At 64.6% G+C, this 112,374-nt stretch carries 119 protein-coding genes, 2 pseudogenes and 2 riboswitches (2 of these 123 cut by a window edge); of the genes and pseudogenes, 76 read left to right on the top strand and 45 right to left on the bottom strand.

Annotation, left to right across the window (positions count from 1 at the left end; all coding sequences use genetic code 11):
- Positions 1-383, top strand: partial view of a CotH kinase family protein gene (locus CH274_RS28545; protein ID WP_441346941.1) — the 3' portion only. Its footprint begins 1,294 nt before the window's first position; 383 of the gene's 1,677 nt are visible here — the last part of the coding sequence; its start codon lies off the left edge, out of view; it ends in the stop codon at positions 381-383.
- Positions 384-394: 11 nt separating this feature from the next.
- Here CH274_RS28545 and CH274_RS29450 read toward each other — a convergent pair whose 3' ends face one another.
- A complete protein-coding gene (locus CH274_RS29450; protein ID WP_155290818.1) occupies positions 395-562 on the bottom strand; it encodes an RNA-binding S4 domain-containing protein in 168 nt (55 codons plus the stop codon).
- 87 nt (positions 563-649) lie between these two features.
- Between CH274_RS29450 and CH274_RS28540 the strand changes: the two genes are divergently transcribed.
- The 6 genes from CH274_RS28540 to dinB all read left to right on the top strand — a co-directional run bounded on the left by CH274_RS28540 (position 650) and on the right by dinB (position 5,717).
- Entirely contained in the window at positions 650-1,498 is an 849-nt protein-coding gene (locus tag CH274_RS28540; protein WP_143546654.1) for a hypothetical protein, read from the top strand.
- A 15-nt stretch (positions 1,499-1,513) separates the two neighbouring features.
- On the top strand, positions 1,514-2,431 hold the full coding sequence (locus CH274_RS28535; RefSeq protein WP_094659559.1) for a polyphosphate polymerase domain-containing protein: 918 nt from the start codon (positions 1,514-1,516) through the stop codon (positions 2,429-2,431).
- A gap of 25 nt (positions 2,432-2,456) precedes the next feature.
- The gene (locus tag CH274_RS28530) at positions 2,457-3,074 is read left to right on the top strand and encodes a DUF47 domain-containing protein (RefSeq protein ID WP_094646763.1); all 618 of its coding nucleotides are present in this window, start codon (positions 2,457-2,459) and stop codon (positions 3,072-3,074) included.
- Between the two features lie 7 nt (positions 3,075-3,081).
- Entirely contained in the window at positions 3,082-4,068 is a 987-nt protein-coding gene (locus tag CH274_RS28525) for an inorganic phosphate transporter (RefSeq protein ID WP_094659558.1), read from the top strand.
- Positions 4,069-4,091: 23 nt separating this feature from the next.
- Positions 4,092-4,457, top strand: coding sequence for a hypothetical protein (locus tag CH274_RS28520; RefSeq protein WP_141214751.1), 366 nt, complete (start codon positions 4,092-4,094; stop codon positions 4,455-4,457).
- A 72-nt stretch (positions 4,458-4,529) separates the two neighbouring features.
- Positions 4,530-5,717, top strand: a complete 1,188-nt coding sequence (dinB, locus tag CH274_RS28515; RefSeq protein WP_179275897.1) for a DNA polymerase IV — start codon at positions 4,530-4,532, stop codon at positions 5,715-5,717.
- Here dinB and CH274_RS28510 read toward each other — a convergent pair whose 3' ends face one another.
- Positions 5,718-7,115 (bottom strand): cytochrome P450, encoded by a 1,398-nt coding sequence (locus tag CH274_RS28510; RefSeq protein WP_094659557.1) that lies wholly within the window; start codon positions 7,113-7,115, stop codon positions 5,718-5,720.
- Positions 7,116-7,209: 94 nt separating this feature from the next.
- Between CH274_RS28510 and CH274_RS28505 the strand changes: the two genes are divergently transcribed.
- Positions 7,210-7,785 carry a TetR/AcrR family transcriptional regulator gene (locus tag CH274_RS28505; RefSeq protein ID WP_094659556.1) on the top strand — a complete coding sequence of 192 codons (576 nt, stop codon included), beginning with the start codon at positions 7,210-7,212 and terminating at the stop codon, positions 7,783-7,785.
- Between the two features lie 22 nt (positions 7,786-7,807).
- Positions 7,808-8,122 carry a DUF2277 domain-containing protein gene (locus CH274_RS28500; protein ID WP_094659555.1) on the top strand — a complete coding sequence of 105 codons (315 nt, stop codon included), beginning with the start codon at positions 7,808-7,810 and terminating at the stop codon, positions 8,120-8,122.
- On the opposite strand, the gene CH274_RS28495 is transcribed toward CH274_RS28500, so the two are convergent.
- Entirely contained in the window at positions 8,119-8,538 is a 420-nt protein-coding gene (locus tag CH274_RS28495; RefSeq protein ID WP_032397406.1) for a helix-turn-helix domain-containing protein, read from the bottom strand. The genes CH274_RS28500 and CH274_RS28495 overlap by 4 nt on opposite strands.
- Positions 8,539-8,831: 293 nt before the next feature.
- On the opposite strand from CH274_RS28495, the gene CH274_RS28490 reads away from it, so the two are divergent.
- Positions 8,832-9,503, top strand: a complete 672-nt coding sequence (locus CH274_RS28490) for a hypothetical protein (protein WP_143544543.1) — start codon at positions 8,832-8,834, stop codon at positions 9,501-9,503.
- 22 nt (positions 9,504-9,525) lie between these two features.
- Here CH274_RS28490 and CH274_RS28485 read toward each other — a convergent pair whose 3' ends face one another.
- Positions 9,526-10,689, bottom strand: a complete 1,164-nt coding sequence (locus CH274_RS28485; protein WP_094659554.1) for a globin domain-containing protein — start codon at positions 10,687-10,689, stop codon at positions 9,526-9,528.
- A gap of 203 nt (positions 10,690-10,892) precedes the next feature.
- Between CH274_RS28485 and clpB the strand changes: the two genes are divergently transcribed.
- From clpB to pyrE, 5 genes are all read left to right on the top strand, one after another.
- Positions 10,893-13,472, top strand: a complete 2,580-nt coding sequence (gene clpB / locus CH274_RS28480) for an ATP-dependent chaperone ClpB (protein ID WP_094659553.1) — start codon at positions 10,893-10,895, stop codon at positions 13,470-13,472.
- 96 nt (positions 13,473-13,568) lie between these two features.
- On the top strand, positions 13,569-14,594 hold the full coding sequence (locus CH274_RS28475) for a DUF5666 domain-containing protein (RefSeq protein ID WP_094659552.1): 1,026 nt from the start codon (positions 13,569-13,571) through the stop codon (positions 14,592-14,594).
- A gap of 85 nt (positions 14,595-14,679) precedes the next feature.
- Positions 14,680-15,750: a hypothetical protein gene (locus CH274_RS28470; RefSeq protein WP_094659551.1), complete on the top strand. Its 1,071-nt coding sequence runs from the start codon at positions 14,680-14,682 to the stop codon at positions 15,748-15,750.
- Positions 15,751-15,808: 58 nt separating this feature from the next.
- On the top strand, positions 15,809-16,387 hold the full coding sequence (locus tag CH274_RS28465) for a LemA family protein (protein WP_256993721.1): 579 nt from the start codon (positions 15,809-15,811) through the stop codon (positions 16,385-16,387).
- Between the two features lie 103 nt (positions 16,388-16,490).
- Entirely contained in the window at positions 16,491-17,039 is a 549-nt protein-coding gene (gene pyrE / locus CH274_RS28460) for an orotate phosphoribosyltransferase (protein WP_032397163.1), read from the top strand.
- A 22-nt stretch (positions 17,040-17,061) separates the two neighbouring features.
- Here the strand turns inward: pyrE and CH274_RS28455 are convergent, their stop codons facing one another.
- The 5 genes from CH274_RS28455 to CH274_RS28435 all read right to left on the bottom strand — a co-directional run bounded on the left by CH274_RS28455 (position 17,062) and on the right by CH274_RS28435 (position 22,120).
- The gene (locus CH274_RS28455) at positions 17,062-17,670 is read right to left on the bottom strand and encodes a class F sortase (RefSeq protein WP_094659549.1); all 609 of its coding nucleotides are present in this window, start codon (positions 17,668-17,670) and stop codon (positions 17,062-17,064) included.
- A complete protein-coding gene (locus CH274_RS28450; protein ID WP_032397161.1) occupies positions 17,657-19,489 on the bottom strand; it encodes a hypothetical protein in 1,833 nt (610 codons plus the stop codon). The genes CH274_RS28455 and CH274_RS28450 overlap by 14 nt, the downstream gene beginning before the upstream one ends.
- A gap of 275 nt (positions 19,490-19,764) precedes the next feature.
- Positions 19,765-20,991 carry an MFS transporter gene (locus CH274_RS28445; RefSeq protein WP_094659548.1) on the bottom strand — a complete coding sequence of 409 codons (1,227 nt, stop codon included), beginning with the start codon at positions 20,989-20,991 and terminating at the stop codon, positions 19,765-19,767.
- Complete coding sequence (locus CH274_RS28440) at positions 20,988-21,449, bottom strand: MarR family winged helix-turn-helix transcriptional regulator (RefSeq protein WP_032397159.1); 462 nt, start codon at positions 21,447-21,449, stop codon at positions 20,988-20,990. The genes CH274_RS28445 and CH274_RS28440 overlap by 4 nt, the downstream gene beginning before the upstream one ends.
- 74 nt (positions 21,450-21,523) lie before the next feature.
- Positions 21,524-22,120, bottom strand: coding sequence for an Rv1733c family protein (locus CH274_RS28435; RefSeq protein WP_045198656.1), 597 nt, complete (start codon positions 22,118-22,120; stop codon positions 21,524-21,526).
- 133 nt (positions 22,121-22,253) lie between these two features.
- Between CH274_RS28435 and CH274_RS28430 the strand changes: the two genes are divergently transcribed.
- Positions 22,254-22,889, top strand: coding sequence for a lysoplasmalogenase family protein (locus CH274_RS28430; RefSeq protein WP_094659547.1), 636 nt, complete (start codon positions 22,254-22,256; stop codon positions 22,887-22,889).
- On the opposite strand, the gene CH274_RS28425 is transcribed toward CH274_RS28430, so the two are convergent.
- Positions 22,860-23,312 carry a hypothetical protein gene (locus CH274_RS28425; RefSeq protein ID WP_032397157.1) on the bottom strand — a complete coding sequence of 151 codons (453 nt, stop codon included), beginning with the start codon at positions 23,310-23,312 and terminating at the stop codon, positions 22,860-22,862. The genes CH274_RS28430 and CH274_RS28425 overlap by 30 nt on opposite strands.
- An 89-nt stretch (positions 23,313-23,401) precedes the next feature.
- Between CH274_RS28425 and CH274_RS28420 the strand changes: the two genes are divergently transcribed.
- The 4 genes from CH274_RS28420 (at position 23,402) to CH274_RS28405 (ending at position 26,833) form a co-directional block, all read left to right on the top strand.
- Positions 23,402-24,190: an SDR family oxidoreductase gene (locus tag CH274_RS28420; protein WP_218829245.1), complete on the top strand. Its 789-nt coding sequence runs from the start codon at positions 23,402-23,404 to the stop codon at positions 24,188-24,190.
- A gap of 86 nt (positions 24,191-24,276) precedes the next feature.
- Entirely contained in the window at positions 24,277-24,936 is a 660-nt protein-coding gene (locus CH274_RS28415; RefSeq protein WP_306436616.1) for a DUF6636 domain-containing protein, read from the top strand.
- Entirely contained in the window at positions 24,933-25,622 is a 690-nt protein-coding gene (locus CH274_RS28410; RefSeq protein ID WP_179273147.1) for a TrmH family RNA methyltransferase, read from the top strand. Before CH274_RS28415 ends, CH274_RS28410 begins: the two co-directional genes overlap by 4 nt.
- A gap of 74 nt (positions 25,623-25,696) precedes the next feature.
- Positions 25,697-26,833, top strand: coding sequence for a glycoside hydrolase family 76 protein (locus tag CH274_RS28405; protein WP_045198663.1), 1,137 nt, complete (start codon positions 25,697-25,699; stop codon positions 26,831-26,833).
- Between the two features lie 31 nt (positions 26,834-26,864).
- On the opposite strand, the gene CH274_RS28400 is transcribed toward CH274_RS28405, so the two are convergent.
- Positions 26,865-27,560 (bottom strand): DedA family protein, encoded by a 696-nt coding sequence (locus CH274_RS28400; protein WP_094659633.1) that lies wholly within the window; start codon positions 27,558-27,560, stop codon positions 26,865-26,867.
- A gap of 28 nt (positions 27,561-27,588) precedes the next feature.
- Positions 27,589-28,293, bottom strand: coding sequence for a VTT domain-containing protein (locus CH274_RS28395; protein WP_045198665.1), 705 nt, complete (start codon positions 28,291-28,293; stop codon positions 27,589-27,591).
- Between the two features lie 323 nt (positions 28,294-28,616).
- Between CH274_RS28395 and fbaA the strand changes: the two genes are divergently transcribed.
- Positions 28,617-29,657: a class II fructose-bisphosphate aldolase gene (fbaA, locus tag CH274_RS28390; RefSeq protein ID WP_094630972.1), complete on the top strand. Its 1,041-nt coding sequence runs from the start codon at positions 28,617-28,619 to the stop codon at positions 29,655-29,657.
- 87 nt (positions 29,658-29,744) lie between these two features.
- On the opposite strand, the gene CH274_RS28385 is transcribed toward fbaA, so the two are convergent.
- Positions 29,745-30,536: an Rv0361 family membrane protein gene (locus CH274_RS28385; protein ID WP_094659545.1), complete on the bottom strand. Its 792-nt coding sequence runs from the start codon at positions 30,534-30,536 to the stop codon at positions 29,745-29,747.
- Between the two features lie 149 nt (positions 30,537-30,685).
- Between CH274_RS28385 and CH274_RS28380 the strand changes: the two genes are divergently transcribed.
- The 3 genes from CH274_RS28380 (at position 30,686) to CH274_RS28370 (ending at position 33,242) form a co-directional block, all read left to right on the top strand.
- Positions 30,686-31,102 (top strand): DUF3151 domain-containing protein, encoded by a 417-nt coding sequence (locus CH274_RS28380; protein ID WP_032397398.1) that lies wholly within the window; start codon positions 30,686-30,688, stop codon positions 31,100-31,102.
- 64 nt (positions 31,103-31,166) lie between these two features.
- On the top strand, positions 31,167-32,234 hold the full coding sequence (locus tag CH274_RS28375; RefSeq protein ID WP_094614127.1) for an FUSC family protein: 1,068 nt from the start codon (positions 31,167-31,169) through the stop codon (positions 32,232-32,234).
- 78 nt (positions 32,235-32,312) lie between these two features.
- On the top strand, positions 32,313-33,242 hold the full coding sequence (locus tag CH274_RS28370) for a cation diffusion facilitator family transporter (protein WP_094630970.1): 930 nt from the start codon (positions 32,313-32,315) through the stop codon (positions 33,240-33,242).
- Here the strand turns inward: CH274_RS28370 and CH274_RS28365 are convergent.
- From CH274_RS28365 to CH274_RS28355, 3 genes are all read right to left on the bottom strand, one after another.
- Positions 33,232-33,699 (bottom strand): pyridoxamine 5'-phosphate oxidase family protein, encoded by a 468-nt coding sequence (locus CH274_RS28365; protein ID WP_176459341.1) that lies wholly within the window; start codon positions 33,697-33,699, stop codon positions 33,232-33,234. The genes CH274_RS28370 and CH274_RS28365 overlap by 11 nt on opposite strands.
- Before the next feature lie 118 nt (positions 33,700-33,817).
- Complete coding sequence (locus tag CH274_RS28360) at positions 33,818-34,591, bottom strand: site-2 protease family protein (RefSeq protein WP_045198668.1); 774 nt, start codon at positions 34,589-34,591, stop codon at positions 33,818-33,820.
- Positions 34,588-35,253 (bottom strand): hypothetical protein, encoded by a 666-nt coding sequence (locus CH274_RS28355; RefSeq protein WP_032397150.1) that lies wholly within the window; start codon positions 35,251-35,253, stop codon positions 34,588-34,590. Before CH274_RS28355 ends, CH274_RS28360 begins: the two co-directional genes overlap by 4 nt.
- Positions 35,254-35,455: 202 nt before the next feature.
- Here CH274_RS28355 and CH274_RS28350 point away from each other — a divergent pair, with 202 nt between their 5' ends.
- Together CH274_RS28350 and CH274_RS28345 are read left to right on the top strand one after the other, a co-directional pair.
- The gene (locus CH274_RS28350) at positions 35,456-36,745 is read left to right on the top strand and encodes an adenylosuccinate synthase (protein WP_032397149.1); all 1,290 of its coding nucleotides are present in this window, start codon (positions 35,456-35,458) and stop codon (positions 36,743-36,745) included.
- A 429-nt stretch (positions 36,746-37,174) separates the two neighbouring features.
- A complete protein-coding gene (locus tag CH274_RS28345) occupies positions 37,175-37,615 on the top strand; it encodes an LGFP repeat-containing protein (RefSeq protein WP_032397143.1) in 441 nt (146 codons plus the stop codon).
- A gap of 67 nt (positions 37,616-37,682) precedes the next feature.
- Here CH274_RS28345 and CH274_RS28340 read toward each other — a convergent pair whose 3' ends face one another.
- Positions 37,683-38,207, bottom strand: coding sequence for a methylated-DNA--[protein]-cysteine S-methyltransferase (locus CH274_RS28340; protein ID WP_094659544.1), 525 nt, complete (start codon positions 38,205-38,207; stop codon positions 37,683-37,685).
- 91 nt (positions 38,208-38,298) lie between these two features.
- On the opposite strand from CH274_RS28340, the gene yczR reads away from it, so the two are divergent.
- Positions 38,299-39,780 carry a MocR-like transcription factor YczR gene (gene yczR / locus CH274_RS28335; protein WP_094630961.1) on the top strand — a complete coding sequence of 494 codons (1,482 nt, stop codon included), beginning with the start codon at positions 38,299-38,301 and terminating at the stop codon, positions 39,778-39,780.
- Between the two features lie 85 nt (positions 39,781-39,865).
- Here the strand turns inward: yczR and CH274_RS28330 are convergent, their stop codons facing one another.
- Complete coding sequence (locus CH274_RS28330; RefSeq protein WP_032397394.1) at positions 39,866-40,942, bottom strand: CaiB/BaiF CoA transferase family protein; 1,077 nt, start codon at positions 40,940-40,942, stop codon at positions 39,866-39,868.
- A gap of 95 nt (positions 40,943-41,037) precedes the next feature.
- On the opposite strand from CH274_RS28330, the gene purT reads away from it, so the two are divergent.
- Both purT and CH274_RS28320 read left to right on the top strand, forming a co-directional pair.
- Positions 41,038-42,234, top strand: coding sequence for a formate-dependent phosphoribosylglycinamide formyltransferase (gene purT / locus CH274_RS28325; RefSeq protein ID WP_094659543.1), 1,197 nt, complete (start codon positions 41,038-41,040; stop codon positions 42,232-42,234).
- A 24-nt stretch (positions 42,235-42,258) separates the two neighbouring features.
- On the top strand, positions 42,259-42,741 hold the full coding sequence (locus CH274_RS28320) for a DUF456 domain-containing protein (protein WP_094659542.1): 483 nt from the start codon (positions 42,259-42,261) through the stop codon (positions 42,739-42,741).
- Between the two features lies 1 nt (position 42,742).
- On the opposite strand, the gene CH274_RS28315 is transcribed toward CH274_RS28320, so the two are convergent.
- Positions 42,743-43,489, bottom strand: a complete 747-nt coding sequence (locus CH274_RS28315) for an amidohydrolase family protein (protein WP_032397393.1) — start codon at positions 43,487-43,489, stop codon at positions 42,743-42,745.
- A gap of 55 nt (positions 43,490-43,544) precedes the next feature.
- Here CH274_RS28315 and CH274_RS28310 point away from each other — a divergent pair, with 55 nt between their 5' ends.
- Complete coding sequence (locus CH274_RS28310) at positions 43,545-44,414, top strand: SMP-30/gluconolactonase/LRE family protein (protein WP_179275886.1); 870 nt, start codon at positions 43,545-43,547, stop codon at positions 44,412-44,414.
- A gap of 67 nt (positions 44,415-44,481) precedes the next feature.
- Here CH274_RS28310 and CH274_RS28305 read toward each other — a convergent pair whose 3' ends face one another.
- Entirely contained in the window at positions 44,482-45,867 is a 1,386-nt protein-coding gene (locus CH274_RS28305; RefSeq protein WP_094659540.1) for an FAD-dependent oxidoreductase, read from the bottom strand.
- 296 nt (positions 45,868-46,163) lie between these two features.
- Here CH274_RS28305 and CH274_RS28300 point away from each other — a divergent pair, with 296 nt between their 5' ends.
- From CH274_RS28300 to CH274_RS28285, 4 genes are read left to right on the top strand one after another with little or no spacing between them, the layout of a single operon-like run.
- Positions 46,164-47,024 (top strand): TauD/TfdA dioxygenase family protein, encoded by an 861-nt coding sequence (locus tag CH274_RS28300; protein ID WP_094659539.1) that lies wholly within the window; start codon positions 46,164-46,166, stop codon positions 47,022-47,024.
- Positions 47,025-47,058: 34 nt separating this feature from the next.
- A complete protein-coding gene (locus tag CH274_RS28295; protein ID WP_094659538.1) occupies positions 47,059-47,586 on the top strand; it encodes an Rv0361 family membrane protein in 528 nt (175 codons plus the stop codon).
- 45 nt (positions 47,587-47,631) lie between these two features.
- Positions 47,632-48,045, top strand: coding sequence for a rhodanese-like domain-containing protein (locus CH274_RS28290; protein ID WP_094659537.1), 414 nt, complete (start codon positions 47,632-47,634; stop codon positions 48,043-48,045).
- Entirely contained in the window at positions 48,042-49,265 is a 1,224-nt protein-coding gene (locus CH274_RS28285) for an O-succinylhomoserine sulfhydrylase (RefSeq protein WP_094659632.1), read from the top strand. The genes CH274_RS28290 and CH274_RS28285 overlap by 4 nt, the downstream gene beginning before the upstream one ends.
- Before the next feature lie 5 nt (positions 49,266-49,270).
- Here the strand turns inward: CH274_RS28285 and CH274_RS28280 are convergent, their stop codons facing one another.
- The 4 genes from CH274_RS28280 to CH274_RS28265 all read right to left on the bottom strand — a co-directional run bounded on the left by CH274_RS28280 (position 49,271) and on the right by CH274_RS28265 (position 52,649).
- Positions 49,271-50,212 (bottom strand): TauD/TfdA dioxygenase family protein, encoded by a 942-nt coding sequence (locus CH274_RS28280; protein WP_179275885.1) that lies wholly within the window; start codon positions 50,210-50,212, stop codon positions 49,271-49,273.
- Between the two features lie 179 nt (positions 50,213-50,391).
- Positions 50,392-51,465 carry an isochorismate synthase gene (locus CH274_RS28275; RefSeq protein WP_094659536.1) on the bottom strand — a complete coding sequence of 358 codons (1,074 nt, stop codon included), beginning with the start codon at positions 51,463-51,465 and terminating at the stop codon, positions 50,392-50,394.
- Positions 51,465-52,223 carry an HAD-IIA family hydrolase gene (locus tag CH274_RS28270; RefSeq protein ID WP_094631006.1) on the bottom strand — a complete coding sequence of 253 codons (759 nt, stop codon included), beginning with the start codon at positions 52,221-52,223 and terminating at the stop codon, positions 51,465-51,467. The genes CH274_RS28275 and CH274_RS28270 overlap by 1 nt, the downstream gene beginning before the upstream one ends.
- A gap of 87 nt (positions 52,224-52,310) precedes the next feature.
- Positions 52,311-52,649, bottom strand: coding sequence for a WhiB family transcriptional regulator (locus tag CH274_RS28265; RefSeq protein WP_371828383.1), 339 nt, complete (start codon positions 52,647-52,649; stop codon positions 52,311-52,313).
- Between the two features lie 203 nt (positions 52,650-52,852).
- On the opposite strand from CH274_RS28265, the gene CH274_RS28260 reads away from it, so the two are divergent.
- From CH274_RS28260 to CH274_RS28225, 9 genes and pseudogenes are all read left to right on the top strand, one after another.
- Entirely contained in the window at positions 52,853-54,208 is a 1,356-nt protein-coding gene (locus CH274_RS28260) for an LLM class flavin-dependent oxidoreductase (protein ID WP_094659535.1), read from the top strand.
- Between the two features lie 103 nt (positions 54,209-54,311).
- Positions 54,312-54,405, top strand: a riboswitch (SAM riboswitch).
- Positions 54,406-54,521: 116 nt separating this feature from the next.
- A complete protein-coding gene (locus tag CH274_RS28255; protein WP_373453951.1) occupies positions 54,522-55,487 on the top strand; it encodes an amino acid ABC transporter permease in 966 nt (321 codons plus the stop codon).
- A complete protein-coding gene (locus tag CH274_RS28250; RefSeq protein ID WP_094659534.1) occupies positions 55,484-56,281 on the top strand; it encodes an amino acid ABC transporter ATP-binding protein in 798 nt (265 codons plus the stop codon). Before CH274_RS28255 ends, CH274_RS28250 begins: the two co-directional genes overlap by 4 nt.
- 34 nt (positions 56,282-56,315) lie before the next feature.
- Positions 56,316-57,293 carry an ABC transporter substrate-binding protein gene (locus tag CH274_RS28245; protein ID WP_094659533.1) on the top strand — a complete coding sequence of 326 codons (978 nt, stop codon included), beginning with the start codon at positions 56,316-56,318 and terminating at the stop codon, positions 57,291-57,293.
- Positions 57,294-57,300: 7 nt separating this feature from the next.
- On the top strand, positions 57,301-58,329 hold the full coding sequence (locus CH274_RS28240) for an FAD-dependent oxidoreductase (RefSeq protein WP_094659532.1): 1,029 nt from the start codon (positions 57,301-57,303) through the stop codon (positions 58,327-58,329).
- A 16-nt stretch (positions 58,330-58,345) separates the two neighbouring features.
- A complete protein-coding gene (locus tag CH274_RS28235) occupies positions 58,346-58,870 on the top strand; it encodes a GNAT family N-acetyltransferase (RefSeq protein ID WP_094630952.1) in 525 nt (174 codons plus the stop codon).
- A 10-nt stretch (positions 58,871-58,880) separates the two neighbouring features.
- Positions 58,881-60,317 carry an MFS transporter gene (locus CH274_RS28230; protein WP_094659531.1) on the top strand — a complete coding sequence of 479 codons (1,437 nt, stop codon included), beginning with the start codon at positions 58,881-58,883 and terminating at the stop codon, positions 60,315-60,317.
- An 11-nt stretch (positions 60,318-60,328) separates the two neighbouring features.
- A complete protein-coding gene (locus tag CH274_RS29870) occupies positions 60,329-60,484 on the top strand; it encodes a hypothetical protein (protein WP_256993720.1) in 156 nt (51 codons plus the stop codon).
- A gap of 18 nt (positions 60,485-60,502) precedes the next feature.
- A pseudogene (locus CH274_RS28225) lies at positions 60,503-60,844 on the top strand (deaminase); the annotation flags it as partial.
- A gap of 43 nt (positions 60,845-60,887) precedes the next feature.
- Here CH274_RS28225 and CH274_RS28220 read toward each other — a convergent pair.
- The 3 genes from CH274_RS28220 to CH274_RS28210 form a co-directional block, all read right to left on the bottom strand.
- Complete coding sequence (locus CH274_RS28220) at positions 60,888-61,235, bottom strand: TfoX/Sxy family protein (RefSeq protein ID WP_094659530.1); 348 nt, start codon at positions 61,233-61,235, stop codon at positions 60,888-60,890.
- 162 nt (positions 61,236-61,397) lie between these two features.
- Entirely contained in the window at positions 61,398-63,188 is a 1,791-nt protein-coding gene (locus tag CH274_RS28215; RefSeq protein ID WP_094659529.1) for an HNH endonuclease signature motif containing protein, read from the bottom strand.
- 115 nt (positions 63,189-63,303) lie between these two features.
- Positions 63,304-63,573 carry a hypothetical protein gene (locus CH274_RS28210; RefSeq protein WP_143546653.1) on the bottom strand — a complete coding sequence of 90 codons (270 nt, stop codon included), beginning with the start codon at positions 63,571-63,573 and terminating at the stop codon, positions 63,304-63,306.
- A gap of 67 nt (positions 63,574-63,640) precedes the next feature.
- Between CH274_RS28210 and CH274_RS28205 the strand changes: the two genes are divergently transcribed.
- The gene (locus CH274_RS28205) at positions 63,641-64,072 is read left to right on the top strand and encodes a hypothetical protein (protein ID WP_094659527.1); all 432 of its coding nucleotides are present in this window, start codon (positions 63,641-63,643) and stop codon (positions 64,070-64,072) included.
- A 72-nt stretch (positions 64,073-64,144) separates the two neighbouring features.
- Here CH274_RS28205 and CH274_RS29445 read toward each other — a convergent pair whose 3' ends face one another.
- Positions 64,145-64,315, bottom strand: a complete 171-nt coding sequence (locus CH274_RS29445; protein WP_179275883.1) for a hypothetical protein — start codon at positions 64,313-64,315, stop codon at positions 64,145-64,147.
- Entirely contained in the window at positions 64,312-64,959 is a 648-nt protein-coding gene (locus tag CH274_RS28200) for a phosphotransferase (RefSeq protein ID WP_094659526.1), read from the bottom strand. The genes CH274_RS29445 and CH274_RS28200 overlap by 4 nt, the downstream gene beginning before the upstream one ends.
- A gap of 79 nt (positions 64,960-65,038) precedes the next feature.
- Positions 65,039-65,132: riboswitch (SAM riboswitch) on the top strand.
- Between the two features lie 219 nt (positions 65,133-65,351).
- Between CH274_RS28200 and CH274_RS28195 the strand changes: the two genes are divergently transcribed.
- The 11 genes and pseudogenes from CH274_RS28195 to CH274_RS29865 all read left to right on the top strand — a co-directional run bounded on the left by CH274_RS28195 (position 65,352) and on the right by CH274_RS29865 (position 76,296).
- The gene (locus CH274_RS28195) at positions 65,352-66,968 is read left to right on the top strand and encodes an ABC transporter substrate-binding protein (RefSeq protein ID WP_094659525.1); all 1,617 of its coding nucleotides are present in this window, start codon (positions 65,352-65,354) and stop codon (positions 66,966-66,968) included.
- Between the two features lie 4 nt (positions 66,969-66,972).
- Positions 66,973-67,953, top strand: coding sequence for an ABC transporter permease (locus CH274_RS28190; protein WP_094659524.1), 981 nt, complete (start codon positions 66,973-66,975; stop codon positions 67,951-67,953).
- Positions 67,946-68,839, top strand: a complete 894-nt coding sequence (locus tag CH274_RS28185; RefSeq protein WP_094659523.1) for an ABC transporter permease — start codon at positions 67,946-67,948, stop codon at positions 68,837-68,839. The genes CH274_RS28190 and CH274_RS28185 overlap by 8 nt, the downstream gene beginning before the upstream one ends.
- Positions 68,836-70,434 carry a dipeptide ABC transporter ATP-binding protein gene (locus CH274_RS28180; protein WP_094659522.1) on the top strand — a complete coding sequence of 533 codons (1,599 nt, stop codon included), beginning with the start codon at positions 68,836-68,838 and terminating at the stop codon, positions 70,432-70,434. Before CH274_RS28185 ends, CH274_RS28180 begins: the two co-directional genes overlap by 4 nt.
- Positions 70,427-71,503: an LLM class flavin-dependent oxidoreductase gene (locus CH274_RS28175; protein ID WP_094659521.1), complete on the top strand. Its 1,077-nt coding sequence runs from the start codon at positions 70,427-70,429 to the stop codon at positions 71,501-71,503. The genes CH274_RS28180 and CH274_RS28175 overlap by 8 nt, the downstream gene beginning before the upstream one ends.
- On the top strand, positions 71,500-72,855 hold the full coding sequence (locus tag CH274_RS28170; RefSeq protein ID WP_094646795.1) for an NtaA/DmoA family FMN-dependent monooxygenase: 1,356 nt from the start codon (positions 71,500-71,502) through the stop codon (positions 72,853-72,855). The genes CH274_RS28175 and CH274_RS28170 overlap by 4 nt, the downstream gene beginning before the upstream one ends.
- Positions 72,852-73,592 carry a DUF1684 domain-containing protein gene (locus CH274_RS28165; RefSeq protein WP_094659520.1) on the top strand — a complete coding sequence of 247 codons (741 nt, stop codon included), beginning with the start codon at positions 72,852-72,854 and terminating at the stop codon, positions 73,590-73,592. The genes CH274_RS28170 and CH274_RS28165 overlap by 4 nt, the downstream gene beginning before the upstream one ends.
- Positions 73,589-74,713, top strand: a complete 1,125-nt coding sequence (locus CH274_RS28160; RefSeq protein WP_094659519.1) for an LLM class flavin-dependent oxidoreductase — start codon at positions 73,589-73,591, stop codon at positions 74,711-74,713. Before CH274_RS28165 ends, CH274_RS28160 begins: the two co-directional genes overlap by 4 nt.
- A gap of 38 nt (positions 74,714-74,751) precedes the next feature.
- Positions 74,752-75,693, top strand: a complete 942-nt coding sequence (locus CH274_RS28155) for an NADP-dependent oxidoreductase (protein ID WP_094659518.1) — start codon at positions 74,752-74,754, stop codon at positions 75,691-75,693.
- A pseudogene (locus CH274_RS30050) lies at positions 75,690-76,034 on the top strand (nuclear transport factor 2 family protein); the annotation flags it as partial. The gene CH274_RS28155 and the pseudogene CH274_RS30050, both read left to right, overlap by 4 nt.
- Before the next feature lie 79 nt (positions 76,035-76,113).
- Positions 76,114-76,296, top strand: coding sequence for a hypothetical protein (locus tag CH274_RS29865; protein WP_256993719.1), 183 nt, complete (start codon positions 76,114-76,116; stop codon positions 76,294-76,296).
- A gap of 206 nt (positions 76,297-76,502) precedes the next feature.
- Here CH274_RS29865 and CH274_RS28145 read toward each other — a convergent pair whose 3' ends face one another.
- Entirely contained in the window at positions 76,503-77,660 is a 1,158-nt protein-coding gene (locus tag CH274_RS28145) for an LLM class flavin-dependent oxidoreductase (RefSeq protein ID WP_094659629.1), read from the bottom strand.
- Between the two features lie 101 nt (positions 77,661-77,761).
- Between CH274_RS28145 and CH274_RS28140 the strand changes: the two genes are divergently transcribed.
- The 6 genes from CH274_RS28140 (at position 77,762) to CH274_RS28110 (ending at position 84,019) form a co-directional block, all read left to right on the top strand.
- Positions 77,762-79,078: an MFS transporter gene (locus CH274_RS28140; protein ID WP_094659628.1), complete on the top strand. Its 1,317-nt coding sequence runs from the start codon at positions 77,762-77,764 to the stop codon at positions 79,076-79,078.
- A 327-nt stretch (positions 79,079-79,405) separates the two neighbouring features.
- Complete coding sequence (locus CH274_RS28135; RefSeq protein WP_094659516.1) at positions 79,406-80,263, top strand: ABC transporter permease; 858 nt, start codon at positions 79,406-79,408, stop codon at positions 80,261-80,263.
- A 12-nt stretch (positions 80,264-80,275) separates the two neighbouring features.
- Positions 80,276-81,304 (top strand): taurine ABC transporter substrate-binding protein, encoded by a 1,029-nt coding sequence (locus CH274_RS28130; protein WP_094659515.1) that lies wholly within the window; start codon positions 80,276-80,278, stop codon positions 81,302-81,304.
- The gene (locus tag CH274_RS28125; protein WP_094659514.1) at positions 81,288-82,109 is read left to right on the top strand and encodes an ABC transporter ATP-binding protein; all 822 of its coding nucleotides are present in this window, start codon (positions 81,288-81,290) and stop codon (positions 82,107-82,109) included. The genes CH274_RS28130 and CH274_RS28125 overlap by 17 nt, the downstream gene beginning before the upstream one ends.
- A 359-nt stretch (positions 82,110-82,468) precedes the next feature.
- Positions 82,469-82,678 carry a dodecin gene (locus tag CH274_RS28115; RefSeq protein ID WP_094659512.1) on the top strand — a complete coding sequence of 70 codons (210 nt, stop codon included), beginning with the start codon at positions 82,469-82,471 and terminating at the stop codon, positions 82,676-82,678.
- A gap of 144 nt (positions 82,679-82,822) precedes the next feature.
- Positions 82,823-84,019, top strand: coding sequence for an MFS transporter (locus CH274_RS28110; RefSeq protein ID WP_094659511.1), 1,197 nt, complete (start codon positions 82,823-82,825; stop codon positions 84,017-84,019).
- Here the strand turns inward: CH274_RS28110 and CH274_RS28105 are convergent.
- The 8 genes from CH274_RS28105 to CH274_RS28070 form a co-directional block, all read right to left on the bottom strand.
- A complete protein-coding gene (locus CH274_RS28105; RefSeq protein WP_256993718.1) occupies positions 84,016-84,612 on the bottom strand; it encodes a helix-turn-helix domain-containing protein in 597 nt (198 codons plus the stop codon). The two genes, CH274_RS28110 and CH274_RS28105, sit on opposite strands and share 4 nt — an antisense overlap.
- Positions 84,613-84,985: 373 nt before the next feature.
- On the bottom strand, positions 84,986-86,383 hold the full coding sequence (locus CH274_RS28100) for a PLP-dependent cysteine synthase family protein (protein ID WP_094659510.1): 1,398 nt from the start codon (positions 86,381-86,383) through the stop codon (positions 84,986-84,988).
- 37 nt (positions 86,384-86,420) lie between these two features.
- Positions 86,421-87,749, bottom strand: a complete 1,329-nt coding sequence (locus CH274_RS28095; protein WP_094659509.1) for an LLM class flavin-dependent oxidoreductase — start codon at positions 87,747-87,749, stop codon at positions 86,421-86,423.
- Positions 87,746-88,504: an ABC transporter ATP-binding protein gene (locus CH274_RS28090; RefSeq protein ID WP_094659508.1), complete on the bottom strand. Its 759-nt coding sequence runs from the start codon at positions 88,502-88,504 to the stop codon at positions 87,746-87,748. The genes CH274_RS28095 and CH274_RS28090 overlap by 4 nt, the downstream gene beginning before the upstream one ends.
- Positions 88,480-89,337 carry an ABC transporter permease gene (locus CH274_RS28085; RefSeq protein ID WP_094659507.1) on the bottom strand — a complete coding sequence of 286 codons (858 nt, stop codon included), beginning with the start codon at positions 89,335-89,337 and terminating at the stop codon, positions 88,480-88,482. The genes CH274_RS28090 and CH274_RS28085 overlap by 25 nt, the downstream gene beginning before the upstream one ends.
- The gene (locus CH274_RS28080; RefSeq protein ID WP_256993717.1) at positions 89,337-90,425 is read right to left on the bottom strand and encodes an ABC transporter substrate-binding protein; all 1,089 of its coding nucleotides are present in this window, start codon (positions 90,423-90,425) and stop codon (positions 89,337-89,339) included. Before CH274_RS28080 ends, CH274_RS28085 begins: the two co-directional genes overlap by 1 nt.
- 132 nt (positions 90,426-90,557) lie before the next feature.
- A complete protein-coding gene (locus CH274_RS28075; protein ID WP_094659506.1) occupies positions 90,558-91,424 on the bottom strand; it encodes an LLM class flavin-dependent oxidoreductase in 867 nt (288 codons plus the stop codon).
- A 1-nt stretch (position 91,425) separates the two neighbouring features.
- Complete coding sequence (locus CH274_RS28070) at positions 91,426-92,445, bottom strand: aldo/keto reductase (protein ID WP_094659505.1); 1,020 nt, start codon at positions 92,443-92,445, stop codon at positions 91,426-91,428.
- Positions 92,446-92,540: 95 nt separating this feature from the next.
- Between CH274_RS28070 and CH274_RS28065 the strand changes: the two genes are divergently transcribed.
- Positions 92,541-93,149, top strand: coding sequence for a TetR/AcrR family transcriptional regulator (locus CH274_RS28065; RefSeq protein WP_094659504.1), 609 nt, complete (start codon positions 92,541-92,543; stop codon positions 93,147-93,149).
- 9 nt (positions 93,150-93,158) lie between these two features.
- Here the strand turns inward: CH274_RS28065 and CH274_RS28060 are convergent, their stop codons facing one another.
- On the bottom strand, positions 93,159-94,973 hold the full coding sequence (locus CH274_RS28060; RefSeq protein ID WP_094659503.1) for an FAD/NAD(P)-binding protein: 1,815 nt from the start codon (positions 94,971-94,973) through the stop codon (positions 93,159-93,161).
- A gap of 166 nt (positions 94,974-95,139) precedes the next feature.
- On the opposite strand from CH274_RS28060, the gene CH274_RS28055 reads away from it, so the two are divergent.
- Positions 95,140-96,438: an NtaA/DmoA family FMN-dependent monooxygenase gene (locus CH274_RS28055; protein ID WP_094659502.1), complete on the top strand. Its 1,299-nt coding sequence runs from the start codon at positions 95,140-95,142 to the stop codon at positions 96,436-96,438.
- A 204-nt stretch (positions 96,439-96,642) separates the two neighbouring features.
- Here the strand turns inward: CH274_RS28055 and CH274_RS28050 are convergent, their stop codons facing one another.
- Positions 96,643-97,608, bottom strand: a complete 966-nt coding sequence (locus CH274_RS28050; RefSeq protein WP_094659501.1) for a squalene cyclase — start codon at positions 97,606-97,608, stop codon at positions 96,643-96,645.
- Positions 97,609-97,784: 176 nt separating this feature from the next.
- Between CH274_RS28050 and CH274_RS28045 the strand changes: the two genes are divergently transcribed.
- The 3 genes from CH274_RS28045 to CH274_RS28035 are packed head-to-tail and all read left to right on the top strand — an operon-like array spanning position 97,785 to position 100,339.
- A complete protein-coding gene (locus CH274_RS28045) occupies positions 97,785-98,099 on the top strand; it encodes a rhodanese-like domain-containing protein (protein ID WP_094659500.1) in 315 nt (104 codons plus the stop codon).
- Positions 98,100-98,105: 6 nt separating this feature from the next.
- Entirely contained in the window at positions 98,106-98,996 is an 891-nt protein-coding gene (locus tag CH274_RS28040) for an LLM class flavin-dependent oxidoreductase (RefSeq protein WP_094659499.1), read from the top strand.
- Positions 98,993-100,339, top strand: a complete 1,347-nt coding sequence (locus CH274_RS28035) for an LLM class flavin-dependent oxidoreductase (protein ID WP_094659498.1) — start codon at positions 98,993-98,995, stop codon at positions 100,337-100,339. Before CH274_RS28040 ends, CH274_RS28035 begins: the two co-directional genes overlap by 4 nt.
- Before the next feature lie 45 nt (positions 100,340-100,384).
- On the opposite strand, the gene CH274_RS28030 is transcribed toward CH274_RS28035, so the two are convergent.
- Positions 100,385-100,861, bottom strand: coding sequence for an OsmC family protein (locus CH274_RS28030; RefSeq protein ID WP_094659497.1), 477 nt, complete (start codon positions 100,859-100,861; stop codon positions 100,385-100,387).
- Between the two features lie 160 nt (positions 100,862-101,021).
- Between CH274_RS28030 and CH274_RS28025 the strand changes: the two genes are divergently transcribed.
- A complete protein-coding gene (locus CH274_RS28025; protein WP_094659625.1) occupies positions 101,022-101,546 on the top strand; it encodes a permease in 525 nt (174 codons plus the stop codon).
- Between the two features lie 3 nt (positions 101,547-101,549).
- Here the strand turns inward: CH274_RS28025 and CH274_RS28020 are convergent, their stop codons facing one another.
- Positions 101,550-102,029, bottom strand: coding sequence for a winged helix-turn-helix domain-containing protein (locus tag CH274_RS28020; RefSeq protein ID WP_094659496.1), 480 nt, complete (start codon positions 102,027-102,029; stop codon positions 101,550-101,552).
- 163 nt (positions 102,030-102,192) lie between these two features.
- On the opposite strand from CH274_RS28020, the gene CH274_RS28015 reads away from it, so the two are divergent.
- On the top strand, positions 102,193-102,708 hold the full coding sequence (locus tag CH274_RS28015; protein WP_094659624.1) for a GNAT family N-acetyltransferase: 516 nt from the start codon (positions 102,193-102,195) through the stop codon (positions 102,706-102,708).
- Here the strand turns inward: CH274_RS28015 and map are convergent, their stop codons facing one another.
- Together map and CH274_RS28005 are read right to left on the bottom strand one after the other, a co-directional pair.
- Entirely contained in the window at positions 102,709-103,476 is a 768-nt protein-coding gene (gene map / locus CH274_RS28010; RefSeq protein WP_094659495.1) for a type I methionyl aminopeptidase, read from the bottom strand.
- A gap of 51 nt (positions 103,477-103,527) precedes the next feature.
- Positions 103,528-104,400, bottom strand: coding sequence for a formylglycine-generating enzyme family protein (locus tag CH274_RS28005; protein ID WP_179275882.1), 873 nt, complete (start codon positions 104,398-104,400; stop codon positions 103,528-103,530).
- A gap of 47 nt (positions 104,401-104,447) precedes the next feature.
- Between CH274_RS28005 and CH274_RS28000 the strand changes: the two genes are divergently transcribed.
- From CH274_RS28000 to fgd, 8 genes are all read left to right on the top strand, one after another.
- The gene (locus tag CH274_RS28000) at positions 104,448-105,809 is read left to right on the top strand and encodes a sulfatase family protein (protein WP_094659494.1); all 1,362 of its coding nucleotides are present in this window, start codon (positions 104,448-104,450) and stop codon (positions 105,807-105,809) included.
- Between the two features lie 62 nt (positions 105,810-105,871).
- A complete protein-coding gene (gene stf0 / locus CH274_RS27995; protein ID WP_094659493.1) occupies positions 105,872-106,663 on the top strand; it encodes a trehalose 2-sulfotransferase in 792 nt (263 codons plus the stop codon).
- The gene (cysD, locus tag CH274_RS27990) at positions 106,660-107,574 is read left to right on the top strand and encodes a sulfate adenylyltransferase subunit CysD (RefSeq protein WP_094659492.1); all 915 of its coding nucleotides are present in this window, start codon (positions 106,660-106,662) and stop codon (positions 107,572-107,574) included. The genes stf0 and cysD overlap by 4 nt, the downstream gene beginning before the upstream one ends.
- Entirely contained in the window at positions 107,574-109,445 is a 1,872-nt protein-coding gene (cysC, locus tag CH274_RS27985; protein WP_094659491.1) for an adenylyl-sulfate kinase, read from the top strand. Before cysD ends, cysC begins: the two co-directional genes overlap by 1 nt.
- A 34-nt stretch (positions 109,446-109,479) precedes the next feature.
- Positions 109,480-110,172, top strand: coding sequence for a GNAT family N-acetyltransferase (locus CH274_RS27980; protein ID WP_094659490.1), 693 nt, complete (start codon positions 109,480-109,482; stop codon positions 110,170-110,172).
- 69 nt (positions 110,173-110,241) lie between these two features.
- Positions 110,242-110,562, top strand: a complete 321-nt coding sequence (locus CH274_RS27975; RefSeq protein WP_082073910.1) for a hypothetical protein — start codon at positions 110,242-110,244, stop codon at positions 110,560-110,562.
- Positions 110,559-110,891: a YidH family protein gene (locus CH274_RS27970; RefSeq protein ID WP_094659489.1), complete on the top strand. Its 333-nt coding sequence runs from the start codon at positions 110,559-110,561 to the stop codon at positions 110,889-110,891. The genes CH274_RS27975 and CH274_RS27970 overlap by 4 nt, the downstream gene beginning before the upstream one ends.
- A 64-nt stretch (positions 110,892-110,955) precedes the next feature.
- Positions 110,956-111,969 (top strand): glucose-6-phosphate dehydrogenase (coenzyme-F420), encoded by a 1,014-nt coding sequence (fgd, locus tag CH274_RS27965; RefSeq protein WP_094659488.1) that lies wholly within the window; start codon positions 110,956-110,958, stop codon positions 111,967-111,969.
- Positions 111,970-111,981: 12 nt separating this feature from the next.
- Here the strand turns inward: fgd and CH274_RS27960 are convergent, their stop codons facing one another.
- Positions 111,982-112,374: the 3' portion of a nitroreductase/quinone reductase family protein gene (locus tag CH274_RS27960; RefSeq protein WP_032393754.1), read on the bottom strand. Its footprint extends 120 nt past the window's final position; the window shows 393 of its 513 coding nt (coding positions 121-513); the start codon falls outside the window, past its right edge; the stop codon is at positions 111,982-111,984.

Raw genomic sequence — 112,374 nt, 5'->3', positions numbered from 1 at the left:
TCTCGATGATTCCCGGTGGCGGAGGGGCAGGCGGTGGCATGCCGCAGCTGCCCGAGGGCTTCACCCCACCGGAGGGAATGGAGCTCCCGGAAGGCGGGGGCATGCCCGAAGGTGGCCCGATGCTGGGTAATTCGCTCAAGGACATGTTCTTGGATTCGACGGAGTTCACCGACGAGTACGACACTGCGTTCCGCACGATCTACGACGAGTTGTGGGCCAGTGGCCGGGTGCTCGACATCGTCGACGAGGTCGCCGCGTCCGTTCCCACGTCGGCCGGTCTCTCCCAGGAGGACATCGACGCGGATGCTGCGGAATTGAAGTCACGGCTGCAGATCCGAATCGACGCACTCGCCGACGATCCTGTTGTCACGGGATCGTCGTGATGTCCCGGCGGTCAGCGCAGGGTCAGGGTGTCCGCCGGGGAAACCTCGCGGCGGGGGTCGCGCAGCGGCAGTCCGTTGAGCAGGACCATGCCCTCCATCACGAAGGAGGCGGCCTGCGCGAGCGTGCGCGCCGTACCCGTGGCCACCAGCAACTCCGGAACAGAGGTTCGACCGTTCATGAGCCGATGTTGCTCCCGGGTGGTGACGATCGCCGCTCGTTCGCGTGGCGGTCAGGCGACGCGTGGGTGAACAACAGGAATCGGAGCGTGGTTCGGACTGTCGCCGCATGTGGGATCGGTGTCTCGGTGCTCGCGTCGTGCGGGGTGACCCAACCGGAGTCGACGGCAGCATTCGAGACCTGGTGTACTCCGACCGATCCGGGACTGTCCGAGCTCTCGGGCTTGGCGTGGACGGGCGATACCGGATACGCGATCGGAGACCGCGGCAGCGACGACCGGCTGGCGGTGCTCGACCGTGCCTGTGAGGTCACGAGGTGGGTCGAGGTCGGAGTCGAGACGGTCGACGTCGAGGACATGGCCGTCGATCGTGCGGGGATCGTGTGGCTCGCCGACACCGGTGACAACGACAGCGACCGCGACAGCGTCACGCTGATCGGCGTCGATGTTCGGTCCGATCGCCGGACCTCCGTCTCCCTGCGCTACCCGGACGGCGCACACGACGTCGAGGCGTTCGCTCTGACGCCCAGCGGGCAACCGGTGTTGATCACCAAGGTCTCCGGCGGTGCGTCCGCCACGATATACAGCAGCGCCGAATCCGTCACCGCCTCTTCGCAATTGATCGATCTTGCTCGCAATGGAACGGTGTCGGCGACGGCACCGGACGGATCGAGCAGGCCGATCACCGGGGCGGCCGTCGATGCCGATGCCACTGTGGGGGCACTGCGAACGAAGAAGGATCTGTTCGTCTTCGATATCGCCGACGGCGATGTGGCCGCGGCATTCTCGGGCGCTCCCACCGGTGTTGTCGAGGGCCCCGATCAACCACAGGGCGAGGCCGTCGCCTTCACCGACGCGGGTGAACTGCTGCTCGCGTCCGAGGCCGACGGAGCTGCCGACTTGCCCGCCGTAGTGCTCGCTCCGTTCCACCATTCGTAGGAAGAAGGAATCCGCATGAGTCTGTTCGACAAATTTCGACCCAAGGCCGCACTGGAGAAGCAGGGTGCGTCGCCGGAAGACCTGACCACCGAGCCCACCGGTTACCAGCAGACCGCAAGCAAGCTGCACTCGTTCAACCGGTACGAGATCAAGTACTTCGTCGCCGAGGCAGACGTCGCGCAGGTCCGTGAAGAGCTGACGGCGCGGATGGACACCGATCCGTTCTCGCCGAAGGGCGGTTACCCGGTCACCTCGCTGTACTACGACACCACCGACCTGCGGTTCTACTGGGAGAAGATCGAGGGCCTGAAGTTCCGACGCAAGGTGCGGGTGCGCCTGTACGGGCCGCCGTCGGAGTGCACGGACGACACACCGGTGCAGATCGAGATCAAGCAGCGCGTCAACAGGGTCACGCAGAAGCGTCGAATCTCGTTGCCCTACGACGTTTCTCAGAGGTGGTTGAACGGACGTGAGGAGATCGACTGCGACCCGAGTCAACGCCCGTTCGTCAACGAGGTCAGTACGTTGATCGCCAATCTCGACCTGCGTCCGATGGTGACGACCGGCTATCTACGCGAGGCGTACGTCGGACGCGAGGCCGATCTGGGGCTTCGGGTCACCATCGATCACAAGGTGCACGGACGCGACCGCGACTTCCGCTTCGACTCCGGCGCCGAGAATCGGTTCATCATTCCGCCCAAGCTGGCCATCCTGGAGATCAAGGCCAACGAGCGGGTTCCGTACTGGGTGACCGATATGACGGCTCGTATGAACATGTCCGTCATTCGCGTCTCGAAGTACTGCCAGTCCATCGAGGCATTCGGAATGGCACCCCGATCACGCGCCGGTGCACCCGAACTCGTGCTTCCCGCCGATGCCGACCATCGCGTGCCGTCGGATCTACTCGAGCCATACGCCGGCGCTCGCCGGTAGCCGACTCACCCCTAGGAGCCGCACGATGTTCGCACGCTTCAAGCCCAAGTCCGTTCTGTTCTACGACCTGTTCAACTCCTCGGCTCAACTGCTGGCCGCCGGAGCCAAGACGTTGACCGAACTGCTCGAATCCGCACCGGAGATCGATGCTGTGGCGCGTCGCATGGTCGATCTCGAGCACGAAGCAGACAGCATCACTCACGACCTGTTCCGCACCCTGAATTCGAGTTTCATCACCCCGTTCGATCGCACCGACATCTACGTCCTGGGTTCGAGTCTCGACGACGTGATGGACCACATGGAAGCGGCGACTCATCTGCTCTCGCTCTACCGGATCGACCGACTCACCCCGCACATGCACGACATGATCGACATCCTCGACCGGTCGGCGAAAGTCACTGCGGAAGCCATGCCGAGGCTGGCGTCGATGAAGGATCTCGAGCGCTACTGGATCGAGATCAACGAGCTCGAGAACCGGGCCGACCATGCCTATCGGACATTCCTGGCGGATCTGTTCGATGGCCGTTTCGACGCGTTGACCGTGATGAAACTCAAGGGAGTGGGCGACGAACTCGAAGATGCCGCAGACGCTTTCGAAAAGGTCGCGCACGTCATCGAATCCATCGTGTTGAAAGAGACGTGAGTGCGCGGTGGTAGCACTCGTTCTTGTCATCACTCTGGCGATGGCGTTCACCTTCACCAACGGCTTTCACGATTCGGCCAATGCCATCGCGACGTCGGTGTCCACGCGTGCACTCACACTGCGTTCGGCTCTGCTCATGGCCGCGGTGGGAAACCTGCTCGGCTCCTTCTTCGGTGCGAAGGTCGCCTCGACGGTCGGCGAGGGAATCATCGCCCTCGATGTCGGATCCGACGCATTGCTCGTGGTCGGGTGCGCCCTGGTCGGTGCCATCGCCTGGAATCTGATCACGTGGTGGTTCGGGTTGCCGTCCTCGTCCTCGCACGCATTGGTGGGCGGCATGGTGGGAGCTGCACTCGCAGGCGGAATGACAGTGCTGTGGGGAGGCGTCGCGACCAAGGTGATCCTGCCGATGATCGTTTCTCCTGCAGTCGGTTTCGCGCTCGGAAGTGCCGCGATGGTGGCCATTCTGTGGATGTTCCGCCGCTCGTCTCCCAGTGCCACCAGCCGCGGATTCCGGCGAGCTCAGACATGCTCGGCCGCAGCCATGGCCTTCGGGCACGGTATGCAGGATGCGGCCAAGACGATGGGCATCGTGGTTCTGGCACTGGTGGTGTCGGGTCATCAGGCCGATTACACGATTCCTCTGTGGTGCTATTTCCTCACCGCGACGGTGCTGGCGGTCGGAACAGCGACCGGAGGAATGCGGATCATGCGCACCCTCGGCCGCAAGATCATCGAACTCGACCCACCCCAGGGCTTCGCGGCCGAGGCGACCGCATCCGCGGTTCTCTACGTTGCCTCGATCGGACTGGGAGCACCGGTATCGACGACGCATGTCATTTCGTCGGCGATCATGGGCGTCGGGGCGACCAAGCGCACGACGGCCGTGCGTTGGGGAACGGCGGGAAACATGCTCGCGGCGTGGGTCATCACGCTGCCCGCGGCGGCAGCTGTCGCCGCGCTGACCTACGTGGTTGCGGGGGTGGTCCTGTGAAGTCGCGAGTAGGTCGGACATCGGTGAGTGCTGCACTGTGCGTGATGGCGTTGACCGCCGGCTGCAGCTACGAGCTGACGTCCTCCGGCGCAGGGAGCGATGTGTCGCGTGATGTTCAGGAGGCGCGGGACGGATTTCTCGAGACCCCGGGAATGGCCGCACTGTTCGACGACCTCTACGGGCAGGGCATCGGAACGACCGTCAACGAGGTGTTCGCGCTCGGTATCTACATCCCCGGCTTCTGCGAGACCCGCGCCCAACAGGGACTCACGGAGGAGGAAGCCGTCGCAGAGGTGACCGATTCTCTGGGAGCAACCTACGAGAAGGGGACCGGCGAACCCTGGGCCGAGCCGATCGTGCAGGCCGCGGAGGAGCACGTCTGCCGCTGAGTCGGGTGCGGTGTCGGTGGCTCATGCGAGCATGGACTCGTGGAGTCCAGCGGCCGACCCGTGGCGAGCATCATGCACGCCGATCTGGACTCCTTCTATGCCTCGGTGGAGCAGCGTGACGACCCGCGGTTGCGCGGCAGGCCGGTGATCGTCGGCGGGGGAGTGGTGCTCGCCGCCAGCTACGAGGCCAAGGCTTTCGGGGTACGCACGGCGATGAGCGGTGGGCAGGCCCGCGCCGTGTGCCCGCAGGCGATCGTCGTCCCGCCACGCATGGATGCCTATTCGCAGGCGAGCAAGGACGTGTTCGACGTCTTCCACGACACCACCCCGCTGGTGGAGGGCATCTCCATCGACGAGGCATTTCTCGACGTCGGCGGCTTGCAGAAGATAGCGGGCAGTGCGACCGAGATCGGTCGGCAACTGCGCCGGGACGTCGCCGAGCAGGTCGGGCTGCCCATCACCGTCGGGATCGCCACCACCAAGTTTCTGGCGAAGGTGGCCAGCGCCTTCGCCAAGCCCGACGGCCTTCTTCTCGTGCCGCCCGGTGGCGAACTCGAGTTCCTGCATCCGCTGAACATCGAAAGGCTCTGGGGCGTAGGCAAAGTGACCGCCGAGAAGCTGCACGTCCTCGACATCAGGACCGTCGGGGATATCGCAGCCTACGGCGAGCGGTCGTTGGCATCGGTGCTCGGCAAGGGAGCGGGCTCCCATCTGTACGCGCTCGCCATGGGCCGGGATCCGCGACGCGTCCAACCCGGGAAGTCACGCAGTTCCATCGGCGCACAGCGGGCACTCGGACGCGGCAGGCACGACGCGGCCGAGGTGGAGGCCTCGTTGATCGGGCTTGTCGATCGCGTCACGCACCGTATGCGCGCAGCAGAGCGAACCGGTCGAACGGTCATGTTGCGCTTGCGGTTTGCCGACTTCACTCGCGCTACCAGATCACACACGCTCGATCGCGCCACCGCTGACACCCGAGACATCCTGGACGCCGCGCTCGAACTGCTCCGTGATGCCGCACCGCTGATCGCCGAGAAGGGCATCACCCTCGTCGGTGTCACCGTCTCGAGTATCGACAAGGGTGGAGCCGAACAGCTCGAGTTGCAGTTCGACGCACCGCAGGTGCGGACGCCGCCGGAGGCATCGGCTCTCGACCGTGCGCTCGACGGGGTGCACAAGAAGTTCGGATCGACATCGCTCACTCGTGGGGTGCTTCTCGGCCGCGATCCGGGAATCTCGGTTCCGCTGTTGCCCGACTGACTAGTGCCGAGTCGACGGTTGCACCCGAAAGCCCGTGGGCATCATGGTCAGTCGCTCCACGACCTGAAGCCGGTACGACGGGTCGGCGTGCAGATCGAAACGCTGGAGAATGGTTCCGAGTACCAGGACCGCCTCGTGAATGGCGAATTGCCTTCCGATGCAGGCGCGTTCACCGGTACCGAAGGGCTTGTAGACATGAGCCGGTCTGGCCCTGATGCGGTCGGGTAGAAAGTTGTCCGGGTCGAACTCGCCGGGACGATCGCCCCACACCGGATCGCGATGCAGGGCCGTCACCAGCACGATCGCCCAGTCCCCGGCCGCCATTCGGTAGCCGTCACCGACGGTGGTCTCGGCCCGTGCTCCTCGGCCGAACGCGGGAACCGTCGGCCACAGGCGCAACGATTCGTCGAGGACTCGGCGGACGTACCGTAGCTTGGGGACTTGCCCGAACTCGGGTTTGCCCGCACCCCAGACTTCGTCGACCTCGGCGCGGGCCCGTTCGAAGACCTCCGGATGTGTCGCCAGGTAGTACAGCGCGAACGACAGCGCACCGGAGGTGGTCTCGTGCCCGGCGATCAAGAACGTCAGGATCTGGTAGCCGATGTTGGCTTCGCTCAATGCATTCGGATTGTCGACGTCGCGTGCCGCGTTCATCATGATCTGCAGCAGGTCGTCGAAGTTCTCGGTGGACCGGCGTCGAGTTCGGACGACGTCTGCGAGGACGTCGGCCAAATACTGTTTGTTCTGCGCGTACGCGCGATCCGATCGGGCGAACAAGGGTTTCGCGAACGCGGGAACCCTGAGCATCGCCCGCCGCTGGTTGTAGGTCAGTGCGCCGACCATCGCGGAGACGAACGGATGCGGCTCGGTTCGCGCGAACGAGCCGAAGCTGTAACTGAATCCGGTACGACCGATCGTCTCGAGCGTCAGCTTCGTCATGTCCGAGGACACGTCGGTCGTCGCCCCGGTGCGTGCGCAACCTTCCCAGTGCCGAACCAGATCGTCGGCGACGTCGACCATTATCTCGTGATAGCCGCGCATGGCACCGGCGGTGAACGCCGGACGCAACAGATCGTGGGCGCGTTGCCAATTCGGTTCGTGGTTGTAGGCGGTGAACAGACCGTCGGCTCCGATGTCGCGCAGATTCTCGACGCCGGGAGGGAGAAACTTCTCGAACCGCTTCTCGTCGCACAGTTCGCCCACCACATCGGCACCCGAGGCGAACACGAACCGTCGGCCGAGGATGCTCCGCTCGAACATGGTGCCCAGGCGGCCGGCCATGGCGGTCGAGTCCTGAACCGGTGTGCGCGGGTTGATTCCGAGAATGTCGCCGAGCACGGGGACTCGGTACGGGGGATGCGGCAGAGGGCCGTTTCGTACCGCGAACTCAGTCGACATCGCCACTCCATCGTTTCGAGACAAGCCTGTTGAACCGGTGTTCAATAGTGACCGTACTCGCTGTTGAACCCGTGTCAAGTAAAGTTCGAGGCCCATGACCACACCCCGTAAGCGGATGACGCCGACGCAACGGCGTGCGCAGCTACTCGAGATCGGCTCGGCGCTGTTCGCCGAGCGGCCCTACGAGGACGTGTGGATCGAGGAGGTCGCCGACCTCGCAGGCGTCTCCCGCGGGTTGATGTACCACTACTTCCCGTCCAAGCGTGAATTCTTCGTCGAGGTCGTGCGCACCGAATCCGAGCGAAACCTCGACCTCACCGCACCGGACACCTCCCTTCCGGTCCTCGATCAGATCGCCGCCGGTCTCGACGCGTACATCTCCTACACCGACGAGCACGCGCACGGCGTCCGCGCCGTCAACCGCGGGTCTCTGCTGGGAGACCGACGGATCGACGACATCCTCAGGCGCGAGTTCGAGATCCAGCAGGAGCGGATCCTGGCTGCTCTGCCCGAAGGATTTCGTGACGACGAGATTGTCCGCACCGCACTGCGCGGGTGGGTGGCGTTCGTGCGGGCGGTGTGCCTGGACTGGGTGGAGCGCAGAACTCTGAGCCGAGAACAGGTTCGTGCGGTGTGTCTGCGTGCCGTGGCAGGTCTTCTCGAGGTGTGAGCTGCGGGGTTATCGTCGATGCATGTGCCGAAACATCACCACCCTGCGAGGGCTGGAACCACACGCAACCGACGAGGAGATCGAAGCGGCCGCGCGTCAGTACGTCCGCAAGATCAGTGGTGTGCAGAAGACCTCGGACGCCACCCGTGACGCCTTCGAGGTTGCCGTCGCCGAGGTGACGGCGACGACGCACCGGCTCCTCGACGCGCTCCCGGAGCGGCGTCAGCCACCGCCCACGGTGCCGCCGCTGAGGCGTCCCGAAGTGCAGGCGCGAATTGCGGCCGCGGGAGTGCAGTCTGCGGAACGACCCGCATCGGCCTCGAAAGCCGGATCCTAGACGGTGCTGTCCGGCGGCACCGCTGGAAGTCCTTCGCTCACGCGCAGCTTCTCGGCCATCGAGCTGAGCAGGTTCTGAGATTCCTCGGACAGGTCGAATGCCCTGGCGGACAGGCGACGTAGGCCGTATCCCTGCAGCTGGGTGAGCAGTTCGAGGTCGTGATCGACCTTGGCCGCATAGATGTTGTCGAAGAAGTAGTCGGCCTTGACCTTGAAGAACGCGGCGAGTGCCGCCACGGTGTCGGCGGACGGATTGACGCGCTGCCCCGACCGCAGTTGCGAGATGTACGGCTTGGAGATCTGGTGCCCGCGCAGGGCGAGTGCGTCGGCGACCTCGGCATTGGTGTGTGGCTTGCGTCCGGGCGGGTGGATCGTGGCGAACAGATGGTTCAGACGTGCGGCGAAATCAGCGGACATCGGGGATGTGTGTGCCTTCCTGATACAGCCGCTGCCCACCCGGGCAGATCGGTCCGCCACGGACCGAACCGGCTCATAGTAGCCGCTGTCGTGATCCCGTCGAATCATGGCTGACCTGCAGAAATCCGTCCCAGAATCGGACTGATCGGTTTCATGAGGTGGGTGACGTGCGGGGCCGAGTCCGCGCGGCCGGGTACCCGGGGAAACGGGATCGAACGAATGCTTTTCCGCAGAATCGGGCGCGTGATCGGAGCCTCGGTGGCAGACTGTCTTGCCAGGCGGAGGGGGTGGAGATGACCGGTCGTCGACGACGAACGTTCGATTCACGAGACGGTGACGCGGAGGTGGTCGAGCCTCTGCTTCGTGCAGTGCTGTCCTACGCACCGCGGGACGAATCGCCCATGCCGCACCCGTCCGAGGGAATCATGCTCCGCGCCGAGGACGGCTCCGGATTCGTTCGGCTCGAACTCGCCATCGCAGACGATCTCGGCGCAGGTATCCCGGGTCCGTTCGGATCCAGGTTCTACGAATGTGGATCGTTCGAAGTGATTGTCCCGCAGCGAGATCCCTGGGACGGTGCACTGCTGATGATCCACCTGCTCGACACCCGAGCGCCCCACCGCTTCGAGTTCGTCACGTCCATGCCGCCTCGGTGGAGCCTGCGGCTCGAGCACGACGGCTCGGTGTCGGTACTCGACGATTCCGGTGATGCGGTGATCTTCATCGGCCGCCCATGGGCTTTCGACTCGGATCTGCATCCGGTTCGCGTGCACTACACCATCGAGAACGACCTTCTGGTGCAGAACGTCCTGGCCGACGCGGACGCGGGCTATCCCATTCTGATCGACCCCGATCCCGACGCGATCATCACCGGAGACGGCAGGCTCATCACCGAGACCTGGACTCCTCGCCTGGTGGCGGGCGGAATCGTCGAGGATCTGCCGCCGAAGTCTTTGTCGAGCTGAAACCCGAGCAGCGCAACGTGATTCAGAACGGATCGTGCTGAATGTGCTCCATCGGTGTGCCGACCTTGCGGAGGGCGTAGATCGTCGTCCGAACCATCGACGGCGACCCACAGATCTGAATCTGCCGATCGGCCCACGAGCCGAACTGGGTCACCACCTTGCCCACCGCGCCGTGCAGACGGTGGTGCATTCCCCATGGCAGTTCGCGAGGTGTGCCCGAGTACCACCACGGATTCTCGAGCTCCTCGGTCACCGGAACGACCGTCAGCCACGGATTGGACAGAGACAGCTGCCACAGCGTGTCCAGATCGTAGAGATCACACGGATACGTCCCGCTGACGAACAGATGCACCCGCGGATTGTTGCTGCGCTGCGCCATCTCCATGACCTGCGCGCGCAGCGGAGCCAGGCCGGTACCTCCCGCGATCATCAGCACGTCCTCGCGGATCGCGCGATCGACGTGCATCCCGCCCAGTGGCGGGCTGATGGACCAGCGATCACCGACCGCGGTCTCGGTGACTATCGCCGGCGACACCCAGCCCCCGGATACGCGTCGGACGTGGAACTCGATCTCGCCGTACGGATTGCTGGGGATGGCCGGGGACAGATACCGCCACAGCTTGGGCCGCTGTGGAATCTGCACACTGACGTACTGCCCGGGGAAGTACGGAATTTCGCCGTCGGTCTTGAGCCGCACGACCGCGAGGTCGTCGAGAAGCCGATGATGTTCGACGACGGTGGCACTCCAGAACGGCGGCAGTTCGTCGTTGTCGGCGGCTTCGGCCATTGCGTCGCTCACGACGGTGAGTGTGTCGTTCCAGGCCGTCTCGACCTCGTCGGTCCACACCTCGTTGCCGGCGAAGGTGCGGAACGCGCTGATCAGGGCCGAGCTGCCCGCACGGAAGTGCGCGCCCGAGATTCCGTGCTTGCGGTGGTCCCGGCCGAGTTGCTCGAGGAACGGTTCGACGCGGTCGGGGTCGTCGAGATGCTCGAAGACGTACCCGAGCGCCATGACGAAGTGTTCACGCAACGCATCCATCGACGCGGGGAACAGGGCGCGGAAGTGGGGGTGCTCGGCGAACAGGTGGCCGTAGAAGGACCGAGACAGCCGCGCCGGTCCGTCCTGGGCGGCCACGACGGACTTGAATCCGGTGCGAACCAGGGAGATCGTGCGTGCGTCGAGCATCGATCTACCTCCACCCCACCGATTGCCCCACCGGTCACTGCCGTCGACCGTCTCCAAAGTAGACCGATCGAGGGTATCGCGCACGGTGCGGAATGTGCAGAGTCGCGCACGAAGAAAATCAGGGTTGAGCGGAACAGACTCAACTTGTCTATGGTTGTACCCAGCGACAGTCACGAAACCCGATCCGAGAAAGAAGGTGACCGGTGGACAGTTTCACTCCCACCACGAAGTCGCAGGCAGCGCTTTCTGCTGCCCTGCAGGCCGCATCCGCGGCCGGTAACCCGGACATTCGTCCGGCACATTTGTTGGTGGCGTTGCTCGATCAGACCGACGGCATCGCCACACCCTTGTTGAAGGCCGTCGGCGTCGACCCTGCAACGGTGCGTCGAGAAGCGCAGAACCTCGTCGATCGCATGCCCTCGGCATCCGGCTCGACCACCACTCCGCAACTCGGCCGTGAAACCCTCGCCGCGATCACCGCAGCGCAGCACCTGGCCACCGAACTCGACGACGAGTTCGTCTCCACCGAGCACCTCATGGTGGGCCTGGCTGGTGGAACTGGTCGTTCCGCAGGCTCCACTCCTGCCGGCAACGACGACGTGGCCAAGCTTCTGAGCGGCCACGGAGCCGGACCCAACGAATTGCGCGACGCCTTCCAGGCCGTCCGTGGCAGCGCGCGGGTCACCAGTGCAGACCCCGAGAACACCTACCAGGCGTTGGAGAAGTACAGCACCGACCTGACCGCGCTGGCCCGCGAAGGCAAGCTCGATCCCGTCATCGGGCGCGACACCGAGATCAGGCGCGTCGTGCAGGTCCTGTCGCGACGCACCAAGAACAACCCGGTGCTCATCGGCGAGCCCGGCGTCGGCAAGACGGCCATCGTCGAAGGACTCGCCCAACGGGTCGTGGCAGGCGATGTTCCGGAGAGCCTGCGCGGCAAGACCGTCGTCTCCCTCGACCTCGGTTCCATGGTCGCGGGGGCGAAGTTCCGCGGTGAGTTCGAGGAGCGGCTCAAGGCCGTGCTCGACGACATCAAGAACTCCGCGGGCCAGGTCATCACGTTCATCGACGAGCTGCACACCATCGTCGGTGCCGGCGCGACCGGCGAGTCCGCGATGGACGCGGGCAACATGATCAAGCCGATGCTGGCCCGCGGCGAACTGCGTCTGGTCGGTGCGACGACCCTCGAGGAGTACCGCAAGTACATCGAGAAGGACGCTGCCCTCGAACGACGCTTCCAACAGGTCTACGTCGGAGAGCCCTCGGTCGAGGACACCGTCGGAATCCTGCGCGGACTCAAGGAACGCTACGAGGTGCACCACGGCGTCCGGATCACGGACTCCGCCCTGGTCGCTGCGGCAACGCTCAGTGATCGGTACATCACCGCCCGCTTCCTGCCGGACAAGGCCATCGACCTCGTCGACGAGGCCGCGTCGCGGCTGCGCATGGAGATCGACTCGCGCCCCGTCGAGATCGACGAGGTGGAGCGGGCCGTCCGTCGCCTCGAAATCGAGGAGATGGCCCTGGCGAAGGAGACCGACGACGCGTCGAAGGCTCGCCTCGACAAGCTCCGCCAGGAACTGGCCGATCTGCAGGAGAAGCTCGCCGGGCTCAGCACCCGCTGGCAGAACGAGAAGAACGCCATCGACTCGGTGCGGGTCCTGAAGGAGGAGCTCGAGAACCTGCGCGGGGAGTCCGACCGCGCCGAACGCGACGGCGATCTGGGTAAGGCCGCCGAGCTGCGTTACGGACGCATCCCGACGCTCGAGAAGGAGCTCGCCGCCAAGACCGAGGACTCTCCTGCTCAGGGCGAGGTGATGCTCAAGGAGGAAGTGGGACCGGACGACGTCGCCGACGTCGTCGCGGCCTGGACCGGAATCCCGGCCGGCCGGATGCTCGAAGGCGAGACCGCCAAGCTGCTCCGCATGGAGGACGAACTCGGCAAGCGAGTCGTCGGACAGAAGGACGCAGTACAAGCGGTGTCCGACGCCGTCCGGCGCTCCCGTGCCGGGGTGGCCGATCCCAACCGTCCGACGGGATCGTTCCTCTTCCTCGGCCCCACCGGCGTCGGCAAGACCGAGCTGGCGAAGGCGTTGGCGGAGTTCCTGTTCGACGACGAACGGGCGATGGTGCGCATCGACATGAGTGAATACAGCGAGAAGCATGCCGTCGCTCGGCTCGTCGGTGCACCTCCGGGCTACGTGGGCTACGAGGCCGGCGGACAGTTGACCGAAGCCGTGCGCAGGCGGCCGTACACGGTGGTGCTCTTCGACGAGGTCGAGAAGGCACACCCCGACGTGTTCGACATTCTGCTCGCAGTGCTCGACGAGGGCCGTCTCACCGACGGCCAGGGCCGGACCGTCGACTTCCGCAACACGATCCTGATCCTCACCTCCAACCTCGGTGCCGGCGGTACCAAGGAGCAGGTGATGGACGCGGTGCGGCGTTCGTTCAAGCCCGAGTTCGTCAACCGACTCGACGACGTGGTGGTGTTCGACGCGTTGTCCGAGGATCAGCTCGAGTCGATCGTCGACATCCAGCTCGGCTTCCTGGCCAAGCGTCTGTCGGCTCGTCGCCTGACACTCGAGGTGTCGTCGCCGGCGAAGATGTGGCTCGCGGTGCGCGGTTACGACCCGCTGTACGGTGCGCGTCCGCTGCGTCGACTGATCCAGCAGGCCATCGGGGATCAACTGGCGAAGTTGCTCCTCGCCGGTGAGGTCCACGACGGCGATGTGGTGTCGGTCAACGTCAGCCCGGATGGCGAGCACCTGATCCTGGGCTAGCCGGGGTCGCCTGTCCGAACAGGCCCGCACGAGCGCTGCTCGTGCGGGCCTGTTTCGTGCTTCGACCGGGGTGCAGCGGGTGGGTACGCTCGTGGAATGACGAATCCGGACGACCCGCGGTCACCTCGAGAACGCGATCAGGACGCGGCACGCCAGGCGGAGTCGTCCGAGCCGACCCAGGACGACGGTCGGCCGTACTCCGGAACCCAGCAAGACCCCGACGGCGCTCACCCGACCGAGGCATATCCGACGCAGGCGTATCAGAACCCGGGCTACGAGAACCCGGGCTACGAGAACCCGGCCTACCAGAATCCGGCCCAGCCGAATCCGGACCCGCAGGCGTATCCGCCGGGGTATCAGCCGACGCAGGCGTTTCCGCCGTACGACCCCGAGCAGCAGGCTGCGGCGAATCAGGCCTACGGCCAGACCCAGCAGTACGGTCAGGCCCCGGGTTACGGCCAGACCCCGGGGTACAACACTGCTCAGTACGGGCAACCCCCGCAGTACGGGCAGGCTCCGGGCTACGACACTGCGCAGTACGGCCACACTCAGCAGTTCGGCCACACTCAGCAGTTCGGACAGCCGCCGGAGTACGGCACTCCACCTCCCACCGAAGGACCGAACGACGCCGATTCCGGCAGCAAGGGGCCCCGACCGTGGGTTCTGGCGCTCATCGGACTTGTCGTTCTCGCCATCGTCGTGGTGTTCGGCATTTCCTTCCTGAGCGGGGGATCGGACGAGCCCGCGACCACGGCGACTGCGCCGTCGACCTCGATCCGGCCGCCCACCTCGACTGCGCCCACGACCACGCCGCAGCCCACCGAATCGGGCACGGCCACCACACCCGAGCTGATCCCGGGGGGAATTCCCGAGATTCTCGGCCAGCTCGGCTCGTCGGTGGGAACGATCACCGCCAACGACGGCTCGACTCTGACGCTCGACGGTCTCGACGGGGCCCCGGTCACGGTGCAGACCACACCCCAGACCCAGATAATCTCGTTGTCCGGTAGCGATCTGGCGTCGCTGACCGTCGGTGCATTCGTCGTGGTGCAGGGCGAGGCCGTCGAGGACGGAACGATTCGCGCGAACGTCATCATCGAAACGCCGAGTCTGGGTGGTTAGGCAACCCGCGTTGCAGTAGGGAAGGTTCACAGGCCCCGGCGGTGGTGGGCGGCGAAGGTGTCGATGTCGATTAAGGTGGTTCGCGATGACGGCAATGTGGTTCGGCCTTGCGGCAATTGCACTGATGGGTGCAGTGGCCCTGCTCTACATCGACAGGTCCAAGCGAGATCGGTCCGGACGTGTACGGCAGATGTGGGCCAAGGCTCAGGGGTACGAGTACCGACCGCACGATCGAGAACTGGTCACGCGGTTCTCGCGCGCTGCCCTGTCCAAGCCGGAGTTCGACGTGGCTCTCGGAGTGGTGACCGGCGTTCGACGCGGTGAGGAGTTCGTTCTCTTCGACGTCGAGGAGACGGGCACGATCGTGGCCGTGCAACGCTCGGTCGGTTCGGATGTCGACATCGATCTTCGGCCGCGCTCGACGCCACCGCCGCGCGACGAGGACATGGAACTGCTCGGTTCCATCGGCCCACGCGTGGTGTTCGCAACCGACGTCGACATCGCTCGGCGTGTCTGCGACCAGCGGATGGCAGCGTTCACCGAGTCCATCCCGGAGAATCTGCAGCTGCTGTGGAGCGAGAAGGACTGGACGCTCGGGTCACTGCCGCTCGGCAGTGTCGGTCGCGATTGGGATGCCGCGATCGACGCGGTCGCGAGACTGTCGGGCATGTTGCACGTGCTGCCGCCGGTTCGCGGAAGCGCGGTCTACGGCGCTCGCCCCGGTGATGATCGGAGTGATCCCGGTAGGCCGTCGGTGCACGAGGCACCCACGCAGCAAGCACCGGTGGCACACAATCCTCGGCCTCGCGTGGCCGAACCCCGTATTCAGGCGGTTCGACGCCCGGAGCCGCCCGTCGCCGAGCCCAGAACCCCTGCACCCAACACGCCTGAGCCGAGGGTTCGGCCTCCTCGCGCCGCCGAGCCCCGTGTCCAGGAACCGCGTGTCCAGGAACCCCGTGTTCAGGAACCTCGTGTTCAGGAACCGCGTGTGCAGGAGCCGCGTCCGCAGGAGCCGGGGCGCAGGCCGCGTCCGCCCAGGCCCGATGCTGCCGGTCCGCAGGCCGCAAGTAGGGCGAATCCGTCGCGTCCGGTGCCGCGTCCGCCCGTCTCGCGTCCGATTCCGTTCGACTCGGACCGCCGACGCAATCAGCCGTGATCGAAGTTCGGGCGTGTTTACGGGCGCAGACGCGCTTACGCGGCTAAATTCGTACCTCGTGACGGTTTCTTCGGGTGTTGTCGTGGCAGTCCTGGTCCTCATTGTCGTGGTCGGTTACGTGGTGGTCGCGGTGCGTCGACTCGGTCGATACAGCGATCAGACGGAGCAGAGTCTGCGGCTGGTCGATGTCGAGCTCGATCGGCGTCACGAGCAGTTGGGCCCGTTCCTCGCCGCCGCGGAGGCCACCGGGCTGTCCGCTGATCTGCTGCGTCAGCTCGGCGGTGCACGTTCGTGGTCCAAGGCCGTGCGCGATCGCAGCCTGGGTCTGCAGGCGCAGGCCGCCGCCGAGAACGCCCTGTCCGCCGCGTTTCACGCCGTGCTCGCCGATGCCGATGCGCGTCGGAACGCGTTGGGCAATTGGTCGTTTCAAGGCCCGGCCGGTGAACTGAACGTCACCGAGCGCCGTATCGCAGGCGCGGTGCGGGTGTACAACGACAACGCGTATCGGTTGTCGCAGGCGATCGGCACGTTCCCGTCCTCGCTCGTCGCCAGGGCTCGTTCGATGACCGCACCGGAACCGTTCGTGGAAACCAAGGAACTGCTCGACGAGCAGCAGTCGGCCGAAATCGCTGCCTAGTGGCAGAACGATCAGCGGAGCCGGCGGGAGCGCCTGCGCGGGTCGGTGGGTAAGTTCGTACCGACCTATCGAAGATCCGTGGTGCGACGAGAGGAATCCGAACATGGCCGACAGTGCCGCGAATTCGGACCGGCAGGAACTGGCCGATTTGGTGAAAGAGCTTGCCGTCGTGCACGGGAAGGTCACGTTGTCGTCGGGCAAGGAAGCCGACTACTACGTCGATCTTCGTCGCGCGACTCTGCATCATCGGGCAGGCGCGCTGATCGGTTCGTTGATGCGTGATCTGGTTGCCGACTGGGATTTCGTGTCGGTCGGCGGTCTGACGATGGGTGCAGATCCGGTGGCGATGTCGATCATGCATGCGCAGGGGCGTCCGATCGATGCGTTCGTGGTGCGCAAGGCCGCGAAGGCGCACGGCATGCAACGTCGGATCGAGGGTCCGGACATCGTCGGCAAACGTGTTCTGGTGGTGGAGGATACGACGACCACCGGAAATTCTCCGCTCACTGCCGTGCAGGCTCTGCGGGACGCGGGAGCGACGGTCGTCGGCGTGGCCACGGTGGTCGATCGGGCGACCGGGGCGGACGAGGTCATCGCCGCAGAGGGGCTCGAATATCGATCCCTCCTCGGCCTGGCGGACCTCGGCCTGTAACCCCTGGCTCCGAAAGAGCTTGTCAGCGAACGAGTTGCGCGACGACGACGAAGTTGTCGTCGGTGGGTTCGCCGCCCTGGACGTCGCAGTTTGCGAGGATCAATCGTCCCGGTACCGAGCGTCGGAGTTCGTTGTCCGCGAGCAGAGATCCCTTCGGTAGAGGGCCGACCGATTCGACCGCGTACTGCAAGGTGCCGCTCGGGGTGCGCAACACGACGGTGTCGCCCGGGGTCACTACCCGCAACGCCTTGAACGGGGCGTCACGCTTCGAGTAGTTATGTCCGGCAACCACTACCGTTTGTTCGGTCGAGGTTCCCGGCATTCCGCTCTCGGCCCACCACGCGGGCAGTTCGTCGACCGGGTTCAGCACCTGGCCGCTCTCGCCGCCGCGGTAGAGCGGGTCGGGATGGATCGGGCTGCTCAGGTAGGTCGTGCCGTCCGAGGATCGGAGTTCGATGTGGTCCGGCTGAGCGGGAGCGACGTCGCTCGCCGGTGCAGCCACCGAGATCTGTGACTGCACCGGCGAGCGATCGGGCGCGGCGATCCCGACTTCGTCACTCGCACAACCTGATACGAGTAGAGCGAGGGCCAGGATCGCCGTCCACAGCCAGCGGGTTCTACGAGGTGGCATCGGTGGAGCTGCGGCGACGCAGGTAGAACGCTCCGCCTGCTGCCGCGACCACGACCACGCCGACTCCGGCCAGGATCACCGGGGTGTTGGACGAGCTGTCCGATCCGCCCGACGCCTCGTTCGAGGAGTCGCCGAGAGCGAGATCGACCGGCGGCAGATCGCCGGCAACGCTGACGACACCGTTCTCGTCGGTGGTGAAGTAATCCGCCACTGTGAACGATCCGTCCTCGTTCTTGACGCCGACCAGGGACACTCCGGTCTCGTCGACGACGACGGTGTTCTCGTCGATCTCGGTGACCGGAACGTCCTCGCGGACAACATTTCCGAGGTTGATCGTCCACTCGAATTTCGGTCCGCTGGCGGCCAGTTCGGCTGCTGCGGCCTTCAGATCGGCCTCGGCCTTGGCCTTCGCGTCGGCATCGGCCTTGGCGGCATCGACGTCGGCCTGTACGGCTGCCAGGGCGTCCGCGGCCTCCGTCGCCTTGGCCTTGGCTGCCGCGGCTGCCTCGGTCTTGGCTGCCAGATCTGCATCGGCGGCGACGACCGCGGCGTCGGCGTCCAGAACTGCCTGCGCGGCGTCGTCGGCCGTCTTCTGCAGTGCCGCGATGTCGGCGTCCGACGGGGCGGCGTCGAGTGCGGCCTGGGCTGCGGTTGCTGCCTCTGCCTTGGCGTCGGCGTCGGCCTTGGCCGCATCGGCTGCTGTTCGGGCGTCGGCTGCAGCCTTCTGCGATTCGGTCTCCTCGCCTGCGGCAGCCTCGGCTGCGGCTTCGAGGTTCTTGGCGTTCTGCTCGGCCATCGCGGCCACGGCAGCTGCGGTCTGAGCCTCGATGTGCAAGGCCAGCGACTTGGCCGCGGTGGCAGCTGCGGCCCTGGTGGCGGCAGCGACCTTGGCGAGGTTGAAGTTCTTGAACGAGTCCTGCAGTGCCTGGAGGGAGTCCTCGACGGCCTTGGTCGACGCATCGGCCTCGACTTTGGCGCTGGCGGCGAGCTCGGCCTTCGCGTTCGCGTCGGCGCGGGCGGCCGCAGCTGCGGCGGTGGCTTCGGGGTCGCCCGATACCGCTGCGGCTTCGAGCTCGACAGCCAGATCCTCCGCCGTCTTCGCGTCGGCTGCGGCCTGGTCCGCTGCTGCCTTGGCCTCGCCGGCCGCGGTCTCGAGCTCGGCAGCGTCCTTCTTGGCTGCGGTGACCGCAGCACTCGCGGCCTCGCTTTGGACCTTGGCCGATGCGGCGGCCGTGACGGCAGCCTTGGCCTTGACGTCGGCCTCGGCTGCAGCGACCTCGGCCTTGGTGGCGTCGTTACTCGCGGCGGTGTCGGCGGCCTTGGCGGTCTCGAGGCGCACCTGAGCGGCGGCAGATGCTTCGGCGGCAAGCTTGCTGGCCGCTTCGGCGTCGGCGATCGCCTGCCTCTCCGCGTCGGACAGCTGCGGGATGACGTCGAGGTTGACCGTCGCGGTGCCGTCGTCGTTGAAGACGACGCCGCCGGTGACCTGGGGCAGCGGGCGGATGGTCGACGGTAGCTCGGGGGCCGGGACGGCTGCGGCCGCTGCGGCTGCGGCGTCTTCCGGGGTGACGGCCGGAGCAGGTGCTTCGATCTGCGCGTCGACGGTGGCGGATCCTTCGACCGCTGCGCCCTCCTCGGTGGTGGGAGCTCCGGATTCGGTGCCGCCCTCGGTGGCCGGCTGCTCGACTGCGGAGCTTTCGGGTGTCTGATCCTGCGCACTGGCAATTCCCGGTGCAGCGATGGAGAGGGACAGTGCCATGGCGGCCCCGGCAGCGGCGAGGCGCGCCTTCTTGGACCTGGCGATCGACTTCTGCGACATGGAGATTGTGGCCCTTCGGTCAGTGGCAGCAGAGTGCTGCGCGCACCCGCCCTCCCACGCGGAACGGGTGTAGTTGGTGAGTCACACGAACAACCGTGTTGACGTGACCGTAAACCAACCGGCCGGTCTCGGGAACCGTTCAAGCCTTTACCTGAGAATTGGTTATGAAAGTGTTACTGATGGGACTCATGTGACGAGTGAGAATCGCGAAAGCGAACGGCGGTCGAGATCCGAAGATCTCGACCGCCGCGAAAACCTGTTCAGGTGAAGGTATTTCAGTCGCCGACCGTCACGGCCCGGGCCTCGTCGATGCTGTGAGGTGCGGGTTCGTGGTCGTCGACATGAGCGAGCACCTTCCGGCCGGTCGCCAGGACCACGATGGCGAGGGCAGTGCAGGCGGCACCCACCCAGAACGGGACGTGCATGTTCGACTCGCCCAATTTGCCGGCCAGGTAAGGAGCCGCGGCCCCGCCGGTGAAGCGAACAAAGCTGTAGGCCGCCGACGCCGTCGAGCGCTCGACCGGTGCCGAGATCATCACGGTCTCGGTGATCAGCGTGTTGTTGACGCCGAGGAACAGCCCGGCCACGACGGTTCCCACGATGAGGACGATCTTGTTCTCGGTGAACATCGCCATGACGGCCAGGTCGAGGGCGAACAGCAGCAGCGCGAGCATCATCATGTTCAGCGTTCCGAAGGCCCGCTGCAGTTTCGGTGCCACGAACACCGATGCGATCGCCAGGCACAGGCCCCAGCCGAAGAAGATGAAGCCGATGGAGTACGTGCCCATGTCCAACGGGAACGGGGTGTAGGCGAGGAGGGTGAAGAATCCGTAGTTGTAGAGCAGCGCGGTGATGCCGACGGTGAGCAGGCCGCGGTGACGAAGCGCGCGGAACGGGTCGAGGATCGAGGTGGTGTGCGCGGGCTTCGGGGTGTCCGGCAGCATGACGATGAGCAGGATGAACGCGACGGCCATCAGTGCAGCAACGCCGAAGAACGGTCCGCGCCAGCTGAACCCGCCGAGAACGCCACCGACGAGGGGTCCGGTGGCGATACCGATACCCAGAGCGGCCTCGTAGAGGATGATCGCGCGAGCGACACCTCCCGATGCGGCACCGACGATGGTCGAGAGCGCCGTCGCGATGAACAGGGCATTGCCCAGTCCCCAGCCTGCGCGGAAACCGATGATCTCGCCGACCGATCCGGACGTGCCCGCGAGAGCCGCGAAGACGACGATGATCGCCAGTCCGGCCAGCAGGGTGCGCTTGGGTCCGAAGCGGCTCGACACGACCCCGGTGATCAGCATCGCGAATCCGGTCACGAGCATGTAGCTGGTGAACAGCAACGACACCTGAGACGGCGAGGCATCGAGTTGTTCACCGATGGGCTTGAGGATGGGATCGACGAGGCCGATGCCCATGAAGGCGATGACGCTGGCGAACGCGACGGCCCACACCGCTCGCGGTTGCTTCAGCAGGCTTTCGGGGGAGGTGCTGGTGGTCACGAAGAGGTTCCTCTCATTCCGCGATCGACGGGCTCGAGGATGCTGCGAAGCTCGCTCAGTCCGTCGGTCAGTTTCTGGATCTGTTCCGGGTCGCGGTCGGACAGGTACGGCACCAGTCCGTCGACGATGTGGCGTCGACTCGCGGCGAGCCATCGGTGGCCGTCGTCGGTCATCTCGATGAGGACGGCACGGGAATCGTCGGGATCGGCGGTTCGGGTGACGAGGCCGCTCTTGCTCAGCTTGGCGAGCAAGGCCGTCGCCGACGGTTGGGAGCAGCGGTCCAGCTCGGCGAACGTGCTGATGCGCAGGGGCTGATATTCCTCGAGCAACGACAGTGCCCGCATCCACGCTCTCGGCCATTCGTCGCTGCCGAACCGTGCGGCCAATCGGACGAAACGTGACGAGCTGGTGACCAATTGCGACAGAAGGTCCCGGATGTCTGCGTCGGAGTGACTCACCGATTTATTGTTACATACACTAACTATCTAATGCAACGGCACAGGTGACCTGCGGAAGGACACCGGGGGTCGCGTCAGTACTGGCGGAGGAGAGCGGCGATGTCGCGGTCCCACTCGGCGTCCCGATGACCGTCGTAGCGAAAGCGCATCAGGTGATGGAAGCCGATGAGAATCGATGCCACGAGCACCCAGCTACCGATGGTGTTGAAGATCGACGCGGCCACGACGTCCGACGAGGTCAGTGGTCGCATGCTCGGGTTGCCGCTGTCGTCGACCCAGATCTGCGTGGTGGTACCGACGGGTGATCCGGTGTCCACGCTGACGCGTCCGGTGTGCTCGACGCCTCGGTAGACCCACCGTGAGTCGACGGCGGTCGCCGCTGCGCCGGACGCGCCGAATTCGGTCGATGCGACGGGTGCGGATTCGGCGGCGGCGGTGGTGGTCGCGGTGACCTGGTGAATCGAGGTCTTCTGGTCCTCGAGTCGCTGTTGCTGATCGGTGTGGGCGGCGGCACCGATCCACAGCGACACCGGAACCATGAGGATCAGCAGTGCGGTCACCCAGTGCTTGATGCGGGCCTGGCGAACGTCACAGTCGCGGAGCAACGGGTTGGGGTGGCCTGCGAACGCGGAGCGGCCCGAACTGTCCTGCCCGGTGAGTTTGCGGCGCATGCTGGTCCCCACTGCCTCGAAATGATCCGACCGACCTTTCCACGATGGCGACGCAACCTGCGAGTATCAAGCGATAGGGGTCAGCGTCACATGTGATGCTCACTGTGACGAGATGTTCGGGTGGAGGTCTGCGATGGTTGTCGGTCGGGTTCGGCGGGCTCGGGCGGCCGCGCTGGTAGCGGGTGCGGTGACCGTGGTCGGTGCCTGGACGGGGTCGATACCGTTGCAGCGCATGGCCAAGCCTCTGATAGTCCCGGCCCTGGCGAGCGGCCTCGATCCGGGCCGAGATCGGGTGCTCACGGCTGGTCTCGCGGCGGCAACGATCGGCGACGTTCTGCTGATCGACCCGGACGACGACTCCGCTCTGGAATGGGGTGCGCGTGCGTTCGCCGTGATGCAGGGCAGTTATACGTATCTGCTGTACCGCAAGGGTGCGCGTCCGGCACTGATCGACGCCGTTCCGCGGTACGCCGGATGGGCGGCCGCGGCGACGCTACTGGCCAGGCGACAGCCCGCGGTGGCGTCGACCCTGATCGCGTACGGTGCGGTGCTCGCGACCACGTCGACCCTGTCTGCTCGTTCTGTCTCCCACGGCGGCGATCGACGGCTGATGATCGGCGGTGCCTTGTTCACTGCATCCGACGCACTGATCGTCTTCCGCCGACTGTTCCTGACCGAGGATCGTCAGCGGCGGACCGCGGAGGCCATAGTCCTGTCGACCTACGTCGCGGCGCAGGTCCTACTCGTCGAAGCCCTCGCTTCGGGGTAGCAGCAGCACTCGCTCGCGGTGGGCGGGGTCGACGCGAACGGCGATGACGGTGCCCGGCTCGAACCGCGAGGTGTCCGAGCGGGGGACGTCGTAGACGATCTTGCCGAAGTAGCTGCTCGAGCCGGGCACGGTGAATTCGAGGTCCAACTCGGCGGTGTTCTCGTCGATGCGACGGATCGCATCGACCGTCGCCCATCCTTCGACGCCGTGTTCGATCAGTTCCTTCTGCTCACGCGTCGGTCGTCCCGCGAGCATCATGGCCAGGCCGAGGGCCGCGCCGAATCCGGCGACCAGGGCCGCCAGCTGGTACGGAAGCGTCCCGGGCGGGGTTCGCTTCATCAGCCAGCCGATCCAGATCGCCAGCACGATGGCGTATCCGATCGTCACTACGACGACTGCTCGCACGATTCTCGCGTTGTTCACTTCGGTGCTCCTGGGTCGCCGGAGGCGACTGTTCGATATTCGACGATAGGGGGTTACCGGTAAGTAGGGTTACATGTACGGTGATCGATGTGACTCGACCAACTGTCTTCATCTCAGGCGCAGCTGCCGGTATCGGCCGCGCGACGGCTCTCAAGTTCGCGGCCAACGGCTACCTCGTCGGTGCATACGACATCGACGAGACCGGCTTGGCATCGCTCGGCAAGGAAGCTGCCTCGCTCAGCGGCCGCGTCGTCACCGGCATCTTGGATGTAACCAACTCCGACCAGTGGGAAACCCGGCTGAAGGAGTTCGTCGCCGAGGGTGACGGTCGACTCGACATTCTGATCAACAACGCCGGAATTCTCGCCGCGGGCGCTTTCGAGGACATGCCGCTGTCGGTGCATCGTCGTCAGATCGACATCAACTTCAACGGGGTCATCTATGGCACCCTCGCGGCATTTCCGTACCTCAAGGACACCGCAGGCGCGCAGGTCGTCAACCTGTGTTCCGCGTCGGCCATCTACGGTCAGCCCGAGTTGGTGACCTACGGCGCGACCAAGTTCGCGGTGCGCGGCGTCACCGAGGCGTTGGATCTCGAGTGGAGCAAGTACGACATCTCGGTCAAGGCCATGTGGCCGCTGTTCGTCCAAACGGCGATGACGCAGGGCGTGTCGACGGGCACCACGAGCTCGTTGGGTATCAAGCTCACCGTCAAGGACGTGTCCGACGCGATCTTCGACGCGACTCGTCCGGTGAAGCGTCGGTTGCACAAGGTGCATTTCCCGGTCGGCCTGCCGTCCAAGGCACTCTCGCTCGGCTCGCGCTTCTCGCCCGCATGGCTCACTCGCGAGGTCAACCGGCGTCTGAGCCACACCTAGATCTCCTCGCCGGACGATGCCGGCACTGCGCCGGTATCGTCGGTCTTTCGAGCAGTCGATGTCGAAAGGTGGGTCGGGGTTTCTTCATGCCGATTACGTGGGGTGCGAGCGGGCAGCGATCGAGCAGAGCACGGCAAATGGGTTGGGCACGAGCCTGGTTGGTGGGAATCGGGGTCGGTACGGCGCTCGTTCTCGTCGGCTGCAGCAGTGAGTCCGCTGCCCAGCCTCCACCGCCTGCGTCGACCACGACTCCGGTGCCGACGACGACGCAGACCACCACCACTCCTGCGCCCGTGACGACCACGGAAGTGCCACTGCCGCCGCCCCCGCCTCCGGTGGAGCCGCCGCCCACCGCGGAACCGCAGACGACGTACGCCGCCATCGGCGGTGCGTACTACTTCAGTTCCCCCGACGGTCTGTTCCAGTGCGGGATCGTGCCGCTCTCCAGTCGTGTCGAGGCCGGGTGTCAGGGCACCACCACCCCGGTGCCGCCGCGGCCCGACGACTGCATGATCAACTGGGGCAACGGTATTCGTGTCACCAACGATGGCCCGGCGGCGTTCATGTGTTCCGGCGGTGTGGTCTACACCTCGGGCGGCGAGACGATCGATCCACCGCTGGCGGTCGGAGCGAGCATCTCCGAGAACGGATTCACCTGCACGTCCGCCGAGAACGGCATCTCGTGCGTCGACGACGCAACCGGGCACGGCTTCCGCATCGCACCGGACAGCAACGAAGTCTATTGAGCGAGAACACGATCGGCAGCGAATCGTCGTCGGACGATGCCGGCCCCACCGAGTGGGGTGAGAACCCGAACGGCGTCGGACCGTGGTTCGACACGCACACCGAACCGCCACCCGACGATCCGCGATTGGACCCGGACCTGCTCGCGGGCGGAGATCGCCGCAACGTGGTCGACGCCTACCGCTACTGGCGACGCGAGGCGATCGTCGCCGACATCGACACCCGACGGCATTCGCTGCACGTCGCCATCGAGAACTTCACCAACGACGCGAATATCGGGACGGTGGTGCGCACCGCGAACGCCTTCGCCGCGCAGGCGGTCCACATCGTCGGACGTCGTCGGTGGAACCGTCGCGGTGCCATGGTCACCGACCGCTACCAGCACATCCATCACCACGACTCGGTGGAGGCGCTGATGGCGTTCGCGGCCGAGCAGGGCCTTGTGGTCGTGGCCGTCGACAACACCCCTGGGTCGGTACCGATCGAGACCGCGGAGTTGCCGCGTCACTGTCTGCTGCTCTTCGGTCAGGAGGGACCGGGTGTCACCGACAGTGCCCGCGAATCGGCTTCGATGACGGTATCGATCGCGCAATTCGGTTCCACGCGCAGCATCAATGCAGGTGTTGCCGCCGGGATTGCGATGCACTCGTGGATTCGGCGGCACGCGGATCTCGATGCAGCGTGGTGAGTCGCAGCGCTGTCCGAGGGGGTTTCCGGGGCGGGATGTAACGAATCGGCAACGGTAGTGGCAGGATTGCGGCTATGCAGGAGTTGTGGTCGCAGCGTGCGGACGCTGCGGAGGGGGCCGTCGTCGCGCGGCACATGCGTCGGCTGTGGGGGCTGCCGGGCACGGCGTTGGGAGTCGTCGCCTGGCCACCGGCGCGTTCGGAACGGATGTTCCTGCGTTGGCACTACTGGTGGCAGGCCCACCTGCTCGATTGCGCGGTCGACGCCGCCGATCGTGACCTCACCGCCAAGCGCCGTCGGCGATTGAACAAGATCACCCGAGCGCACCGAACCCGCAACGTCAGCGGGTGGACCAACAACTACTACGACGACATGGCGTGGCTCGGGTTGGCGCTCGAACGCGCGCAGCGGCAGCATTTCGTCGGCAATCGCGGTGGCATCCAGCAGATCGAGATGGAATTGTTCGACGCCTGGGCTCCGGCCGAGGGCGGCGGCATTCCGTGGCGCAAGAAGTCGGACTTCTACAACGCACCCGCCAACGGCCCGGCCGCGATCCTGCTGGCCCGCACCGGTCGGCTGTGGCGTGCCCAGGAGATGGCCGATTGGATGGACCGCACCCTCAAGGACCCGCGTACGGGGCTCGTTCTGGACGGAATGCATTCCACTCGTGCACTCGTCGACGCCGGAAAGACCGGCGAGATGGAACGCGCCGTGTACAGCTACTGCCAGGGCGTCACGTTGGGCCTCGAGACCGAACTCGCTGTCCGACTCGGAGAACCCCGGCACGCCGAGCGAGTCCATGCCCTGGTCGACGCCGTCGACAACCACCTGACCCGCAACCTCGTCGTCACCGGCGGCGGTGGGGGAGACGGCGGCCTGTTCAACCCGATCCTCGCGCGCTACCTGGCGATGGTCGCGGTGGAGCTACCCGGAGACTCGGACGCCGACGACCGGGCACGCGAACTCGCTGCGGCGATCGTGCTGAACTCGGCCGAGTCGGCGTGGGAGAACCGTCTCGAAGTGGAAGACAATCCACTGTTCGGAGCCGACTGGACCCGCGAAGCCCGCTTCCCGGGGCAAGGCCTGCACATCGCCACCTTCACCGAGGGCACGGTCCGACCGTCCGATGTGCCCGAACGGGATTTCTCGGTGCAGCTAGGCGGCTGGATGCTGATGGAAGCGGCCTACCGAGTCTCGGCTGCGGGTTTCTAGAACACGTCGTCGGAGCGGACCGACGCAGAACCTATTCGACGACCTCTTCGACCTCGATGGTCTCTTCGGGCCGTGCCATTTCCTTGCGGTACTGCCAGATACCGAGACCGGTTCCGACGACGAGCAGCACCACCATGCCGATGAGGACGGCGGGCATCAGCCAGGGGATGCCCTCGATGAACGACCCGAAGTAGAACCCGATCAGCAGCAGCACCGGAGCCCAGATGATGGCACCGAGAGTGCTGGCGATCGTGTACTTGCGGTGATCCATCTTCGCAGCACCTGCGACCAGCGGGCACAGGGTGCGGACCCAGGGGATCCACCGCGCGACCAGCACCGCCCAGAAACCGTGCTTCTCGAGCAGAAGATTGACCTTGTGCAGGTTCTTGGTGTTGAGATACTTGCCGTTCTTGCGGGCCACCAGAGTCGAGCCGGTGCGGTGGCCGATCGAATAGCCCACCTGGTTGCCTGCGATGGCGGCGACCATCGCACCGAGCGACAGCGCCCAGATGTGACCGGTGCCCGACGCGTGGGTCGCCATCACGATTCCTGCCGTGATCAACATCGAGTCTCCGGGCAGGAACAACCCGATGATCACTGCGCATTCGATGAACACGAAGGTCATCACGACGATCCACACGACGAGTGGGCCCGCTGTCTCCAACGGACCGAAACTGCCGGCGGCCTGGATGGACTCGGTCGACAGCGCAGTGGTAATCGACGACATGGACTCGATCACTTTCGGAAGGTCTCGATCAGGACTTGGTGTCCGGGGCGTCGGCCTCGATCACGTCGGCCGCCTCCCCGAGCGGGGTCTTGCGGGCCTTGATCATGCGCTTGCCGACCTCGGCGACGATGGGGAGGACGGAGACGGCGACGATGATCAGGAAGATGATGTCGACGTGCTCGCGGATGAACGCGATCTGCCCGAGCAGGTACCCCAGCACCGTCACGCCCGCGCCCCAGAGGACGCCGCCGACGACGTTGTAGGTGAGGAACAGCGAGTACTTCATGTGCGACGCACCGGCGACGACCGGTGCGAACGTACGCACGATCGGTACGAAGCGCGCCAGGATGATGGTGATCGGGCCGTGCTTCTCGAAGAACAGGTGCGACTCGTCGATGTACTTCTTCTTGAAGAATCGCGAATCGTTGCTCTTGAACAGGGCCGCGCCACCCTTGGTGCCGATGAGATAGCCGACCTGGTCGCCGAGGATGGCCGCGATCGGGATCAGAACGACGAGGGTCCAGATGGACGCGAACGGCTCGATCTCGGTGGACTTCGACGCGGCGATCAACCCGGCCGTGAAGAGGAGGGAATCGCCTGGGAGCAGCGGAAACAGCAGCCCGGACTCGATGAAGACCACCAGCAGCAGCCCGATCAACACCCAGTGCCCGAAGGAGTTGAGCAGGTTCACCGGGTCGAGAAAGCCCGGCAACAGGGCCAGGTTCGTCGTCATCGTTTCCGAGGCAGCTAGGAGACTCACCGCGCCCACACTACCGGCCGAAACTGGTAAGTCCTGAACAGATGGTGTCGCTCTGCTGTGAACGTGATGGCTTGTTCGGCACCGTCGACGGGCCGTCGCTCCCGGCCGACGTCAGCGGGAGTGGAGCCTGCGGAATGACCGGAGGGGTGCGGGAGTGGAGCCTGCGGAATGACCGGAGGGGCGCGGGAGTGGAGCCTGCGGAATGACCGGGGTGACGCGGGTACGCACGACACCGGGCCGGGAGGTTGCCATACTGCACTGGACACAACCGAACTTTTCTATGGAGGAATGACGCCGTGCCTATCGCAACTCCCGAGGTCTACGCCGAGATGCTGGGCCGGGCGAAGGAACACAAGTTCGCCTTTCCGGCAATCAACTGTGTGGGTTCCGAGTCCATCAACGCCGCCATCAAGGGATTCGCCGACGCGGGTAGCGACGGCATCATCCAGTTCTCGACCGGCGGAGCCGAGTTCGGCTCCGGGCTCGGTATCAAGGACATGGTCGTCGGTGCCGTGGCGCTCGCCGAGTTCGCGCATGTGATCGCGGCCAAGTACGACGTCACCATCGCTCTGCACACCGACCACTGCCCCAAGGACAAGCTGGACACGTACGTTCGTCCGCTGATCGCGATCTCGCAGGAGCGCGTCGACGCAGGCAAGAACCCGCTGTTCCAGTCGCACATGTGGGACGGCTCGGCCATCCCGATCGACGAGAACCTCGAGATCGCCAAGGATCTGCTGGCCCGCGCTGCGGCTGCGAACATCATTCTCGAGGTCGAGATCGGTGTCGTCGGCGGCGAGGAAGACGGCGTCGAGGCCGAGATCAACGACAAGCTCTACACCTCGAACGAGGACTTCCTCAAGACGGTCGAGGCCCTCGGCGCAGGCGACGCGGGCTCGCGCTACCTGCTGGCGGCGACCTTCGGCAACGTGCACGGCGTGTACAAGCCGGGCAACGTCAAGCTCAAGCCGTCGGTGCTGGCAGACGGTCAGCGGGTCGCGTCGGAGAAGCTCGGTCTGGCCTCGGGATCCAAGCCCTTCGATTTCGTCTTCCACGGTGGATCGGGTTCGGCGAAGAGCGAGATCGAAGAGGCGCTCGAGTACGGCGTGGTGAAGATGAACGTCGACACCGACACCCAGTACGCGTTCAGCCGTCCGATCGCCGGACACTTCTTCTCCAACTACGACGGTGTGCTCAAGGTCGACGGCGAGGTCGGCAACAAGAAGGCCTACGACCCGCGCAGCTACCTCAAGAAGGCCGAGGCCGGTATGGCGGCCCGTGTCGTCGAGGCCTGCAACGACCTCAAGTCCGCCGGTCGCAGCGTCAGCGCCGGCTGATCCCCGTGAGCGGAACTTCGTAGCAGGCTACGAGGTAGGAGTGGAGCCTGCGGAACGACCCGCAGGCTCCGCCGCTCACCTGGGTGGTCAGTTGCACACCTTCCACTGGTCGCCGTCGAGGCGCAGGTCGAAGGTGCGCGGGGAGCGGTCGTTCGGGTTCGCATCGGTGTGCGCGATCACCTGAGCGATCGCGGTGTCGTCGTCACCGACCTGGATGGCGTCGATGCTGTCGACGGTGGGGATGTTGCCCTGCTCGAGCGAGACGCGATGGACGTCGGCGAATTCCGCGTCGGGGATGTCTCGGTAGAACGTCGCCAGGTCACCGCACGAGGTGCTGCGCAGTGTGGCGAGGTCGCCGACGGCCAAGGCTTTGGTGAACGACTCGACGGTCGTCCTGATCCGGGCCTCCGGGGAGTCGTCGACGCTCGGGCGGTCGATCAGCAGGTATGCACCGGCGGCCACTGCCCCGATCACGACAACTGCGGCCACCAGCGCCGCCCACCACTTCTTGTGACTCGGTGTGCCGGGTTCCGTCGGGTCGGGTCCGATGCGCTGGGGACCGACCTGCTTCGACCCTGGTTTCTGCGGTTCGATCCTTCTCGGCCCGACTGGTTGTGGCACGGCGGCGGGTGATTTCTTCTCAACCGCAACATCTTTGGTCCGATTCTCGGACGGGTTTCGGGGCGGGATACGACGCGGGGCCGCGGTCGGCTTTGCGACGGGCTTCGATTCCGCTGCGGCCGGTTCCTCGGCCGGAGCAGTGGCGATCTTCTCGGTGGCTGCGTCGGCCGGCTCGTCGGCCTGCTTCTTCTTGCGGAGATCGATCTTCTCGGTGGCTGCATCGGCCTCGGAGGACGCCTTCTTGTTCTCGTCCGGCATGCATTCTCCCTCGTTCACCGAATCCTGCGAGAACTCACGTGTTCTCGATTTCGTCAGCTGGCAGCCTATCGACCGTGTCGGGCGCTCGGCGCGAGCGCCACCGGGGGTGTTCGGACACGATTCGGTGACGTAGGGGCACAATGAGCGCCATGACTTCTTTCGGTGATCTGCTCGGACCCCAACCCACACTGTTGCCCGGCGACGACGAGGCCGAATCCGCGCTGCTGAACCACGAGGCACCCGAGACCGTCGCGGCGGCGCATCCGACGGCGTCCATTGCGTGGGCCTACCTGGCCGAGGCGGCGCTCGAGTCGGGAGCCACCATCACGGCGTACGCCTACGCTCGTACCGGCTACCACCGAGGTCTTGACCAGTTGCGTCGTAATGGATGGAAGGGATTCGGGCCGGTCCCGTACAGCCATGAGCCCAACCGAGGATTCCTCCGATGCGTCGCAGTCCTTGCCAAAGCGGCCCGCGACATCAACGAGCACGACGAGTACGCCCGCTGCCTCGACCTCCTCGAAGACTGTGACCCCAAGGCAGCAGAAGCGCTCGGCCTGGGCTGATCGGGCTCGCGCCAGCCGGGCGCGGGGTCGAACCCGGCTGAAGTCGGGCAGTGCTCGGCTGAAGTTGTCGCTGCTGCCGATCATTCAGTGCGCGTTGGCTGCGGGAGTGGCGTGGTTCGTGGCGACGGACATCGTCGGTCACGAGAGCCCGTTCTTCGCACCCATCGCCGCTGTAGTCTCGCTCGGCGTCTCGCTCGGTGCTCGCCTGCGCCGATCGGCCGAGCTCGTCGTCGGAGTGACGGTGGGCATCGGCATCGGGGATCTGCTCATCTCGCTGATCGGTAGCGGGCCGTGGCAGATCGCTCTGGTCGTGGTGCTGGCGATGTCGGCAGCGGTGTTCCTCGACGGCGGGCCGATCATCGCGATGCAGGCCGGATCGTCCGCGGTGCTGGTGGCGACGCTCATCCCGCCCGGCAACATGGGTGGCCCCAACCGCATGGTCGACGCGTTGGTCGGTGGTCTGGTGGGCATCGCGATCGTGGCGTTGATCCCGACGCACCCGGTGTGGCGGGCCCGCAAGGATGCGGCGAGTGTGTTGGCCACGGCTGCGAGTGTGTTGCAGAAGGTGGCCGACGGCTTGGTGGCGAACGATCCCAAGCCGATCGAGGAGGCGCTGCGTAAGGCGCGTGCGACGCAGTCGGGTATCGATGCTCTGCGAACCGATCTCAAGGGCGGCCGGGAGATCGCGCGAATCTCGCCGATGTACTGGAATCACCGCAACCGTCTGGCGTCGCTGGCGGCGACGGCCGATCCCATCGACAACGCCGTCCGCAACATTCGGGTGCTCGCGCGACGGTCGCTGACGCTGGTGCGCGACGACGAGATCCTCGATCCGCGCGTCGTCGACGAAGTGGAGAAATTGGCGCATGCGGTGGAGGTCCTGCGGCAGATGATCCTTGCCGATCCGGGTCAGAAGCCGGATGCGGCAGAGGCTGCACGAGTGTTGCGGTCGGTTGCGGCCGGTGCGAAACCGGAGTTGATCTCGAACGCCGGTCTGTCGGCAACGGTGGTCCTGGCGCAGTTGCGGTCGATCATCGTCGACCTGCTGCAGGTTGCCGGGCTCAAGCGTATCTCTGCGTTGGCGACGCTTCCGCCGACGGTGAAGCACCCGCACGTCCCTCCGGAGTTGTGACCCGAGGACACCATTGCATATATGCGTATGTACGCATATGGTGACTCCCGGAAGTCGATGCAGTCACGAGGGGGAGTCATGGGCGCGGGTCACGGGCACAGCCACGGCGTGGGCGGACACACGCCTGCGGGTGCGGGGCCACCCAGGTCCCGCGTTCGCAAGATGATCGTCGCCCTCGCGATCCTGGTGGTGTTTCTCGTCGTCGAGGCGACCGTCGCCGTGGCGATCGGCTCGCTCGGCCTGCTCGCCGATGCGGGCCACATGCTCACCGATGTGCTCGGCATGACGATGGGCTTGATCGCACTCGTGCTCGCCCGCAAGGGAAGTGCTGCAGCGGCAAGGACTTTCGGCTGGCATCGGGCGGAAGTGTTGACCGCCATCGCCAATGCCGTTCTGCTGCTCGGTGTTGCGGCGTTCATCATGTACGAGGCGGTCTCGCGCATCGGCGACGCTCCCGAAATCCCCGGTGTTCCGTTGATTCTCACTGCGACAGCCGGTCTCGCGGCCAATATCGTCGTCATGCTGCTCATTCGCGGCGACGCCAAGGATTCCCTGGCCGTCCGCGGTGCGTACATGGAGGTTCTGGCCGATGCGGTCGGCAGCGTCGGGGTGCTCGTCGCCGGCGTGCTGATGGTCGTGTTCGGGTGGACCTGGGCAGACATCGTCGTCGGTGTCCTGATCTCCCTGTGGGTGATCCCGCGCGCGATCAAGCTCGCCGGCTCGGCACTGCGCATTCTCACCCAGGCCAGTCCGGGGCACGTCGACGTCGACGCATTGACCGGCGACCTGAGCGCGCTGCCGGGCGTGACGGGGGTTCACGACCTGCACGTGTGGACGCTGACCACCGGAATGGACGTGGCCACAGTGCATCTCGAGTGCGAGGGGTCGTCGTCGATGGTGCTCGATCGCGCCCGGTCGTTGCTGTCCGCCTACGGTCTCGACCACGCCACGGTCCAGGTCGAACCTACCGCGCACGGCCGGACCTGCAAGGAAGAGCTCACCTGGTGACGGTGTGCACCTCGGAGCCGGGACGCCACACGTCGATCTGCATGTGATCGTCCACCAGTGACGTCAGGACGACCTCGGTGATGTCGAGGTCGAACACGTGGTACGGCACCAGTTCACCCGGTGTGGCGTCGAATATCGGTTGCAGCACAGCAGGATCGGTGATCTCGACGGCACGGCCGCCGATCTTCGCGTCCCCGCCCTCCATCGAATGGTGACCCGGATTGCTGTGCAGCGCGAACCGTCCGTCGCGCTGCAGATCTCGTGCTTTGACTGCCCCCAGCATCGAACCGAGGCGCAGCACACCGCTGTCGGCGAACTCGACCTCGGTGCCGCTCACGCGCGGTGAGCCGTCCGCCCGAAGTGTGGCGAGTACGTGGTGTTTGTGGGCGGTGAACCTGGCCTGCACTGCCGAGGCCAGGTTCGGGGCGGCTGTCGAGAAGTCGTTCCACGTCGTCATGGGGGAATTATGCGACCCGCCACCGACCGAATCGGGAATTGCTGCACACAACTTCTCGAAAGCGACGGAAATCCCGTCGGTCACGGTCGGTGTCGTGCAGTCCTGCCCGGCGCTCGGGTCACAGCCAGAATCGCATCAGGTAGTTTCCGTTGCCTGCGAAGAACTCGGGAACACCGGACAGCCCGAACAGGGTGTAGATCGCCCCGAAGAAGGCGGAATTGACCGCGGGCACGAACAGCAACGCGACGAGAACGAGGATTCCGTAACCCTTGAACTGGTTCAGCGAGGCGCGGGTGGCGGGTGAGAGCGAGGGTTCGAGTGCGGCGTATCCGTCGAGTCCGGGCACCGGAATCAGGTTCAGGATCGTGGCCATGATCTGCAGGAACGCCAGGAAGCTGAGCCCGTACCAGAAGGCCTGATGGGTGCCGTCGGTGCCGAACATCCGAATGACGATCAGAAGGACCACGGCGACAACGGCGTTGGCGAACGGTCCGGCGAGAGCGATGCGCCGCTGAGTCGACGCCGAGAATCGGTCGGTTCGCAGGTACACGGCACCGCCCGGAAGCCCGATTCCGCCGATCGCGATGAACAGCACCGGCAGCACGATCGAAAGCAACGGGTGGGTGTACTTGAGCGGGTTGAGCGTCAGATAGCCGCGGAGTTCGACTTCGCGGTCGCCGGCCCGAAATGCGGTGTACGCGTGCCCGAATTCGTGCAGGCACACCGAGGCGATCCACCCGGCGAGCACCAGCACGAACACCCCGAGTCGGGCGGTGAGAGAGGTGACGTCCTCCGCAGTCCACGCCAGCGCGCCGCCCACTCCTGCAACGGCGAGAACGGCCACGAACACCGGGCTCGGCAGAACGGGACTGCGGCGCACCGGAACGGTCATCGGACCAGCAACCACTCTTCGTGGTGACGGTAGAACGTCGACCGCTTGACTGTTCTGTCGCCGGCAATGCCGTCGCGCATCAGGTCTGCGGCGGGGGAGCCGAGCTGCATCGCGCGTCCGCTCACCCAGCGGCGCGGCAGCAGTCGTCGACGGCTGATCACCCGCGCACGAAGGCCCGGTAGCTCCGGGGTCGGTGCCACCTCGACGCCGGGAACGACTCCGGAGAACAACCGAGTGTCGTCGACGTACGCCTCGCCTTCGAGGTCCGCGCCGCCACCGCCGCCGAGCAGAGCCCGCCCGACAACGGCCTTGCCCGCGTCGTCGCGGATGAGGGGCGTGCTCGACGCCGTGCCGGTCAGTGCCACCTTGGCCGCGCGCGATCCGGTGCCGAGCTTGTAGATGTGGGCGGCGTTGGTCGCGGTATCGGGCACGAACGCGACCTCGATGTGGAGGCGTTCGGTGCGCATCAACCTGGTCAGGACCGCGGCCAGCGAGGCGTCGTCGCCCAACACGATGATGCGCGGTGCGGGGGCCGATTCGATGTCGGCGAACAGTGCGTTGCAGTCGTCGTCGGTGGGCACGGCATCGGCGTTGCGCAATGGGACGTCGGTCAGCGTGATCGGCAACGGCGGGTTTCCGCAGTGCAGAACGAACGGTGTCACGGCGCTCCTAGATCATCGGTGAACCCTCGAACGACCATAGTGCCCTCGTTTCGGCTCCACCGTAGCGGCATGCGGGCCAGCTCACCGCCTCGGCTAGACTGTTCCCCCGGCCACTGTCGCGCCTGCGGCAATTGGTGACGGCTGCGTTCGATCGAGCAATATCTGCAGCACGTCCTCGCACGAAAGCAACGTAGGAGAGCACATGCCGGCGATAGTCCTGATCGGCGCCCAGTGGGGCGACGAGGGCAAAGGCAAAGCCACCGACCTTTTCGGTGAACGACTCCAGTGGGTCGTTCGCTACCAGGGCGGCAACAACGCCGGCCACACCGTGGTTCTCCCGAACGGCGACAAGTTCGCGCTGCACCTGATCCCGTCGGGAATCCTCACAGCCGGCGTGAAGAACGTCATCGGCAACGGCGTCGTCGTCGACCCGGGTGTGCTGCTCACCGAACTCGACGGCCTGGAGAAGCGTGACGTCGACACCACGAACCTGCTGCTCAGCGCCGATGCGCACCTGATCATGCCGTACCACGTGGCCATCGACAAGGTGACCGAACGCTTCCTCGGAGCCAAGAAGATCGGAACCACCGGCCGCGGCATCGGGCCGTGCTACCAGGACAAGCTCGCTCGTGTCGGCGTCCGGGCAGCCGATGTGCTCGACGAGAAGATCCTGACCCAAAAGGTCGAGGCTGCACTGGAATTCAAGAACCAGGTGCTCTCGAAGATCTACAACCGGCGGGCGCTGGACTCGCAGCAGGTCGTCGACGAGGTGCTCGAGCAGGCCGAGGGCTTCAAGCACCGCATCACCGACACCAGGCTGCAGCTGAACCTGGCTCTCGAGCGCGGCGAGACGATTCTGCTCGAGGGATCGCAGGGCACTCTGCTCGACGTCGATCACGGCACGTACCCGTACGTCACGTCCTCCAACCCGACGGCGGGCGGCGCATCGGTCGGTTCCGGCATCGGCCCCAACAAGATCGGGACCGTCCTCGGCATCCTGAAGGCCTACACGACGCGTGTCGGCTCGGGCCCGTTCCCGACGGAGCTGTTCGACAATCACGGTGAATACCTGGCCAAGCAGGGCGGCGAGGTTGGCGTCACCACCGGGCGGGCACGACGCACGGGCTGGTTCGACGCCGTCATCGCGCGGTACGCCACCCGCGTCAACGGCATCACCGACTACTTCCTGACCAAGCTCGACGTGCTCTCGAGTCTGGACACGGTGCCCATCTGTGTCGCGTACGACGTCGACGGCGTCCGCCACGACGAGATGCCGATGACGCAGACCGGTTTCCATCATGCGAAGCCGATCTACGAAGAGATGCCCGGTTGGTGGGAAGACATCTCCGGTGCCCGTACGTTCGAGGAACTGCCGATCAACGCGCAGAACTACGTCCTGCGTCTCGAGGAGCTCTCGGGCGCGTACATGTCGTGCATCGGAGTCGGACCGGGCCGCGACGAAACCATCGTTCGGCGGGACATTCTGCGGTAATCAGGCCACGCGAAACTCCAAGCCCCGAGGCCCACGCGGCCTCGGGGCTTTTTCGTGCCCGGAGATGCCGGCCGGAGCCGATTCTCGACAACGCGTCGAAACAGCGCATTCAGTAGGACAACGGCGTGAAAAAGTACTGTGTTCGCTGTAGTCGAACCGTCTTGCTGGGGAGTTCGCTGCAAGGCGGCATTTTTCGTACTTCAGGTAGCTTTGCACATCGCGTCTTCGAGTAAACCGAAAGCGTGAAACGGGCGGCCACCGACAATTCGTGGTCTCGAACGGTGATCGATCCGACGGCGACGGAACAAATTCCGGCGGAAATTCTCGCGCTCTTGAATTAGTGCCGTCACATATATGTCGGAATCGAACTGCACATCTGCTCGCCTGCGTGGATAATTGCGCCCAGGTAAATCGACGGAAGGTCGAGCGATGACTGAGAATTACAACGGATTGGAAGTTTTCAGCTACCAATTCGATCGCTTCGCATACGAACATCCATGGATCGGCGCTCAGGCCGGTGAATTCATGCTCGGCCCCGAGGGTGGGGGAATGCTCGAATTCACGCACGCTACCGTCTTCGCGCTTCCCGAGGGTGGCGCGCACGAAGTGCACGGTCCGATCCTCGACTGGTACCTCGGTCACGGGGGACCCTATGGCGCACTTGGCTATCCGATCAGTAACGAGCGTCCGACACCCACCGGATCCGGTCGCTACAACCTCTTTCAACGCGGAGCTATCGGGTGGTTGCCGGAGGTGGGTGCATTCACCATCGGTGGTCGGCACGAGGAATCCGATGTGACTCCGGGCCCGGAAGCTGAATTGGTGTCGGCGGTGGACGCTCCCATCGACGCACTCGGTATTTCTGCCTGAATCCTTTCCTGCTCCCCGTTTCGATCGTATTCTTCGGTCTCGCGGTTTTGTTCGTCGATGAAGCGGCTCAGAACAATGTCGGCTCGTCGAATCCTGGGACTCCTTCGATGCCGAGTATTTTCTGTTTGGTGTTCGCGCCACCCGGTGCCGAGAAGCCGCCGACTTCCGTGCCTGCGCCGAGTACCCGATGGCACGGGACGATGATCGGCACGGGGTTGCGTCCCAACGCGCCGCCTACGGCCTGGGCTGCACCGGGGTGGCCGAGTCGGCGGGCAATGTCGCCGTAGGTGAGTGTCGCGCCCCGGGGGATGCTGCTGCACACGGTGTACACCGAGGCGTCGAATTCCGAGATGTCGAGGACCAGCGGAATCGGGCTCATGTCGACTGTCCGTCCATCGAGCAGGGCGACGATTCGCGCGATCGCGTCGGCCGCCAACGCGTCGACAGGCCCTGTTGCTGCGCCGAAGCGGTTCAGATAGTCCAGCATCGCCTCGTCCGACGGCTCGGGCAGGGCGACGGCGAGCACGCCGTCGTCGGTCCAGGCGATTCCGCAACGGCCGATGGAGGTGTCGAAGAGCGTGCTGCTCGGCATCGGTCCAGTATCCACCTGCCCTCGTGTGGCAGTCCAGTGGAATGCGCAATGGACTTGAATGTCGGAGGCCAGTAAGCGAATACTGGAGTGCATGGCTTCGAGAGTCCTCAATGCAACGTCACTGGCCCGCGATCTCGGCAGCTGGCGCGGCGACGCGTCCTCGGACGGATCCGGGAGGCGCAAGGCGTCGCGTCCGACGTATCGCGCATTGGCCGATGGCGTTCGACTGCTGATTCACGACGGTCGCATTCCGCTCGGCGTCGGTCTGCCCAGTGAGCGTGATCTGTCCGCGGCTCTCGATCTCAGTCGTACCACCATCACGTCCTCGTACTCGGTGCTGCGAGACGAGGGCTACCTGATCAGTAAGCAGGGATCACGCAGTACCGTCGCTCTGCCCGCTGCGCCCACCCCCAACGGAATGTTGATTCAGTCGACATCGCCTTCGGGTCCGGTCGTGGACATGTCTCACGCAGCGATGGCAGCAGCGGACGGCACCATGACCGCGGCGTACGAGTCTGCGCTGCAAGCACTTCCGACCTATCTTCCGACGCACGGCATGGAGCCCATCGGTCTGGCGGTGCTGCGGGAGGCCATCGCGCAACGCTTCGTCGAGCGTGGCCTGCCGACGACGGCCGACCAGATCATGGTCACTTCCGGTGCGCAGCAAGCAGTTCGGCTCCTGCTGGGTACCTTGACCTCGCCCGGCGATCGGGTGCTGATCGATCACCCGACCTATCCCAACGCCCTCGAAGCCATCAGGCGAGTGGGTGCCCGTCCCGTACCGGTGCCGGTACGTCCGGCCGACGGCGACTGGGATCTCGACGGGATCCGCAGTGCAGCACGGCAAACAGCAGCCAAGGTTGCGTACCTGATTCCGGACTTTCATAATCCAACCGGGCAGGTGCTCGGTGCCGAGGGGCGGGCCGAACTCGCACGCATCACCCGCGACACCCGTATGACGCTCATCGTCGACGAAACCATGGTGGACCTATGGCTCGACGCCCCGCCGCCGCCGCCGGTCGCGTCGTTCGGGCGGGTCTCGGGGTCCGACATCGTCACGATCGGTTCGGCGTCCAAGTCGTTCTGGGGCGGACTGCGCATCGGATGGATCAGAGCGCATCCGTCGCTCGTCTCACAGCTCGCGGGCTCGCGGGCAGCGCACGACCTCGGTACCTCGATCATGGATCAGTTGGCGTCCTCGTTCCTGTTGCAGGACGCCGAACCCGCGCTCGAGCTCCGTCGATCGCACTTGCGCGAGCGTCGGGACGTACTCGAAGAGGCTCTGGCCGAACATCTTCCGGACTGGCGCTACCGCCGCTCCGAGGGTGGCATGTCGCTGTGGTTGCAGCTGCCTGCACCGGTGTCGAGTGCGCTCGCCGCCACCGCGCCCGCATTCGGCGCGATACTCGCGGCAGGCCCGCGATTCGGCGTCGAGGGTGCGTTCGAGCGCTACCTCAGGTTGCCGTACACCCGTGAGCCACAGGAGCTTCGGGCCGCGGTGATGGCCACGGCTGCTGCTTATCGTGCCCTCGCTCCCAGCGCCGAATCGGAGCAGCCGGCGCTGGTGTTCTGACCGGCCATGTTCTGACCGCGAACTCGAAGTTATGGACGGAAATCAGCCGAAAAGCGTCCACAACTTCGAGTTCGGCGCAAACAGATCAGACCCAGACCGACGCGATATCGGTTGCTGCGGCGGGCGGTGGCGTCGGGACTCCGTTTTCGGTGCGGGAGAAGCGCGGTGCCGGGCGGTGCTGGGTGACGCCGCCGATGTCGATGAGGGAGTCGCGGTCCTTCATGTGCGGATGGTTCGGGGCCTCGGCGAAGGTGAGGACCGGCGATACGCAGGCGTCGGTGCCGTCGAAGATCGCGGCCCATTCGTCGCGGGTCTTGGACAGGAATGTCGAGGTGAATCTCTCGCGCAGCTCGGGCCAGCGCGACTTGTCCATCTGCGGCGGGAGGTCCGCATCGGCGAGGCCGAGGCCGGTGAGCAGCTGGGCGTAGAACTGCGGCTCGAGCGAGCCGACTGCCATGTACCGGCCGTCCGAGGTCTCGTAGGTGTCGTAGAACGGTGCGCCGGTATCGAGCAGGTTCGTGCCACGGTCGTCGCTCCAGGCTCCGACGCCACGCCAGGCCCAGATCATGTGCGAGAGTGCGGCGGTGCCGTCGACCATGGCCGCGTCGACCACCTGGCCCTGTCCGGAGTTCTGGCGCTCGTAGAGCGCCGCCATGATGCCGAAGACGAGGAACATCGAGCCCCCGCCGAAGTCGCCGACCATGTTCAGCGGCGGCACGGGGCGCTCGCCCTCGCGACCGATTGCGTTCAGCACGCCGGTGACGGAGATGTAGTTGATGTCGTGGCCTGCGGTCTGCGCCCACGGGCCTTGCTGGCCCCAGCCGGTCATGCGGCCGTAGACCAGGCGTGGGTTGCGGGCCAGGGCGTCGTCGGGTCCGAGGCCGAGGCGTTCGGTGACGCCGGGTCGGAAGCCCTCGATCAGCACGTCGGCGCGTTCGACGAGACCGAGCACCTTCTCGATGTCGGCCGGATCCTTGAGGTTGGCCTCGACGATGGTGCGGCTGCGCAGCTGGTGGTCGTGGGCAGAGATCTGCCCGGCACGCTGGACGCGTACGACGTCTGCGCCGAGGTCGGCCAGCAGCAGTGCGGCGTGCGGGCCGGGCCCGATGCCCGCGAGTTCGACCACGCGAAGCCCTGCGAGTGGTCCACCAGTGTTCGACACGTTGTTTGCCTCGTTCCGACTCGTCACCTGCGAATGTGAATGGAGACTAACTTGTACTAGGTCGTCCAACCGATCGGGGTGTGGATAATAGGGCTGTGACTGCCCCAGATCCCGTCCGTATCGGTACACCGCTCACTCCCGGGGCCACCCGGGTGATGCTGCTCGGCTCGGGTGAGCTGGGCAAAGAGGTGATCATCGCGTTCCAGCGCCTCGGCGTCGAGGTGATCGCCGTCGATCGCTACGACAACGCCCCTGGCCATCACGTGGCTCATCACGCGTTCACGATCGACATGAGCAACTCGGAAGAACTACTGGCGCTGATCGATTCGCAGCAGCCGGATTTCGTGGTGCCGGAGATCGAGGCCATCGCGACCGATGCCCTGGCCGAGGTCGAAGCGCGGGGCAGGAGTGTGGTGATCCCGACGGCGCGCGCGACGCAGTTGACCATGAACCGTGAGGGCATCAGGCGTCTCGCCGCCGAGGAGCTCGGGCTGCCGACGTCACCGTACGCGTTCGCCGATTCGCTGGAAGACGTACGAGAAGCGTTGTCCACCATCGGCTTTCCTGCCGTGCTCAAGCCCGTCATGTCCTCGTCGGGCAAGGGGCAGTCCGTCGTGCGCAGCGAGGACGACGTCGAAGCGGCGTGGGACTACGCCCTGAAGGGCGGTCGCGTCGACCTCGGCCGTGTCATCGTCGAGGGATTCGTCGATTTCGATTACGAGATAACACTTCTCACCGTTCGAGCGAGCGACGGAACTTCGTTCTGCGAGCCGATCGGGCACCTGCAGGAGTCCGGCGACTACATCGAATCCTGGCAACCACAACCGATGTCCGACGCGGCCCTGGCCGGTGCGCGCGACGTCGCCGAGCGCATCACGACGGCGCTCGGTGGGCGTGGGTTGTTCGGCGTCGAACTGTTCGTGCAGGGCGACAACGTGTACTTCTCCGAGGTCAGTCCGCGGCCGCACGATACGGGCCTGGTGACGCTTCGTACGCAACGGTTCTCGGAGTTCGAGCTGCATGCCCGCGCCGTTCTGGGTCTGCCGATCGACACTACGCTGCTGTCGCCGGGTGCGTCGGCGGTGATCTACGGCGGTGTCGACGCGGACGGCATTCACTTCGAGGGCGTCGCCGATGCGCTGGCCGTCCCCGAGACCGATCTTCGCCTGTTCGGCAAGCCGACGAGCTTCGTCCGACGCCGGATGGGCGTCGCGGTGTCGACGGCCTCGGACATCGAGACGGCACGGAGCAGGGCCCGCGACGCAGCAGGCAAGGTTCGTCCTGTCGTCTGACTCGGCACAGGGCACACTGAGCCCATGAGCGTGCTCGGTGAGGTCCTGGTCGGCCTGGTGATTCTGGTCGGCCTCGTCGGTATCGTCGTCCCGATTCTGCCGGGCACCATCTTGATCTTCGCGGCCGTCGCCGTGTGGGCGTGGGTCACCGGCGGAGCCGCCGCCTGGACGGTGTTCGCGATCGCGACGGTGTTGTTGGTTCTGAGCGGCGTCGTGAAGTACACCTGGCCGGGCCGTCGGATGCGGGAGGCGGGTGTGCCGATGCGGTCGCTGATGGTCGGCGGACTGCTCGGCATCGTCGGATTCTTCGTCATCCCCGTCGTCGGACTGTTCGTCGGCTTCATCGCCGGCGTCTACGTGGCCGAGGTGCCCAGGCATCGCAATCATTCCGAGGCATGGAGATCGACCGTGCACGCCACCAAGGCGGCAGGACTGTCCATCCTGGTGGAGCTGTTCGGCGCGTTGCTCGCCTCGGCGGTATGGCTCGGGGGAGCCGTGCTCGTATAGATCAGGAGACCCGATACCAGGCCCGGGCGTTGCCGTCGAGCACCGCCGGGAGGTCGCCGCCGACGGCGTGAGAAATGATGTCGATGTCGGTCTCCGAGAACGGACGCGGGGCGCGGGTGCCCGGCAGATCGGTGCCGAACATCAACGCTGCCGGATTCACGCGATGAATCTTCTGCAGAGTGTCGATGATGTCGAGGTCCACCCGGCCGAATCCCGTTGCCTTGACGCGTACTCCGCGGTCGACGAGGTCGAGCAGATACGGCAGGCCCTGCGTCGACAGTCCCAGATGGTCGATGCTCACGGCCGGTAGCTTCGCGAGAATGGGTTCGAGCGAGAGCAGCAGGGACGCATCGACGTACAGCTCGGCGTGCCATCCCACCAGTTCGTGCACGCGCCGCGCCTGGGTGGTGAGCATCTGGACGTCCGTCTCGCCGCGCTTGAGGTTGAACCGCATTCCGCGGACACCCGCGTCGTCCAGCGCGACGATGTCCTCGTCGGAGCACTCCGGATCGATCTGAGTGACGCCCACCCAGCCACGCCCCAGGGTCTTCAACGCCGCGAGCAGGTAGGTCTGGTCGGTGCCCTGGAACGATCCCGAGACCACTGCGCCACCGGTGATACCGAGCCCGTCGACGTCGTAGAGGTAGTTCGAGACGGTGTACGGATCGGGCAGGAAACCGTGGTTCTCGATGAGCGGAAACGCGGGGTCGATGATGTGTAGGTGGGCGTCGAACACGGGCCCCAGCATGCCAGCTCGCGCATTCGGCGTCGCGGCCACCGTCCGCGGTGTTTGAATTCGAAACATGAAACCGGAGACCACAGTCGTTCTCGACGGATACACCTACTTCGAATGTCCGAGATGGCACGAGGGGAGGATCTGGGTATCGGACTTCTACTCCCATCGCGTCGTGTCCGCCCTCGAGGACGGCTCCGACGTACGAGTCGAAGCCGAGGTGCCCAATCAGCCGTCGGGCCTGGGATGGTTGCCCGACGGGCGGCTGCTGATCGTGTCGATGCGTGACTGCAAGTTGCTACTGCGTGAGCACGACGGTTCGCTGACCGTGCACGCGGATCTGTCGACGTATGTTCGGGCGAATCTGAACGACATGCTCGTCGACGCCCAGGGGCGCGCGTACATCGGCAACTTCGGCTTCGATCTGATGAACTTCGCGCCCGTCGAGACGGCCGACCTGATTCGCGTCGACCCGGACGGTTCCGCGCACGTCGTGGCGTCGGATCTGTACTTTCCCAACGGAATGGCGTTCACCGCGTCGGGCGAACTGCTGGTGGACGAGACGGTCGGCAATCGGGTCAGTGCCTTCGACATCGCCGAGGACGGGTCACTGGGGGAGCGGCGTGATTGGGCGAAGTTCGGCGAACTGCCGTCGTCGACGGACATGGCCACGGCTATCGGTGAGGTGAAAGTGGCCGCCGACGGATGCTGCATCGACACCGACGGCACGATGTGGATCGCCGACGCACTGGGGCAGCGAGTGCTGCACGTTGCGCAGGGCGGGGAGGTTCTCGAGCAACTCGATTTCGATCTCGGAGTCTTCGCCTGCGGACTCGGCGGATCCGACGGCCGCACGCTGTTCGTCTGCGCTGCACCGGATTTCAACGAGCATCAACGCAAGATCGAGACCGAGGGCAAGTTGTTGGCAGTTCGCGTGTAGTGCGCTTCGCGCAGTGGTGCGGTTGTGCGCTCCCTGGGGCACACAACCACACCACTGCCGCAGGCACTCAGGCCTTGTCGGGCTCGGATGCCTTCAGCATGTCCTCACGCTCGACGACCTTCACCCGCTCGCGGCCCTCGGGCTCGCCGAGTGAGCGCTCGTGCGCGTCGAGCCGGTACCAGCCGTCCCACGTGGTGAAGGGGACCTGCTTGCCTTCGAGGAACGAGGTGACGGCATCGAGATCCGGTTCGACCGCGCCGACGAAGGTCGGCGCATCCTCGAGCAGATTCGCGACGGTCTCGTTGGCGTCGCCCTTGGTGTGGCCGATGAGGCCGACGGGTCCGCGCTTGATCCAGCCGGTGACGTACGTGGCCGGAACGGGCGTGGTGGACGACGGGGACTCGACGACGCGTCCGGCCTCGTTGGGGATGGTGCCTGCCTGCTCGTCGAACGGGAGCTGGCTGATGTTCTGGCTGAGGTAGCCGACCGCGCGGTAGACGGCCTGAACGTCCCAGTCGTTGTACTTGCCGGTGCCCTTGACGTTGCCGGTGCCGTCGAGCTCGGTGCGCTCGGTGCGTAGACCGACGACCTTGCCGTCCTCGCCGAGTACCTCGTGGGGAGACTCGAAGAAGTGCAGGAACAGCTTGTGCGGGCGGCTGCCGACGTCGCGGATGGCCCAGTCCTGCAGGGTATTGGCGACCATGTCGATCTGCTTGGAGCTGCGGCGGGCCTGCTCGGAGCCCTCGTCGTAGTCGATGTCCTCGGGAGAGACGATGACCTCGATGTTGGGGGAATGGTCGAGCTCGCGCAGCTCGAGCGGGGTGAACTTGGCCTGAGCCGGTCCGCGGCGGCCGAAGACGTGCACCTCGACGGCCTTGTTGGCCTTGAGGCCCTCGTAGACGTTGGCGGGGATCTCGGTGGGGAGCAGTTCGTCACCGGTCTTGGCGAGCACGCGCGCGACGTCGAGAGCGACGTTTCCGACACCCAGGACGGCGACCTTCTCGGCCTCGAGCGGCCAGGTGCGCGGCACGTCCGGGTGGCCGTCGTACCAGGAGACGAAGTCGGCGGCACCGTAGCTGCCCTCGAGGTCGATGCCGGGGATGTTGAGGGCGCGGTCCGCGTTGGCACCGGTGGAGAAGATGACGGCGTCGTAGAAGCGGCGCAGGTCGTCCAACGTGATGTCGGTGCCGTAGTCGATGTTGCCGAGGAGGCGAACCTGCGGCTTGTCGAGCACCTTGTGCAGGGCGGTGATGATGCCCTTGATGCGCGGATGATCGGGGGCCACGCCGTAGCGGATCAGCCCGAACGGCGCAGGCATGCGCTCGAAGAGGTCGATGCTGACGCCCGGTCCGCTGACATTGTGGTCGGACTTCATGAGCGCGTCGGCGGCGTAGATGCCTGCCGGTCCGGCACCGACGATGGCGACGCGGAGTGGACGAGTCTGATCGGTCATGTGCAGCGAGCTACCTTCTTCGAGGGAAGTGCGGACACCCCAGCATAAATTAAGGACTACCTGAGCTGGGGCAGTGGGCAACTTGCCGGATTTCCCGGTTTCCGGTAGGAATTGCTCTGTGCACACGACATACCTGGTCCGACGGTTCACCGTCGACTTCTGTCGTACCTGCACCAACATGTGTTGTCGGTGACAAGACCCGACGCCCCTTCCCCTCCTCCAGCAGGACGGGACCCCTCTCTCGACGGCAGCGTTGCCGAAGATCAGCGCTCGACCGTGCACGGATTCGAGGACACATGACCACTCTGGAACAGACCGCAACTCTCACTCTCGACAAGCTCGGCCCGAGCTTCGGTGCCGAGGTCATCGGCCTCGACGTCGCGTCGGCGTCGGACAGCCAGATTCACGCCGTACGACGAGCCCTCGTCGAACACAAGGTTCTCGTGCTGCGTGGACAGACGCTCGACGACGCGGGCCACATCGATTTCGGCCGCAGGCTCGGTGACCTCACCGCAGGTCATCCGGTGCACGACAGCGGTCACGTCGCCCCCGAGGTCTACGCCCTCGACAGCCAGGACAACGGATTCGCCGACGTCTGGCACACCGATGTCACGTTCATGGAACGCCCGCCGATGGGCTCGATCCTGCGTCCCGTCGTCCTACCGCCGCACGGTGGCGACACCAACTGGGCCGACAGTCAGCTCGCCTACGAATCGCTGTCCGCACCGGTCCGCCGAATGATCGACGGGCTCACGGCAATGCACGACGGCAACCGCGAGTTCGGCTACTACCTCGCGCAGAAGCGCGGCGGAAAAGGCAACGTGTGGGACGGCAAGGAGGTCACCGCGCTGGTCCCCGTCGAACATCCCGTCGTGCGGGTCCATCCGGAAACCGGCCGCAAGGGGCTGTTCGTCAATCCAGGTTTCACCTCCCACATCGTGGGGGTGTCGGAGGCCGAGAGCCGCGGAATTCTGGATCTGCTGTACGCGCACCTGACCAAGCCCGAACACATCGTGCGGCACCGCTGGCGCTTGGGCGATCTGGTGCTGTGGGACAACCGCAGCACCTCGCACTACGCCAATCGCGACTACGGCACCGAGCACCGCAAGATGCACCGCATCACGTTGCGAGGAGACATTCCCGTCGGACCCCGATAGTGCCCGGCCCGTCGGATCGAGGAAGATTGGCCGCATGGCGTCGTGGAGTGAACGTAGGCAGCAGTGGGTCGACAGTCGTGAGGAAGCGCGCAACAACGCGTCCAAGGCGGCTGCCGACTCCGGCGAGCAGCGTCCGCCCAACGCGTGGCCGTTCATCCTCGCCGTCGGCGTCGTCGTGGTGTTGCTGGTCGGCATCTTCGCGGCCTCGAAGTTCGCACCTGCCGAGGACAACGTGACGCAGGCCCAGTTGCTCACCGACGCCGTCGACGGATTCCTCGAGGCACAGAACACCGGCGACGCAGACTTGCTGCGCCAGAACACCTGCTTCGATCAGGTCGAGCGCCTCGTTCCGGACGACGATGCGCAGTACCGAACCGATCGAGCAGGCGAGGTCGAGCGGAACGGCGAGACGTCGATCGACGGGGTGCCCTCCGACTATCAGGTCAACGGCGACCGCGGAATGGTCACGGTCCCGCTGAAGGAAGAGAAATCCGGAGCGCAGACCGACGACGTGTGGAAGTTCCTCCGCGTCGACGACAAGTGGCTGGTGTGCAATGTCTGATCTCGGTATGTGTGACGTAACGGCAAGTGACGGAAGGCTGATCCAGTGACCTACGCAGGTGACATAACCCCGGAAGCTGCCTGGGAGTTGTTGCAGAGCAACCCCGAGGCCGTGCTCGTGGACGTTCGTACGCGCGCCGAGTGGCAGTACGTCGGAGTTCCGGACACCTCCGGCATCGACCGCCCGACGCACCTGATCGAGTGGGTCAGCTTCCCCGACGGTGCCCGGAACGCCAACTTCGTCGACGATCTCAAAGCCGCAGGCGTGGACGGCGATCGACCGGTGGTGTTCCTGTGCCGCTCCGGTCAGCGATCCATCGGAGCCGCCGAGGCCGCGACGGCAGCGGGCATCGGTCCGTCCTACAACGTGCTCGACGGCTTCGAAGGCGCCACCGACGCCGAAGGCCACCGCGGAGCCACGGGTTGGCGTGCGGTCGGGTTGCCGTGGAGGCAGTCGTGACGAACCTTCCCAAAGGCGGCGGATTCGACAAGCCCTTGCCCGAGGGCGTGGGTCAGGGAACGCTGGGAGTGCGCGGCGGCCTGATGCGATCCGGCTTCGACGAGAACGCCGAAGCCCTCTATCTCTCTTCGGGTTTCGTGTACGAGAGTGCCGGTGCGGCCGAGCAGGCGTTCACCGGTGAAATCGATCATTTCGTGTACTCGCGCTACGGCAACCCGACGGTCAAGATGTTCGAGGAACGGCTGCGGCTGATCGAGGGTGCCGAGGCATGCTTCGGAACCTCGAGCGGAATGTCCGCGGTGTTCACCGCGTTGGGTGCCTTGCTGAAGGCCGGTGACCGATTGGTCGCTGCGCGTAGTCTTTTCGGGTCGTGCTTCGTGGTGTGCAACGAGATTCTGCCGCGGTGGGGAGTCGAGACCGTCTTCGTCGACGGCGAAGACCTCGAGCAGTGGGAGCAGGCGCTGTCGGTGCCGACCACGGCGGTGTTCTTCGAGACCCCGTCCAATCCGATGCAGTCGTTGGTCGACGTCAGGCGCGTCTCCGAACTGGCTCATGCGGCCGGCGCAACGGTGGTGCTGGACAATGTGTTCGCGACGCCGCTGCTGCAGCGCAGCCTCGCACTCGGTGCCGACGTGGTCGTGTACTCGGGTACCAAGCACATCGACGGCCAGGGGCGGGTTCTCGGCGGTGCCATCCTCGGCTCGAAGGAGTACATCGAAGGACCGGTGCAGACTCTGATGCGACACACAGGCCCGGCGCTGAGCCCGTTCAACGCCTGGACATTGCTCAAGGGCTTGGAGACGATGCCGGTGCGGGTGCGGCATTCGGTGAAATCGGCGCTGCAGATCGCCGAGTTCCTCGAAACTCACCCGGCGGTGCGCTGGGTGAAATACCCGTTCCTGCAGTCGCATCCGCAGTACGAGCTGGCGAAGTCGCAGATGTCGGGCGGCGGTACCGTCGTGACGTTCGAGCTCGACGCTCCCGAGGGCGAGGGCAAGAAGCGTGCCTTCGAGGTGCTCGACGCATTGCGCATCGTCGACATCTCCAACAACCTCGGCGACTCGAAGACACTGATCACGCATCCGGCGACCACCACGCACCGCGCGACGGGGCCGGAAGGCCGTGCAGCAGTGGGCATCACCGACGGCGTCGTACGCATCTCGATCGGTCTGGAGGACACCGAGGATTTGATCGGGGATCTGGATCAGGCGCTGAAGTAGCTGGGTCAGAGTGTCACCGGTACCGGTTTGTCGATGAGAGAGTAGTGCGCGGCATCGCCTGCAACCACTCGGCTTCTCTCACCGTTCGGGTGTACCGGCACGTCGCCCGCCAAGGTGATGCGTTCGAGGCGACGGTACTGATCGTCCCAGTCGGCGACGGCGTAGTGCTGGGTGGCACGGTTGTCCCAGATGGCCACGTCGCCGAGGCTCCAGGTCCAGCGAACAGTGTTCTCCAGCTTGGTCACTCGATTCTGTAGGAGATCGAACAGCGTCTGCGACTCCTTGGTCGACAATCCGATGAAGTTCTTCACGAAGTGACCGAGTAGCAGAGTCTTCTCGCCGGTCTCGGGGTGTACGCGGACGACTGGGTGTTCGGTCTCGAAGTATGTGGACTGGAACTCCTTTCGGTACTCCTCGGTCTTGTCGTTCCTGATCTTCTCTGCAGCAGTCGCCGAGTAGTCGTAGTTGTTCGAGTGCGTGGCCCAGAGGTTGTCCACCAACGCCCTCAGTGAATCCGGCAGCTGAGCGTAGGCGGCGGTCTGTGAGGCCCACGTGGTGTTCCCGCCGTATTCCGGGAGGCTGACCGCACGCAGGATCGAGGCCTTCGGGATGCGGTCGACGAAGGTCACATCCGAATGCCAGCTGTTGGCCTTGCCGTATTCGGAGTCGATGGCCAGTGTCCTGGTGCCACGGGAGGTCACCGTCGGGTGCGGGGTGGTCGGCGACCCGAGCAATTCGGCGAACGCATACTGGCTTTCGTCGTCGAGATGGTGCTGGCCGCCGAAGAAGATGACCTTGTGCTCGAGCAGAGCCCGACGAACGAACTCGACAGTGTCGGCATCGAGATCGCCGCCGAGTCGCACGCCCTCGATGCGGGCACCGAGGTTGCCGCCGATCTTGATCGCACGCAGAGCTGTCGTATTCTCGGCAAGAGTGTCCACCGACATGTCGATACCTTTCGCTGGTCGAAGACTGCCCGAATCACACCGGCGCAGTGCGTAATTCAACAAGCTGACCACTGTCGATCGTGGATGTACACAGTTCGATTCACCGTGATCTCAATGCCAGGATCTCGACACCAGGATCTCGACACCACGATCGATCGGTCGCGGTGTACCGGTGGACGTCAGTGCTCGAACACGCTGAGAACGGTGCGGAACTTGGCCGTGGTCTCGTCCAGCTCGGCGTCGGGGTCGGAATCGGCGACGATGCCCCCACCTGCCGTGGCCGTTCCCGAAAGTCCGTCTGCCGAGAGCTCGATACAGCGGATCGTCACCATCCACTCGCCGTCGCCGCTGCCGTCGGTCCAGCCGACCGCTCCGGCGTAGAAGCCGCGGGAGCCCTCGACGTCTGCGATCGCCGCCATCGCTGCCGCTCGGGGGACACCGGCGACGGCAGCGGTGGGGTGCAGTGCCAGCGCGAGGTCGAGCGCCGAGGTCTCGGGGTCGGCCAAGGTGCCGACGATCGGCGTCGACAGGTGCCACAGCTGCGGAGTACTGCTGAGCTGTGGCGACTCGGGCACCTCCAGCGTCTCGCAGAACGGCGTCAACGCAGCCCGGATCTCGTCGACGACGAAGCGATGTTCGGCCTGATCCTTCGCACTGGCCGCCAACGCCGCGGAGATGCGCGCTTCCTCGTCGGGGTCGGTCGATCGTGCGGCCGTGCCGGCGAACGGATGGCAGGTGACGATGTTGCCGCGCTTGCGAACCAACAGTTCCGGGCTCGCGCCGACGATGTGCCTACCCCGATGCGTGGCGGGGGACAGGTCCGCCAGGAAGCCGTTGCCCATCGGATCGCGTGAGACCAGAGAGCTGAGCACCGAGGCAGCGTCGATCGGCGAATCCGCCGTCACCTCGATGGCCCGCGCGAGGACGATCTTCTCGGCCACACCGGCTTTCAGCTGCTCGACGACATCCCGCACTCGCTGCACGTGCACGTCGGGATCGGGAATCTGTCGTGCGACGGTCACCTCGGGCAACGGCGGTTGAGCATCGACCGTCGACCAGGGGCCGTCGAGGCGGTAGAACTCCTCCGGCTCGATCAGGGCGGTGGCGTCGGACATGTCGAAAGGGATTGCGCCGACGACGTTTCGGCCGTCCCGCACCGCTGCGACTGCGTCGGCGATATCGGGAAACGCGTGCCGGACACCCAGCCCGACGACGTGGTGATCATGGCGGGACAGAGCGAATTCGAGAGTCATCAGAACGGGTTCTGCGTGCGGCCCACCAGGTCTGCGACGGAATCGAGAACTTTGGTCGGCCGGTACGGGTACTGCTCGACGGACTGGACCGTCGAAATCCCGGTGAGGACCAGGATGGTCTGCAGTCCGGCTTCCAGGCCCGAGAGCACGTCGGTGTCCATCCGGTCGCCGATCATCAGCGTGTTCTCGGAATGTCCGCCGATCGCGCGCAGGGCCGACCGCATCATCAACGCGTTGGGCTTGCCGACGTAGTACGGCTCCTTACCGGTGGCCTTGGTGATCAGCGCGGCCACCGAACCGGTGGCGGGCAGTGACCCCTCGCGGGACGGGCCGGTGGCATCGGGGTTGGTTGCGATGAAGCGCGAACCCCTCTCGACGAGACGAATGGCGGTGGTGATGGCCTCGAACGAGTACGTCCGGGTCTCGCCGAGCACCACGTAATCGGGGCTGGAGTCGGTGAGGGTGTAGCCGATGTCGTGCAGGGCGGTGGTCAGACCCGACTCGCCGACGACGTAGGCGCTACCACCGGGCCGCTGATTGCCCAGGAACGTCGCGGTGGCGAGGGCGGAGGTCCAGATCGACTTCTCCGGAATGTCCAGACCGGTGAATGCGAGACGCGCGCGCAGGTCACGGGGGGTGCGAATCGAATTGTTGGTCAGCACGATGAACGGGATCTCGTTGGCCTGCAGCTCGGCGAGGAACGTGTCGGCACCGGGGATCAGGTGATCCTCGTGGACGAGCACGCCGTCCATGTCCATCAGGTACGTCCACTGCTGAGGCTTCTCGGTTTCGCTCACCCATCCATTGTGAACTACGGCGGTCGCACCGAAGGCGCGACTACGGTACTAACTCGCCTGCAGTTCCTCCGCACGCCGGGAGTTGGCTCGGTGCTGTTGTCGCTCCCGGGCTGTCGTTCCGCCCCAGACTCCGAACGGTTCGTTGGCGGCCAGTGCGAATCGTCGGCACTCGTCGATGACCCCGCAGCCCGCGCACACCTGCTTCGCGCGGTCCTCCCGTGCGCGGCGAGCCGAGCGGCCTTCGCCGGACGGGGAGAAGAAGATCTCCGAGTCCTGGCCGCGGCACAGTGCGTCGACCTGCCAATCCCAGGATTCGGTGGTGGAGGAGATTCTGCGTTCGATCATGGCGATTGCGGTGTTCTTCGACGTGGCAGAGTTGTTCGGCATCGTGGCGACCCATTCCTTTCGTCGACGCTGCGCGAGACCCGGCCCGCGCAGAACGATTCGCTACCGAAAAGGCTCGCCGGGTCGATGGTGCGACGCAATGATTGAAATCAGGCTGATTCGAGGGGCTGGAGTCGGTGCGTTGTCGACGGCTGCGGAGTGTTGCAGCATCGCCGGGCCGTGGGGATTCGTGGCAAGGTGCAGATATGACTCGGCCGCTCAGGTTCTCCGCATTCGTCATGAACACCACCTCTCATATCGTGCACGGTGCGTGGCGCAAGCCGGAAGCGGAGCAGTCCGACTTCTCCTCGTTGGAGCATTGGGTGTCGTTGGCGAAACAACTCGAGCGAGGCAAGTTCGATTTCGTGTTCTTTGCCGATGTCGTGGGGCTGTACGACGACCATCGAGGTTCGTGGGAGAAGTTCGTCGAGTCCGGTTTGCAGATTCCCAGCAACGATCCCACCGTGATCGCGTCGGCGATCGCTTACGCGACAGAGCATCTCGGGATCGCCTTGACCTCGTCGATTCTGCAGGAGCATCCGTTCAACTTCGCGCGGAAGATGTCCACGCTCGATCATGCGTCGAACGGCCGTATCGCCTGGAACATCGTCACGAGCCTGTCACCCAACGCCTGGCGCAACTTCGGCTACGGAGATCTGGCTCTGCACGAGGATCGATACGCCTGGGCGGACGAGTACGTCGACGTCGTGTACAAGCTGTGGGAGGGGTCGTGGGACGATGGAGCTCTGTTGCAGGACAAAGCATCCGGTCGACACGGTGACTTCTCGAAGGTGCACAAGATCGACCATGTAGGTGCGCGCTACAGCGTCGAGGGCCCGCATCTCGTGGCTCCGTCTCCGCAGCGGACACCGTTGTTGTTCCAGGCCGGATCATCGCCGACGGGCCGACGCTTCGCTGCGCGCAACGCCGAGGCCCAGTTCATCGCCTCTCCGACACCCGAGGCCGCGCGCTCGCTCATCGCCGACACGCGCCGTCTGGTCGTCGAGGAAGGGAGGTCCCCTGGAGACCTCGAATTCTTCCAGGGTCTGTCGTTCGTCATCGGTAGTACCGAGAGCGAAGCTCGACGCAGAGAAGCGGAGTTGGACGAATACGTCGACGACGAGGCGATGATCGCGCACGCTGCGGGTGGGATCGGCATAGATCTGGGCTCCTACGATCTGGACACCCCGATCGGTCAGGTGCAGGGAGAAGGCTCGCAGAGCACGTTGGCGTGGCTACGCGAAGCGATCACCGATCGAGAACCCACCGTTCGGGATCTGGCGCACATGCGGACTCGGAGCGGGCGGGTGGTGGGAACGCCGGAGTCCATCGCCGATCGTCTCGAACAGTGGCGCGACGCCGGCGTCGACGGGATCAACGTCATCAACTCGACGATCCCGGGCAGCTACCTGGAATTCGTCGAACATCTGATGCCGGTTCTTCGGCAACGCGGGCTGGCGCAACGGGATTACGGCCGGGGCACCGTCCGAGCCAAACTCACCGGCCGGGACAGACTGCCCGCGTCGCATCCGGCTGCCCGATACCGGGGCGCCTTCAGCTGACACCAGGCAGGTCGGAAACGTGGCAAGGGTTGAAATCATCGTGATTTCAACCCGAAAGACCACGCGCACTTGACTTTTCAATCTGAAGTTCTATACATTCCTGTCACCATCCAGAGCGACCGAGAGACCTTGGCTCTACGACGTCGCAGCAACCCCGCCCTCGGGCGTGTGGGTGCTACCGCCAGGACCGATGGAGGAACTGCTGATGAACACCTGTATCCGTACGCCCGCCTGACCGGTTCGCGTACTCACAGTCCACCCTTTCGAAAGGCACCACAGCGATGATCGCTGCCCATCCGCACCGGCGGCTCCGGTGACGCAACTACAGACCTCGCCGACATCCACCGGTTCGAGCGACACCGCAGAACTGCCGGACGAGCAACTCGTCGTCGCCAGGAAGTGGCATCCGTGGCGTTGGGTCATCAGCGTCGCCACCTTGGTCGTGGTCGCTCAGTTCCTGCACGGGTTGGCCACCAATGCTGGATGGGACTGGGGCACTTTCGCTCAGTACTTCACGGCGAAATCGGTGCTCTCGGCTCTGTGGCTCACCATCCAGCTCACGTTCTGGGGGACCCTGATCGGCTTCGCCCTCGGCATCGCCCTAGCGGTGGCGAGGCTGTCGAACAATCCCGTCCTGCAGGTGATCTCGTGGTTCTACATCTGGGCGTTTCGATCCATTCCACTGATCGTGCAGCTGTTGTTCTGGTTCAACATTGCGTACCTGTATCAGACCCTGTCGCTGGGGATTCCGTTCGGTCCCAGCTTCTTCGAGTTCGACGTCAACAACGTCATCAGTGGCTCGACAGCTGCGATCATCGGACTGGCCCTGCATCAGGCTGCATACTCCGCCGAGATCGTCCGCGCCGGAATCATCTCGGTGGACCAGGGGCAGCTGGAAGCATCTGCAGCACTGGGTATTCCGAAGCGCCGAGAGTTCTTCAAGATCGTCCTCCCACAGGCGATGCGAGGCATTCTCCCCAACGCCGCCAACGAGGTGATCAGCCTGTTCAAGGGCACCTCGATCGTCTCCGTCATGGCCATCGCCGAGCTGTTCTATCAGGTTCAGGTCATCTACGGCCGAAGCGGCCGAGTCGTACCGCTGCTGATGGTGGCCACCGTCTGGTACATCATTCTCACCTCGATTCTGTCGGTGGTGCAGTACTACGTGGAACGGCACTACGCCAAGGGTGCCGTCCGCACCATCGAGCTCACGCCGATTCAGAAACTACGGAAGAAGCTGGCCGAGATCAGCCTGGCCCCGCGAGGAGCAACACGATGACCACGCTCGATGCCGGCACGTCCAGATCGGAAACGAAGTACGCCGTCGAAGTGCGCGGGGTGCACAAGTCCTACGGTGCTCTCGAGGTTCTCAAGGGTGTCGACCTGACCGTTCGCCCCGGTGAGGTCACCGTGATCATCGGCCCGTCCGGATCCGGTAAGTCCACGCTGCTCCGTGCTCTCAACCACCTCGAGAAGGTCGACCAGGGCACCGTCCGCGTCGACGGAGACCTGGTGGGATACCGGCGCAAGGGTTCGAAGCTGCACGAGCTCAGCAATCGCGACATCCTGCGCCAGCGTTCGCAGATCGGATTCGTATTCCAGAACTTCAACCTCTTCCCTCACCTGACGGTGCTCGAAAACGTCATCGAGGCACCGATCTCGGCGCAGAAGCGCAAGCGTGCGGACGTCGAGCCCGAGGCACTGGCATTGCTCGAGCGGGTCGGTGTCGCCGCAAAAGCGCACGACTACCCTCGTCGGCTCTCCGGTGGCCAGCAGCAGCGAGTGGCCATTGCGAGGGCACTGGCGCTACGCCCCACAGTGATTCTGTTCGACGAGCCCACCTCGGCACTCGATCCGGAGCTCGTGGGCGAGGTGCTCGAAGTCATCCGTGGACTCGCCCGCGACGGTGCCACTCTGGTGATCGTCACGCACGAGGTGGGCTTCGCCCGCGAGATCGCCGACACCGTCGTGTTCATGGATTCCGGTGTGATCGTCGAACAAGGGCCTCCTGCAACACTTCTCGATTCGCCGCAGCACGAGCGGACCAAAGCTTTCCTCTCCCACGTTCTGTAAACCACCTCACTTCAGCGAAAGACGGACAACACCCATGTCGAAACCATCACGCAGGCTGACGGTCATGGCCGCAGCATTGGCCATCGTGGCGCTCACTGCGACCGCCTGCAGCGAACCCGCGGCCGAGTCGCAGGTCGTCACCGAGCAGGGACAAAGCTTCGACCTCTCGCCCGAGCAGACCGAACGAGTCCGGGTCGACAAGGTCGACGAGATCGCAGCGAAAGTGCCACAGGCCATTCGGGACCGAGGAACCCTGATCGTCACCGGCTCGGGCGGAACTGCGCCGCCACTGCGCTTCTACGCCACCGACGACACCACCATCGTCGGATCCGAGGTCGACTTCTCCTACCTCGTCGGCGACATTCTCGGGCTGAACGTCGATCTGCAGGTTGCCGACTGGTCGCAGAACTTCGTCAAGATCGACTCCGGTGAGAACGACGTGTTCATCTCCAACGTCACGGTCACCGAGGAGCGCAAGGACAAGTACGACTTCGCCACGTACCGTCTCGACAACCTCGCCTTCGAGACCCAGAAGGACACCGACTGGAAGGTCGAGAAGCGTCAGGACATCGCAGGCAAGAAGATCGGCGTCGGCTCCGGCACCAACCAGGAGCAGCTGCTGGTGGACTGGAACGAGGCCAACGTGGCCGAAGGTCTCGCACCGGCAGAGCTCGCCTACTACCAGAACACGTCCGATTACTACCTGGCGCTGGGATCGAAGCGAATCGACGGCTATCTCGGCCCCAACCCCTCTGCCGTCTACCACGCGGCAACCAGTGGAGAATCGAAGGTCGTCGGGACGTTCTCCGGGGCCGGCGATGCGTTGCAGGGCGAGATCGCGGTCCTGACCAAGAAGGACAACGGTCTCATCGAGGCCATCCACGAGGCACTGCAACATGCCATCGACGACGGCAGCTACCAGCGGGTCATCGATCGGTGGGGCCTCCAGTCCGAGGCCGTCTCCGAGTCCGTCATCAATCCGCCCGGGCTGCCTCGCAAGCCCGCAGCGTAGGTACACGGTGAAAGTAGTGGTCGTCGGCGGCGGCATCGTCGGAGCGTCGTCGGCGTGGCAGATCGCCGAACGCGGGCACGACGTCACCGTGCTCGAGCAATTCGGTCCGGGACACAAGAACGGTGCCTCGCACGGCAGTTCGCGAATCTTTCGGCATGCCTACGCCGACGACCACTACGTATCACTGGCCGCTCGGGCGCACACGCTCTGGCGAGATCTCGAAACCGCTACCGACACCGGCTTGTTGGACATCACAGGGGCTGTGGATCATGGAGATCCGGCGACGGTGAATCCGAGGATCGACGCACTGAAGCGAGCCGGGCTCGAGTTCGAGGTTCTCGAACCGGTTGCTGCGCAGCGGCGGTGGACCGGACTTCGATTCGACACCACTGTGCTGTTCCATGCCGAGGCCGGGCGACTGCACGCCGATCGCAGCGTCGCCGCGGCAACGGCAGCAGCTCGATCGCGCGGTGCGATCGTCGAATACGAGACGCCAGTGCGCGAGCTCTCCGGCTCCGACGTGGTGACGGACACTCGCACCTACGTGGCCGACGTGGTCGTCCTCGCTACAGGAGCGTGGACATCCGAGTTCGTGCCGCAGGGAGTGATTCCGCCTTTGGTCACCACCCAGGAACAGCCGGCACATTTCGTACCGTTGTGCCCGGACGTGGAGTGGCCGAGCTTCATTCATCATCCCGGTGCACTTCTGGATACGGCCGGCATCTACGGCTTGTCCTCACTCGACGGCATCAAGATCGGCGAACACGCCATGGGACCGGTCGTCGATCCGAACACCCGCGACTTCGTGCCCGAACCAGCGGGAGTCGATCGCCTGATCGCGTACGCACGCAACTGGCTCCCGGGAGTGAACGCCGATACGGCCGACCCGCTGACGTGCCTGTACACCAGTACGCCCGATTCCAACTTCGCCATCGGACGCACAGGCAACACCGTTGTCGCTGCGGGATTCTCGGGCCACGGATTCAAGTTCGCCCCTGCGGTCGGGGAACTGGTCGCAGATCTGGTCGACGGATAGACGAGACAGGAAGCACATGAGCGCAACGTTCGACCTGAACACCCGCACTGGCGACGCCGGTCCAGGGCGGCTTACCTTCGTCGAAGTCGATCAGAACGATCCACTCGCGGCGCCTCTGCTCCAGGAGCTGGCGAACGAGTACGCGTCCAGGTACGGCCGTAGTCCCGGCGTTCAGTACCAAGAATTGAAGTCGTATCCCGCACAGGAATTCGCCCCGCCGGGCGGTGTGCTGGTCATAGCATTGTCCGACGGCGTTCCTGTGGCGGGAGGTGCGTACCGGCAGTACGACTCGGATACCGCTGAGCTCAAACGTATCTGGACCTCGAAAGAGCACCGCGGCAGGGGATTCGGCAAGCGTGTCGTTGCGGAGCTGGAACGCAGCGCACGTGAGCGCGGATATCGCCGCGTGTATCTGACGACCGGCTGGAACCAGCCCGAGGCTGTGGCGCTGTACTTGTCAGCCGGATACACCCCACTGTACGACCGGAGCCTGCCGTCCAGGACTGTCGGATCACATCCCTTCGAGAAGAGTCTCGAATGAGCCCGTTGCAGTGAGTGCCCCACCCGCGCCACGACTGGACACTCGAACCGCCGGCACCACTGCAGAAGCAATCGTATGCGCAGCAGCAGGTTTCACTACCTTGCTCGACTCGGCCGTCCTGGGCATCGGGATACCCGCTATCCGTAGTTCGCTCGGTGCCGGTACCTCCGAGGTCCAGTGGATTCTGGCGAGCTACTCACTGACGTTCGGGTTGGCGCTGGTCCCATCAGGACGGCTCGGAGACGTGATCGGTCGTCGCCGGTTGTTCCTGTGCGGGCTCGCATTGTTCTCGGTTATGGGGCTACTCGGCGCGATGGCTGCCGACCCGTGGATGGTTGTGGCCGCTCGACTCGGCCAGGGTGTGGGTGCCGGAGTGGTGTCTTCTCAGGTGCTCGGCATCATCACCGATCGATTCTCCGGTCGGGAACGAGCACGGGCGTTGGGCGCGTACAGCACGGCGGGCGGTGTGGCCGGGCTGTGTGGTCCCGTGCTCGGTGGCGCATTGCTCGGCCGGCTCGATCCGGACATCGGCTGGCGAGTGTTGTTGATGCTGAACGTACCGTTCGCGGTGGTGACGCTGATCCTCGCTGTGGTGTATTTGCGGCCGGATCGCGTTGCTCGGCAGGGTGTCCGCGTCGATTCCGTGGGGTTGCTCGCGCTGGGTACTGCAACGCTGCTGCTGTTGCTTCCATTGGTGTCGTCGATGGCGTTCGTGTTCAAGGTGTTGTCGGTGTCTGCCTCGGGCGCGATGCTGGTCGGGTTCCTGTTGTGGGAGCGGCGTTTCGCGGCACGCGGGAGTGTGCCCGTTCTGCTGCCTGAGCTTCTGGCTCGACGCGGTTACGTCTTGGGCACGTTGGTGGCGATGTTCTGGTTCGGCGCGGTGCTGGCCCTCAACGCGGTGCTCAGCCTGTATCTGATCGAAGGACTCGGCTTCAGTGCTCTGCGTGCGGCTCTGGTGATGGCTGGGAGTTCGCTGATGATGGCCGTCACCTCGGCGTTCGGTTGGCGGCTCGTGTCGAGGTTCGGACGTTCGGCGGTGGTGGGGGCGGTTGTCGTCGAAATCGCAGTGGTCGCCGGGTACATCGGTACGGTCAATACCGTTCCGCGAGAACATGTGGTGATCGTTTTCGTAGTACTTGCGGCCGTGTCGGGGGTCGCGAGCGGTCTGGTGGACGCACCCAATCGTGGATTGACCCTCGAGTACGCCCCGGCCGGGGCGAGTGGCGTCGCAGCTGCTTTCCTGCAACTGTCACAACGACTCTCGGCGACAATTGCGTTGGCGGCGGTATCGGGGATCTATCTCGGGATACTCGGGTCCTCGGCGGGTGGTTACGGCCGGGCCGTCGCCGCTGGACTGGGAGTGTGTCTCGCAATGCTGTTGTTGTCGCTCGTCTTCGCCATCGCCGACGCGCGTCGTAGACGAGGCCTCGAAGGCCCGAAGTCGTGACCGGAGCGGATGTGAAGAACGACGATATCCCGCCGGGTGGGCACCCACCGCACTCGGCAATCGGTACCGCGATCGAGGTTGCCACCGAGGGTCTGGACCGGGGCGAATTGCCGATCGGGGCAGTGGTCTTCGACGCCGAACGGATGCTCGGAAGGGCGTACGCATAGGAGCGAGCGCAGGGTCGACGTCTTGTACATGCTGATCTGCTCGCTCTGGAACAGGCAGACAGGGCGCTCGGGTTTCGTCCGGCCTCGGGCGAGTTGACTCTTGCGGTGACCGTCGAGCCGTGTCTTATGTGCATGGGCGCTGCTGTCGCGCTCGGCGTGAGCAGAGTGTGGTTTGCTCTCGAGTCGCCCGACGACGGAGCGGCCGAACTATTGCGTGTTTGGCAACCACCGGTCCAGTCTCCGCACTTCGTCAAGCCACGCGAGGTGCTCGGCGGGATTCGTCGTGACGAGTCCCGGAGGCTGTTCCGTAGATACGCAGAGGGAACGGGTCCGGCAGGAATGCGCCGGTGGGCGCGTTAACTCGGCAATCAGTAGCGAGGACGTCTCGCTGTGTGGGTAGCGATCAGCGCGTCCGGTCTGCAGTGTTCGCGTTGTATTCGAGCGCGGCGGCGACCCAGAATTCCAGTGCCTTTTCGCTGTTCAGCGAGTTTGCGTCGACGGTTATCCACCCTTGGCCCATCGACCGGTCTCGTCCCATCACGGCGTGGTGTGCTCCCTCCCGCTGGAGATATTCGGGTTCGCGCACATCGTCGACACGAACCAGCAGAGCGCGGTTTCCGGTCCCGACGCACACCAGAATTTTCTCGCGCACCATAAACGCCAGACCGCCGAACATCTTCTGCTCGCGCAGATTCGCTTCATCGGCGAGAGTGGCGCGGACGCGGTCTGCGAGTAGCTCGTCGTACGGCATGTCCTGCCTCTCCGGTGGTCGCTGCACTCATCGAAGACCTGTTCCGCATCGGACGCAACCGCGAATCACCCCGTGTGTGGACTGCTGTGTCGGTAGCAGGTTGTGCAGAAGCAGAGCGGTGTCCTCGCGGCAGGGCTGTTCCCCTGACGGCGGTGTGGGTCGTCAGGCGGGTTGTCGTGGTTCCTCATCGCCGGTGTCGTTGTGGTTGTCGGGTGGGTAGAGGACTTCTTCTGGGTGGTGGGCGTGGTTGATCAGGCCTCGGCGTGTGGGGTCCATTCCGGCGGGTGGGTGCCACAGGGTGCGGCCCGGGTACCGGTGTCCTGCTCCAGTTTTCGTGGTGGCCCACTTGCCGGGGCCGGTGCCGACGAGTGCGTGGTGCATGTCGCAGCCGAAGGTCAATCCGTCGATGTCCGTGTTGCCGCCGGTGTTCCAGTCGGTGACGTGGTGGGCTTGGCACCAGGTTGCGGGGCGGGTGCAGGAGGGGAAGCTGCAGCCGCGGTCGCGGGCGATGAGCACGATGCGTTGGTCGGCGGAGGCGATGCGTTTGGATCGGCCGAGGTAGAGGGCTCGGCCGTGGTCGTCGAAGATGGTCAGGTAGTGGTGGGCGTGCGAGGCCATGCGGATCGCGTCGCGGATCGACACCCGTGATCCGGTGGCGGTCATGGCGTAGCCGCAGGCGGCTTCGAGGTCTTTGAGGGTCATGGTGACGATGGCGGTGACGGGCAGGCCGCGATGGGTGCCGAGTGTCCCGGAGGCCAGGGTGTGTCGGAGCGCGAGTTTGAGGGCGTCGTGTTGGCGTTCGCGTTGGGTGCGGATATCCCGCGCGGCGGCAGCGTCGCGTGCTGCAGTCTTGTCCTGCGCTGCCGTGTTCGGACCTGCATCGTCGGCGTCACCGTCGGGATCGGATCCAGCAGCAGCGTTGTGTGGTTGAACAGTGTCGTCGTCGGCGGTGTCATCTGGGTCAGGCGTGTCATCTGGGTCGCGCGTGTCATCTGGCACTGTGCCGCAACCACATTCGGAACTCTCGCCGCATCCGCCGTCACCGTCACAGTCGGTGTTGCCCCACAACCCTGCATCGCTGGACGTCGACTCGGGCTGCGGCGCAGTGGCACTGTCGTCCCCTTCGCTCTCGTCATGGACGACGGACGTCGGGTCTGCGGGGTTGTTGACGCCCGGTTTCGCGGCTTTGGAGAACAGGGCTTCGAGGTAGGCGCGTAGTTCGGGGTCGACGCAGAATTTTCCTTCGGACATTCCGTCGGCACCCTGTTCACCGAGGTAGAAGAACGCATCCCTGCGTTTCGGTGGTCTCGGTGGCTTCCCGTCCTCGTCCTCGTCCTCGTCGTGGTCGCCGTCGGGATTGAGGATCGAATCCAGGTGCGCCACCAACGGTGCGAAATCGTCGGGTCGCCTGGTCGAGGCGTAGCCCGCCAGTTGCTCGTCGGCGAGCTCGCGCGTCTGCGGATCGACATCCCGGGGCAGATGGCGGAAGAACTCGCGGATCATCTGCACATGCTTGGCATCGAGCAACCCCGCCCGCAACGCAGCAGCAGTGTGCGGCAGCAGCGGCGGCAGGACTTCCCCGGAGAAGGCGGTGCGGTCACCCAACTCGGCAGCCAGACGGACCCGTGCTCCTGCTGCTCGTGGGGTGATCCGCAGCATCCACGCCACCGACGACGGCACCGATCCCGGATACACATCGAGCCCGTGCTGAGAGATGAGTTCGTTGAGCCAGGTGTACGAATACGCGGTCAGCGACCTGGTCGCCGTTTCCATCCGTTGGATCACCGCGCGCCGGTCCGCGTTCGTCCACGACACCGACGCCTGCCCGGCCAACTCCGCGATCGCGGATTCCACTCGGTCGACCAACACAGACAAGTCGGGATCGGACACCTCAGGGGCGGGCGGCACCGTCTCGATGCCGTCCACCCCTGATCCGCCGTCCCCCGAAAGCATGCACAGAATCTATCGCGACCCACCGACAACTTTCGAACACACGTTCTCCGTCAGAGCGCGCTGCGAGACGGTCGGACCGAGCAGAATCGCCAACCTGGAATCGGTATGTGGCGCATTACAGATGGATCGATAGTGTGACGTTGTCGATTCTGCGTAACGCCGAGTCGCGCCAGCGCTGGTCACGGCGTTCAATAACGGTCAAGGCCGACGTAACGACCACAGCAGCGGCGCTGGTTTCGGTGACGATCGTGCTGCGTGTCAGTAACTCCGCCACTCGTGTGTCGAGCCGGTGTCCGTCAGCTGCGTGTGACCCAATGGGGATGATCGAGATGAACGACGCGTTTCGCTTTTTCGCTTCGTGCAGTTCGCCGAGAGAATTGGTCACCCGACTCCAATTCGGCACGACGGAATTGTGGTCCGAGGACTTCGACCTCCCCACCAGTTGGCGGTATATGGCCGACTTGATCGACTCCGATAGAGGGCTGCTCGCCGAATTGGACGGCGCAGTGTCCATAGCGGTCGTCGATACTCTCACTGCGACGGCGGAACTGTGCAGACAATCGGCGACCGAGCGTGTGTTCGCATCCGACTGGATGCTGCTGCGGCGTGCGTTGGCGTGGCTCGGACGGACAGGTTCCGAAGTCGACCACGCGCTACTTGCTGTGGCCGACGAGTTGACGCTGATCGGGCTGGATGCTGCGGAGCAGGATTTCTCGGTCGCAACTTGGCTGTGTGTGGATGTATTGGATCGGTTCGCCGCGGCCGACGAAACAATCGGCTACTGGGTGCGACGCGTGTGCGATCACGAATCGAACAGGTCAGAGCAACGCATCGATTCGGAACCTATCGGCAGCGAAGACGCTGAATTGACCGTTGCCGTCTGACTGACGGTCGCACAACCCGTGGTTTGCCGGACGCCGACGCATTCATTGGAAGGTCGCTCGCAATTCAGCAGCTCACTCGGACGAGGTACTTCCGGTTTCGGTTCTGTCGGACCCTGGGGCGACCGTCGCTGCTGATCGAATGGCGTCGACAATGCTGTCTCGGTTCCGATCGATGAACACCTGGTCCCGTGTATACAGCGCGACGTGCTCGTGCGCGGGTCCGTCCTCGGCTGCAGTCTTCATGGCCGCGAGTCTGGCGATGACGATGTCAGGAAGTTCGGCACCCCGAGGATCGGGATAAATCGTGAAGATTCGGCGCAACCTGTCGTATCGATCGGTGCCCGGCGTCCACCCTCCGTCGGAGAAGTTCTCTTCACTGCAGAGAGGCGCGAAACGATAGGCGAAATATGCCAGATCGTCGATGCGTCGCCCCGGCCCGGCCCGGCCTCGTCGAAATCGATCAATCCGACCGCTTCGCGGCCCTCGAAGACAAAGTTGTACGGAGCTGCATCCCAGTGGCAGATCACCTCGGGATCGACGCCGTCGCGCAGGTGCCGGGCATGGCCGTCGGGCAGTCGAAGCCCGACGGTGACGTCGTGCAATCGACGTACTATCCGGGTAGCGCTTTCCAGAGCTTCGACCGTCCGAAAGGTGGCCGGCATCGGGTAGTTGCCGGCAGTCCCATGCCGGTATGTGAGTATTTCTCGGCCTCGATCATCGATTCCCGCGAAGCGCGGAGCGTAGGGAAAACCCCTGCGCTCCAGCTGGTTCAGAAGAAAGTGGACGGCCGCTGAGTGGTCTCCCGTCGCACGACGTACCGTCTCGCCTACCCGATGCACGACGGTCCTGTTCCCTCCGGGCAACGGGATCTCTGTCTCGTCGTTCATGCTCCTACGGTCCCACGTCGTGCGCAATTCCTACCCCGGTTGGCAACTGCGCCGACCCTCTCGTAGTATCTGAAACGTAGGACCATCCAGAGCGACCGAGAGACCTGGCTCTATGACGTCGCAGCAACCCCCCGCTCGTCGGGTGAGGGTGCTACCGCCGGGACCGATGGAGGAATTTACGTGAACACCCGAGTCGCCTCAGGTTTCGTCGACGGTTGCCGCCGTCTCCATGTGGATCTGTGCCGTCTGAACGGTTCGACCTGTCGTAGCTGACATTTCGGCACCGTACTTTTCGACACCACACCTCACCATCTGCACGACCTCCTTCCTGGGCACACGTGGCTCGGACGCGGGAGTTCGTGTGCGATCGACCAGATACCGGAGACACCCACGTGTCCACTCGCCCTGTTCTTTTGGTGGCCGGAGTAATCGCCGCCACCGCCACACTGCTCGCCGGGTGCGCTGGTAGCGCCACCACCTCGAATGCCGATGCCGGCCCCGCCCAGCCGGGCGGCACGCTGCGCTACGGCCTGTCCGGGGCCCCGACCTGCTCCGACCCCGCGCAGTCCGGCACCAATCAGACGATCTATGTCACCCGACAGGTGGTCGACTCACTCACCGATCAAGATCCGGAGACCGGCGAGATCGAACCGTGGTTGGCCGAGAGCTGGGAAGTGAGTTCCGACGCGAGGTCGTTCACCTTCCAGCTGAAAGACGGAGTGACGTTCAGCGACGGCACCCCGCTCGACGCCACCGCCGTCAAGGACAATTTCGATGCCATCACCGGAACCCTCGGTGCCGCCAAGGCACCACTGGCCGCCAGCTACCTGACCGGATATCAGGGTGCCGCGGTCGTCGATCCGCTCACGGTCCGCATCGAGTTCTCGGCACCCAATGCTCAGTTCCTCCAGGCGAGTTCGACACCTCAGCTGGGAATCCAGTCCACTGCGACGTCGGCGCAGTCGGCCGAGTCGCGGTGCTTGGGTACCAACATCGGATCTGGACCGTTCACCTACGCGGACTACCAGCAGGACCGCTCCGTCACCTTGGCCAAGCGAACCGGATACAACTGGGGCTCTGCGGTATTCGGCCACGAGGGCGAGGCGTACCTGGACCGCATCGAATTCACCATCGTGCCAGAGTCGGGTGTACGCACCGGCAGTTTGTCCTCCGACCAGCTCGACGCGGTCAGTGACGCGCTGCCGCAGGACGCGCCGCAGATCGAGGCGGTCGGTGGCCGGATCCTCACGACATCCAACCCCGGCGTTCCGTTCGGCATTCAGCCCAACGTCACTCGCGGTGCGCTGCAGGACCCCGCCGTCCGGACGGCTCTGGTGCCGGCGATCAATCGTCAGGAACTCGTCGACACGGTCCTCGGACCGGACTTCCGAACGGCCACCAGCACATTGGCCAGCGCTACCCCGGGCTACGTCGAACTCGCAGATGTCACCTACGATCCCGAGAAGTCGAAGTCGCTCCTCGACGCCGCGGGCTGGGTTCCCGGTGCTGACGGAATACGCGAAAAAGACGGACAGAAGCTGAGTTTCAAGGTCATGTACTCGGCCGTGTTCGCCGGCAACCAGGCGATCCTGGAGCTGACCCAGCAGCAGTTGCGCGCGGTCGGCGTCGACCTACAGCTCGAGCTGGTGTCCACGTCGGAGGCGACGGCGCGGCAAGGCACCAAGGACTACGACTCCACGTACTACAACAGCACCCGCGCCGACGGCGACATTCTGCGCACTTCGTTCGCAGTCGACGGCCGCAACCTCAATGCGCGCGGCCCGATTCCGGATCTGGATGCATCGTTGACGGAGCAGCTCTCGGCCACGGACGTTGCAGCGCGCAACGAGATTCTCGCAACCGCGCAGGAACAGATCCTCGACAACGGATTGTGGATCCCCACGATCGAGCTCTCGCAGGCCGTCGGCGCGGCTTCGGCGGTGCAGGATCTGAAGTTCGAGGCCTCGGCCCGCCTGCAGTTCTTCGACACCTGGCTGAGCGGGCAGTAGCGCCGTGATCCGCTACATCGGGCAGCGAGTACTGCAGGCACTTGCGGTGCTGTGGGCCGCCTTCACCATCTCGTTCATCGTTCTCTTCCTCCTTCCCTCGGACCCGGTCAGTCTTGCCGTCGACTCGGCCGGATCGGGCACGCCGGCGGACGCTGCGGCCATCGCCGAGCTGCAGGCTCGCCACGGCCTGGATCAGCCGGTGCTGGTGCAGTATTGGCATTCACTGGTCGGGGCCGTGCAGGGTGATTTCGGATTGTCGATCGCCACCGGCCAACCGGTGACGACGGCCATCCTCGACGCGGTACCGAGCACACTCGGTCTGGCGGGGACAGCGCTGGTGTTGGCCGTCGTGTTCGGATCCGCGGTGGCCTACGCCGCCACGTACACCCGTATCGGCTGGCTGAGGAATTTGCTGCTCGCCCTCCCACCGCTCGGGGTGGCGGTGCCGACGTTCTGGGTGGGACTACTGCTGCTGCAACTGTTCTCGTTCCGACTTCGCTGGTTCCCGGCGTTCGGTGACGCAGGCGCAGCGTCGTTGGTGCTACCTGCCGTGACGCTCGCTCTACCGACCGGCGCTGTCATCGCCCAGGTCCTGGCCACCAGCATGGCCACCACGTGGAAGCAGCCGTTCGTCGATGTGGCTCGCGCCAAGGGGGTCTCACGCCTGCGGGTGCAAACTCGACACGTTCTGCGACTGTCCTCGATCCCCGCCTTCACGATTGCCGGGGTCCTGGTCGGCACCCTGCTGGCCGGATCGGTAGTGGTCGAGACGGTCTTCTCGCGTGCAGGAGTGGGACGGCTGACCCAGACGTCGGTGCTGGCGCAGGACATTCCGGTGGTGCAGGGCATCGTCGTTCTCACGTCGCTGGTCTTCGTCCTGGTCAATCTCGCAGTCGACCTGCTCTATCCGCTGATCGATCCGCGCATCGTGCGCGAATACCGGCCCGCGCAGGCCAGTGCAGAACCGGAGAAAGCTCATGTCTGACATCCTGATTCGTGAACCTGCCGTCCATTCGACGAGTCCCGAGGCAGCCGAAGCAGCACCGGTACCCACGCGGCGACGAGGTCTGCGAGACGTGGTGAAACACATCTGGCTCGGTGCCTCCGTGATCGTGCTGTTGTCGGCTCTCGGGTTCGCGCTGTTCCCGTCCGTGTTCGCCAGCGGCGACCCGCTGGTCGGCACGCCGGCCGACAAGCTCCAGGCACCCAGCGCGTCGCACTGGTTCGGCACCGACAACATCGGCCGTGACGTCTTCACCCGAGTGGTCCACGGTTCCGGACTGTCGCTGACGGCAACGCTGTTGGCGGTCGGTATCGCACTGGTGGTCGGCTCGATCATCGGTCTGGTCTCGGGCGCCGTCGGCGGAATCGTGGACGCGGTGCTGATGCGAATCGTCGATGTCCTGCTGTCGATTCCGACGTTGTTGCTCTCGTTGGCGCTGGTGACCGCACTGGGCTTCGGCACCGTGAACGTCGCCATCGCCGTCGGCGTCACGCTGATCGCCAACTTCGCCCGAGTGATGCGCTCGGAGGTACTGCGGGTGCGCAGATCCCTGTACGTCGAAGCGGCGTACGCCTCGGGTGTGCGGTGGTTCGATGTCTTCCGCAGGCACATCCTCAGAAACTCGTACGGCCCTGTGATCGCTCTCGCTGCAGTCGAATTCGGTATGGCGGTTCTCGCGGTATCGGCGCTCAGCTTCCTCGGTTTCGGTGCTGCTCCGCCCACCCCGGAGTGGGGATCGCTGATTTCCGAGGGCCGCAACTTCCTGGCCACCGCATGGTGGATGACCACACTGCCAGGATTGGTGATCGTGGCCGTCGTCGTGTCCGCGCACCGCCTAGGGCACGCACTCGAGAGGCGATCACAATGAGCCCCATTCTCGAAGTGGAGAATCTGCACGTGAACTACGGTGAGACGACCGCCGTCTCCGGCATCGGGTTCACCGTCGACCGCGGTGAAGTGGTGGCCGTGGTCGGTGAATCGGGCTCAGGAAAGTCGACGACTGCGCACGCCCTCATCGGCCTGCTCTCGGGTTCTGGACGCATCGTGGGCGGATCGGTGACGTTCGACGGGCAAAGGCTCGATACGGCGTCGGACAAGACGCTGAACCGGTTGCGCGGCCGCCACATCGGGCTCGTCCCGCAGGATCCGACCACCTCGCTGAACCCGGTTGTTCGCGTCGGCGACCAGGTTGCCGAGGTGCTGCGGGTGCACGGTCTGGCCGATCGCCGCTCCGCGAAGATCGAGGCGATTCGGATCCTCACCGAAGCCGGGCTGGACAACCCCGAGGTGCGGGCGCGGCAGTATCCCCAGGACCTGTCCGGTGGGCAGCGTCAGCGCGTACTGATCGGGATCGCTCTCGCGTGCCGCCCGGAACTGGTGATCGCCGACGAGCCGACCAGCGCCCTCGACGTCACCGTGCAGCGTCGCATCCTGGACCATCTCGACACCAGGATCGCCGAGACCGGTGCCGCGGTCCTGCTGATCACCCACGACTTGGGCGTGGCTGCGGACAGAGCCGACCGCCTCATCGTCATGAGCGCAGGACGGATCGTCGAGTCCGGCCCCACTGCAGAGGTACTGGCGAACCCGACCCACGCGTACACACGTCAGCTGTTGGCTGCAGCGCCCTCGTTGAACACCGCCGTACGACCCGCGCGCCCCACGGTCGGCGAGCCGATCCTGACGGTCGGCGACGTCTCGAAGCGCTTCACCATCGGCCGCGGCGTCCACCTCGATGCGGTCAAGGGAGCCACATTGACCGTCGAACGTGGGCGCACCGTTTCGCTCGTCGGCGAATCCGGTTCCGGCAAATCCACGTTGGCGCGCATCGCGATCGGTCTCGAGACCGCGTCGTCGGGGTCGGTCACGTTCGACGGCAGGGACATCACGGGTCTGCGTGGCAAGGCCAAGCGTGAACTGCGGCGGCGTGTACAGATCGTCTATCAGAACCCGTACGCCTCACTGAACCCGAAGTTGCGCGTCGGGGAGATCGTGCGAGAACCGTTGGACGCGTTCAAGGTCGGTACCTCGCGTGAGCGTTCCGAGCGTGCCAGGACGCTGCTCGATCAGGTGGCACTCACCAGCGATTACCTGGCCCGGCGGCCGGCCGAGCTCTCCGGTGGGCAGCGTCAGCGCGTCGCCATCGCCCGCGCGTTGGCCCTCGCGCCGGAGCTGGTGGTGCTCGACGAGCCGGTCTCGGCCCTCGACGTATCGGTGCAGGCGCAGATTCTGACGCTGCTGGGCGACCTGCAGTCCGAGCTGGGTCTGAGCTACCTCTTCATCTCCCACGATCTGGCCGTGGTGCGTCAGATCAGCGACACCGTGGCCGTGATGCAATCCGGAGTCATCGTGGAATACGGCGACACCGCAGCACTGTTCGACAATCCACAGCAGGACTACACCCGCGAGCTACTCGGGGCCATCCCCGGAAGCGCGCACGAGAAAGCGAGCACCAGTGTCTGACACGCTGTTCCTGACCGCGATCGAGCTGAAAGGCACCGGCGCACATTCGCAGGCCTGGCGTCGCCCCGACTCCCGCGCCGAAGAAGTGTTCACAGCAGGATTCTGGATCGACCAGCTCCAGGCTGCAGATCGAGCAGGTGTCGATCTCGCCTTCCTGGGCGATTCGTTCGCCAGTCGGACGCTCGAGGCCGCAGCCGTCGCGGCACGGGCAGCCGCCCTCACCGAGAAGATCGGGCTGGTGCCCACGATCACCGTCACGCACACCGAGCCGTTTCACGTCTCGAAGCAGATCGCGAGCCTGGATTTCGCATCCCACGGCCGGGCCGGGTGGCAGGTCGAGGTCAGTCCGGGAGCCGAGCAGGCAGCGCTGTTCGGCCGAAAAGCGGAGCAGGACAACAGTAGTCTGTGGCGTGAGGCGGATGAGGCAGTCGAGGTCGTCACCAGGCTCTGGGACAGCTGGGAGGACGACGCCGAGATTCGCGACGTCGAGTCGGGGCGGTTCATCGACCGAGACAAGCTGCACTACATCGACTTCGAGGGTGAGAACTTCTCGGTCAAGGGCCCGTCCATCACTCCGAGGTCTCCGCAGGGGCAGCCGCTCGTCGTGATCCGCGTGGACTCCACGGAGTCCGTGTCGGTGGCCGCGGCGCGCGCCGACATCGTCCGCATCGCCGCCGACACAGTCGAGGATGCGGCCACTGTTGCCGCCCGTATTCGACGGGCCGTCGTTGCGGAAGGCCGTGACCCGGCCGACGTGTTCGTTCTGTTGGATGTGGAGACCCTGGTATCCGATTCTGCCGCTGAAGAACTCGCTCAGCTCGACAACTGGGCGGGGCACGTCAGAGTCGCCGAGTCCGTGTCGCATATCGGCGACCTGGCGGGCTTGCACCTGCTCCTCGGATCCGTCGAGGCGGCCGGCCTGGACGGAGTCACGCTGGTACCGCTCGCGCTGCCGTCCGGAGTGGCAGCACTACCGGCCACGGACACCCGCAGCGGATCGACCTTGCGCGAGCGTCTCGGCCTGAGACGTCCGGCCAATCGCTATGCACTCGAAGGGCAGAGCCTGTGACGAAGAAGCAGATTCATCTGGGTGCCCATTTCCCGGGCGTCAACAACACCACCGTCTGGGCCGATCCGGAGTCGAAGAGCCAGATCGAGTTCGATTCGTTCGTACACCTCGCCGAATCGGCCGAACGCGGCCTGTTCGACTTCTTCTTCCTCGCCGAAGGGCTGCGACTGCGTGAGCACCGCAACAAGATTCACGACCTCGATGTAGTAGGGCGACCCGATACGCTCACCGTCCTCAACGCGCTTGCGTCGGTGACGAGCAGGCTCGGACTGGCCGGGACGATCAACACGACCTTCAACGAGCCGTTCGAGCTCGCCAAACAGTTCTCGTCGCTGGATCACCTGTCCGACGGTAGAGCGGCATGGAACATGGTGACGTCCTCGGACGCGTTCACGGGCGAGAATTTTCGGCGGGGCGGCTACCTCGATCGTGCCGACCGCTACGTGCGTGCCAACGAGATCATCGACGTCGCGCGAAAGTTCTGGGACTCATGGCAGTCCGACGCGTTCGTCGTCGATCGCGAGCGTGGAGTCTTCGGCCGCGAATCGGAGATCGGAACGGTCCGGCATTCCGGACCCCAGTTCGATGTGGAGGGCCGCTTCACGCTGCCGCGCAGTCCGCAGGGACATCCGGTTCTGTTGCAGGCGGGCGATTCCGACGAAGGTCGAGAATTCGGTGCCGCCAAGGCCGACGCGATCTTCACCATCCACGGTACTCTCGAGGACGGGCAGAAGTTCTACTCCGACGTCAAGGGTCGGCTCGCCAAGTACGGCCGCGATCACGACGACCTGAAGGTGCTGCCCGCGGCGACGTTCGTGCTCGGAGATTCTGCGCAGGACGCCGCCGAGAAGGCGGATCACATCCGGCATCAGCAGGTCAGCGGCAGGACGGCCATCGCGTTCCTCGAACAGGTGTGGGGACAGGACCTGTCCGCATACGATCCCGACGGGCCACTGCCCGACATCGAACCCAGCGGCGATGTGTCGATCACCCGTGGCCGTGCGAGACACGGCGACCCCAGAACCATCGCCCAGCAGTATCGCGAGCGAGCCGAAGCAGACAACCTGAGTATTCGTGAACTGATCATCGCGATGACGACACGGCAGCAGTTCGTCGGAACCCCTGCGCACGTGGCCGAGGAGATCGACAGTTACGTGCAGAACAACGCGAGCGACGGCTTCATTCTCGTCCCGCACATCACCCCTGCCGGCCTCGACGAATTCGTCGACAGAGTGATTCCGGAATTGCAGGACCGCGGCAGCTTCCGCACCGAATACACCGGCACCACCTTGCGCGAGCACCTCGGTCTGCGCCATCCGTACGAACAGCGAGAAGGAGTGCGAGCATCATGAGCGATTTCGAGCAGGACTGGAAGCAGTGGCATGCCGAGCGAGAGGCGTCCTACGGTGATCCCCTCGGTTGGGTGTCGTTGACCGGGTTGTATTGGCTGACCGATGAATTCGAGACCGTCGCGGATCTTCCCGGCCGGTGGAGGGCCGACGCCGATTCGGTGACCGTCGAGGGGTTCGATGGCGTGACCGCGCTGAATCCGGTGGAGGGCGCACCGGGCATCCTGGTGCAGGACGGAGATCGGCGTATCGAGGTGATCCGTCGGACCGGTTCGGTCGCGCTGCGGGTGCACGATCCGAAAGCGCAGACCCTGCAGGCGTACGACGGCATCCCGGCCTACGAGCCCGACGAGGAGTTCGTTGCCACCGGGACGTTCACCCCGTACGACTCTCCGGTGACCGTCACGACCGGAGCCGTGGTGGAAGGACTCGAACATCACCACTCGGCCGTGGGCACTCTCGACTTCGAGTTGGCCGGTGCCGCTGCGCAGCTGATTGCTTTCGGTGGCAACGGCAATGGTCTGAAGGTCCTGTTCACCGACGCCACGAGCGGGGTGACCACCTATCCGGCTGCACGGATCCTGGCAGTGCCCGCACCGGTGGACGGCACCGTCGTTCTCGATTTCAACCGGGCATCGAACCTTCCGTGTGCGTTCACCGACTACGCGACGTGCCCGGTTGCGCCTACCGAGAACAGGCTGACCATCGCCGTCGAGGCAGGGGAGAAGAACCCGAGATGACGCGCGTTCCGTTGTCGGTTCTCGATCTGTCCCCGATCAGCGAGGGGTCGACAGTCGCGCAGGCACTGCGAAATACTCTGGATCTGGCACGACAGACCGAGGAGTGGGGTTACGAGCGTTACTGGGTGGCCGAGCACCACTTCGTGGCGGCAGCCAGTTCTTCACCCGCAGTGTTGATCGGTCTGATTGCCGCTGCCACCAACAGGATTCGTGTCGGATCGGCTGCGGTCCAGCTCGGGTTCACAACAGCTGCCGCCGTTGTGGAGTCCTTCGGGACGGTGGATGCGTTGTATCCGGGTCGTATCGATTTGGGAGTGGGTCGGTCCGGGCAACGGCGTGCGGAAGTGTTGGCCGGTGCCGAGGTGCCGGAGCAGTCTCGCGCTGCACGAACGATCGACGGGGTACTGTTCCCCGTTCCGTACTCGCCTGCTGCACTGCTGAAATCGCCACGATTGGCCGCCTCCCTCGGGGCGTTGCAGCAACCCGAGGCGATCTCACCGGATTTCGGCGACCAGCTCGACGACATCGTGGCGCTTCTGTCCGATACGTATCAGCGAAACGGCATACCTCTGTCGGCTCGGCCCGGTGCGGGTGCCCAGGTGCAGGTGTGGTTGTTCGGAAGCAGTGCGGGGCCCAGCGCCCGTGAGGCAGGTTCGCGGGGCCTGCCGTTCGCCGCCAACTATCACGTCAGTCCCGGAACGACGCTCGATGCGGTGGAGGAGTATCGGGGTGCATTCGTGCCATCCGACACATTGTCCGATCCGTACGTCGCAGTATCCGCTGATGTGGTTGTTGCAGAATCGGATTCCGGAGCATACGAGTTGGCGGCTTCGTTTCCGCAGTGGGTGCACAGCGTTCGCAGCGGTCACGGTGCGATCGAGTATCCGGATCCCTCGAGTGTCGCGCCGATGTCCGAAGAGCAGTACGCACTGGTAGCCGATCGTGTGGACACTCAGTTCACCGGTTCTGCGGCGACGGTGTGCGACAAGCTCGACGGTCTGCAGAAGGCAACGAGCGCAGATGAATTGGTCGTCACCACGATGACTCACGACCACGCCGACCGGCTGCGCTCGTACGAACTGCTCGGCAAGGAGTGGGGACTACCGCGACTGCGCGTGTAGTTGGGAACAGACAATTCGACATGACAGTTGAGGGCGATATGACTCGAGTAGCGGTAGCAGCATCATTCGGTGGACCGGAGGTCGTCGAGATCGTCGATCGGGCCCTCCCCAAACCTGCAGCAGGACAGGTTCTGGTCGAGGTGAAGGCCATCGGGGTCAATCCGATCGACTACAAGCTCTACAGCGGCGAGTTCGGTTCCGACGAGTCGACGCTGCCGCTCCCGCTCGGTAGCGAAGCGGCAGGCGTCGTCGTCGCTGTCGGTAACGCGGCCGAAGGCCCGGGTGGGCCGATAGGAGTGGGCGACGAGGTGATCGTGTCCGGCGCGAAGGGGGCATACGCCGAGAAGATTCTCGTTCCCGCGGATGCGGTATTGCCGAAGCCCGCCTCTCTGGAATGGAATGTCGCTGCCGGCCTGCTCGTCGTCGCGGGTACCGCTTACGACACGCTCGAAACGGTTGCTGTGTCGACCGGCGACACCGTGCTCGTACACGGCGGGGCGGGTGGAGTCGGATCCATCGTCGTGCAGTTGGCGAAGGCCCGTGGTGCGACCGTGATCGCCACAGCGCGTGCGGAAAATCATGACGCCCTCCGGACCTACGGTGCCGTGCCGATCGAGTACGGCGAGGGATTGCTCGATCGCGTTCGGGCAGTGGCACCCGACGGCATCGACGCGGCGATCGACACGGTCGGCACCGACGAGGCCGTGGATGTATCCCTCGAATTGTTGACGGACAAAGCCCGTTTGGTGACCATCGCTGCGTTCGAGAGGGCCGCCAACGAGGGCTTCCCTTCGGTGGGTGGCGGCAATCCGAAGAGTGCGGAACGGCGTAAGAAGGCAGCCCTGTCACTCGTGCGACAGGCAGGTGACGGTGATTTCGAGGTCATCGTCGCCAAGACCTTCCCACTGGCGGATACGGCGACCGCGCACGCAGAACTGAAGAGGGATCACCCGCGCGGGAAGTTCGTGTTGATTCCGTGACGGAAGCAGTTGACGTGCTGAACAACTGGGCCGTCGCAGAGGTACTCGCGCGCTACGCACACGTGGTGGACAATCGAGAGTGGGGTGAGCTTTCGTCGGTGTTCACGCCCGATGCGACTGTCGAGGCCGAGAAAAGCCTGATCGTCGGCTTCGACAGTATCCGGAGTTACTTGGAAACGTTCGATCCGAGGCGATCTCATCACACACTCAACACCATCACCGATATAGACGGGGATGTAGCGCGAGTCTGGAGCCGATTCATCGTGGTCGAGTTCGACGCGACGTCGCTGACGGGTGACTACGTGGATCAGGTGGTGGCGACCGCCGACGGAGCGCGCATCGCGAGACGGCGCATCACCGTTCGCAATCGACCGGACGTGCCCAGCGCGAGGCGGAATCGTTCGCGAGCTGGGCTCGGTCGTGACAACGGAAGTTCGCGTCGATTCCGACACTGCGGCCGAGATCTTGGACGTTCTTGCCCGCTATGCTCAGGTGAACCTGGCTACATGGCACTATGCCATCGACGACTACGGAGTCGGTCCGCGTCGATACCGCAAGGTACTGGCCGCAACACCGGCATCGATTGCGCAGCGGGCAGATTGACGAGGCGGCGTCTTCCGCGGCATTGCTGGACGAACCGTCCCAGAAGCCGGAAAACGCCGGCCAGCCACGGCAGCAGGGGATTTAAGGCGTTTCCATCGCGCCGTCGGTGCACTGTGCCGAGATGACCGTACGCCAGTGCTCGCGTGAGCAGTCTTGTAACGGTTCATGGCACGGGATATGCCAGGAGACGTGTCGAACCCGGCCCCCTAGCGCGAGACGAACGGCGTTCCCACCCCTGAAGGTGTCGTGTCTCGCAGCTGCACCAATCCGCGGCGCTCGAGGATCGGCCGCACACCCTCACCGAAATGGAATGCCTCTTCGACGTGCGGGTAGCCAGAGAGAATGAAGTGGTCGAGGCCGATCGAGGCGTATTCGGCGATGCGGTCGGCGACCTCTTCGTGCGATCCGACCAACGCGGTGCCTGCGCCGCCGCGGACCAGGCCGACTCCGGACCACAGGTTGGGGGATACTTCGAGGCTGCGTGCGCCGTTGCCTGCCGTGAATGCATCTCCGCCGCTGTGTAATTCGCGCATACGACGTTGGCCTTCGGAACCCGAGCGCGCGAGCGATGCCTGGGCTGCCTCGATGGTTTTCGGGTCCAGCGCTGCGAGCAGTCGATCTGCCTCGGCCCAGGCCTGTTCCGAGGTGTCGCGGGTGATGACGTGCAGGCGGATGCCGTAATCGAGGCGTCGGTTCTGAACCTCGGCGAGGTCGCGGATCCAGGCGATCTTCGAGGCCACCGCGGTCGGCGGTTCACCCCAGGTGAGGTAGGTGTCGGCGAACTGCGACGCGACAGTGCCTGCCGCCGGGGAACTTCCGCCGAAGAAGATAGGTGGCACCGGGTCCGGGTAACGCTGCAATGACGCGTTCTCCACCTTGATGTACTCGCCGTCGAAAGTCACGGGGCCCTCGTTGGCCCAGAGCTTGCGAGTGACGTCGAGAAATTCGCCGCACCGCGCGTAACGCTCGTTCTTGGTCAGAAAATCGCCGAAGGTGCGCTGTTCGTGGTCCTCGCCACCGGTGACGACGTTGAGCAGCAACCGGCCACCGGATTGCCACTGGAAAGTCGCGGCCATCTGCGCGGCAAGGGTGGGGCTGAGCAGCCCGGGTCGCAGAGCCACCAGGAACTTCAGCGTTTCTGTGGTGTCGATCAGCATGGCCGTCGTCAGCCAGGCGTCTTCGCACCACGCGCCAGTGGGCGTCAGGACTGCCTCGAAGCCGTTGTCCTCGGCGGCCGCACCGATCTGGTTGAGGTACTTCAGCGTCGCCGGCCGATCACCGGACATCGACGACCCATGGCCACCGGCCATCAAATTGCGAGAGTCGCCATAAGTGGGCAGGAACCAATGGAAGCGCAGAGACATGTTGCCCGACCGTACTCCGGCGACGGCCACGCTCCCAGAGTTGAAATCAGCTCGAGTCGAACCCGTGACGTGATGTTCTCGGTATTGCAGTGTTGAACCACATGACTTCTTTTGCTGAACCGGCGCAGCCTGAGTCCGATTCAGACCGCCGAACGCGATTGCGGACCGTCGTTGCCGCGAGCCTGCTCGGAACCACAGTCGAATGGTACGACTTCTTCCTCTACGCCACCGCCGCGAGCCTGGTGTTCAACCAGCTGTTCTTCCCGGATCAGTCCTCGTTCGTAGGCACCATGCTCTCGTTCGCGACGTTTGCCGTTGGCTTTCTCGTGCGTCCGATCGGCGGCGTGGTGTTCGGTCACTTCGGTGATCGCATCGGTCGAAAGAAGACGCTCGCGCTGTCGATGCTCATCATGGGTGTCGCGACCGCGCTGATGGGGGTTCTTCCTACTGCCGAGCAGATCGGCATTCTCGCGCCGATTCTGCTGCTGCTGTTACGGGTTCTGCAGGGATTCGCGCTCGGTGGTGAATGGGCCGGAGCAGTGCTGTTGGCAGTGGAACACAGCCCGCCGAAGAAACGCGGCTTGTTCGGCAGCATTCCGCAGATCGGTCTGGCACTCGGATTGGCGCTGGGTACAGCAGTATTCGCCCTCCTGCAAATAGTGTTCGACGACGCTCAGTTCCTTGCGTACGGCTGGCGCATCGCGTTCCTGCTCAGCCTCGTTCTGGTGGCCGTTGGGCTGGTGGTGCGACTCAAGGTCGAAGAGACCCCGGCATTCCTCGAGGTCACCGAATTGCAGCAGCGATCGAGTGCACCGGTGAGAGAGGTGTTCGCACGCAGGCACATTCGCAATACGGTGCTGGGGCTGCTCTCGCGCTGGGGGGAAGGCGCGGCATTCAACACCTGGGGTGTTTTCGCAATCACCTATGCCACAACGCAATTGAGCTACGAGAAGGTGCCGGTCCTGCTGGTCGTCACCGTCGCTGCGTCGCTGATGGCAGTGCTGATTCCCGTGTCCGGCTATTTCGTGGACCGGTTCGGAGCGCAGCGCATGTACATCATCGGTATTGCCGCCTACGGGATCGCTGTCTTCCCGGTGTTCGCGTTGTTCGGTGCCGGAAGCCTGTGGTTATTCGGCTCGGGACTCGTGCTGGTGTTCGGAATCGTGCACGCGACGTTCTACGCTGCGCAGGGAACCCTGTATGCCAGCCTGTATCCCACCGAGATCCGCTATACCGGACTGTCTGTCGTCTACCAGTTCTCAGGCATCTACGCTTCGGGCGTCACGCCACTCATCTTGACGTCCCTGATCGCCGTGGGAAGTGGATCACCCTGGCTGGCGTGCGGATTCCTCGTCGCGACGTCGGTAATCTCGGTGATCGCCACGTCCCTGATCCAAAAGAAGGACCTGCATTTCTAGCGCATCTGTCTGCGGGGTGCACTGCGTGGCCCATGTCAGGTGCGGTCGGGAAACCTGATCCGTTCGACTTGAGGTATTCCCCGGTGTGCGGTAGGAATTGTCCGTGCACACGACATTCCTGATCCGGCGGCTCACCGTCGATCTTTGTCGTACCTGCACCACTATGTGTTGTCGGTGACCACTCCCGTAACGCTCGGCTCACTAGAGAGCCCTCATTTCTCGCGGCCCGCCCTCGGCGGGCCGTCACTCTTGCCGACTCGAGTATCGCGACGTTGCTTGTTCGACTGTCGTTGACTCCGTGGTCGGCGCTGACCGAAAGCGAACGCCATGTCTGTTCCCGTCGACCTCGTCCCCGACGACCCGGTCGCTTCATCTCGTCGTACCTCGGACAATCCGTGGGTGCAGCGCCTCACCGATGTTGCGCTTCCCCTACTGTCGCTAGTGGTCTTCGTCGGTGTCTGGCAGGTTGCTGCAGCGAGCGGAATCTGGAACCAGACGTTTGTGCCGTACCCGAGCATCGTGTGGTCGGCGTTCGTCGACTTCTCCACCACCCATGATGGCGTCCGTGGCTACCAGGGCTACCTGCTGTGGGAGCACCTGTACATGACGCTGCGGCGGGTATTCGCGGGCGTTGTCATCGGTATCGTTCTCGGTGTAGCGCTCGGGTTGGCCATGGGAACGGTGAGTTGGGTGCGCAGCATCCTCGAGCCGTGGCTGACGTTTCTGCGGGCCCTGCCTCCGCTGGCCTACTTCTTTCTGTTGGTCATCTGGTTGGGCATCGACGAAGCACCGAAGGTCACTCTTCTCGCACTGGCGGCGCTTCCGCCGGCGGCAGTAGCAACGACGGCAGCCGTGCTCGCGGCGCCGGTCGGACTCGTCGAAGCGGCGAGGGCTCTGGGAGCGTCGCGGCGCGACGTCATCCGAGACGTGGTCGTACCGTCGGCACTTCCTGAAACCTTCACTGGGATAAGACTTTCCGTCGGTATCGCCTACTCTTCGGTGGTTGCGGCGGAACTGTTCAACGGCCTCCCCGGCATCGGCGGAGCAGTCAAGGATGCAAGTAACTACAACAACACCCCCGTGGTGCTCGTCGGGATCTTCGCGATCGGCATCTCGGGTCTCATCATCGACGGCATCCTGCGCTCGGTCGAGCGTCGAGTCGTCCCCTGGCGTGGAAAGATCTGAGGAAGAAAAATCATGAAGCTGTCGAAGATCCTGGCCGTGTTGACTCTCGGTGCGCTGGCGCTGACCGGTTGCGCGGTGGACAATGGCACCACCGATAGCAGCAAGCCGACGATTCGCCTTGCGTACCAGTCTTTTCCGAGTGGTGACCTGGTGGTCAAGAACAACAAATGGCTCGAAGAAGCGTTGCCGGATTACAACATCGAGTGGACGAAGTTCGACTCCGGTGCCGACATCAATACTGCCTTCGTCGCCGGCGAACTCGACTTCGGTGCCATCGGATCGAGCCCGGTGGCTCGCGGACTGTCCGCGCCGCTGAACATTCCGTATCAGGTCGCGTTCGTTCTCGACGTCGCAGGCGACAACGAGGCGCTCGTCGCTCGCGACGGTACCGGCATCGAAACCGTTGCGGATCTGCGCGGCAAGCGAATCGGCACGGCATTCGCGTCCACCGCGCATTACAGTCTGCTCGCCGCGCTGGAGCAGGCAGGGCTCACCGCCTCCGATGTGAACTTGGTCGATCTGCAGCCGCAGACTTCGCTGGCCGCGTGGGAGCGCGGCGATGTCGATGCCGTGTACACCTGGCTTCCCACCCTGGACGAGCTGCGTAAGACGGGTAAGCAGCTCATCGCCAGCAAGGAATTGGCGACGGCGGGCAAGCCCACCCTCGACCTCGGAGTGGTCTCCACCTCGTTCGCCGAAGAGAATCCCGACGTCGTCGACACCTGGCGTCAGGTGCAGACTCGCGCGTTGACGACCATCGCAGACAACCCCGATGCGGCTGCCGCGGCAGTTGCTGCCGAGATCGGTATCACGCCGGACGAGGCTGCGAATCAGTTGAGCCAGGGAGTGTTCTTGACGCCTGAGGAATTGACGTCCTCGGAGTGGTTGGGTACCGAAGGCAACGTCGGGAACCTTGCCGCCAACTTGCAGAGTGCGTCGCAGTTCCTGGCCGATCAGAAGCAGATCGACGCGGCGTCCCCGATCGAGACATTCCAGAACGCCATCTACGTGAAAGGCCTTCCCGATGTCCTCGAAAACTGAGTTACGCACAGAACCCGGTTCGACACGGGCCGAGGCAGACGGCTCGATTCGAATCGACAACGTAACGCATATCTACGGCAAAGGCGCCGACCGAGTGACAGCGTTGGGACCTGTCGATCTGAGCGTCCCCCCGGGGGAGTTCCTCGTCCTCGTCGGCGCGTCGGGATGCGGTAAGAGCACGCTGCTTCGCCTGATCGCCGGTTTCGAGGACGCAACCGAGGGTTCGGTGCAGGTGTCCGGGACATCGCCGACGCCCGGCGTGACGTCCGGTGTCGTGTTCCAACAGCCGCGTCTGTTCCCGTGGAAGAGCGTGGGAGGCAACGTCGATCTGGCACTGAAGTACGCAGGGGTGCCGAAGTCGGCCAGGGCAGGCCGGCGTGCACAGCTGCTCGAGCGCGTCGGTCTCGAGGGCACGCAGGATCGGAGGATCTGGGAGATTTCCGGCGGGCAGCAGCAGCGGGTCGCCATCGCCCGCGCTCTGGCGGCCGAGACGTCGCTGCTGCTTCTCGACGAGCCGTTCGCCGCGCTCGATGCCCTCACTCGTGAGCGTCTGCAGGAAGACGTTCGCCAGGTAAGTTCCGAGCTGGGTCGCACCAATGTCTTCGTCACACACAGTGCCGACGAAGCTGTGTTTCTGGGTTCACGCATCGTTGTCCTCACCAAACGTCCTGGGCAGGTGGCCCTGGATATCGGTGTCGATCTGCCACGCACCGGGGTCGACGCCGACGAGTTGAGGGGTTCGCCGGAGTTCGCCGCCCTACGTGCCGAGGTCGGTCACGCTGTGAAGTCCGCGGCAGTGGCCTGACGCGAAATGCACGTGAAGGGTTGGGCAAGCGCTGTGTGCGGAGAGTAGCGTTCCGACGCGCTGTTGTCGGACTGGTTTCGGCCTCGGTCAGGCACCGGTCAGGCGGTCCTGGTCGGTGTTCGGGGGATGGCGGTCGAATGTGTGGGGGCGTAGGACGGCCGCAGAATCGACGGGCGCAGCCTTGACGAACGCAGAAATCCTGCATGCCCGCAGTACTCCGCAAGCGTACGGACAGAACGTGATTCGACTGGTCGTTGCTGCGGTCACCACTCCTCGTTCGGATCCGAACGATTCGAATGGTGGTCGTCGTCGGTCGGGTGGATGCACACTGAACGGACGCTACGAAGGGACTGTGAGTAATGAGTGACAACGTCTACCGCGTCACCGAGATTGTCGGGACGTCCACGGTGGGGTCCGACGATGCGATCAAGAACGCCGTTTCACGGGCGAGCAAGACGCTGAAGAACCTCGACTGGTTCGAGGTGATCGAGACTCGCGGACACATCGAGAACAACGAGATCAAGCATTATCAGGTCACGATCAAGGTGGGCTTCAAGCTCGAGGAGTGACCGAAGACCGTTCCGAGAAGGTCGGCCTCTGGGGTTCCAGGGGCCGACCTTCCTCGTTCCCAGTTCGAAAGTTCAGGACGATCGATCACTCCCGATGGACGTTCGGTCGGGTACGCCGGAGCGATTGCCCTCATCCTTGACCTCATGACGACAACGACCGCGGCCACCACCTCACGGACTCGCACCGCGTGGGGGGCCGTACTGGCGATGATGGCGACGAGCTTCACCCTCGTAACAGCCGAGTTCCTTCCGCCGAGCCTGCTGCCCTCCATGGCGTCGTCGTTGGGTATCACCGAGGGTCAAGCTGGTCAGGCCGTCACAGCGACCGCCTTCGTCGGCCTGTTCATCGCGCCCACGATCGCCGTGCTCTTCCCACGGCTCGACCGCAGGTCCTTGCTCGTGGGGTTGACCGTGTCCGCTGCGATCTCGAATGCAATTGTCGCCGTGGCACCGAACCTGCTGACCTTGCTGGCCGCAAGGCTGCTTCTGGGCGCAGCAATCGGAGGTTTCTGGGCGATGTCCCTGGCTGTTGCCGCCCGACTCAGCGCACCGCAGCATCTGGGCCGAGCCGTGATGTTGGTGAACACCGGCACCACACTCGCCACCGTTGCGGGTGTACCGCTCGGCATCTTTCTGGGGTCGGTCTTCGACTGGCGCAACGTCTTTGCAGGAACCGCCGTGCTCTCAGTCGGCGTCGCGATCGCGCTCCGATTCGCCTTGCCGCCCGTCGCGCCAGGTGCCGCAACGGGATTCCGGGGACTCGGCAGTGCCCTGCAAGAACCAGGAATCACCCACGGTCTGATCGGCCACGTGCTCGTGGTCCTCGGCCATTTCGCAGCCTTCACCTACGTTCGATCAGCACTCGAACAATCGCCGTCCGTCGATTCGACAGACGCGGCGGCCCTTCTGATGGTCTTCGGGGTAGGTGGATTCGTCGGCAACCTCGTCGTGGGCGCAGTTGTCGACCTTCGCCTACACACGCTGCGTCTGCTGGTGCCACTCTCGATCTCCGCGGGGATCGGAGGCATTGCAGCGTTCCCCGGTGAATTTGTTGCCCTCACCGTTGCGGTCACCGTCTGGGGATTCGGTTTCGGTGCCTGGCTGACCGTGGTCTCGACCTGGATGGCCCGCGTCGCGAGCGAAAGAATGGAGGCAGGTGGCGGGCTGGTCGTGGCCGGGTTTCAGCTGGCCATCACCCTGGGTGCCGGTGCAGGCGGCGTCGTTGTCGACGCCCTGGGCATCCGCTCGGCTCTCGTGATCGCCGCTGCCGTCGCCCTTACCGGGGCCGCGATATTCAGCACGGCGCGGGCGGCACCCGTTCCCGATGCACTGGCGGCCTAGCCGATCATCCCCTGCTGGCGGGAACGCCAGAGCGCCGGCGGGATGCCGACGTGGCGCCGGAAGGCGCGGCTGAATCCCGCATCGGAGTTGTATCCGAGCCGGTGCGCGATCTCGGTCACGGTCTTATCGCGACCGACCAACATATCTTTCGCCGCGTCCATGCGGGCGGCGGCGAGGTACGCAGCTGGAGACTGCCCGAGCAGATCACGGAATCGCAGCGCGAAGGCCGACCTCGACATCGCAGCGGTGCGCGCGAGATCATCGACGCTCCACGGTCGTCCTAGTTCGCGGTGCACCTCATCAAGGGCTCTACTGATATGAGGGTCATCGACTCGGCGCAGCCATTCGGGAGCAGCGCAACCGAGCTCGAACCAGCGCCGAACCGCAACCGAGGCAACCATGGTGGCGATCCGGCTGCAGATGACCACGTCGCCGGAGCGGGTCGGAGAGGCCGAGTCCCATTGGCACTCCATGTCCTCGATCAGCCCGACCACCGTGGGCTCGTGAGACGAAAACTGCTTGACGACAAAGGAATCAGGAAGCGGATCGGTTACGAAGCGTCCATCGACCGTGTCCATCAAGGCGACATCCACGATGGTCGTCGCTGTATCGGCTCGGATCGACCGGCGGTGCTCCCGTGAGAAGTAGACGAGGTCTCCCGCGCTCACCGCGAACACGTCACCGTCTCCGACTCGCAGTCCGACTCGGCCTGATGACACGTACAAGAACCCGGCTGACGCATGCGGCCGCTCGCAGCTGCTGCCTGCAGGAACTTCTGTGCGCCGCGACTGGAGCACCGTCCAATCGAGCGCCGCCAACACACGATCGAAAGCGGAACGCCGTGGTCCGATGTCGCTCACCGGTGTCATATGGTGTGCAGCAATCGAACGACCGACGGTATTCCGTCGCCCGAATCTCTCTGCCGGACAAGCGACCGACAGTGGCCATGACGGGACAGGCTTACCGTCAGCGACTCAGCCGTCCTGGCTCGAGTAGCCCCACCAAGACGCCCGATCCGGCGACGACGACAGTACGACGATCGCTGCCCACGCGCCGAACTGCCGAGTCGACGCTTTCGAACGCTCCGACGACTACAAGCGGCGGTGAGATGTAAGCCGTCAGCGGAGCGGACGGATCGACGTTGCGCAATTTTTCAGCAGTAACCGATCCGAGGATCTCAGCGACAACCTGCGCGCCGGTCCGGTTACGCGGCAGAGCAACCGGCAGCTCGGCGTGTGAACCCAGCAGCGAAAGAGCCTCACCCACAGTAACGTTGGACGGTACGACCACCGGAGTGGTGATCTCGCCGAGCAGGTCCTCGACGGCGCGGTCGACACTCTCCGCGCGGTCGGCAAATCCGAAGCGCGCGACCCAATCGTCGTCGAAATACTTCGAGAGGTACGCGCGACCCGAGTCCGGGACGAGCACCACGACGACGGCATCGGCGGGCAGCGTTCGGGCAACTCGCAACGCTGCCGCGACGGCCGTTCCGCCTGATCCGCCCACCAACAGCCCTTCGGTGCGGGCCAGAGTGCTTGCAGCCGTGATCGATTGGCGGTCGCTGACGGTGATGAACTCGTCCACGATGCCGCGGTCGTAGGATTCTGGCCAGATATCCTCGACCGAGTCGGGGTGAACGAAGTGGCCGATCGATTCGACGTAGTACGCTCGCCCGTCTCCACCGCTGTAACTGGAGTCTTCGGGATCGGCTCCGATGATCCGGACCGCTCCGTCGCTGACTTCCTTCAGGTACTTCCCGGTTCCGCTGATCGTCCCGCCCGTACCGATCCCGGCAACGAAATGAGTGATGGTACCTGCCGTCTGACGCCACAGCTCGGGTCCGGTCGTGACGTAGTGCGCACCGGGATTCGCTGGATTGTCGTACTGGCCCGCGAGCCAGCCGCCGTCGGTCTCGTCGGCGATCCGTCTGGCGACGTTGCGCACGTGATCGGGGTGATGTGTCGGCAACGCGCCGGGCGTCACTTTCACCTCGGCACCGTAGGCGCGCAGAAACGCAATCTTCTCACTGCTTGTTTTGTCCGGCACGACAACGATGGTTCGGTACCCACGCGACGCGGCGACAACGGCGAGTCCGATACCGGTGTTGCCCGATGTGCCCTCGACAATCGTTCCGCCGGGCCCGAGCTCACCGCTGGCTTCCGCATCGAGAATCATCTGACGCGCGGCACGGTCCTTGACGCTTCCGCCGGGATTGAGCAGCTCGAGTTTGGCGTAGACGGCCGCAGCGATGCCCTCGGTCACTCGGTTCAGTCGAACCAGCGGCGTGTGTCCTATTGCATCCGCGACGGATTCGTAGACGTTGAGTCCAGCGGCATCAGGACAATTGTCGCTTTCCGCACTCACTCTTCGACACCTCGGTTCTGCGGTAGTGGAACGATCTTCAGGCCGAGACCAGACCGAATCGGTTCACCGGCCGCGGCAGTCCGTAGTGCTCTCGCAACGTCGATCCGGTGTACTCGGTGCGGAACAGTCCCCGTGCCCGCAGAATCGGGACCACCTCGTCGACGAATACTTCGAGGCCGGAGGGAAGCGCCGGCGGCATGATGTTGAAGCCGTCCGCCGCTCCGCCGAGGAACCACTCTTCGATGGCGTCGGCGACCTGCAGCGGCGTACCGGTGAACGTGTGGTGCCCGCGTCCGCCGCCGAGGCGCCCGATCAGCTCGCGTACCGTGAGCCGTTCGCGTCGAGCAAGTTCCACGATCAGGGTGTAGCGGCTCTTGGCCTCTTCGATGGCGTCCTCGGGCAGGAGTTGCTCAGGAAGCTGTTCGTCCAGGTGCAGCGTGGACGGATCCACTTTCAAGGTTTTCGCGAGCTGAACAAGTGCGTATTCCGGCACGATGAGCCGGTCCAGCTCGAGTTCGAGTTCGTGTGCCTCGGCCTCGGTGGACCCGATGACCGGGACGATGCCGGGCAGAATCTTGAGGTAGTCGGGATTTCGACCGAGAGCGGCAGCCCGCGACTTCAGGTCTGCATAGAACGAACGAGCGTCGTCGATTGTCTGCTGCGCGGTGAACACTGCCTCGGCGTACCGGGCCGCAAGATCCTTGCCGTCCTCCGACGAGCCCGCCTGAACCAGAAGCGGATAGCCCTGAATCGGGCGGGGGACATTCAACGGTCCGCGGACCGAGAAGAATTCGCCTCGATGATCGACCGTCCTCACCCTGTCGTTGTGTCCCCATACGCCGGATTCCTTGTCCGCTGAGATGGCATCGTCGTCCCAGCTGTCCCACAACTTCTGAGCCACGTCGACGAATTCCGCCGCGCGGGCATACCGAACATCGTGCTTGGGCAGCTCGTCGAGGTTGAAGTTCTGTGCCGCCTCGAGGCCCGCAGTGGTGACTATGTTCCAACCTGCTCGACCGCCCGAGATGTGGTCGAGGGAGGCGAATGCACGCGCGAGGTTGAACGGTTCGTTGTAACTCGTTGTGGCTGTGGCAATCAGGCCGATACGCTCGGTCACCGTCGATACAGCCGTCAGGATCTGCAAAGGCTCCAGGTTCCCGGATGGTCGGCGCGCAACGTTGGCCATCAGTTGGGGGCTGTCGGCGAAGAAGATCGAATCGAACGTGCCTCGCTCGGCGATCTGGGCCAGCCGCTGGTAGTGCTTGATGTCCGTTCCGGACCGCGCGTCGGATTCCGGTAGACGCCAGGACGACTCGTGATGGCCGGTGGACATCAGGAAGGCGTTGAAGTGGAGGGTCCGAGTCATGCGTGTGCTCCTTCCTCGACACCGAGAGCCTCGAGCAAGGCGTTGCGGTGTGAGACGAATCGGGGGTCGCCGTGACGACGCGGTGACGGCAGATCGATCTGGCGATCGGCGACGAAGCGGCCGTTGTCGAGTACGAGTACGCGATCGGCGAGCAGTACTGCCTCGTCGACGTCGTGCGTGACCAACAGCACGGCAGGGGTGTGGCGCGCGCAGAGATCCTGCAACAGGACGTGCATGCGGATGCGGGTCAGCGCGTCGAGTGCACCGAACGGCTCGTCGGCGAGCAATAGCTCCGGTTCGCGAACCAAGGATCGGGCCAACGCGACCCGTTGCTGCTCGCCGCCGGACAGTTCCTTGGGCCAGGCCCTCGCACGACCCTCCAGGCCCACCTCGGCGAGGGCGGCGCGGCCACGAGCCGAGGCATCGCGTCCGGCGAGTCCGAGGATGACGTTGTCGAGGACACGGGCCCACGGCAGCAAACGAGAGTCCTGGAAGACAACGGCACGAGCGCGCGGCACACGTAGCTCGCCGGAACCGAGCACGCCGTCGTCCAATTCGGCGAATGCGCGCAGTAGCGTGCTCTTGCCCGAGCCGCTACGCCCCAGCAGGGCAACGAACTCGCCCTTGTGAATGTCGAGGTCGATGCTGTCCAACACGAGTCGATTGTCGAAACCTCTGCTGAGAGCACGAGCTTCGACTACTCGAGTATCGTTCGGCACCGTGGTGGTGCTCAGCCGCCCAGTGTCTGTCGCCATGCCAGTGCCTTTCTCTCAGCCGACCGGACGAGGGTGTCGCCGATCAATCCGAACAGCGCGTACACCACCAACCCGACGACGATGATGTCGATCTGTCCGTAGGTGCGTGCCTGCGTCATCAAGTAGCCGATGCCGCTGGTGGCATTGACCTGTTCGACCACGACGAGCGCAAGCCACGAGATCGTGACCGCCATGCGAAGGCCGGTGAAGAAGCCGGGGAGTGCGCCTGGGAGAGCGATCTTTCGGATGAACTGCCAGCGGGACAGGTCGACGGTCTCGGCCAGCTCGACGAAGCGTTTGTCGACTCCGCGCAATTGGGCGTGAGTGTTGATGTAGACGGGGATCAGCACGCTGGTGGTGATGACGATGATCTTCATCGACTCGCCGATTCCGAACCACACGATGAACAGAGGGATCAGGGCCAGGGTGGGAATGGCGCGTTTGATCTGTACCGGCCCGTCGACGACAGCTTCTCCGAGCCTGCTGAGGCCGGCGACGAGGGCGAGCACGACTCCGATGCCGACGCCCAGTACGAGTGAAATCCCCGCGCGCTGAACGGACGTGAGCAGATTGCTCTGCAGGCGGCCATCGGCGATCAGCTCGGCCGCAGCCTGATAGATGGTCCAAGGAGCCGGAAGGGTCTGCGGGTCCAGCCATCCGGCGGCGGACGAGATCACCCACAGAAGCAACAGAAGTACTGGGCCGACGGCCAACCCGTACGGAATTGCCTTGCCCGGTCCCAGGCGGCGGGTCGAGGTACGCCGGGGCGCGAGCTTTCCGGTCGAATCGAGTACGTGTGGCTTGCTGGTGCGGCGCAGTGCCAGGGTGGCCATCAGCTGTCCTCGCGCGTGCGGGTGGCACCGACCTCGGTCACCGTATCGGCGATGATCGGCTCGAACCGTAGATCGAATCCGTCCGATGCGGTGACCTTCTCGGGCAGTTCGCCTGCGGCGTCGATGACGTCGATGGTGTCCTGCTGACGCTGTACGAGGGCCTGGTCGAGGACAGGAAATGTCGCTGGACCGAGCGATTCCACGATGCGTCGACCGTCCGCCTCGGTGAGCCCCTGGTTGTCCACGTAGTACGCCTGGATCCACTCGTCCGGATTGTCGTTGGACCAGTCGACCGCGCGAACATAGGACGCCACGTACGCGCGCAGGGCTGCGGCCTTGGCGGGATCCTGCAGTGCTTCACGACGCGCGTACAGGTATGACAGGCCGGTGGACGTCCCGTCGGACTCACTGACGTCGATCAACTTTGTGCCCGGATTGGCAAGGAAGCGAGTCAGATTGGGCTCGCCGAGCGGCGCTACATCCACCTGACCGGTGCGGATGGCGTCCGGAAATTCCGAGAGCTGCAACCGGACGAGCTCGACGTCATCGGTGGTCAGGTCGGCAGCGGCCAACGCGCGCAGCACGATTGCCTGCTGGGCCGTGCCTTCGGCGTAGGCGATCTTGGTGCCGCGCAGATCGGCGAGAGTGGTGATGTCTCGGCCCGCGGCTACTGCCAGCCGAGTGTTGTTCGGATCCGACTGGCGTGCAGCGATGATGGGCACATCTTGGCCTGCGATGAGAGCCTGGATCGGCGGGGTGTCGCCGACGATGGCGACGTCGGCGGCACCGGCCCGGAAGGCCTCCAGAATTGCAGGCCCGCCCACGAAGTTCGCGAACTCGTAGTCGAACGGCAGAGCATCCGCTTCGCCCGAAGCGGCAAGAACGGTCTGCTGAGCCTCCGACTGGTCCGCGATGACCAGCTTGGCTCCTTCAGGAACCTCGGTGGGCAACGCCGCGTCGGCAGCGAGAGCATTGCCCGGCGAATCGTCCGACGCGCAACCGGACAGAGCCACGGCCACAGTGCACAGGGCGACCAGGGCAGTGGTCGCGGTTCGGAACGGTCGTCGTCGGGCCATGAAGGTGCGCATGGGACCAGTGAAACGTGAGAGCGATTGTTGAACAACAATTTACGTTAGCGTGATTCTAAGTCGCTTCCCGACTGCCCGAGATGGAGAGGTGGCGGGCCGATAGCGACGAAACCGAAGGTGGCGCGGTGTGTCTCACGAGTGCCCGCTGTGTCCGATGAACTCTTCGGTCACCCGGTGCGCGATGCCGTCGGGGTAGGGGCCGGGGAGGATGAGAACGACATGATCGAATCCGGCGGCCACCGCGTCCGCGATGTCGTTTCTCGTTCTCTCGGGTTCCTCGAACGACACCCCGAGAGCGACCGATCGGGTGATGGCCCCGGGATCGCGCCCGATCTCGGCGCAGTATCGGTCGAGCAGTCTCGATCTGTCCACTGCATCGCCGAGGTCCCCGCCGGGAATGTTCCAGATGTCGGCATGTTCGGCGACGAGGCGCAGCACTCCTGCTGCCCGACCGCCGATCACGATCGGTGGGCCGGGTCGCTGAACGGGTTTCGGGTTCTGTAAGGCCCCGACGAGGTCGATGTGGGTGCCGTGGAAGTCGAAGTGTTCGTCCTCGGTCCAGAGCCTTCGAATCACGGTGAGCGATTCGCCGAGTCGCGCCACGGCTTCTGCGGCGTCGCCGTAGGGCAGACCGTTGCCGTCGTACTCCCGTCGTGCCATGGGCACGCTCGGCCTCGATCCGGCACCGATGCCGAAGTCCAGCCGACCATTCGACACCACATCGACCGTAGCGGCGATCTTGGCGAGGATTGCCGGCGGGCGAATGCGGTTGCTGGTGACCATGATTCCGAGTCTCATCCGTTCGGTCCGTGCGGCCAAGGCAGAAAGCATGGTCCAGCCCTCGAAGATCGGGCCGTCGAGGTCCCCGCCGATCGGCATGAGGTGATCGAACAGCCACGCGTGCTCGATCTCCGGAATGCCATCGGCCTCACGCCACACCCGGAGCAGGTCGGCATAGGAGACGTTCTGCGGCGGGGTCATGATTCCGAAACTCGGCATGTCAGCGTCTCCGCAAGGATGCATCGAGCAGCACGGGTGGAGTGTCGAACTTGTCGCCGGGAGCGAGATCGACACCGGGAGAAACGATCTCGTCGATCCTGTCGAGGACGTCTGTCGAGAGGACTGTGTCGGCGGCAGCGAGCTGTGAGTGCAGGTGCTCGACGGTGCGGGGTCCGACGATCGCGCTGGTGACTCCCGGATGGGCCGTCACGAACCCGAGAGCGAGTTGAATCAACGTCAGCCCGGCATCGTCGGCGACAGCGACCAGTTTCTCGACGGCGTCGAGTTTGGCCCGGCCGGTAGGGGTATCGGCACCGAAGCGTTCGGGCATCATCACGGCGCGTTGGGAGGTCGCGGCCCGTCCTGCCCGGATGGCTCCGGAGAGGAAGCCGCCCCCCAAGGGGCTCCACGCGAGTACTCCCATTCCGTATTCCTGTGCGACGGGAAGGACGTGGGATTCGATGCCGCGCTGCAGGATCGAGTACGGCGGCTGCTCGGTGACGAACCGCCCCAGGTGGCGTTCCCGTGCGGTCCACTGTGCCTGCACCATCCGGTAGGCCGGATAGGTGGAGGAGCCGAAGTATCGAATCTTCCCGGCTCGCTGCAGATCCGTCAGTGCGGAGAGGGTTTCTTCGTCGCTCGTCCTGGGGTCCCAGCGGTGTATCTGGTAGAGGTCGACATGATCGGTACCGAGTCGGCGCAGGCTGTTCTCCAGTTCGGTGACGATCCAGCGGCGGGAGCTGCCCTGGTGGTTCCGTTCGTCGCCCATCGGGTTGAACACCTTGGTGGCCAGCACGACGTCGCCTCGCCGACCCGCGATCGCCGTGCCGACCATCTCCTCGGACTGACCCTGGCTGTACATGTCGGCGGTGTCGATGAGGTTGATGCCGCCCTCGAGTGCTGCGTCGACGATTGCGGTGGCCTCGTCTTGCGTGGTGCGCCCGATCGCTCCGAAGTTCATCGCGCCGAGCGAGAGCGTGCTGACCTGGACGCCTGTTCGTCCCAGTGTGCGGTACTGCATGGTGATCTCCTCATGGATCCTGGGGACTGACTACTGTGGGGACAAGCGGAACAGCGTTCCGTAAACCAACATACGGAACGTTGTTCCGTTTGTCGATGCCGGGAGGAACAGTGGCCGAGGCCGAAGCCGAGCAGCCCCGAAAGCGGGCGGATGCGCGGCGAAACGAAGCGACCCTGCTCGACGCGGCGGCGGCTGCGTTCGTCGAGTCGGGAGTGGACGTGCCGGTGCGCGATATCGCCCGGCGGGCCGGTGTCGGCGTCGGAACCATCTATCGGCACTTTCCCACACGGGGCGACCTCGTCGTCGCCGTCTTCCGACACCAGGTGCAGGCCTGCGTCGTCGCCGGTCAGGAGCTTCTGGACGGCCGCGAATCACCGCATGCAGCATTGGTGCTGTGGATCGACCGGTTCGTCGACTTCCTCGTGACCAAACACGGTCTGGCCGAGGCCATGCAGTCGGACAGTGCCGGATTCGAGACCTTGCACAAGTATTTCCTGGATCGGCTGATCCCCGTATGCGAGTCCATGCTGCACGCCGCGGTCGAGTCGGGGGAGATCGCACCGGGGCAGACCGCACTGGAGCTGATGCGTGCGGTCGGCAACCTGTGCATCGGTGCATCCGATCCCCGCTACGACCCGCGAAGGATGGCGCGGGTGTTGGTTGCAGGACTGCGTATCAGGACGGAAAACGACGGGATCGGTTGACAGACAGCGTCAGAGTCGATGGCGAAGCAGCTCTGCGGCGAGCTGATCGTTGTGCCGAAAGAACCCGGCATTTGTGCGCGGCCGCGGGAAGGCGCTCGACCACGTGTGTCCAGCAACCCACGGCCCCACCGCATACCGGTTCCCAGCGATCTTTCCCGACGCTGTAATCAATCGAGAGTGCCCGTCCACGGCTACTTTCGCGGCGCTGTGTTCGGTCGCGCGAATATCGGTCACGTCACCGCGGGCATGCAGGGTGCGCAGCAGTTCATCACCTGCCCTCGCGATCGACGCCACGGGGAGCCGCGCATCGATCAAGGTATCGGCATGGATCACCACGTCGTGAGCGGAGCTGCGGGCGACGAACCGGTCGCCCTCGGTGGTGAAGGTGACTTCGGGGCCGAGGAAATGCACGATGCCGGCTCGGCTGAGGGCCAGTAGCTGTTCGAGTCGCTCCGGTGGTGGTCCGCTGGCGACGAAGCTGAAGAACGAATGCAACCAGCCTTCGACATCCGCGGCAACGGAGTGCGCTGGAATTCGGCCGCGGCGCAGCAGTTCTCCGATCGTCATGTACACCGACAGCAACGCGGAGAAGACTGCTGCGTCGGAGCTGTAGTGAGGGTCGGCTCGACGTCGTAGATCGGACTCCATGTACTCGTCCAGGTGTGTGCGAACATCCTCCAGGCTCTCGAATCGCTCTCCGGCAAAGGGCTTGTCGATGCGCGCGAGATCTATACGGTCGTCATCCTTCGGAACGAACTGTTCGACGAACCGGTCGAGTTCCTCCGACTGCCACTCGATCTCTGTCAACCCGGACTCGAAGTCGGTCCAGGATCCGGACGTGCGCTCGGGATGAGCTGCGAACAGTTCGTAATAGTGCGCCCAGGCAAGCTCTTTGGACGCCAGTGGCCAGATCTCGTCGTGGAAGTGCAGCGGTCCTTCGCCGGGGAACGCGTCTGCGGTGAAGAACTTCGGTAGAGGTGGCCGCGCGGCCGCGATGTCGTAGGAGAGTTTCGCGTGATACGGAACTCCGCGTCGCGAGCCTGCGTAGAGCACAGGCTCGCGGCCCGAAGGTGTGTACACCAGTGTGCCGTTCCCGCTCCGTGCGAAGGTACCGCCGCGACTTTCCGCGAGCAGCACCATCCAGTCGATGAATGCCAGCCCGAGTCCGGCAACCAACACCGGCTCACCCGCAGGGACCGGGCCTGGGTCCAGATCTGCGGTGTATCCGGGGCCGATGTACGTCAACCCGTGGGCATTCGCGAAGTCTGCTAATTCTGTCTCTCGTTGTGAGGCAAGCGCATCGGGATGGCCTTGCGCGAGCAGAACCACGTCGGCGTGGATTTTCGACCCGTCGTCGAGGGTGAGGACTTGCTCGGTCGACACATCGACGACCCGCGCCTGGTGCACCTGCACGTGCGCTCTGGTCCCAGCGATGGCGCGCTCGAACACCCACCCGAGGTAGCGACTCTGAAGGGTGCGTGAGGCGAACGATTCGGGCGTGAACCGCTCGAGCTCGTCGTGAAGCTCGGGGTCCGCGCGCAGTGTGTCTACGTTGTCGAGTACCCACTCGGCCAGCGTCGGACCCGGTCGTACGGGTCCGTCCACGACCGTGGTGTCGTCCGTGAACATGGTGACATCGGCCGCTACTGAATTCATCCACAGCAGTGGCGGTTGGCTGCCCCGCCAGATTCTGCCTGCTCCGGGCGGGAAGGGATCGATCACGTGGACGTGGACATCCGCGGCGGACTCTCGTGCCAGAAGCCGTTCCAGCACGCCGGTACCGCGGGGGCCTGCGCCGACTATCGCAATGGTGAACGCGGTCACTGGCTTCCTTCCCGAGCGTGCAGGCGTCTCGAAATCAAGTATGCACGTGCAGAAATCGAGGGCTGCAGGTGTAAAAAATCACGCTGAGTCGAAGTCTTCCTTTTTGGGCCGGCGGCACTTTACCGTCGTTCCACATGGCACTTGCAACAGTTCGGTACGAGGTCGCATGAGCGAGCGTCGTCGCACACTCAAGACCGTCACCGGCGTCAGCGGTGGAACCGATATCTACGACGCGGCAGTCGATTCCACGAAGTCCACTCTGGATCAGGCGCTCGAGGTCGCCAGAATTGCCGAGGCCAACAAGATCGATGCGCTCTTCGCGGCCGATCTGCTGAGCTTCGGATCGCAGGGGGCCATCGGTGCCCAAGAACCGTTGATCTATCTGGCCGCGCTGGCTGCGGTCACCTCGGATGTCGGGTTGATCGCGACGGTTACCACGACGTTCCATCATCCGTTCAACCTGGCGAGGCTCTTCGGGACGCTCGACCACGTCAGCAACGGTCGCGCCGCGTGGAATGCCGTCACCTCGTCGCTGGGGGAGGAGAACTACAGCGACCTCGACCTGCCGAGCCCGGAGGAGCGGTATGCACGCGCCACCGAGTCGCTCGAGGTGGTCAACAAGTTGTTCGACAGTTGGAAGCCCGGAGCATTGACGCCGGGACCGAACGGTGCCGAATTGGATGCTGCGCTGGTGGAGCGCATCGATCATCGGGGCCAGTACTTCACCGTTCAGGGTCCGCTGAACATTCCGGCATTGCCGCAGCGTCGGCCGGTGCAGTTCCAAGCTGGGCAGTCTGCAGGTGGGATCGAGTTGGGTGCCCGATTCGCAGAGGTGGTGTTCACCTCGCTCGCGACTTTCGAAGACGCCGTCACCTACACCAAGGCAGTGAGAACCCGGGCCGCCGAACTGGGCCGCGGCGACCGACTGCCTCTGATCTTCAGTTCCTTCCATGCCACCTACGGGGCGTCGGAAGCAGAAGTGGCGCGGATCGTTCGCGAGGCCGAGGATGCGACCGACTTCGACGCCGGCAGACTGCGGCTCGAGGACATGCTCGGCGGGGGCGTCGACCTGTCCGATCTGGCGCTGGATCAGCCGATCCCGGAGTCGGTGTTGCCCGATCCGTCTTCGGTCAACCGTCGACGCGGCCGGGTGGAGATCTTCGGAAAACTGGCGGCACAAGGAAAAACGCTGCGCGAGTTGATCATCGCATCGAAGGACACCGGCCACTGGGCTGCGGCCGGAACCCCCGAGCAATTGGCCGACGCCATCCAGGAACGCTACGACGCAGGGGTTCTCGACGTCATCTCCGTCGGCGGACTGACGGACGCACGGACCGGTGACTTCGTGCTCAACGGACTTTTCCCGGAATTGCGCAAACGGGGCATCCTCGGAACCGATTACATCGGCGGAACCTTCCGCGAGAATCTCGAACTTCCTCCCTTGCCACCATTCGAATCAGCGTGATTACAACGGGTGCACATTCTGCGCACCGAGCCTAGCGTCACGTTCATGACCTGGCTCAAAGCGCGAGTTACGGCGTTCATCGAGCGCCTCGGATCGCAGCCCGCGTGCACCCACGCTGCCGTCGACTTCGGGATTCGCGGCTGACGTCGGAATCGTTCTTCGAGGGGACCGTTACGGCGTGCCGGCATCCCTTCCGGGGGTCGATCACCTGTAGTACGAATCCCACCACGTCACAACTCGGGTTCCGATCATTGTCAGCCACTTCGAGCGTTCCCCCTCCGGCGCGTCGATCTCGAACCAGACCTGACCTGGATGAGGGCGACCCTGCAGCCACGTTCCATCGCTCCGGCGGGCGGCCCTGATGACTCCGATTGCCTCCTCCAGTCGGGGATCCGGTGCCGTCCCCTCGAACAGGGAAGCCTGCCGAAAGTAGTCGGCGGCATTGAGGGCGCTGTATGTCCAACGGAAGGGGTAGAAGAATCGGTCCACCCATGGACCGACCTTCTCGCCGGTGGACAGCGAGTGAAGGAGCTTTCGACTCAGCAGGTACTCTTCACCGATTTGTCGGGCGGCTCGAGTCTCGTTCGTTCCACCGGAGGCAATGTCGTACTCCAGCAACCCTTTCAACGAGTTGAGTGTCGAGTGGAACGAGGAGCGGGTGGATCCCTCGACCCACTCGCAGTTCCAACCACCGTCCGGCAATTGATGGTCGAGAAACCATTCGACGATGCTCTCGACGTCCGCGCCGAGCCACACCCCGTTGGCGACCGTCCACGCATTGATGCAGCAGTCCACCTCGCCGCCCCAGTACGGCAGGTTGTCGTACTCCCACCGACTGTTCTCGTCGAGCATTTCGACCGTGCGGCGCGCTTGCAGGACGGCGGGGTCGAGACCCCACTCGCGCAGCGAATTCAGCGACCAGGTGGTCGCAGTCCAGGGTTGCCCCGGAGCCGAGGAGCCATCGAAGTCCTCAGGGAAGAAGGCGCCGCCGGCCCATTGCCCGTCCGCATCCTGCAGCGCAAGAAGCCGTGCACCGAATCCTTCGGTGGCAACTCGGGCGCGAGTTGCTCCCCAAACTTCAGCGGGTTCGCCCAAGACATCGCGCTCGACCTGCCAACGCAGCGCTGGATCCGAGTCGATGAGCCAGCTGCACAGGGAGGCAGTCTCCATGGCAAGAGACTGTACCTTCGTTCGGCCATCCGCCATGAATGTCCACTTCTGTATTCCTTTCGGGCTTTCTCGGTTTTTCTCACGCTGATTCGAACCCTTCACTCTCGGCGACCGATGCGGCAACGTGGGCTGTTGCGCAGGTATCGGTGCACTTCCCGGAGAAAGCAGGATCACCAATGAGTTCGGAGTTGATCAGCCCCAGCGAAGCAGTGGCGGGCGAGGCCACGCTGGTGGATGTGCGAAGCGCACCGTCGAGAATCGAATTCGGCACGGTGGCAGGTGCGATCGTGGTCGACAAGGACGATGTGGCAATCGAATTCGGTGCCGACAATCGCGATCGTTCCGAGCGAATCGTGGTCTTCTGTGGTTCTGTCAGGGGATCCGGACCGGTCGTCGAGAAGCTCAAAGAGCTCGGATACACCAACGTTTCGCACGTCGACGGTGGCTTTCCGGCCCTGCGCGATCACGGCCTACCGATCCAGGGCGTGTGAGCGACAATGGCTGACAGCTTGTACTTCGCCCTCGAACTCGACGGCTACGACGAGACACCTGCACGCCTTCGCGAGAGTGTCGACGATGCCGAACGCGCCGGTTTCACGTTCGTGACTTTCGGCGATTCTCTCGTCTCTTCCAGGGACCGACTCGATGCAGGCACGCGCGCGGCGTTCGTCGCCTCGACCACATCGACCGTCGGGCTTGCTCCCACCGTCCACACAGTCACTACCGAACCGTTCTTTCTCGCAACACAACTCGCCAGCCTCGACCATGCATCCCACGGCCGGGGAGCCTGGGTGATCGGCGCAGACAACTCTCCAACCGCTCATGCAGCAGTGGGATCGGAGGTGCGTTCGAGCGTGACCGCCGAGATCCGTGACGTCATCGACGTGTCTCGGCGGCTGTGGGATTCGTGGGAAGACGACGCGGTTATCCGTGACGCGGCGACCGGCCGATATCTCGACCCAGCCAAGGTGCATCACGTGCGGTTCGAGAGCGAGTTCTTCGATATCGTCGGTCCTCTGATCACCCCACGTCCGCCGCAAGGTCAGGTGGTCGTCATCGGAGATGCAGATCTGGGCGTCACCGATCTGCTGGATGTAGCACTGGTGCGGGGCGACAGTATCGAGGATCGGGCAGCGGCGGCGCGAGCCGACGGAGCAGCCCTGGTCTTCGCAGACATCGACCACCTGTCCGACGCCCAATCGCTCGCAGGTGTGGTCGACGGCGTCCGGTTGCATCTCGGGGCGGGAGCGGTGAAAGACCTTGCCGTCCCGGCGCATCTGCTGCGCAGGCCAACCCCTGCACTCTCGCTGCGCGAGAATCTGGGACTGGCGCGACCGGTCAGCCGCTACGCCGCTGCGGCGCAGAAACAGGGAGAAGAAGTATCGTGAGCACCCACGACCAGCATCCGGATACCGGCGCACCGTTCGACCCGAATGCACAGATCCATCTGGGCGTGTTCTACCCGGGAATCGGTGCCCAGACGGTCTGGGAGGATCCGAAGGCACCCGATCAGGTCGCGACCGACACCTTCGTCGAGGTGGCAACCAAGCTCGAACGCGGTCTGTTCGACGCCTTCTTCTTGGGCGACGGCCAGCGGGTGCGGGAGAACCGCGGTGCGATCCTGTCCACCGACATCGCCGGCAGGCCGGACGCGATCACACAACTCGCTGCGCTGGCGTCGGTGACCGAACGCATCGGACTGGTCGCCACGCAGAACACCACCTACAGCATCCCCGTCGAGCTCGCGCGGCGGTTGGCGAGCTTGGATGTTCTCTCCGACGGGCGCGCCGGATGGAACATCGTCACCACCGACAATGCGTGGACGGGTGAGAACTTCCGTCGCGGCGGTTGGCTGGAGCATGAACGACGCTACGAGCGGGCCACCCAGGTGGTCGAACTGGCGAAACAGTATTGGGCGGGTTCGGATATCGACGCCGACACCGATCTGCTCAAAGCCCGTGCAACACCCAATGTTCGGTCCAGTGCGCAGGGCAGGCCGGTGCTCTTTCAGGCCGGGGACTCCTCGGGCGGGCGAGATCTGGCCGCGAGGCACGCCGACGTCGTGTTCTCTGCCAACAACGCCTACGACGCGGCGGTGGCGTATGCGAGAGATCTACGCGCGCGAACCGCCGCATACGGTCGCGCCGCGGATGCGGTCAAGATTTTGCCGGGTGTCACCGTGGTTCTCGGTGATACCGAAGCGGAGGCGGAGGAGAAGGTTCGCTGGCTACGCTCGAACGCCTACAACGGAGTTCGCGCGATCGCGTTCCTCGAGCACTATTGGGGTAAGGACCTGTCGAGCTATGACCCGGAAGGTCCACTGCCGGACATCGATCCGGTCGAGGACGAGCTCGACCCGTCCCGTGGCACCCTCGCGGTCGATGCACGTACCGGCAAGCTCGATCAGATTGCCCAGTGGCGCGCGTTGTCCGAGGAGAAAGGTCTGTCGATCCGCGAACTGGTACTCGAAATCTCGCCTGCGTCTCGGTTCCATTCCGGCACGCCTGCGGCACTGGCTGATCGATGGGCCGACCTGGTGCGGCACCGGGTGGTCGACGGATTCAACATCAACCCCTACCACTTGGGTGATGCCATCGACGACCTCGTGGACAAGCTGGTTCCGGCCCTCCAAGAGCGCGGGGTGTATCGAACCGAGTACACGAGCACCACGCTGCGCGGGCACCTCGGTCTCGACGAGCAGACAGCGTCTGAGCGGGAGGAGGCCTCGTAGGGCGCTTTGGAGCGCCCTACGAGTCGGGTCGAAGGGCAGGGCCGGTCAGCTCAACTCTGCGCGCGACCACTCGTTCACGAACTCCAGCCCACTGCGCACGAAGAGCTGGGTCACCGGGCAACGGCGTGCGACCTCGGATACGAACTTGTCGAAGGTCTCCTGGTCGGCGTCGGTCTGTACCGTCGCCTCGACCTTCACGGTGTCGAAGTTCGCATTTCCTTCGTCACCGTTCACGAGCACTGCGGTGTCGAGGTCGCCTTGGATGCGAAACGTGAACTCGCCGAGCTCGATTCCCAAGTCCTTGGCGACGAGGGCGGCCGTCACCTGGTTGCACGAGGTCAACGCACCGAGCGCGTAGAACAACGGGCTGGGTGCCTCGTCCTTCCCGCCGAATGCGGGATATGCATCGGTGTCGAATTGGTGGCCTGCATCGCCCTCGGCGACGAGGTGCTGGGCGACCCCGGTACCACTGGCATTGATCACGAAGGGAACGACGGAGGTTCGAATAGAGCTGGTTGTCATGGAATCCGACGATGGCCCTATGGCGACCGAAGCGGAATGGTTCGGCTCACCGTGATTCGAACTCGTCGGTACGGAGCTGTCGGAACCGCGTTTCGATGGAAGCTAACGATCGGGTCTCGACTCGAGCGGGGTGCGGCCCCGCACGATCTACGATGGCGTCATGACTGCCGATCCGACCACGCCCGCACCGTCGACCAGTTCGGCGAACTGGAAGCGGCGAGGCATTCTCGTCGGAGCCGGCATCGTCCTGCTGTTGATTGCCTACTTCATCCTCGCGGCGTTCCTTCCTCGCTGGTGGAGTCTGCGAGTGGAGACTCTTGCCGATCGCACGTTCACCAAGGGCATTCTGTGGGGGCTGTTGTTCGGCATCGTCTGCACGTTCTTGCCGCTGGTGTTCTTCTGGAGCGCCTGGACGGTCCGCAAGGGAAGAGCGGGCAAGCAGCTCGCCATCGGATCGGTCATCCTCGCCGTCGTCACAGCGATACCGAACCTGTTGACCCTCACGATCGTTCTCGGCACCAGCAACGCCGCTCATGCCGGTGAGCGCACTCTGGACACCAGTGCGCCGGGTTTCCGCGGTGCGACGGCACTCGGCGCGATCATCGCTGTGGTTCTCGTTGCTCTGTTGGTATTCGTGGTGGTGCGTCGAAACCGTCGACGGAGAGCTGTCGCTCTGTCGCAGTGACGGTCAGGCGCTGCGCAATATGGTCGGTTCGGTGATGACGCGGATTCCCGGTTCCGGGTCGAAGCGGTAGCCGGTTCCCCGGACGGTGGTGATCAAACGACCGAAGTGTCCGAGTTTGGTTCGAACCCGCGACAGATGAACGTCGACGCTGCGTCCGCCGTCCGACGTGCTCAGTTCGGATCGTCCGACCACGACCCGGGGGTGTCGGGCCAGGTAGGCGAAGATCTCGAACTCGGTGTGACTGAGCCTCACGCTCTTGCCGCTCAGTATCACGTCACGGGCGGGCAGGTCGATCACCAGTGGCGCATTCAGCTCGTTTGCTTGTACATCGAAGCGCGTGAGGATCTTTGCGTGCGGCGCGAAACCTTTGGTGACACTGCGCAGGGCCTCGGCCAGTGCGTGCAACTGTGGCCGGGTCAATCCATGCAGGGACGACGTTCCGGAATCGGAGATACGAACAACGACGGTGGCTTCGGTGGTCATGGCCGGAGAACTCCTGTGACGAGGGTGTGCTGCGGATACTGGGTCGAGTGGTCAGCGATGGCAGCGACAGTTCTCGTTCACGGTCACAGAATGATCGTCCACGAGCCGATTCGCCATGGATCTGCTCACCGTGATTGCAATGGTTGACCCGACGATCCCGGGCATGCTGCGATCGGGCGTGACCGATGTATGCCAACCACGAACCGAACTCGAGATCCACGCCGTCGACTGGGATCATCCCGACGCCGCAACCCTGCGTGCGGCGATGGCCGCCGAGGTGGGTCCCCGCTACGCCGACCGAGCCGCTCTGATGTCGAAGAGCCAGGCCAACGCCGTCGACGAGAGCACCGTGCACCGGACGTTCGTCGTGTATCGCCGTGACTCGGAGGGCTCGGAGCAGGCCGTCGGACATGCAGCGCTGCGGTGGAACGGATCCGATCTCGAGCTCAAACGCATGTTCGTGCACCCCGACCATCGCGGTACGGGAGTATCGAGCGCACTTCTGGTGGCCTCGGAGAACTCCGCCCGGGAGCAGGGTCTGCCGCGGCTGATATTGCAGACCGGAGACCGACAGCCCGATGCGGTGCGGCTGTACGAGAAGAGCGGCTACACCCGAATTCCGATCTTCCCTCCCTACGAGGTGCTGCCCTTCTCGAACACCTTCGAGAAACGTCTGTAGCTACGCGCGCAGTGTCATGATCTCGGCACCGTCATCGGTGATGATCACGGTGTGCTCGCTGTGCGCGGTGCGGCATCCCGTCGTGCTGCGCAGCGTCCATCCGTCTGCGTCGGTGACGAGTTCATCGGTGTCTTCCATGATCCACGGCTCGAGTGCCAGCATCAGGCCGGGCCGGAGGCCGTAGCCGCGGCCCGGGCGTCCGTTGTTGGACACGTGCGGGTCCTGATGCATGGTGGACCCGATACCGTGGCCGCCGAACTGCATGTTGATCGGGTAGCCCGCCTCGCGAAGGACCGTGCCGATGGCGTGCGAGATGTCGCCGATCTTGTTTCCCGGACGAGCCGCGGCGATTCCTGCGGCCAACGCTCGTTCGGTGGCGTCGATCATGGCGGCATCTTCTTTTCGGGCTTCGCCGACTACGAAGCTGACGGCGGAGTCCGCTGCGACGCCGTCGAGGACCACGGCGAGATCGAGCGTCAACAGATCGCCGTCGCTCAGGGCGTAATCGTGTGGAAGGCCGTGTAGCACAGCGTCGTTGACGGAGGTGCAGATGTAGTGACCGAACGGTCCGCGACCGAAGGACGGCGCGTAGTCGACGTAGCAGGACGTCGCTCCGGCTCCTTCGATGATCTCCTTGGTCCACCGGTCGATCTCGAGCAGATTGGTGCCGACTGTGGCGCGTTCTCTGACGGTGTCGAGAATCTCGGCGACCAAAGCGCCCGATCTGCGTGCGAGGGGGATCTTGCTGGGCGGGAGAATTTCGATCATGGGGTACCTTTCGGAGTTTTGTGTGATAACTATACCGGTATAGCTATACCGCTATTTCGTCGTGCTGCAGACCCGGAAGCCGATGTGACCACTGGACGTGTCCTCGGACGCTCCCGAGCGCGCCGACGTGCGATACCGACTGCAGTAGCTCTCGTGGCACAGGTGGGATCCGCCGCGGATCACCCCGCGCAGGTCGCGGCGGGATGCGTCGAACACCCCTGTCGTCCACTCCCAGACATTTCCGGTGCATTCGAACAGCCCGTACGCGTTGGCGTCGAATTTCTTCGTAGCGCAGGTGTACACGGTGTCGGACGCAGAGCCGGGAAAGTCGTCGCGCCAGGTGTTCATCCGAGAGAGATCCGGTTCGCTTCCCCACGGGAACGGTTGTTGCTCCAGTCCGCCCCTCGCCGCGAACTCCCACTGCGCCTCGGTCGGCAGTGCTGTTCCGGACCACGCGCAGAATGCCGCGGCGTCGCTTCTGGACACATGGGTCACCGGGTGATCGGGCAGGTCGCGGACCGCGTCGATCAACGACTGCGGCCCGGCCGGTGCCCTCCAGTTCGCCCCGGGAACCACGCGCCACCAGGGGGTCTGTGGAACGACGGGCGACCGGTCCGCAGCGGGCAGGGTGCCGGCGAACACGAGAGAATCTCCGAAGTTCTCGGCGTCGGTGACGAACCCGGTGGCGTCGACGAATGCCGCGAACTCGCGCACCGTCACCGTGGTGACACCGATCGAGAAGCTCTCGACGGAGACCTGTCGCACCGGTCCCTCCAGGTCTTCGGGATAGCTGAGTGGATCGTCGCTGCCCATCAGGAAAGTCGTTCCGTTCAGGTCCACCATCGCCGGGGGTGCACCGGACCTCGACATGCTGGTCGGGGCACCGACGCTCCCGTTGCGATCGGGTGTGCAGCATGCGGGCATGTCATCATGATCGCATCCTGCTTCGAACGATGTGCTAGGCAATAACAATGAGTGAAGAGAACGTCCTGATTGTTCACTGGCACGATCTGGGGCGTCATCTGGGCGCTTACGGGGTGCGCTCGGTGTCGAGTCCACGCGTCGATGCGCTTGCCGCCGAGGGCATCCTGTTCACCCGCGCACATGCCACCGCGCCACTGTGCTCGCCGTCGCGGGGCTCGCTGTTCACCGGCCGCTACCCACAGAGCAACGGGCTCGTCGGCTTGGCTCACCACGGCTGGGAATATCGTCCTGGAGTCCGGACACTGCCTGCCTTGCTCGGTGAATCAGGTTGGCAAACAACGCTGTTCGGCATGCAGCACGAAACCTCGTTTCCTGCCAGATTGGGATTCGAGACGTTCGATGTGTCCAATTCGTACTGCGAGTACGTCGTGGAGAAGGCGGACGAGTGGCTGCGTGAGGATCGCACCCGGCCCTTTCTGCTGACGGCAGGCTTCTTCGAGACGCACCGGCCCTACCCGCGGGAGCGGTACACCCCGGTCGACGCCTCGTCGATCGAGGTTCCGCACTACCTGCCGGACACTCCGGAGGTCCGCGCCGATCTGGCCGAATTCCACGGGTCGGTCGAGGTTGCGGATACTGCGGTGGGGGAGCTGCTCGACACGCTCGCCGAGACGGGGCTCGACGAGAGCACCTGGGTGGTGTTCATGACCGACCACGGCCCGGCCTTTCCGCGCGCGAAGTCGACTCTGTACGAGGCGGGCACCGGAATCGCCATGATCGTCCGCCCGCCGAAGTCGCGCGGACTGCAACCGAAGGTGTACGACGAGTTGTTCAGTGGGGTCGATCTCGTGCCGACGCTGTTGGATCTGCTGGGGGTGCCGGTACCCGATGAGGTGCAGGGCCTTTCGCACGCAGCGCAGCTGACCGGTGATCCTGCGGTGGCCCGCGACCAGGTCTTCACGTCGAAGACGTACCACGATTCGTTCGACCCCATCAGGGCCGTGCGGACCAAGGATCACAGCTACATCGAGAACTACACCGATCGTCCCGAGCTGGATCTGCCGTGGGACATCGAGGAGAGCCCGTCCGGTCAGGCGGTTGCCGGTGCCGTGGCCGGTCCGAGAGCACGAACGGAGCTGTACGACCTGCGCACCGACCCGGGGGAAACCGTCAACGTATACGGCGACCCGGCGTATCGCACTGTTGCCGAGGATCTGGCGATGCGATTGCACACCTGGCGTGAGTACACCAAGGACGTGATTCCATCGGACTTCGTCGGTACGCGCATCTCCGATCGTTACACGCAGGACTACGTCGTCGTGCACGGGCTGAAGCCGACGTCTCGTTCTCCGCTCAGTTCCGAGCGAGGAATCGACACTGCACATGACGGCGAATCAGGCAAGGTTTAAACGCTGCGAGATCGAAATAGCCTGTTGCGCGCGGTTGTTGGAGTTCGTTTACGCTCTCGTCCATGAGCGAACCTCCACGTTCCTATCTGGTGCTTGCAACGCAGCGCAGTGGCAGCACCCTGCTGGTCGAATCGTTGCGCGCAACGGGTGTAGCGGGCGAACCTGCCGAGTTCTTCCAGTACCTGCCGAAGACGTCGTTGGCACCGCAACCGCGTGAATGGTTCGCCGGTGTCGAGGACGAGTCGATCCTGCGCCTGCTCGCGCCGCTGGTACCGGGCACGCCGGCTACCGAGACCGCCGTGCAGTGGCGGGATCGCATCCGCGCAGCCGGGCGCAGTGACAACGGCGTCTGGGGCGGCAAACTGATGTGGAACCAAACACCGCTGCTCACCGGCTGGGCCGACGCACTACCCGATCGATCGGGCGAGGATCTGCTCTCGGCCATTCACGACGTCGTCGACGACGATGTTCTTCTCGTGCATGTCAGGCGCGAAGACACTGTGGCGCAGGCGGTATCGATGTGGAGGGCGGTGCAGACCCAGGTGTGGCGCGGCAGCGCCGATCCCGAGGTCGATGCTCGTGCCGAGTACAACGCCGACGGAATCGCACATCTGCATCGAATCCTCGTCGAGCAGGAGAGATCCTGGAACAGATGGTTCGCCGACGCCGGTGTCGAGCCCCTCGAGATCGGCTTCCGCGAGCTGGCGTCCGACACCACCGCGCAGGTTGGACGAGTGCTCGACGCTGTCGGGCTCGATCCAGCGCTTGCTCCGCCGCCCGCCCTGAAGAGGCAGGGAAACAGTCGCTCCGACGAATGGATAGAGCGCTACATGGCCGAAAGGGTGAGCGCATGACCACGAGTGTCGACACTGTCGACGAGCTCCGAATACTCGAAGCCGAATCCGTGCACATCATTCGCGAAGTGGTCGCCGAACTCGAGCGGCCCGTCCTGTTGTTCTCTGCGGGCAAGGACTCGATCGTATTGCTTCGATTGGCAGAGAAAGCGTTTCGGCCATCACCGCTGCCCTTCCCGGTACTGCACGTCGACACGGGACACAACTTCCCCGAGGTCATCGAATTTCGAGATCGACGGGTCAGGAGTTCGGGTCACAAACTGATCGTGGCGTCCGTGCAGGACTCGATCGACCGTGGCCGTTCGACCGAGGTCGGCGGACCCAATGCATCACGCAACCGCCTTCAGACGCGCACCCTCCTCGATGCCTTGGAAGAGGGCCGGTACGACGCTGCCTTCGGGGGTGCTCGACGCGACGAGGAACGGGCTCGTGCGAAAGAGCGAGTGCTCAGCTTCCGCGACGAGTTCGGCCAATGGGACCCGAGGGCGCAGCGACCCGAACCCTGGTCGCTGTACAACGGGCGGATCCGCCGTGGTGAACAGGTACGCGTCTTCCCGCTGAGCAACTGGACCGAGCTCGACATCTGGCGCTACATCGAACTCGAAGGTCTCGAGCTTCCGTCCATCTACTTCGCGCACGAGCGAGAGGTGTTCGAGCGGGACGGGATCCTGCTCAGCACATCGAAATTCACCTCGCCCACCGAGCACGAGCGAGCCTCGACGGAATGGGTGCGCTACCGCACCGTCGGCGACCTGACGATCACCGGAGCCGTGCGCTCGCACGCAACCGACATAGCCGGCGTCATCGGAGAGATCTCCGCGGCGACGGTATCCGAGCGGGGAGAAACCCGCGCCGACGACCGAACGTCGGTGGCGGCGATGGAAGACCGCAAGCGCGAGGGGTACTTCTGATGACACGTCAACTTCTGCGCCTGGCGACGGCAGGGTCGGTCGACGACGGCAAGAGCACGCTGATCGGGCGACTGATGTTCGATACCGACAGCCTGCCGCTCGACCACTTGGACGCGGTCACCAAGGACGGTGTCGCCGACCTCGCAGCACTGTCCGACGGGTTGCGTGCCGAACAGGAGCAGGGCATCACGATCGATGTGGCGTACCGCTTCTTCTCCACCGAATCGCGAAGTTACATCCTGGCCGACACACCTGGTCACGAGCGGTACACCCGAAACATGTTCACCGGTGCGTCGACAGCAGACGTCGCAGTTCTGCTCGTCGACGCGCGAGCCGGGGTGCTGCGTCAAACCCGGAGGCATGCACGGATTTCGACGTTGCTCGGCGTCGAACACCTGGTTGCCGCCGTGAACAAGATCGACCTCGTCGGCTACGGCCAGGATCGATTCCGCGAGGTGGAAGCCGAGCTTCGGCTCCTGGCCGAACGCCTGGGCGGCGTCGAGCTGACGGTGATCCCAGTGGCAGCCAAGGATGGCGACAACGTGGTGCACCGGTCGGCGAGCACGCCCTGGTACAGCGGACCTACACTGCTCGAACATCTCGAGGGCATCGAGTTGGCCGCTCCTGCAGCCGATCCCGTCGAGGTGCGTCTGCCGATTCAGTGGGTGTCGCGGCCGACCGCAGGAGAACGACGTAGGTACACCGGCAGGTTGTCGGCCGGAACGCTGTCCGTCGGCGACGAGGTGGTGGCGCTCCCGTCGGGATCTCGTTCCACGGTGACCGGACTCGACACCTTGGACGATGATCGAACGACTGCCGTTGCACCACTGTCCGTTTCGGTCGAGCTCGCCGACGACATCGACATCGGCCGGGGCGACGTCCTGGTGAGCGGTGCCGATGGGGCACACGAGCCGGTGCTCGCGCGGGAGATCGACGCAACGGTGTGCTGGTTCGGCTCGACTCCGCTGCGTGCCGGGGACCGCGTGTCGCTCAAACACACCGCCAGGACAGTCCGTGCGACTGTGCAGGCCTTGCACTCCAGGCTCGATCCGGAAACGCTGGACGAGAAGGATTCACCAGTCGAGCTGTCGCTCAACGACATCGGTACCGTGACTCTCCGAACGTCTTCGGTGATCGTGGCCGATCCCTACCTGGGCAACCGAGATGCCGGTGCGTTCATCCTGATCGACGAATCCTCGAACGACACAGTCGGTGCGGGCACCATCGCCGAGGCGAGGGAAGTCAAACCGGGCGAGCAGACCCGTAACGACATCAAGTGGCATCCCTCGGCGCTCGATCGCGCACACCGCTGGGGCGCAACGGGGCAGAGCGGAGCAACCGTCTGGTTCACCGGTCTGCCGGCCTCGGGCAAATCGACGGTGGCGGTTGCGCTCGAACGTGCGTTGGTCGAATCGGGCCGCACCGCATACCTTCTCGACGGTGACAACGTGCGCCACGGACTGTCGGACGATCTCGGCTTCAGCCCGGGCGACCGAGCCGAGAACATCCGTCGCGTCGGGCACCTGACCCGATTGCTGGCCGACGCCGGTGTGGTGGCCATCGCCTCGCTCGTGTCGCCGCTGGAATCGGATCGCGCTATCGCTCGGGCGCTGAACGACGCAGCGAAGCTCCCGTTCGTCGAGGTTGCCGTCAGCACTCCGTTGGAAGAATGCGAGCGCCGCGATCCCAAAGGCCTGTACGCCCGCGCTCGGGCCGGCGAACTGAAGGGGCTGACAGGCATCGACGCGCCGTACGAAGCGCCGGCCAACCCGGACTTGACCATCGACACCACGGGAGCCGACATCGACGATCTGGTTCGGAGGGTGTTGACGGTGCTCGAGGATCACGAACAACGACGGGACACCCGATAGGGCCACTCCGAACACCCGTGAAATCCTGACTGTCGTGTTCGCTCACCCGCTCGACGATCCCATCCGAAATTCTCTCGACGGCGCGTTGGCGCGGTTCGCCGTCAGCCGCGGACGGATCGTGCGGGCCGATCCCGAGGTGTCTCCGTTCCTGGTGCACCCCGATGTGCTCGAGTCCCAGGACTGGGACGATATCGCCGCCCTGTTCGGGCCACGCACCGTCGTAGGGCTGAACGGTCCGGTACGCGCACTGCCCGAGGGCTGGTCTCACGTGGAGACCTTCGGCTTGGTGCAGCTGGTCGGCACGCATCTCGAGACGCGGCCCTTCGCCGAGGCGGTCGAGCTGACGGCCGCGGACGTCCCGGAGATGCTCGATCTGGTCGGCCGCACCGAGCCGGGACCGTTCCTGCCCCGCACCATCGAACTCGGCACGTACCTCGGTGTTCGACGCGATGGCGCACTGATCGCGATGGCGGGCGAGCGCATGCACCCTCCGGGGTGGACGGAGATCAGCGCGGTCTGCACCGACCCGGCCTTCCGCGGACAGGGTCTGGCGACGGATCTGGTTCGCGCGGTCGGTCACGGCATTCGCGCCCGCGGTGAGGAGCCGTTCCTGCATGCGTCGGACGCGAACGTGCGCGCCATCGAGCTCTACTTGTCCATCGGGTTCGAGTTGCGTCGAACCTCGCAGCTGACGTTGGTCCGTACGCCCGCGCCGAACTCGGGATAGGTTCCGAAATTCGCTGTTGCGCGCTCTGAGCCCGAAGGCATACCGTTACCTGTGCGAACAAATCGGGATGTGATCTACGACGACGGATTGGTCCGTCTCGACGAGGCAGGCGTCACCCTGAGGTACTACTACTTCCCCTTCGCCACGAAGAAGTTCGTGCCCTACGGCAGGATTCGCGCGGTCGATACCGCTGTTCTCGGCAACTGGAACGGGCGGTGGCGGCTGTGGGGTGCGTCCTGGATCGACCAGTGGCTTCCGCTGGACGTGATGCGTCCCAAGAAGGACACTGCAGTGGTGCTCACCATCCGCCGCATCTCGCCGGTCTTCACCCCCGACGATCCTGAATCGGTTGCCCATTTGATTCGCGAGCGCATGACCGCACGGCAGTGACGCGCCCCGACGAGCGGTTCACGCTCGCCAGTGAGCGCACCTTTCTCGCCTGGCTGAGGACGTCGCTCGGGCTCCTGGCCGGCGGAATCGCGATCGTGCACCTGGTTCCCGATTTCAGTACGGGATGGGTTCGGACGACCCTCGGTCTGATTCTCATCGGCCTCGCCGCAGTGGCACCGATCATCGGCCTTCGGCGGTGGCTGCGCGTTCGACATGCTCTGGAGAACGGTGCACCGATGCCCGAGCCGCGGGATCTGTGGATCTTCGCCGTCGGTATCGGCGCGGTGGCGGTGCTGGCGGCGGTGGTCACGGTTCTGGGGATCCAGTAGAGCGTGGCGAACCACCACAGGTGCACAATCGAAGAACTAGGACGACCAACGACAGGAGTTCGGCGTGGCGCAGGGTCTCAAGCTGGGATACAAGGCATCGGCGGAGCAGTTCGGGCCGCGGGAGTTGGTCGAGCTCGGTGTGCTGGCCGAGCAGCACGGTATGGATTCGGCGACGGTCAGTGACCACTTCCAGCCGTGGCGTCACGAGGGTGGCCATGCGCCGTTCTCGCTGGCATGGATGACGGCCGTCGGTGAACGCACCAACACGATCCAGCTCGGAACCTCGGTGCTGACGCCGACGTTCCGCTACAACCCGTCGGTCATCGCGCAGGCGTTCGCGACCATGGGCTGCCTGTATCCCGGACGCATCATGCTCGGTGTGGGTACCGGTGAGGCGCTCAACGAGATCGCCACCGGGTTCACCGGCGAATGGCCGGAGTTCAAGGAACGATTCGCGCGCCTGCGTGAGTCGGTGCGGTTGATGCGTGAGCTGTGGCTCGGCGACCGGGTCGACTTCGAGGGCGAGTACTACACGACCAAGGGCGCGTCGATCTACGACGTCCCCGAGGGCGGCATCCCGGTCTACATCGCCGCAGGCGGACCCGTCGTCGCGCGGTATGCAGGACGTGCGGGCGACGGATTCATCTGCACCTCGGGCAAGGGCATGGAGCTCTACACCGACAAACTGCTTCCCGCGGTGGAAGAGGGCGCGGGCAAGGCCGAGCGCGACGCCGGTGAGATCGACAGGATGATCGAGATCAAGATCAGCTACGACACCGATCCCGAACTGGCGCTGGAGAATTGCCGCTTCTGGGCACCGCTGTCACTGACGCCGGAGCAGAAGCACTCGATCGACGATCCGATCGAGATGGAGAAGGCCGCCGACGAGCTGCCGATCGAACAGGTCGCCAAGCGCTGGATCGTGGCATCGGACCCGGACGAGGCAGTGGAGAAGGTCAAGCAGTACACCGACGCAGGCCTGAACCACCTGGTGTTCCACGCACCGGGCCACGATCAGAAGCGGTTCCTCGAACTGTTCGAGAAGGACCTCGCGCCGCGCCTGCGCACGCTCGGCTGACTCCCGACGAGATCAGCGATCGGCCGTGAGTGCGAACAATCGCATGTCGCGGTCGGTCCTGGTCTCGTATTCGCCGTACACCTCGACCATCGCGTCGAACTGACGGTAGATGCGTGCCTTCTCGTCGCCGGTGATGCGGGTGGCCGTCACCGGAATCTTCTTGCCGCCGATGGCCACGACGGCCTTCGGGTCGGCGAGCAGGTTCGACGTCCACGCCGGGTGGTGCTGCTGACCGAAATTCGATCCGACGACGTAGATCTTGTCGGCCTCCCGGTAGTACAGCAGCGGGCTGGTCCTGGGTTTGCCTGATTTGCGGCCGGTGGTGGTCAGCAACACCACCGGTGCCGCGATGGGGCCGAGGACGGTGAAGCGGCCGTCGGACTTGGTCAGCAACCACCGGTCGAC

Origin of the sequence: Rhodococcus sp. 06-418-5 (genome assembly GCF_002258285.1) — a bacterium.
Classification (GTDB): domain Bacteria; phylum Actinomycetota; class Actinomycetes; order Mycobacteriales; family Mycobacteriaceae; genus Rhodococcoides.
The sequence above is the reverse complement of the archived record's forward strand: the minus strand, read 5'-3'. Positions and strand labels throughout refer to the sequence as shown.

What these genes read in the sequence shown, in the direction of transcription:
- CH274_RS29450 (WP_155290818.1), bottom strand. Translation starts at nt 562, where the DNA reads ATGAACGGTCGAACCTCTGTTCCGGAGTTGCTGGTGGCCACGGGTACG.
- CH274_RS28535 (WP_094659559.1), top strand. Translation starts at nt 1,514, where the DNA reads ATGAGTCTGTTCGACAAATTTCGACCCAAGGCCGCACTGGAGAAGCAG.
- CH274_RS28530 (WP_094646763.1), top strand. Translation starts at nt 2,457, where the DNA reads ATGTTCGCACGCTTCAAGCCCAAGTCCGTTCTGTTCTACGACCTGTTC.
- dinB (WP_179275897.1), top strand. Translation starts at nt 4,530, where the DNA reads ATGCACGCCGATCTGGACTCCTTCTATGCCTCGGTGGAGCAGCGTGAC.
- CH274_RS28510 (WP_094659557.1), bottom strand. Translation starts at nt 7,115, where the DNA reads ATGTCGACTGAGTTCGCGGTACGAAACGGCCCTCTGCCGCATCCCCCG.
- CH274_RS28505 (WP_094659556.1), top strand. Translation starts at nt 7,210, where the DNA reads ATGACCACACCCCGTAAGCGGATGACGCCGACGCAACGGCGTGCGCAG.
- CH274_RS28500 (WP_094659555.1), top strand. Translation starts at nt 7,808, where the DNA reads ATGTGCCGAAACATCACCACCCTGCGAGGGCTGGAACCACACGCAACC.
- CH274_RS28495 (WP_032397406.1), bottom strand. Translation starts at nt 8,538, where the DNA reads ATGTCCGCTGATTTCGCCGCACGTCTGAACCATCTGTTCGCCACGATC.
- CH274_RS28490 (WP_143544543.1), top strand. Translation starts at nt 8,832, where the DNA reads ATGACCGGTCGTCGACGACGAACGTTCGATTCACGAGACGGTGACGCG.
- CH274_RS28485 (WP_094659554.1), bottom strand. Translation starts at nt 10,689, where the DNA reads ATGCTCGACGCACGCACGATCTCCCTGGTTCGCACCGGATTCAAGTCC.
- CH274_RS28475 (WP_094659552.1), top strand. Translation starts at nt 13,569, where the DNA reads ATGACGAATCCGGACGACCCGCGGTCACCTCGAGAACGCGATCAGGAC.
- CH274_RS28470 (WP_094659551.1), top strand. Translation starts at nt 14,680, where the DNA reads ATGACGGCAATGTGGTTCGGCCTTGCGGCAATTGCACTGATGGGTGCA.
- pyrE (WP_032397163.1), top strand. Translation starts at nt 16,491, where the DNA reads ATGGCCGACAGTGCCGCGAATTCGGACCGGCAGGAACTGGCCGATTTG.
- CH274_RS28455 (WP_094659549.1), bottom strand. Translation starts at nt 17,670, where the DNA reads ATGCCACCTCGTAGAACCCGCTGGCTGTGGACGGCGATCCTGGCCCTC.
- CH274_RS28450 (WP_032397161.1), bottom strand. Translation starts at nt 19,489, where the DNA reads ATGTCGCAGAAGTCGATCGCCAGGTCCAAGAAGGCGCGCCTCGCCGCT.
- CH274_RS28435 (WP_045198656.1), bottom strand. Translation starts at nt 22,120, where the DNA reads ATGCGCCGCAAACTCACCGGGCAGGACAGTTCGGGCCGCTCCGCGTTC.
- CH274_RS28430 (WP_094659547.1), top strand. Translation starts at nt 22,254, where the DNA reads ATGGTTGTCGGTCGGGTTCGGCGGGCTCGGGCGGCCGCGCTGGTAGCG.
- CH274_RS28415 (WP_306436616.1), top strand. Translation starts at nt 24,277, where the DNA reads ATGCCGATTACGTGGGGTGCGAGCGGGCAGCGATCGAGCAGAGCACGG.
- CH274_RS28405 (WP_045198663.1), top strand. Translation starts at nt 25,697, where the DNA reads ATGCAGGAGTTGTGGTCGCAGCGTGCGGACGCTGCGGAGGGGGCCGTC.
- CH274_RS28400 (WP_094659633.1), bottom strand. Translation starts at nt 27,560, where the DNA reads ATGTCGTCGATTACCACTGCGCTGTCGACCGAGTCCATCCAGGCCGCC.
- CH274_RS28395 (WP_045198665.1), bottom strand. Translation starts at nt 28,293, where the DNA reads ATGACGACGAACCTGGCCCTGTTGCCGGGCTTTCTCGACCCGGTGAAC.
- CH274_RS28385 (WP_094659545.1), bottom strand. Translation starts at nt 30,536, where the DNA reads ATGCCGGACGAGAACAAGAAGGCGTCCTCCGAGGCCGATGCAGCCACC.
- CH274_RS28380 (WP_032397398.1), top strand. Translation starts at nt 30,686, where the DNA reads ATGACTTCTTTCGGTGATCTGCTCGGACCCCAACCCACACTGTTGCCC.
- CH274_RS28370 (WP_094630970.1), top strand. Translation starts at nt 32,313, where the DNA reads ATGGGCGCGGGTCACGGGCACAGCCACGGCGTGGGCGGACACACGCCT.
- CH274_RS28365 (WP_176459341.1), bottom strand. Translation starts at nt 33,699, where the DNA reads ATGACGACGTGGAACGACTTCTCGACAGCCGCCCCGAACCTGGCCTCG.
- CH274_RS28360 (WP_045198668.1), bottom strand. Translation starts at nt 34,591, where the DNA reads ATGACCGTTCCGGTGCGCCGCAGTCCCGTTCTGCCGAGCCCGGTGTTC.
- CH274_RS28350 (WP_032397149.1), top strand. Translation starts at nt 35,456, where the DNA reads ATGCCGGCGATAGTCCTGATCGGCGCCCAGTGGGGCGACGAGGGCAAA.
- CH274_RS28345 (WP_032397143.1), top strand. Translation starts at nt 37,175, where the DNA reads ATGACTGAGAATTACAACGGATTGGAAGTTTTCAGCTACCAATTCGAT.
- CH274_RS28340 (WP_094659544.1), bottom strand. Translation starts at nt 38,207, where the DNA reads ATGCCGAGCAGCACGCTCTTCGACACCTCCATCGGCCGTTGCGGAATC.
- yczR (WP_094630961.1), top strand. Translation starts at nt 38,299, where the DNA reads ATGGCTTCGAGAGTCCTCAATGCAACGTCACTGGCCCGCGATCTCGGC.
- CH274_RS28320 (WP_094659542.1), top strand. Translation starts at nt 42,259, where the DNA reads ATGAGCGTGCTCGGTGAGGTCCTGGTCGGCCTGGTGATTCTGGTCGGC.
- CH274_RS28315 (WP_032397393.1), bottom strand. Translation starts at nt 43,489, where the DNA reads ATGCTGGGGCCCGTGTTCGACGCCCACCTACACATCATCGACCCCGCG.
- CH274_RS28310 (WP_179275886.1), top strand. Translation starts at nt 43,545, where the DNA reads ATGAAACCGGAGACCACAGTCGTTCTCGACGGATACACCTACTTCGAA.
- CH274_RS28305 (WP_094659540.1), bottom strand. Translation starts at nt 45,867, where the DNA reads ATGACCGATCAGACTCGTCCACTCCGCGTCGCCATCGTCGGTGCCGGA.
- CH274_RS28300 (WP_094659539.1), top strand. Translation starts at nt 46,164, where the DNA reads ATGACCACTCTGGAACAGACCGCAACTCTCACTCTCGACAAGCTCGGC.
- CH274_RS28295 (WP_094659538.1), top strand. Translation starts at nt 47,059, where the DNA reads ATGGCGTCGTGGAGTGAACGTAGGCAGCAGTGGGTCGACAGTCGTGAG.
- CH274_RS28280 (WP_179275885.1), bottom strand. Translation starts at nt 50,212, where the DNA reads ATGTCGGTGGACACTCTTGCCGAGAATACGACAGCTCTGCGTGCGATC.
- CH274_RS28275 (WP_094659536.1), bottom strand. Translation starts at nt 51,465, where the DNA reads ATGACTCTCGAATTCGCTCTGTCCCGCCATGATCACCACGTCGTCGGG.
- CH274_RS28270 (WP_094631006.1), bottom strand. Translation starts at nt 52,223, where the DNA reads ATGGACATGGACGGCGTGCTCGTCCACGAGGATCACCTGATCCCCGGT.
- CH274_RS28265 (WP_371828383.1), bottom strand. Translation starts at nt 52,649, where the DNA reads ATGCCGAACAACTCTGCCACGTCGAAGAACACCGCAATCGCCATGATC.
- CH274_RS28260 (WP_094659535.1), top strand. Translation starts at nt 52,853, where the DNA reads ATGACTCGGCCGCTCAGGTTCTCCGCATTCGTCATGAACACCACCTCT.
- CH274_RS28250 (WP_094659534.1), top strand. Translation starts at nt 55,484, where the DNA reads ATGACCACGCTCGATGCCGGCACGTCCAGATCGGAAACGAAGTACGCC.
- CH274_RS28245 (WP_094659533.1), top strand. Translation starts at nt 56,316, where the DNA reads ATGTCGAAACCATCACGCAGGCTGACGGTCATGGCCGCAGCATTGGCC.
- CH274_RS28235 (WP_094630952.1), top strand. Translation starts at nt 58,346, where the DNA reads ATGAGCGCAACGTTCGACCTGAACACCCGCACTGGCGACGCCGGTCCA.
- CH274_RS28220 (WP_094659530.1), bottom strand. Translation starts at nt 61,235, where the DNA reads ATGCCGTACGACGAGCTACTCGCAGACCGCGTCCGCGCCACTCTCGCC.
- CH274_RS28215 (WP_094659529.1), bottom strand. Translation starts at nt 63,188, where the DNA reads ATGCTTTCGGGGGACGGCGGATCAGGGGTGGACGGCATCGAGACGGTG.
- CH274_RS28205 (WP_094659527.1), top strand. Translation starts at nt 63,641, where the DNA reads ATGGCCGACTTGATCGACTCCGATAGAGGGCTGCTCGCCGAATTGGAC.
- CH274_RS29445 (WP_179275883.1), bottom strand. Translation starts at nt 64,315, where the DNA reads ATGAAGACTGCAGCCGAGGACGGACCCGCGCACGAGCACGTCGCGCTG.
- CH274_RS28200 (WP_094659526.1), bottom strand. Translation starts at nt 64,959, where the DNA reads ATGAACGACGAGACAGAGATCCCGTTGCCCGGAGGGAACAGGACCGTC.
- CH274_RS28185 (WP_094659523.1), top strand. Translation starts at nt 67,946, where the DNA reads ATGTCTGACATCCTGATTCGTGAACCTGCCGTCCATTCGACGAGTCCC.
- CH274_RS28180 (WP_094659522.1), top strand. Translation starts at nt 68,836, where the DNA reads ATGAGCCCCATTCTCGAAGTGGAGAATCTGCACGTGAACTACGGTGAG.
- CH274_RS28165 (WP_094659520.1), top strand. Translation starts at nt 72,852, where the DNA reads ATGAGCGATTTCGAGCAGGACTGGAAGCAGTGGCATGCCGAGCGAGAG.
- CH274_RS28160 (WP_094659519.1), top strand. Translation starts at nt 73,589, where the DNA reads ATGACGCGCGTTCCGTTGTCGGTTCTCGATCTGTCCCCGATCAGCGAG.
- CH274_RS28155 (WP_094659518.1), top strand. Translation starts at nt 74,752, where the DNA reads ATGACTCGAGTAGCGGTAGCAGCATCATTCGGTGGACCGGAGGTCGTC.
- CH274_RS28145 (WP_094659629.1), bottom strand. Translation starts at nt 77,660, where the DNA reads ATGTCTCTGCGCTTCCATTGGTTCCTGCCCACTTATGGCGACTCTCGC.
- CH274_RS28140 (WP_094659628.1), top strand. Translation starts at nt 77,762, where the DNA reads ATGACTTCTTTTGCTGAACCGGCGCAGCCTGAGTCCGATTCAGACCGC.
- CH274_RS28135 (WP_094659516.1), top strand. Translation starts at nt 79,406, where the DNA reads ATGTCTGTTCCCGTCGACCTCGTCCCCGACGACCCGGTCGCTTCATCT.
- CH274_RS28130 (WP_094659515.1), top strand. Translation starts at nt 80,276, where the DNA reads ATGAAGCTGTCGAAGATCCTGGCCGTGTTGACTCTCGGTGCGCTGGCG.
- CH274_RS28125 (WP_094659514.1), top strand. Translation starts at nt 81,288, where the DNA reads ATGTCCTCGAAAACTGAGTTACGCACAGAACCCGGTTCGACACGGGCC.
- CH274_RS28115 (WP_094659512.1), top strand. Translation starts at nt 82,469, where the DNA reads ATGAGTGACAACGTCTACCGCGTCACCGAGATTGTCGGGACGTCCACG.
- CH274_RS28110 (WP_094659511.1), top strand. Translation starts at nt 82,823, where the DNA reads ATGACGACAACGACCGCGGCCACCACCTCACGGACTCGCACCGCGTGG.
- CH274_RS28095 (WP_094659509.1), bottom strand. Translation starts at nt 87,749, where the DNA reads ATGACTCGGACCCTCCACTTCAACGCCTTCCTGATGTCCACCGGCCAT.
- CH274_RS28090 (WP_094659508.1), bottom strand. Translation starts at nt 88,504, where the DNA reads ATGGCGACAGACACTGGGCGGCTGAGCACCACCACGGTGCCGAACGAT.
- CH274_RS28085 (WP_094659507.1), bottom strand. Translation starts at nt 89,337, where the DNA reads ATGGCCACCCTGGCACTGCGCCGCACCAGCAAGCCACACGTACTCGAT.
- CH274_RS28080 (WP_256993717.1), bottom strand. Translation starts at nt 90,425, where the DNA reads ATGCGCACCTTCATGGCCCGACGACGACCGTTCCGAACCGCGACCACT.
- CH274_RS28075 (WP_094659506.1), bottom strand. Translation starts at nt 91,424, where the DNA reads ATGCCGAGTTTCGGAATCATGACCCCGCCGCAGAACGTCTCCTATGCC.
- CH274_RS28070 (WP_094659505.1), bottom strand. Translation starts at nt 92,445, where the DNA reads ATGCAGTACCGCACACTGGGACGAACAGGCGTCCAGGTCAGCACGCTC.
- CH274_RS28065 (WP_094659504.1), top strand. Translation starts at nt 92,541, where the DNA reads ATGCCGGGAGGAACAGTGGCCGAGGCCGAAGCCGAGCAGCCCCGAAAG.
- CH274_RS28055 (WP_094659502.1), top strand. Translation starts at nt 95,140, where the DNA reads ATGAGCGAGCGTCGTCGCACACTCAAGACCGTCACCGGCGTCAGCGGT.
- CH274_RS28050 (WP_094659501.1), bottom strand. Translation starts at nt 97,608, where the DNA reads ATGGAGACTGCCTCCCTGTGCAGCTGGCTCATCGACTCGGATCCAGCG.
- CH274_RS28045 (WP_094659500.1), top strand. Translation starts at nt 97,785, where the DNA reads ATGAGTTCGGAGTTGATCAGCCCCAGCGAAGCAGTGGCGGGCGAGGCC.
- CH274_RS28040 (WP_094659499.1), top strand. Translation starts at nt 98,106, where the DNA reads ATGGCTGACAGCTTGTACTTCGCCCTCGAACTCGACGGCTACGACGAG.
- CH274_RS28030 (WP_094659497.1), bottom strand. Translation starts at nt 100,861, where the DNA reads ATGACAACCAGCTCTATTCGAACCTCCGTCGTTCCCTTCGTGATCAAT.
- CH274_RS28025 (WP_094659625.1), top strand. Translation starts at nt 101,022, where the DNA reads ATGACTGCCGATCCGACCACGCCCGCACCGTCGACCAGTTCGGCGAAC.
- CH274_RS28020 (WP_094659496.1), bottom strand. Translation starts at nt 102,029, where the DNA reads ATGACCACCGAAGCCACCGTCGTTGTTCGTATCTCCGATTCCGGAACG.
- CH274_RS28015 (WP_094659624.1), top strand. Translation starts at nt 102,193, where the DNA reads ATGCTGCGATCGGGCGTGACCGATGTATGCCAACCACGAACCGAACTC.
- map (WP_094659495.1), bottom strand. Translation starts at nt 103,476, where the DNA reads ATGATCGAAATTCTCCCGCCCAGCAAGATCCCCCTCGCACGCAGATCG.
- CH274_RS28005 (WP_179275882.1), bottom strand. Translation starts at nt 104,400, where the DNA reads ATGCCCGCATGCTGCACACCCGATCGCAACGGGAGCGTCGGTGCCCCG.
- CH274_RS28000 (WP_094659494.1), top strand. Translation starts at nt 104,448, where the DNA reads ATGAGTGAAGAGAACGTCCTGATTGTTCACTGGCACGATCTGGGGCGT.
- stf0 (WP_094659493.1), top strand. Translation starts at nt 105,872, where the DNA reads ATGAGCGAACCTCCACGTTCCTATCTGGTGCTTGCAACGCAGCGCAGT.
- cysD (WP_094659492.1), top strand. Translation starts at nt 106,660, where the DNA reads ATGACCACGAGTGTCGACACTGTCGACGAGCTCCGAATACTCGAAGCC.
- cysC (WP_094659491.1), top strand. Translation starts at nt 107,574, where the DNA reads ATGACACGTCAACTTCTGCGCCTGGCGACGGCAGGGTCGGTCGACGAC.